The following is a 114,345-nucleotide window of genomic DNA, read 5'->3' as shown; positions in this document are numbered from 1 at the left end:
CCCGCCAAGGGAAAGGCCCAGCCGCGGCGGCCGGGTGAGGTCGCCATCGCCAGCATTGAGGTAGGGCAGGAAGACCCCGTCGGTGAAATCGGCATAGCTCGGAAGGTCGTCCGCCGCTGCTCGGAGCGAGGGCAGGGCGACGGCAATGCCCAACAGCAAGGCGGCAGCAGCCGCATGGGGTGAGAGCAATTTCGATGGCATGATCCGGACCTGCCTCGATCGGGCATTTGGTATGAACATAGGGCTGATCGCATGGGCGCAGGGAATGCACAATGTCCCTGTGTGACAGGCGGGCAGTGTTTTGCCGGAAGCGGTTAAGGCAAGCTCAACGAAACGGCGGCGGCTGATACTGCGGTCATTGCAGATCGAGCGCCGGCTGCCCGGGGGCGGATCTTGCGACATCGGGGGTCTGCACATGTTCCGGCCTCACCCCGAGCCCGATGAGTCGTGCCGGCAGCCGGCTGAGAACCGGCCAGTGGTCCATGATCCGTAGAGGCAGCGGTGGCGCGGGCAGCTCCTTGCTGGCCAGCAGCGGTTTGAGCAGACGGTCCTGTATCACCAGCTGCAGCTGCTGGGTGACCCGCGTGGGCCACATCCGCCGTGCCTGAACCGCGGCCATGGCATCTTCGAGCGGCTGGCCTGCCCGCAGCGGAGGCACGAGCGCGTTGGCGGCGGCAACCGCGTCCTGCACGGCGAGATTGACGCCGACGCCGCCGATCGGCGACATGGCATGGGCGGCATCGCCGATGCACAGCAGACCCGGGCGCCACCATTTCTCCAGCCGGTTGACCTGCACGGTCAGCAGCTTGATCTGATCCCAGTCCTGGAGTTCGTCCGGCCGTCCGGCCAATCCAGGCATAAGCGACGAGATCGCCTGCCGGAAGCTGTCCAGACCCGCCGCCTTGATCGCATCAAAGCCGCCTTTGGCGATGACGTACGCACATTGCCAATAGTCGCCGCGATTGATCTGCACCATCAGATGGCCGGCGGCGAAACGGCCCATGGTGGCCGGAGGATCCTCTGGCTTGCGGGACAAGCGGAACCACAGCACGTCGATGGGAGCGCCGAGGTCGCGGGGCACAAGTCCTGCCTTTTCGCGCACGGTGGAGCTGCGGCCGTCGGCGCCGATCGTGAGGTCTGCCCGGATCGCAAGGCGGCTCGAGGGGGTTTGGGCCGCAACGCCACGAATTTTTCCATCCTCGATCAGGAGGTCGTCAACCTCTGCTTCCATCAGTAGCCGGAAATTAGGGTAGGCGCGCGCCTCGGACGCCAGAAAGTTGAGAAAATCCCACTGCGGCATGATCGCCAGGAATTTACAGCGGGTCGGCAGGTGCCGGAAATCGGCGACCTGGATCTCGTCCTCTCCGAACACGGCGCTCAACGTCTCCGCCTTATTGTGCGGCAGCTCGAGGAAAGCTTCCAACCGGCCCAGCTCGTTCATCAATTCAAGCGTCGAGGGGTGGATGGTATCACCGCGGAAATCGCGGAAGAAATCCTTGTGCTTCTCCAGAACGACGACGTCCACGCCGGCTCTGGCGAGCAGGAAACCTGTCATGAGACCGGCGGGGCCGCCGCCGGCAACACAGCACCGGGTGTCCAGGGTATCGGTCATGCGCCCTTCTCCTGCACGGCTTGGCGCCAGCAAAGCCGTTCGGACCAGCAAGCTGTTCGGACCAGCAAAGCTGTTTGGAATAGAGCACTTTGCCGGCGGGGCGGCAAGCGACCGGTCGCGGAAACGGGAGCACCAGTCCGTTCATCGGACGGCTGATGCTCCCGCCTGATCCGCACAACGCTCGGGGGCTCGCTGGCCGCGCGGATCGCATCGCCTATGTCGCCCGGGTTCGGTGGGGCGTGTCAATATCTTTAGCGTTGGCCGACCTTGAATCGCGAGAATTATAAGGCGGTCATCGATTAACAAGCCGGTATGGACAAACACCGACTCGTCATCGAGCGTGCAGACAGGCTTCGGCAGGCCCGAATAGCAGCGGGGTTCACTACCGCACGAGCCGCTGCCAGGAAAGTTGGTGTCAAGGAATCGACGTACCGGACGCACGAGAACGGAGCCGTCTCGTTCGATGCCGACATGGGCCTCAAATATGCGCGCACGTTCGGGGTTTCCCTGGAATGGCTGATGCTGCCCGAAATGCCAGGCGGGCAAAAGCGGGTCGACGCGACGGAGGTTTCAGCGCGGCGGCTGCTCGAACGGGTGATCCGGGCTCTCGATGCCGGAGACATTCGCGGGCTGGCAGACGCTGTGGACCACGCGAAGAGCCGGCTCGGCATCAGGCCCGCCACCCGCCGCTGAACCGAGCCCAGCCGCCCAGATTTGCAAAGGGTGGGTTAACGGATTGCTGCCGCAGTGGTTCAAAATGTGACCGGGAGTAAGGCAGCGTTAACGATTTATTATCGAGTTGGTAACAAATGTAGAGGAGAGGCTCAAAGAAAGCGGACGCCATCCCATGACCATCAGCTTGACAGTTCCCAATCTGGCCGAATTGAAGCCGCGCATCACCGTCTTTGGCGTCGGTGGCGCCGGCGGGAACGCCGTCAACAACATGATCCACTCCAAGCTCGAAGGGGTGGAGTTTGTGGTAGCCAACACCGATGCCCAGGCGCTGTCGCAGAATGCGGCGCAGCGGCGGATCCAGATGGGTACCGCGCTCACCCAGGGGCTTGGCGCGGGGTCGCAGCCACAGATCGGCGCGGCTGCTGCCGAGGAGGCGCTGCCCGAAATCCTGGATCACCTGGCCGGCGCCCATATGTGCTTCATCACCGCTGGCATGGGCGGCGGCACCGGAACGGGTGCTGCGCCGGTGATCGCACGGGCGGCCAAGGAGCAGGGCATTCTCACCGTCGGCGTGGTCACCAAGCCGTTCCAGTTCGAGGGGCAGCGCCGCATGATCACCGCCGAGCGCGGCATCGAGGGTCTGTCCAAGCACGTCGACACGCTGATCGTCATTCCCAACCAGAACCTGTTCCGCATCGCCAACGAGAAGACTACCTTCGCGGCTGCTTTCGCCATGGCGGACCAGGTGCTCTATTCCGGCGTGGCCTCCATCACCGAGCTGATGACGAAGGAGGGCCTCATCAATCTCGATTTCGCCGATGTCCGCGCCGTGATGAGCGAGATGGGCAAGGCGATGATGGGAACCGGCGAGGCCGCGGGGGACAAGCGCGCCATCGAAGCGGCCGAGGCGGCCATTTCCAATCCTCTGCTGGACGATGTGAGCATGCGCGGCGCCCGGGGCCTGCTGATCTCGATCACGGGCGGCCACGACCTCACCCTTTACGAGGTGGACGAGGCGGCGACCCGTATCCGCGAGGAGGTGGATCCGGAGGCCAATATCATCCTCGGCGCGACCTTCGACGAGTCTCTCGAAGGGGTGATGCGCGTCTCCGTGGTGGCGACCGGTATCGTCGACCCGGCCATGGAGCAGGCGCCCCATGATTATGATGCCGAGTATGACTCAGCACCGGAGCGCACCAGCTATGGCTATACGGGGAGCGGACGGCCGCCGGCGCCTCCGGCTCCACAGCCCGCGATGCGTGAGGCAGGTCCGCAGCCGGTGATGCGCGAAGCCGCACCTCAGCCAGCAGCGCGGCCGCAGGCGCCGCAAGCTCAGCCCCAGCCTCAGTCCGCCTATCAGGCACAGTCTGCCCTGGCTGAGCGCGAGCTGGAGCCGGTCGGTCTCGAGCCCGCCTATGCCGCGGTCGAGGAGGAGCCAGTCGCGGACCAGCAGGCGGTCGAAGATCACCTGGAGCAAGACGAGCGGGCCTATGGCGCCGCGGCCTCCTCTGCGGCCGTGTCTGCGCCGCAGCCTCCCCTGGCGCAGCCGCAGCCTGCGTTGCGTGCGGCACCGACCCCGCCGCGGCTGCCTTCGATCGAGGATTTTCCGCCCCATGCGCAGCGGCACTACGCACAGCGCAACGCCAATGTGGAAGACCTGAACGCCCATGCCTACAAGAAGCGCAAGAGCCTGTTCGAACGCTTGGCGAGCGTAGGCTTGGGGCGGCGCGACGAGGACGAGGACCACGTGCCGGCGAAGGCCGAGCCGGCCATGTCCAGCCGCCGCGATATGCACGCACAGCCCGAACCTCAGCAGGGCTATGCTCCGCAAGCGGAGCAGCCCGGGCAGGGTGATCTCGATGATGATCAGCTGGAGATTCCCGCTTTCCTGCGGCGACAGGCCAACTGAAAACCGGCATCATCGTGGCCCTCGGCCAAGACCCGGCGGACACACTTCCGCCGGGTTTGTCGCCTTTAGCATTGCAGGTTATCAACCGACTCGTTGCCGGGGTGCGATGTGATCGGTATACAGCGGATGCGGCGGACCGGGTGATCGCTGCACGGAGGGCGACAATCCCCAGGAGTTTGGATGAGGGGTGATCTTATGGGCAGCGGACGGAAGCAGGCGCCGCGCGGCAGCTTGAAGGCGATGCGCTTCATAGCGCTCACCACCGCGGGTGCGCTTCTGTTGTCCGGCTGCAGCAGCCTGTCGGGCATGTGGAACGGCGGCGGGACCGATACCTCGAGCAGCACGGCCATGCCCGCTTCCGGCGGCGCTCTGGCGCCGGAAGGTTCGAGCCAGGTGGTGGACGATGCCGAGCCGGTGGCGGACCTCTACAACAAGGGCCTCGACTACATGAAGGACGGGTCCTACGCGAAGGCCGCCAAGCAGTTCGAGGAGGTTGAGCGCCAGCATCCCTATTCGAGCTGGGCAACCAGGGCCACGCTGATGGCCGCTTATGCGCAATACCAGCGCAATGAATATGACGAGGCAATCCTGGCCGCCCAGCGCTTCATCACGCTGCATCCGGGCCACAAGGACGTGGCTTATGCCTACTATCTCGTGGCCCTGTCCTATTACGAGCAGATTGCGGACGTGAAGCGCGATCAGACCGCAACCGAGAAGGCACTCGCCGCGCTGGACGAGGTGAGCCGCCGCTTTCCGAACTCGGTCTATGCGAAGGATGCGGCGGCCAAGGCGCTTTTGGCGCGCGACCATCTCGCCGGGAAGGAGATGGAGGTCGGCCGCTATTACCTGACCCAGCAGGCCTATGTGGCGGCGATCAATCGCTTCGAGAAGGTGATCAAGTCCTATCAGACCACGTCTCATACGCCGGAGGCGCTCTACCGTCTGGTGGAAGCCTATCTCGCCCTCGGGGTAACCTCCGAAGCGCAGACCGCCGCCGCCGTTCTCGGCCACAATTTCCCGGGCAGCCAGTGGTATCAGGACGCCTATAACCTGCTGCAGGGCAGCGGCTTGCAGCCGAAGGAGAACCAGTCGTCCTGGATCACCCAGGCGCTGAGCTCCATCAATCCGTTCTGACGATCTCGCAGAGCCTGCGCGCGGCTTTTCGCAGGTCCTCGTCGGGGAACCCGGAGAAGCCCAGCACCAGCCCCTGCTGCGGGGGCATGGTCACATACATGGGTGACAGCGGACGAGCGCCGATGCCGGCAGCCTTGGCGGCGGCGCCAATTTCAACGTCCAGTCGCGGGCTGGCGAGCTTGGCTACGAGGTGCAGCCCTTGCGCCGGTGGCTCCACCGTCAGCACCGGTGGGCCGTGGTCGCGCAGGGTAGCGACCAGCACGTCGCGTGAGGCTTGCGCCCGACGGCGGGCCCGGCGCAGATGGGCGGCGAAATGGCCCTGCGCAATCAAATCGGCGAGGGCCGCCTCCGCGAGCGTGGATGGCTGGCGGTCAGAGCTCACGCGGAGCGCCAGAACCGCATCGAGCAGGGCGTCAGGAATAACCGCGTATCCGAGCCGCAGCCCCGGGAACAGCACCTTGGAAAAGGTGCCGAGATAGATAACACGGGCCGCATCGTCGATGCCCTGCATTGCCGCGAGCGGGGGCCCGAGATAGCGGAACTCGCTGTCATAGTCGTCCTCTATGATCCAGGCGTCGTTGTGCCTTGCCCAGTCGAGCAAGGCGAGGCGCCGCCGCATGGTCATGGTCACGCCGAGGGGATATTGATGTGAGGGCGTGACATAGACCGCCCGCGCACGGGGCAGAGGCTGTTTCTCGTCCAGGGTGTTCAGGCCCTCGCGGTCGACCGGAATGCCGATGAGGCGGGCGCCGCGGCTGACCAGCGCCGATCGGGCCATGGGATAGCAGGGATCCTCCACAAGCACCGGGTCTCCGGGGCAGATCAGGACCCGGGCAATGAGATCCAGGCCCTGCTGGGTGCCGCTGGTGATCACGATCGACTGGGCATCGCAGCGCACGCCGCGCGCGGTGCGCAGATAGGCGGCGACAGCCTCGCGCAAGGCGCTGCTGCCGCGCGGATCACCGTAAGCGAAGTGCTCGGGTGCCGGCCGGGACAGCCGCCGCGACATCAGCTTCCGGAAGATGTGCCAGGTGCGCTCGTCGGCCATGGCGATGCCGAGGGTGCCGGGCAGCGGCGGCACGGGTTCAGCTGCCAAGGCGCTTGGTGGCGCCGGCCGGGCTGGAGGGGAGGGTGCCCTCTGGGGCACATGGGTGGCCACGAAAGTGCCCGCCCCGACGCGCGCTTCGGTGAAGCCCTCGGCGGTCAGGAGCTCGAAAGCGGCGATCGCCGCACTGCGCGAGATGCCGAGCCGCCGTGCCAAATCGCGCGTGGTGGGCAGCTTGGCGCCGGGCGGGACGAGGCCGGTTTCGATCAGCCGGCGGATTGCCTGGTAGAGCTGGTTGGCGCGCGGGCCTTTACCCGGGAGGATCGGGATCAGCGCGGACCAGTCCGGTTTGGTTAGAAGTTTTGGCATGAAATTGGATCTTTTGCGAGCCAATGTTGCCGGTACATTGCGCATAACTGTGGCGAGGAATGCAATTGCTATGACCGATGTTACCCTTGATGCTCCGTCCACCTTTCCAGTCTCGGCCCGCAACCGGCTGAAGCGGTACCACGAGCGCGGATCTTATGACCGGGACGCGGTCTTCGCCATCCTGGATGCCGGCATGCTGTGCCACGTGGCCTACGTGATCGAGGGTCAGCCCTATTGCACGCCCACCATCTACTGGCACGAAGGTGACATGCTCTACTGGCACGGTTCTTCGGCCAGCCGGATGCTGCGCCATCTCAAGGGCGGCACGCCGGCCTGCCTGACCGTCTCGCATCTGGACGGGCTGGTGCTGGCCCGTTCGGGCTTCAACCATTCGCTCAACTATCGCTCGGCGATGTGCTTCGGCACCGCCCGCATCTTGGATGACCCGGACGAGAAGGCGCGGGCACTGGTCGGGGTGGTGGACCGGTTCTTCCCCGGCCGGGCCGCGGAGCTGCGCCAGATCACAGGCCAGGAGAGCAAAGCGACGACCGTCATTGGCATGCGGATCGAGGAGGCCTCCGCCAAGGTGCGCGCCAAGAACGTGGGCGATGACGACGAGGATGGCACCCATCCCGTGTGGGCGGGCGTGATCCCCGTGCGGACCATCATCGGGGAGGAGGAGCCTTCGCCGGGACTCATGCCCGGCGTCGAGCGCTCCGAGGCGCTGGCCGCGTATCGGCCCGGGCGGCGCCTGGACGAGGCGCTCACGGAAGCGCAGCGCCTCTACGAGGGAGAGGCTGCCCGCGACTGAGCTTCCCGCTCGCGCCCCGATATCCGGATGGGGTATATAGGGCGCGATGCTGACCGCGCTTTCGATCAGAGACATCGTGCTGATAGACCGGCTCGACGTAACGCTCGGGCCGGGTCTCACCGTGTTCACCGGCGAGACCGGCGCGGGCAAATCCATTCTGCTCGACAGCCTCGGCCTGGTGCTCGGGGCGCGCGGGGACGCCGCGCTCGTGCGCAAGGGGGCGGACCGGGCGGTGGTCACGGCTGCCTTCGACCTCAGACCCGACCACGCCGCCTTCGCGCTCCTTGCGGAAAGCGGCATCGATGCGGATGGCGAGCTGGTGATCCGCCGCATCCAGACCCTGGACGGCCGCAGCCGCGCCACCATCAACGATCAGCCGGTGTCCGTGAGCCTGCTGCGGCAGCTGGGCGGGCTTCTGGCCGAGATCCATGGCCAGCATGACGACCGCGCCCTGGTCGATGTGGCCAATCATCGGCGTCTGCTCGACGCTTATGGCGGGCTCGAACGCCAGGCCGATGCGGTGGCCGCGGCTTGGCGCACTTGGCGCGACGCCGAGCAGGTGCTGGAACGCCACCGCGGCAGCCTCGACAAGGCGGCGGCCGAACGGGATTACCTGGAGCACGCGGCGGATGAGCTGCGCAAGCTGGATGCCCGGCCTGGAGAAGAGGACGATCTCGCCGACCGGCGCGCCCTGATGATGAATGCGGAGCAGTTCGCCGCGGCGCTCGACGAAGCGGCGCAGGCGCTCTCGGGCGATGGCACGCGTGTTGCCAGTTTGAACGCGGCGCTGCGGCGCCTCGAGCGGCGGCAGGCGGAGGCGGGCGGGCGGCTGGATGCGGTGGTGGCGGCCCTCGACCGGGTGGTGGTCGAGATCGGGGAAGCGGAAAGCGCAGTGGCCGAGGCGCAGCGTGCGTTCGAATACGACCCGCGCGAACTGGAGCGCATCGAGGAAAGGCTGTTTGCGCTGCGTGGGGCGGCGCGCAAGTACAAGATGGCGGCCGACGAACTGCCTGCCTTGCTCGAGCGCTTCGAGAACGATCTTGCCAATCTGCAGGCCGGGGAGGGCAAGCTCGGCGAACTCGAGGTGGCTGCGGCTGCGGCGCGGGCGCGGTATTTCGAGCTTGCCCAAGGCTTGAGCGGGGCGCGCCGGCAAGCGGCCCGTACTCTGGACGAGGCGGTGATGGTGGAGCTGCCGCCACTGAAGCTGGAACGGGCGCGATTCCTCACCGACCTTGCATCGAGTGAAGACCAGGCTGGTGCCCATGGCCTCGATCGGGTGGAGTTCAAGGTTGCCGCCAATCCCGGCGCGGACCCTGGCCCGCTGATGCGGGTTGCGTCCGGCGGCGAGCTTGCCCGCTTCATGCTGGCGCTGAAGGTGGTGCTCTCGGCAAAGGCGAGCGCGCCCACCCTCATTTTCGATGAAATCGACACGGGCGTTGGCGGCGCGGTGGCCGACGCCATCGGCCAGCGGCTGGCGCGGCTCGCCACGTCGCTGCAGGTTCTGGCGGTGACCCACTCGCCGCAGGTGGCCGCCCGCGCCGACGGTCACCTGCTGGTGGCCAAACGCGAGCAGTCGGACGGTGACGACTTGCGGATGGTGACACGCATCGACACGCTCGATGAGCCGCGGCGCCGGGAGGAGATCGCCCGCATGCTCTCCGGTGCGACGGTCACCGACGAGGCGCGCGCCCAGGCCGAGCGGTTGTTGATCGGTACGGAGTAAGGCATGACCACCCTGACGTCGACGAAGCCTGTCGACCAGCTCAGCGAAGACGAGGCCCGCGAAGAGCTGGCGCAGCTCGCCGCCGAAATCGCCCATCACGACGAGCTCTATTACCGGGACGATGCGCCCGTCATCTCGGATGCGGACTATGACGCGTTGCGCATGCGCAATGCTGCCATCGAGGCGCAATTCCCCCATCTGGCGCGGGAGGACAGTCCGAGCCGCCGGGTCGGGGTCAAGCCCTCCGGTCCGTTCGGCACGGTGCGCCATGCGGTGCCGATGCTATCGCTGTCCAATGCCTTCGATGACGAGGACGTGCATGATTTCGTCGGCCGCATCAGGCGGTTTCTGAGGCTGGCGGATGATGCGCCGCTGGCTTTCACGGGCGAACCCAAGATCGACGGCCTGTCCATTTCGCTGCGCTATGAGCGCGGGAAGCTGGTACAGGCGGCAACCCGTGGCGACGGCTATGAGGGCGAGAACGTCACGGTGAATGTCCGCACCATCAAGGATGTTCCGGAGGTCTTGCGCGGCAGCGATGTGCCCGCGGTGTTCGAGGCGCGCGGCGAAATCTACATGCGGCATCAGGATTTCGCGGCGCTCAATGCGCAGCAGGCGGAGAGCGGCGGAAAGGTCTTCGCCAATCCGCGCAATGCGGCGGCGGGCTCACTGCGCCAGCTGGATGCCACCATCACGGCATCGCGGCCGCTGAGATTCTTCTGCTATGCCTGGGGCGAGGTCAGCAATGGCGGCCTGCCCGGGAAAACGCAATGGGACGTCTACGAGGCGTTCAAGCGCTGGGGCCTGCCGACCAATCCGCTCATGCGGCTGTGCAACTCGGTCGAGGAGATGCTCGCCTTCTATCATGAGATCGGCGAGGGGCGGGCAGGGCTCACCTACGACATCGACGGTGTCGTCTACAAGGTCAACGACCTCGCGCTGCAGGAGCGTCTCGGCTTCGTCTCGCGGGCGCCGCGCTGGGCGGTTGCGCACAAATTCCCGGCGCAGCAGGCCACGACGGTGTTGCGCGACATCGAGATCCAGGTGGGGCGAACGGGCGCGCTTACCCCGGTTGCGCGGCTCGAGCCGATCACGGTGGGCGGGGTGGTGGTCACCAACGCGACCTTGCACAATGAGGACGAGATCGCGCGGAAGGATATTCGCATCGGCGATACGGTGGTGGTGCAGCGGGCCGGCGACGTCATTCCGCAGATCGTTACCGTGGTGAAGGAGAAGCGGCTGCCGGATGCAGCGCCTTACGTGTTCCCCGAGACCTGCCCAGCCTGCGGAAGCCACGCGGTGCGCGAGGTCAATTCCAAGACCGGCAAGGTCGATGCAGTGCGACGCTGCACCGGCGGCCTGATCTGCCCGGCGCAGGCGATCGAGCGGCTGAAACATTTCGTTTCGCGCAATGCTTTCGACATCGAGGGGCTGGGCGAGAAGCAGATCACGTCCTTCTTCAATGATGGCCTCGTCCGCCGGGCGCCCGACATCTTCACTCTGCAGCGGCGGGATGAGGACAGCGCGCTCACCAAGCTCAAGAACCGCGAAGGCTGGGGGCCGACCTCGGTCGCCAAACTGTTCGATGCGATCAATGCGCGCCGCCGCATATCGCTCGACCGCTTCATCTATGCGCTCGGCATCCGCCATGTGGGTGAGACCACGGCGCGCCTGCTCGCCCGGAGCTATGGCGACATCGACAGTTTTCTTGGTGCGATGCGGGCGATCGGCAGCGATCCGGAAGGCCGGCAATTTCAGGAGCTGGACGACATCGAGGGCATTGGCACGACGGTTGCCCGCGCCATCGCCGATTTCTTCGCTGAAGATCACAATTGGGAGGTGATCGAGGCCCTGCTCGAGGAGATCGAGGTGCAGCCGGTGGAACGGGTGGTGACCACATCGCCGGTCGCGGGCAAGACGATCGTGTTCACCGGTAGCCTCACCCGCCTCTCGCGGGACGAAGCCAAGGCCATGGCGGAGCGGCTCGGGGCCAAGGCCGCCGGCTCGGTATCGGCCAAGACGGATCTGGTGGTCGCCGGCCCCGGCGCGGGCTCGAAGCTCAAGAAAGCGGCCGAACTCGGCATCGAGGTGATCGACGAAGACGAGTGGTTCAGGCGGGTTGGAGAGGGATAGTGTTTCCCTCTCGTTGCTTTACCAATCCGCGACGGTGTTCTTCAGGTCAGGATACATCAGGTCGAGAGCTCGTCTGCATTCGTGCGGGTCGGCCCCGTCCATCGCATAGAAAAAATCGCCGTGATCGTAGCCACAGCTCATCTCCGGATCAGATCTAACCCCGAAGATCCAGCCAAGGTTCCGGATTAAAAATAGCCTTATGTTGTCGAGCATGGTTCAACCTATGTCTCTTCAGGCCATGGTCTGCAGATCGGGCAGCGGCACGTAAAAGACGCGGTCGGCGCTGTCGCTGCAAGGCTTGGGATCGGAACCGGCCACGTCATGGACAACGTCACCGCTGCAGGCCCCAAGATCTGGCGCGCTTGCATCGCCACCTTTGAAAATCCATCCAAGCTTTTGGGTTAAAACGAATTTCAGGCTGTCGAACATGAATTATGCTCCCACTCAAATGAGTAGAACTCTAAGCGGCCAATTTGACGAGAAGCCGGACCGATTGAAGCCGGCAGGTGACCTGCCCACAACCTCAGAAGCTGACCCTGATGTTGATGCCGGCGCCTTGACCGTAGTCCTTGGAGGGGATGAAGTTGTAGCGCGGATCAGCCTGATCCGGCGGGGGTGGCTTGGCGCCGACCGAACCCAGCAGCACCGCGCCGGGCTGGTGATTTCCGGCGTGGAAATTGCCGAGATTATAGCCGGCTGGGCCGAGCCCGGGTTTCGTGGGCACATCATAGGCCTTGCGGGCGAGGAAGCTGTCATAAGCCGGGTCGATGCCATCGGCTTGGACTTGCAGAGAGGCCCCGACGCAACCCGCAAAGATCGCGAGCGCACAAAGGCGCAGAAGAATTGATGCAAGCATGGAGGCTCCGCCCGAGAAGGTCGGCCCAAGTGCTAAAGCAAGCAAGCCCGCGTGTCGACAATTATGGCGAATTTGAGTTTACAACGAGGCGGACGCACTCAGCCGGCGCCGCAACAGGCAAGATCCCGGCGCGAACCTGGATGGATCCGCACCGTTCCCGCCGGGATCCGCCGTGCTCCGACCGTTCCGGGGTAGAGCGATCGAAACAAATGCGACATGCCCAAGCATGTCTAGCTGCATTGCAACATAATTTGGTGCAAAGCACAATATGTCGATGCGCTGAGAGCGTCCGCTCTTCCTCGTATCGCGGATCCGCGCCTCAAGGTCTTGCTGGGTCGCATTTTCTTCACGCGAACCGGTATCCACTTCGCTCGAAAATGCTCCTAAGCCGCGCGAGCGATCAGCAAGCGTTGCAGCAGGAACACCGGCAGACAGCCCACCGCTACGATGGCCAAGGCCGAGAGCGAAGCCTCCTCGAACATGTCGAAGGAAGCGAGGGTATATACGTGTGTGGCCAGGGTGTCGAAGTCGAAAGGGCGCAGCAGCAAAGTCGCCGGCAGCTCCTTCATGGCATCGACGAAGACGAGCACGGCGGCAGCGCCGAGCGCCGGCCGGATGAGAGGCAGATGGATCTCCCAGAGAACTTGGCGCGGGGTGCGGCCGAGATTGCGGGCCGCCGCGTCGAGATTGGGCGAGAGGCGGGAGAACCCGGCTTCGATCGAGCCTTGCGACATGGCGAGAAAACGAATCGCGTAGGCTATGACGATGGCGCCGGCGCTGCCGGTAACGAGCAGCCCGGTCGAGACGCCGAACAGGCTGCGCATCCAACCGTCGACAAAGTTGTCCATGGCGGCGAGAGGCACCAGAATGCCCAGGCCCAGCACGGTGCCGGGCACCGCGTAGCCCAGGGAGGCAAGGCGGGTGACGATGGACAGGGGCATGCTGGCGCTGGAGCGTCGGGCATAGACGAGGACGAGGCCGGCGGCGACGGTCAGCGCCGCGCCGATCGCCGACAGAAGGACGCTGTTGCGCAGCAAGCCCCAGAAGGTGGGCTCGATTACCGCCTGCCAATGGGTGAAGGCGGCGCTGAGGAACACGAAAAACGGGGTGCCGAAGCCGATGGCAATCGGCAGGGTGCAACCGAGAATCGCCGCGCTGCTGCCGGCGGGGCCAAGCCGGCGCCGCGCAACCGGATACTGGGGGCGTCCCGTGGCATGATAGCGCTGCTGCTTCCGGCTCAATCGCTCGAGCCACAGCAAGGCCATGACAAAGAGCAGCATCACGCAGGCAAGCTGGGCCGCACCGCCCAAGTTGTTGCGTTCGAGCCAGGTGTTGTAGACGCTCACCGTGAGCGTGCGTACACCGAGAAAGCCGACGGCACCGATGTCGTTCAGACATTCCATCAAGGCAAGGGTCGCGCCGGCGGCAAGCGCGGGGCGGGCCAGCGGCAGCGCCACGCGCCAGAACGTCTCGAGCGCGGAGTGACCGAGCGCGCGGCTGGCGTCCAGCAGCTGGGCCGGCGTCTGCGCGAAGCTTCCGCGTGCGGTGAGATAGACGTAGGGGTAGAGAGCGAAGGAGAGGATCAGGATCGCGCCGCCAAGGGTGCGGATGTCCGGGAACCAGTAATCCCGCGCGCTGGTCCAGCCGAACAGCTGGCGCAGCGTAGTCTGGATCGGGCCGGCATAGTCCCAGATCTCGATATAAGCGAAGGCGGAGAGGTAGGTCGGCATGGCCAGCGGCACCGCCAGCAACCAGTCGAAGACCCGCCGGCCCGGAAACTCGTACATGGTGACGAGCCAAGCGGTGGACGTGCCGACGACCAGGACCACGATGCACACGCCGCCCAGCAGCAGGGCCGTGGTCCAGGCTGAGCTGGGCAGCACCGTGGCCAGCAGATGCGGCCAGGCATTGGCGGTGGGATGAACCACCGCAATCCACACCAAAGCGAGGATCGGCGCGATAGCAAGACCGCTGATGATGGATGCCGCCACGATCCAGGATCGGCCGCTGCGGCCGATCCTTAGGGAAGCAACCCGCGCGGACGAGCGGCGCCATGCCGATGACGGCGCCGGGTCGTCCGCCATGTGGTCGTGTCCTGCAAGCGGATCAGGACTGGGGGCCAGCGTCAAAATCGACTTCGTCCACCAGCCGGCTCGCCTCGTCGCGCAGCTCGGCGATTTCGTCGAGGCTGAGATTATCGGGCTCGAAATCTCCCCAGGCCTTCACGATCGGTGCCGGCTCGATGCCCGGCTTGATCGGATATTCGTCATTGGCCTCGGCATAGAGCTTCTGGGCCTTGTCGCTCGACAGGAACTCCATCAGCTTCACTGCCGCGTCGCGATTGGGCGCGTGCTTGGCCAGGGCGACGCCGGAGATATTCACATGGGTGCCGCCATTCTCGAAGGTGGGGAAGATGATGCGGCTCGCTTCAGCCCATTGCTTCTGCTCGGGCTCCTTGTCGTTGGTGAGCATCTTGGCCATGTAGTAGGTGTTGCCGAGTGCGATGTCGCACTCGCCCGCGAAAATGCCCTTGACCTGGTCGCGATCGCCGCCGGAGGGTTTGCGCGCCAAGTTGGCCTTCACCCCCTCGAGCCACGTCTTTGTCTTCTCCTCCCCGTGGTGCGCGATCATGGCCGCGATAAGGGCGGTGTTGTAGACGTGCTGGCCGGAACGGATGCAGATCTTGCCCCGCCATTTCGGATCCGCCAGCTCCTCATAGGTGAAGCTGTCCTGCTGGACCCGGTCCTTCGAGGCGTATACCACGCGCGCCCGGCTGGTCAGTGCGAACCATTCCCCCTCGGGGCTGCGGAACTCGGCGGGAATATTCGCCTCGAGCACGGCGGACTTGACCGGCTGGACGACCCCGCTCTGTACCGCGGCCTGCAAACGGCCCACGTCAACCGTCAGCAGCACGTCGGCCGGGCTGCTCGCGCCTTCCTGCACCATGCGCTCGATAAGCGCCTTGTCGTCGAACAGCACCTTGGTCTTGATGCCGGTCTCCTCGGTGAAAGCCTTGAGCAGCGGCTCAATAAGGAACGGCTGCCGATAGGAATAGACGTTCACCTCTTGCGCATCCGCATCGGAAGCCTGGCCGACCAGAATCTGACCAGCGAGCATGGTGCCCCCGACCACCGCCATTACCAACCGATGAAATCCCATGTGACCTCCCGGACATCAAAAATCCCGCGCGATCCCAGCAGCGCGAGATGCACGATTGCCGCGGAGCACACTAGGCGCCTAGAGGCCCGACCGCAATAGCTTCCCTGTGTTTTGGGGGCAAAATTTCGTTAGTTATCAGTGCCTTAGATTAGAACTTCTCCAAACTGCCTCCGAATCCTCCAGTCCGCTAGCGGTTTAGCCTTCCGGGTGAGGCAGCCTGTCGCGCTCCGTTGCGTCGCATTGATCTCGGCCAGGCGCGGCTCGATAGTGCCAGCCATCTTGCGGCGCGCCTGACGATACGGGCGCCTCTCTGGGGTTCTTTCAAGGCGAGCGGCCGCATCGCCGCCGGTCAGGTCTTGCACCGGGAGACCTGGCAAAGGTTCGGCGGACGCCATGGAACGGGTCGAATGCAATTCAGTGCTAAGGTCATTGTCGCCATCAGCCTGACCGTGGGCAGCCTGGCGGCATTTGCGCTCGATAGCCGGACGTCCAATCGGGTGAATATCCGGGGCGCGTTGGTCGAGCCGGCCGGACCCGGCGCGCTCGCCACCAACGGCTATCTGACGGTCGAGAACGGGGACGAGGCAGACCAGATCCTACGGATCGAAAGCCCGATCGCCGGCGCGGTGAGCCTTGCCGAGCAACAGCAGACGGGCGAGCGCGACCTCGTCGGCGTGGCACAGGGCGGATCATCTGCCGGCGGTGCGACCCAAGTTGCATTCGCATCCGGCAGCCCCGTGCACCTGACGTTTTCCGGTCTCAAGGCGCCGCTCGCGGTGGGGATCGAATTCCCGTAACGGTCGTCTTCCAGAGGGCCGGCGTCATCGACCTCGAGGTGCCGGTGGTTCCGGCCGAAACCGATAGCAAGCCGCCGCGGGACGGGTGAGGGTGCAAATGGCCGGCCGATGCCCGCGAGCCGGCGGCGCCTGATCATGCTCCGTGAGCCAGGCTGCGAGAGCGGCGGCGCCGTCTGACCAGAAACCCGAGCAGACGCACGGTGGACCAGCCACCGGCAAATCCGACGCCGGCCGCGACGAAGCCTTCCGCGGTGACCGGGACCGCAGGCTCGAAGGCGTAATAGGTGTTGGTCAGGATCTGCGGATCCGACCTGTCGACGAGGACGAGCAATCGGCCAAACTGGCTGGCACGATCGATGGCGACCTGCTGCTGCTCCAGCTTGTCGAGCCGCCGTGCGGTCGAGCCGATGCTTGCGGCTCTCCGCTCAAGGAACGGGTCGTTGCTGGCAACCATATGTTGAAGTGCCTCTCCTCGGCTGAAGCCGGCGGCCTCGGCATCGTTGTCGAACTGCTGCATCACCTTCCGCAACTCGTCGATCGCCCCACCCAGGCGCTGCCGATATTGCTGGCCGAATTCGGGCAGCTGGGATGTCACGACGCCACAGAACAAGCCCACCGCCAGAGCCAAAGTACGCGCGATCATTCTGCGATCCCTGTCCTGTCGGGTCCAGAATAGCCGAGTATCGTTACGCGCGTCCTTCCATTTTTGGAATTGCTCGCCTTCTGGTTGTCGAATGCATGCCCAACAATGGTCAGCGAGAGGACCTTACCTGATCACTATCGCAGGTTAGTTCTGGTAAGCATGAAAGTGCATCGAACCGGGCTGCGCCACTGGTTGCAAAAATGGCACGGAAACCCGATTTTAATCTCAGGTTAGGAGCAGTAACTTGCCACTCCTTTTTTCCGCCTAAAAAACGGATTAGCGTCCTTTTGCATGGTCGGTCGCGCCGGTCAGGCGAAGCTTTCCGATAAATGGGACCGGCAACCGAAGTTGACCTGGCGAAGTCTGATGATTTCGTGAGGTGGTCTAGCTGGCCTGTGTCGTAGGACAAAGGAGCCTTTTCTGAGCGGATTTCTCGCCGGAATTCCCAGAAGACCTCTGGAGTCGCTGAATATGGATGGTTTTTGCGTCGGCTACGGCCGGTGTTCGAGTGCTCCGATGGAGTGGGTCAAGTTGCGTTTCAAGCCGACGTGGACAGGTCGTGGACCGAGGCGCGTGAGGATGAAAATGACGGCGTGGCTGGCCAGCCTGCTCTTTTCAGGCGTGGCATCGGCCACTGGGTCGTCGGTGTGGGCAAGCGACGTCAATGACATTGCCGCCCATTTCTACTCATTCATTCCGGCATCGCCCAAGCTCACCACAAAGAGCCTCGTGCCGCCCACCTGGGCGGACGAGCGGGAACGCGCGTCGGAGGCTTATCAGAAGGGCGATTTTGCCACAGCCCTGGTCAATCTTAAGCAGGCCTCGGACGACGGCGACCTGATCGCGACCCTGTATCTCGGCCATATGTACCGGCTGGGGCAGGGGGTCACGGCCGATAACAAGGCAGCACTGCAATATTACGAGAGAGTGGCCGCAGCCTTTAACCCCGACGAGAGCGATCCCAAGCTCCGGTGGGCTTCGATCGACGCGCTGGTGCAGGTCGCCAATTATTACCGGGTCGGTGACAAGCAGGCAGGGATCGCGCCCGATCCAGAGAGGGCTTTGAATATATACAAGCTCGCCTCGACCTATAGCCACCCGGCTGCCCAGTATGCGCTCGGGCTGATGTATTTCAAAGGCGAGGGAACCAGGCGCAACCGAGAGCAGGCGGTCCGCTGGCTCATGCTCGCGGCGCGCAAGCGCTACGCCCCGGCGGAGGCGCTGCTCGGCGACATGTACTGGGACGGCGACTATGTCCGGCAGGACCGCATCCGGGCGCTGATGTGGTACATCCTGGCGCAGCAGAGCGCGCGGCCGGAAGAAAATCCAGAGATCTTCGACCGTTACGAGCACCTGATGAAGGAGGCCAGCGCCGCCGAGCGTACGGACGCAGAGGGGCGCGCGCAGGACTGGGCCGCGAAATTCCCGAGGCCGATGCGGAGCGTGTCGCCCTGACAGAGTCTAGCGGTCAAGCGCGATCCAGACCGGCACGTGGTCCGATGGCCGTTCCCAGGCGCGGACGTGGCGGTCGATGCCGGCCGCTTGCAGCCGGTCGGTGGCTTGCGGCGACAGCAGCAGGTGATCGATGCGGATGCCGTTGTTCTTCTGGAACGCCCCCGCCTGGTAATCCCAGAAGCTGTATTGGCCAGGACCCGGCGCGCAGGCGCGAAATCCATCGGTCAGGCCGAGATTGACCAGTTCCCGGTAGAGCGCGCGGGATTCGGGCTGGAACAGAGCATCGCTCACCCATGCCTCGGGAAAGCGGGCATCGATATCGGCCGGTATGATGTTGTAATCGCCGGCCAGCACGAAAGCCTCCTCGAGCAGCAACAACTGCTTCGCCCGATGGATCAGGCGGCGCATCCACTCCAGCTTGTAGCTGAACTTGTCGGTGCCGATCGGATTGCCGTTGGGCAGGTACAGGGAGGCCACACGCACTGCGCCCCAGGCGGTCGAGATCACCGCTTCCATGTAGCGGGACTGGGCATCTTCGGGATTACCGTCCAAGCGCGGCAACACCTCGTCCATGGGTGACTTCGACAGAATGGCGACACCGTGCAGGCCCTTCATCCCATGTACGGCGACGTTATAGCCGAGATCCTCGATCGGCCCCCTGGGAAAGGCCATGTCCTCGCATTTTATCTCCTGCAGGCAGCAGACGTCGGGAGAGGCTTCCTTGAGCCATTGCACCAGATTGTCGAGTCGAGCTTTGATGCCGTTGATGTTATAGGTCGCGATCTTCATGGACGTTCTTATGGCATGGCCGTTTCAGCCTGTCATCGACGGCGTACGCGCATCGTGAGCTCGCGTGGTTGCGTCCGGCGCCGGAATACCGATATGTGCTGCGCAAACCGTCCTTGCAGCCCCGATCTCTGGTGGAGCCACAGTGACAGATACGAATTCGACAGCCACCGTCCTGCCGGTGAAGGCCAACGCCGTTCCCTCGCCGGCCTCGGGCCGTCCGGCCCCTTACGAATCCCGGCGGACCTTCGCCATCATCTCGCATCCGGACGCGGGCAAGACGACGCTGACCGAGAAGCTGCTGCTGGCGGGCGGAGCGATCCGGGCAGCGGGCGCGGTGCGGGCACGCGGCGAGCGGCGGCGCACCCGCTCCGACTGGCTGGCGATCGAGCAGCAGCGCGGCATTTCGGTGTCGAGCTCGGTCATGACCTTCGAGCGTGACGGCCTCACGTTCAACCTGCTCGATACGCCGGGCCATGAAGATTTCTCCGAAGACACTTACCGCACCCTGACTGCGGTCGACTCCGCGGTGATGGTGATCGACGCGGCCAAAGGTATCGAGAGCCAGACGCGCAAGCTGTTCGAAGTGTGCCGGCTGCGTGACATCCCGATCATCACCTTCATCAACAAGGTCGACCAGGAGGGTCGCGACGCCTTCGCGCTCATGGACGAGATCGAGGCGACGCTCGCGCTCGACGTTGCGCCGCAGGTGCTCCCGGTCGGCATGGGCGCCGACTTCCACGGCCTCTATGATTCGACGACCAGGCGGTTCCTCACGTCGGGCCAGGGGCGGGGGCAGGTCCATGACACGGTGGTCGAACTCGGCGGCCTTAACGATCCGCGCCTCGATGCGCTGGTGCCCGACTATGTGACCGGCCCGTTCCGGGAGATGGCGGAATTGGCGGCGGAAGCCTACAAGCCGTTCGACCTGGAGGCCTATCGGGAGGGCCACATGACGCCGGTGTTCTTCGGTTCGGCGCTGCGTGGCTACGGCGTCGCGGAGCTGCTCGAGGCGCTGTCGCGGTTTGCGCCGCCGCCACGGCCGCAGCCGGGTGAGCCGCGGGCCGTGATGCCGGAGGAACCGAGGGTGACCGGCTTCGTCTTCAAGGTGCAGGCCAACATGGATCCGAACCATCGGGACCGGGTGGCCTTCATGCGACTGTGCTCGGGCACCTTCCGGCGCGGCATGAAGCTCAAGCAGGTCTCGTCGGGCAAAACCATTGCGGTGCACAGCCCGATCTTCTTCTTCGCGCAGGAGCGGGAGCTAGCGGACGATGCGCTGCCGGGCGACATTATCGGCATTCCCAATCACGGCGTCTTGCGGGTGGGAGACGCGCTCACCGAGGGCGAGGATGTCCGCTTTACGGGCATTCCCAATTTCGCCCCGGAGATTCTGCGGCGCATCCGGCTCGATGATCCCATGAAATCAAAGCAGCTGCGGCGGGCCCTTGAAGACCTGGCCGAGGAGGGGGTTACGCAAATCTTCAAACCGGTGATCGGCTCCAACTGGATCGTCGGCGTGGTGGGTCAGCTTCAGCTCGACGTGCTGAAATCCCGCTGCGAGCAGGAATACAAGGTGGCCATGGGCTTCGAGCCCGCCCCGTTCGAGACCGCGCGCTGGATTGCCAGCGACGATCCGAAGGAGCTCGAGCGGTTCAGCGACTATAACCGCTCGGCCATGGCGGAGGACCGCGACGGATTTCCGGTGTTTCTCGCCCGGTCGATCTGGGACCTGAACCGGTCCATGCAGGACTGGCCGAAGATCCGGTTCACCGATACGCGAGAGCGGACATAGGGCATTTGCCTGGAACCGCAGACGAAGCGGGCGCCGGCATCATGCCTGCGCCCGCTCCTTCCTGTTCCCGCGGGGTCAGTTGCTGGCGATCAGCGGTGTGATCCTGCGGACGCTGACCCGCCGGTTCTCCTGCTCGGGTCCATCGGTCGGGATCTTCAGGTACCGCTCGCCGTAGCCGACGGTCTGCAGGTTCTCCGGCTGCAGATTGTAGTATTCAAGGAGCGCTTCCTTGACGGCCTCGGCTCTCCGTTGCGACAGCTCGAGATTGGCCGCGTCCGACCCGACAGCGTCGGTATGGCCCTCGAGCAGGAAGACCTCATCAGGGTTCTCCGCCACCATCTGCTCCATCGCGATGCCGATCGCATCGAGCTTCTCGACCTCTTCGGGGCGGATGAAGGCTTCGCCAAAGCCGAAGTTGATATTATCGAGGTCGATGGCGGGCATCAGCTCGCGCACGTCTTCCTGCTGCACCACCTGCTGGTAGCTGTAGGTCTGCTGCACCGGCGCAAGCGGCGGCGCCGCCAGCTGGCCGTAGATCACCTCTTCCTGCGGATATTCCGCGGCCGAGATGTAGGGCTGCGGGACGAAGACGACCCCAGGCTCGATGTAGATCACCCTGTCGCGATCCCAGCGGTCCCAGCGGTCGCGGTTGCGCCAGCGGCGCTCGCGCTCATCCCGCAGGTAGCGGCGGAGATAACGGCGATCGTCTTCGAGCAGTGCGATCAGGCGGCGACGCTCAGCCGGCGATAGGTCGCCATGCTCGATCAGCCACTCTATGTTGTTGGCGCGCCGGCGCAACTCGCGTTCGTCCAGCTGATCTGGCCGCCGCGGATTATCGAGGTAACGCCGCCGCAATTCCCTGACCTCGCGCTGATCCCGCCGCCGGTCGAAGCGGTCTCGATCGAACTCCCAGTCGTCGCGGTCGACCCGCCGGCGCAGGGCCTCCCGGTCGCGCTCCAGCCGTTCCAGAAGCCGCTGGCGCTCGCGCTCGCTCATGTCGCGCCGCTGCAGCGCGTCGCGTGTATCGTCCAGCCGCCGGCGGAGCTCGCGTTCATCGAGCCTATCGGCCGGCCGATCGTCGTCGAGCACTTGGCGCGCACGCTCTGCGCGCTCCTGGTCGAATTCGGGATTGTCGCGCTCCCGCCAGCGGCGCCAGCGCTCCCGCTGTTGTTCGCGCGCGGGGCCCGACAAGGTCTCCTCGCGCTGGTCGGGCTGCTCTCCGGTCTGGCGGTCGCGCTGCCGCTGCTGACCGTCCTGGCGCCGGCCATCCCGGTCGCGGCCCTCCTCCCCACGACCTTCCTGCCCGGGCCGCTGGCCATCGGCTGCGCCAGGACCACCCGGACGGGTGCGGTCGCGCTCGTCGGCGCCGGGCCGTGTCCGCTGCCGGTCCTGCGGCTGTTGCGGTTCTTGCGTCTGCTGCTCGGGCGGGGTGGCGTCCTGCTGCTGCTGACGGCGCTGTTCCAGCCGTTCGCGCATCTCCTGCTGCCGCTCCTGGCGCTGCTGCTGCCGCTCCTGCCGTTGCTCCTGCCGCTGCTGCTGACGCTCCTGGCGTTGTTGCTGCGGCTGTTCCTGCTGGCGCTCTTGGCGCTGCTCCTGCTGACGTTGCTGGCGTTGCTGCTGCCGTTCCTGCTGCTGCTCCTGCTGGCGCTCTTGGCGTTGCTGCCGGCGTTCCTGCTGCTGCTCCTGCTGGCGTTCCTGGCGCTGCTGCCGGCGTTCTTGCTGACGCTCCTGCTGCTGCTCCTGCTGACGTTGCTGGCGCTGCTGCTGGCGCTCCTGGCGCTGTTCCTGCTGGCGTTCCTGGCGTTGCTGCTGGCGCTCTTGGCGCTGTTCCTGCTGGCCTTCCTGGCGTTGCTGCTGGCGCTCTTGCTGCCGCTCCTGCTGCCGCTGTTGCCGTTCCTGCTGGCGTTCTTGCTGGCGTTCCTGGCGCTGCTGGCGTTGTTGCCGGTCTGGTTCCTGCGACTGGCGCTGTTGCCGACCCTGCGGCTGCTCTTCCTGCTGCTGCCGCTGCAACCGACGCGGCTGTTGCTCTTCTTCGCTTTGGGAATAGACGAGTGCCGCGGGGCTGGTGGTCAAGACCAGGGCAGCCGCAACTGCCGCCAGCACATTCCTCTTCTTCATGCCATTCTCCTCTGGCGCCGGCATTGTAACTTTAATCATAATCAAGCTTTTCTGGCCCTGAACAATCCCTGAACGCTGTCTCGGTTCCGGGCTTCCCGGCCTTATGTAAGGAAAAATTAACCGAAGATGGCCTTCGTTAACCGTTAATGGTGGCTGAGCTTGCTGACACGGCGAGGCGGGCCTAGCCTCCTTGGCTCGAGCTAGCGAGGGCGTATCGGTGTTCCTTAAACGCGGGACCTGCAAACACTTTCGGGATTCCGTCCTGCTCGGCATGCCATGCCAGAAGGGCATTCCAGTTCTCGACCGATGCGTGGCCGCAGACAGCTCCATCGAGAATCGCCCCTGTCATCAGAAGGGGCGAGGCTGCTTCGACTGCTCGCTTTACGAAGAGCCGAGCGAGCGCGAGCTCGAGCAGCAGGCACGCCTCTTTCATGAGGCCGTGCAGCGAGCGACCGAGGTTCGCCGGGCCTTGGCGGCAACCCCGCGGGAGGCGGGGACGTCCGGCGAGGTCCCCTGTCCGGTGTGCGGCAGCAGGCTGAAGTGGAGCCGGGACCAGCACGGCGAGATCTCGGCGCAATGCGTGACCGAGGGCTGCGTCTCCTTTCCCTTTCCCGAGGGCGAGCCCGCACCGCTCCGCCGCGAGCTGCTCACAGAGCAGAAACTTGCCCGGAAACCGCCACGGTTAACCAAATAATAAACAATTATTACCGGCCTCGTTAACCCTTCGGTAAGGTTAAGGCGGCGTGTGAGCCAGCTGTTGCTCGAGGAGGCCATATGGAGAGCAGCCGGTTGTTCCGCCTTGCCGCGCGGCAAGGGGGCGGGGAGGAGCCGCACGTCCCGGACCCAAGCGGGTTAGGGCGGGCGAGGAGTGGGAGACGTGACCGGCGCCTGTCGGTCACCGTGGTCGAGACGCTCGACGAGCTGAACGTGGTGTTCGCGCTGCGCACCGCGGGCTATTTGTCCGATAGCGCAGGACGGGAGGCGACAGAGATTGACGACAGCGATTTCGGCGCTATCCATTTGCTTGCATGGCATGGTCGTGCACCGGTGGGAGCCCTGCGTATCCGCATAAGCGGGAAGGTCGCCACCTTCGACCGGGCCGTCGTCAAACGGTCCAAGTACCGGTCGATCATCGCGCGGGAGCTCGCTGACACGGCCACCGCGCTCTGCCGGGCGCAGGGCGTGGTGCAGATGACAGGCAATGCGACATTCGCCGACGAGTTTGGCGCCGAGGCGCCAGAGTCGGCGAATGGAGGCTTGGCAGGGCTGACCTGGGACGACGAATTCTTGCGTCCGGCAGCGCATCGTATGGGAGGATTGCGGACAGCGGGCGGCGGCAAAGTGCAGGGATCCAAGGCCGCTGGGGGCCCGCGCAGCCGATCTGACGCGCAAGGCAGGAAATAAACCACGGGTCGACCGATCAACGGAAGGCCACGCGCATGCTGCAGGAGGCCAGGGCATGAGCAGCAACGAAAAGGACGGCAAGATCTCTCCGGGCGCACCCAGAGGCCAAAAGGCGGTGGCTCGACGGCCCCTGCGGGCGGCGATGACGGGGCAGACGGTTCTCGTGTTCTGCGGTTCCCGTCCGGCACCGTCGTCGGCTCGCGACAAAAAAGCATCAGGGACAGAGGACCACCTGCCTGAAGCGGCGCCCGGCAAACGGGGCGGGTAAAGTCGCCCCATTCCGGTCCACGCTCCTCGCTGGTGTCGTGCCCAAGCAACAACTGCCGATGAAATTGCCATTGGGGTGCTGCGCGTGCGCCTCTCTTACACCTGCATCGCCAGGGCGGGCCTCTGCGGCCATGCGGTTCAGATTTGCGCGCCTTTTCCGCCGACGGCCATTCCCTGATCCGCTGATCGTCTCTGCACCTTAAGGTTGTGCGTTCAGGGTCGGTTCACGCTTCCGAGGTAGACAGTCTTTACCAAGGCAGAGGATTCGCAATCACCTTGGGAGCCATTTTCGGCACACTGGCGTTGGTGCGCAGAGCAGGGGAGTGTCGCCGTGCGTCCTTCATCCGCTCCCTTTCTCTGGACGGCGGAAGCGGAAAAACGGGGGCTGGACAGCGAGCGTCTTCGATCATGAGCCGGGCTGCGGGCCCGGTCCGAAGGAGATGACGATGAAGAATGCAATGTTAGGGCTTGCAGGAGCTATGGTGATCGGTTTGACCGCGCTGGCTCCCAATGCGGCATCCGCTGCATCGCCGATCAGCTCGATCGCCATGGCTGACAGCATGCGCCAAGCGACCGGCCTGGAGACGACCCAGGTGCGGGATCGGTTCTGGGGTGGCGGCGGCTGGCGTGGCGGTTGGGGCCGTGGCTGGCGTCATGGCGGCTGGGGTGGCTGGCGCGGCGGCTGGGGCCCCGGCTGGCGGCACGGCTGGCGCCATCGCGGTTGGGGCTGGGGCCCTGGACCGGCCATAGGGCTGGGCCTGGGGCTCGGGCTCGGCGCGGCAGCCTTGGCTACGGCGCCCCTTTATGGTGGGGGCTATTACGGCTACGGCTATCGCCCCGCCTATGTTTACGGCGGACTGCGGCCATGGTCGCCGGCCTGGTACCGCTACTGCTCAAGCCGCTATCGCAGCTTCGATCCGAGCACCGGGTATTTCAGGACCCATTCCGGCCGGTTGAAGTTCTGCCGCGGGTAAGCGGAACCACGCCCTTCAGCAGCAGCGCGGGTCGAGCTCACGCTCGACCCGTTTCCAAAACCGGTTCCCCACCTTTCGCTATCGTCGACCTTCGCCCGAAACTTTAGCGGAACAGGCCGAGCAGGCCGATCACGATGAGATATATAGCCACCACGTAATTCAGCAGCCGCGGCATCACCAGAATGAGAATGCCGGCGACGAGCGCGATCAGGGGCTGGATCAGGGCGGGATCTATGGTGACATTCATGGCAACTCTCGCGATCGGGCAAGCAAAGCCCCGGTGGGGGGAGCACCGGGGCTTTCTATGAGATCGGCTCCGCGGGGAAGGAGCTTGGATCTCGCGGTCACCGGGGGATAAGTGACCGAGTATGGTTAAAACGTCGTAGCCGGTGCGTTGTTCCCTGGACCGTGGTAACGTTTTCGTGATCGCGGTTGCGCGATGAGCCCATCCCTTGTCACTGAGATGTGCAACCATCGGCACGACGTCGTGGTTCCCGGCTCCGAGGCATGCAGCCGAGCAGGAGGGTTCCATGAGTGATTTGGCCGAAGCCGTTTCGCAACCGCTCAGCGAGAGGGAGCTCCAAAATATTCATGGCTACTGGTGCGCGGCCAATTACCTTTCGGTCGGGCAGATCTATCTCCTCGACAACCCGCTGCTGCAGGAGGAGCTGAAGCTCTCCCACATAAAGCCGCGCCTGCTCGGTCACTGGGGCACGACGCCCGGCCTCAATTTCGTTTATGCGCATCTCAACCGCGTGGTCTTGCGCGACGACCTCGACATGATCTTCATTTGCGGCCCCGGCCATGGCGGCCCGGCGGTGGTCGCCAATACCTATCTCGAGGGCAGCTATTCCGAGATTTATCCGGAGGTCAGCCAAGATGTGGATGGCATGCGGCGTCTGTTCCGGCAGTTCTCCTTTCCCGGCGGCATACCCAGCCATGCGGCGCCGGAAACACCGGGATCGATCCATGAGGGCGGCGAACTCGGCTACGCGCTCGCCCACGCATTCGGCGCTGCCTTCGACAATCCCGAGCTGATCGTTGCCTGTGTGGTCGGCGACGGCGAGGCGGAAACGGGCGCGCTCGCGGCGTCATGGCACTCCAACAAGTTTCTCGATCCGGTGGGCGATGGTGCGGTGCTGCCGATCCTCCACCTCAACGGCTATAAGATCGCGAACCCCACAATCCTCGGGCGCATGGCGCATGACGATCTCGTGCGGCTGTTCGAGGGCCTGGGTTATGAGCCGCTGTTCGTCGAAGGCAGCGATCCCACGGTGATGCACCAGCGCATGGCGGAAATCCTCGACCGGGCGATCGGTCGCATCCACGCCATTCAGCAGGAGGCCCGGATCGGCGGGCAGGGCGGGGGTAATGGTGTTCCGCGCTGGCCGATGATCATCTTGCGCTCACCCAAGGGCTGGACCGGCCCGCACGACGTCGACGGCCAGCAGGTGGAGGGCTTCTGGCGCTCGCACCAAGTGCCGTTGGCGGGACTTGCTGAAAATCCCGCGCATCTCAAGATGCTCGAGACCTGGATGCGAAGCTATCGGCCCGAGACCCTGTTCGACCGGAATGGCCGGCTCATGCCGGAGTTGCAGGACTTGGCCCCCAAGGGCCAGCGGCGAATGGGGGCAAATCCCCACGCGAATGGCGGCTTGCTGCGCGAGCCGCTGGATATGCCCGATTTTCGCGCGCATGGCCTGGCTGTCGAGCGGCCCGGTGTGGCGCGCGGGGAGGCGACGCGGCAGATGGGGCGCTTGCTCAGGGACGTGATCGCGCGGAACCCGAGCAGCTTTCGCCTGATGGGGCCTGACGAGACCACCTCGAACCGGTTGGACGCGGTGTTCGACGTCACCAGCCGGGTGTGGCGGGAAGACATCCTGCCGATCGATGTGGGGCTCGCGCCGCAAGGCCGCGTCATGGAGGTGCTGAGCGAGCATTTGTGCCAGGGCTGGCTGGAAGGCTATCTCCTCACCGGCCGCCATGGATTGTTCTCGTGTTACGAGGCTTTCATCCATATCGTCGACTCCATGGTCAACCAGCATGCCAAATGGCTGAAGGTGACCCGAGACCTTCCGTGGCGCGCGCCGATCTCGTCGCTCAATTATCTGCTCACCTCCCATGTCTGGCGACAGGACCATAACGGCTTCAGCCACCAGGACCCGGGATTCATCGACCACGTGGTGAACAAGAAGGCGGAGATCGTGCGGGTCTACCTCCCGCCGGACGCCAACACCCTGCTGTGGGTGACCGACCACTGTCTCAGGACCTATGATCGCATCAATGTGATCGTGGCGGGCAAGCAACCTTCGCCACAGTGGCTCGACATGGACCAGGCCATCGCTCATTGCGAGGCCGGCCTCGGCCGCTGGTCTTGGGCGGGCAGTGAGCAGCCGGGACGCGAGCCGGACGTGGTTCTTGCCTGTGCCGGTGATGTTCCCACCATGGAGGCCGTCGCCGCGGCACAGCTTCTGCGGCAGCACCTGCCGGAGGTCTCGGTGCGGGTGGTCAATGTGGTCGACCTGATGGCGCTGGTGTCGCCGGAAGAGCATCCGCATGGCATACCCGACGAGCAGTTCGCAAGCCTGTTCGGCATCGGCCAGCCGGTGATCTTCGCCTTCCACGGCTACCCCCAGCTCATTCACCGGTTGACGTACAAACGTCCCAACCACGACGCCTTCCACGTGCACGGCTATCGAGAAGAGGGGACGACGACGACACCGTTCGACATGGTCGTCCTCAACCGGCTGGATCGCGTCCATCTCGCCATGGCCGCCGTCAAGTGGCTGCCGCAAACGGGCGCGAAAGGGCAACAGGTGATCGCGGCCTGCGAGCGGAAGCTCGTGGAGCACCATGCCTATGTGCGGGCCCATGGCCGCGACATGCCGGAGATCGAGGAGTGGGGACTCGAGGAGATTACCCACTGAGCGGGCTGCTGCCCGGTACTGCCGAAGGGATCGGGCTGCACTGTTACAGTTTGTTACTTTCTGTTACGAATTCTTAACCAAAGCTTTGGAAATCGTGATCGCATCTCCACCGGCCCGCCACAATTGGCATTTAAGTCAAGATGCGACTTCGGAATTATCAGTTCGCATCGGGGTGATTCATGGCACGCGCGATATTAGCGTTCGGGCGGCAGGGGGGACGTGTCATCGGAGATGTCGTGCTTTATGCCGCTTCGGCGACCGTGGTCTATCTCGTGTTGACGCTTATTCAGGCCTCGGGGTGACGTTATGTTTGACAGTCTTGGTGCCGCTGTGGCGGCGGAGGCAGCCGATCGCAGGCAGAAGGCCGGGGGAGCCGTTTCCGCCGCGCCGCCGGATTCGGCCGTGCCGGGCTTGTCCATTTGGCGAAGCATAGTACAGCCCGCGACGGCACGTTCCGCAGGACCCGTCTCGGCCGAGCTTCCACCGGACCGGCCTTCCCTCAGATTTATTGCTGAGCTCTGAATACGGCCGTCTGTCTCAGGCCGCGGCCCTTGTGGTTCAAGCTGGGCCGTGGGTGCCATCGACCAGGCGGATGTCATACGCCGAATGCCGGCCGGGATCGCCCGGCCTTGACCGCTGTGGCCGCGTGGCGCTCAGTCTCGCGGCGACAGGGCGAGGCAGTCGATCGACTTCTGCGAAAGCGCACGGCAGGCTTCGCGGGCGCTCTGCTGGGTGAAGCCCGAGAAACGGGCGCGGAAGATGGACCGCTGTGCGTCGAGCTGGGCCATTTCCGTAAATCCGGGCTTGCCGCGAAGTGGGGGAAGGCCCGTCGCCTTGACCGTGGCCAGCCGCTGTTCCGCCCCACTCTCGGTCGGAAACGCGCCGACCTGGATGAGCCAGCCGGCATCGTTGCGGCCGGTATCACCCTCGTCCATCTCTGATTCTTCTTCCTCAGCCAGCTCGATGTCGTCGGTTGCGGTTGCCGCGACCAGGGCTGCCATGGTGAGGGGCGTGGCGGCATTGGCAGCCACCGTCGGCGCAGCGGTATTGCTGGTGACGACCGGCTTCGCGGCATTTTGCGTGGAGGCTTGCGCCTGCGCAGGGCCGGCGCTGCTGGCTATGGTTGCGGTCTGCCCTGGTTGAGGGGCAGCAGCGGCAAGTATTGGCTTCTTCTCCGGCACGGGCGCCGCCGCAACCAGGCCGGCCGCAGGCTCGCGATCGGGCGAGGCACCGGCATAAGCGGCAATACTATAGTTGCGGCGCGCCGGTACCCGCTTGAACGCTTCATCCAGCATTGATGTCATGGCTCTGTTGCGCGAGGCCGCCGTCTTGCCGCCCATAACCACCCCGACCAGGTGCCGGCCGTCGCGGCGCACCGAGGCGAGCAGATTGAAACCGGACGCATTGATATAGCCGGTCTTGATGCCGTCTGTGCCGCGATACTTGCCAATCAGCCGATTATGGGTGCGGAAGGTCTTGCCGGCCACGGTGGCGGAGGAAATACCGAAATACTTGTAATATTCCGGGAAGTCGCGCTGGATCCTGAGCCCGAGTGTGGCGAGGTCGCGGGCGGTGGTGACCTGGTCGGGGTTGGGCAGCCCGGAAGCGTTTCTGAACTGGGTGCGGCTCATGCCCAGGCTGCGGGCAACCTGGGTCATGCGAGCGGCAAAAGCTGTTTCGGAGCCGGAAATGGCCTCGGCGACGGCAACAGCCACATCGTTGGCCGATTTCGTCACCAACACCCGGATGGCAGCGTCGACCCTGATCGACCGGCCCGGCGCGATACCCAGCTTTGACGGCGGCATGGAAGCCGCATGCTTGCTCATCACGATCGGGGAGTTGAGCTTCATGCGGCCGGCACGCAGCTCCTGAAACAGGATGTAAAGCGTCATCACCTTGGTGAGCGAGGCGGGATAGCGCGGGGCGTCGATATTGCGGCCGAAGATGATCTTGCCCGTCGCGGCATCCACCGCCAGGGCGGCATCGCGCTCGGCAGCCTGCGCGCCGGTTGCCAGCTGCAAGACGGCCATGAACAGCGTGATAACAAGGACCACGCACCCAAGCGGCCGCGGTTGCGGTCTCAGGCCAGCTCCTGCGAACGCTGATAGGACCATGACTCTCCCACACACTCCCCGGCGGTGTTACCAGAGTGAATAGTTCGCGGCCGGCCGTCAACAGCTGCGGTCATCCACTGGCAGGTGCCCGTCGGTTGTCACGCGCTGCGCATGCGCATGTCTGGGGCGCGATCATCGGGAGCGATCTTTACGATTTCGTTAAACTTGTGCCGGTTCGCCGGCTATTGTGCGACGCAAAAAATCATTTGACTTTCATTGTGCACTGCATATATTCGGCCGCAAGTCGAAGCTGTCGAGCCACCGCACCTGGCTCGTTCGACCACCAAAAAAGGGATGGAGCAAGAATCATGACCAACACTGTTGAGACGTTCCAGGCTTTCGGTAAGGAGCAGATCGAGGCCTCGGTCGCGAGCGCCACGGCTGTGACCAAGGGGCTGCAGGCCATTGCCGCGGAATGTGCGGACTATTCGCGCAAGACGTTCGAGCAGGGCGCGCAAACTTTCGAAAAAGTGATCAGCGCCAACTCGATCGAGAAGGCCTTCGAAATCCAGCAAGCCTATACGCGGGAGCTGTATGAGGGCTATCTCGGCCAGGTGAACAAGCTGGGCGAGCTTTACATGGCCACGGCGAAGGAAGCGTATAAGCCGTTCGAGAGCCGCCTGCCGCTGTTCAACGGCCCGGCCAAGAACCGCTAAGCCTCACTCAACTGTTCGGTGAAGCGTCGCATGCCCGGCAGGTTCGGCCTGCCGGGCTGTTCATGTGCCGAAATCGTAGCTGGCCTGCAGAAAAAAGCCGTAGCGTTCGCCCAAGAGATCGTACAGGCGAGCCGTCGCCTCAGCTTGGATCAGCTTACCGTCCGAGACGTTCATGTGCCAGTACCGTCCGCCAGCGCCCAGCTTGAGATTGCGACCGATCCGGTAGGATAGCACCGCATCGATCTGCACCCCGTCGCCGGTACCCTTTATCGGCCATGGGACGATATCGGGCCTCGTCAAGTGAAGGTCATCACCCTCGAACCGGCTTGCCGGCAGATAAGCCGCATCGAGCGAGAGTGCAAGGCGATCCGTCCATCGCCATTCCGCCGTTGCGCCAATTCGCAGCGAGTGCCAGCCGGTGACCGCTGAATGAGCAGGTCGTGACAGCACCGGCCCGAGACAAAAGGGACCATCCACGGCCACTTGCTCGCAACCAAACCCGTTATAGCGCTCCTTCAAGAAATGATATCCGGCATACGCGCCCAGCTGGAGCCAGGGCCGATCCCATATCACCAGTCCAAGGTCGATGCTGGCGTAGCGCACCCTGCCGTCGCGCTGGTCGGAGAGTGTCCTTGAATAGGGTTCCGTCACCGGCGGGAAGTCCTCGTCGGTCAATTGGCCTCCTTCGAGCGCACCCCCGCCGAAATAGCCCTTCAGAAAGAGGCGTCCGGCATAGTCGAGCCGTCCAAAGGCCTCTCCCGTATGCCCGGTTGCCCTATAGGTCAGGGCAGACAGCGGAGAATGGCGCTCCCAGGCGTATCGGAACTTGCCTGCACTCACCCAATACCGCACGCCGAAACTGCCCTGCCAGAGCGATGGCTCAGCGATCGGCTCCTCGAGATAAGCAGGCGTCGGCGCCCACAGCCGATAATTGAGGCCCACGGTGGCGAGGTAGGTATGTTCCGACACCTTCACCAGCATGGACCCGGCCTGATCTCTCATGCGGAACTTGGCCGTGCCGAACTCGTAAGCTGCGAATTCCGCCTGTGCCGACCAGCGGTCATCGATGGCGAACTCCAGCCCTGCACCGGCCGTCCATCCAAGCTCGGCCCGGTCGCCTCGGAAGATGTTGTAATAGGTGTTGCGGGCGGCGATATTGAACCGGCTGTATTTCAGGGCCGGACCAGCCTTGACATAGACGAGAACCCTGCCGAGATCGTATCCGGCCCTGGCGGTCAGCGCAGCGAGCAGGTCCGTATCGTTCCTACAGATCCAGCCTCCGCCGTTTTCGCCGGCACCGCATGCGACCAGCGCCTCGAGGTTTGTCCAGCCCACGCGTCCTTCCAGGCCGACGAGCAGATTGTCGAGTTGCCGGCTATAGCCGATCTGTCCACCGGAAGCGACGCCCTCACTGGCTCCATCGGCGGGAAAGGACCCTCCGAACGGGGTGAGCAAGCCGGTGGGGTCTCGCCACTCAGCCTTGCCCCATGCGGTCGAGAAATGGATGCCGCCATAGAGGCCCGCCCACCGGGATGCGCTTTCCGGCTGGTCGAGATCGGCAGCAGACGCAGCACAGGTGAAGGCGAGCACGCTCGCCACAGCAAGTGAGTTGCGCATGGGGATGTCCGGTTGACTGTTTGCACAATCTTAAGTTGTGTAACCAACCAGTCAAGGACACTTCCCAGCAGCCCACGTCTGCCGGCCTGATTTCCGTTGGCGGCGTTGTGATCACGCCACATGTCCAGCCCGACGTGCGGCACCTGCCCATCCCAGCGGCGCTCGGGTTGCCGAGCTGGATCTCGCGAAACTGTGTCCATAGCTCGTTCACATCTGCGGGGCAGGGGAGTTGCATTCGAGAAAGCGAGGGGCGAAAGTCGCGGTCAGCTGGAAAATGCATTGGCCAGGGACGGTGGGGCTATTGCCATCTCGCAATCACCCCACGAACTCATATATAGTCCGAGGCGAAGGGCGACGGTCCGCGACCAGGGGCGGGATGGCGCCTGGCACGGACGCCCGCAACGAGGATCCATGCTGCAGTCTGGTGGCGATTGAATTCATGTCGACTGGGAATTTTGGCAACCGGGAAGACGGCCAGAGCGGCGTCGTAACGCGAACAAGGACGCGGACGAAGAAGCCGAGCATGTACAAGGTTCTGCTTCTGAACGACGACTACACGCCGATGGAGTTCGTCGTTCATGTCCTGGAGCGGTTTTTCGGCAAGGGGCGGGAGGATGCCACGCGCATCATGCTGCATGTCCACCAGAAGGGCGTCGGCCTGTGCGGGGTTTATACATACGAAGTGGCGGAGACCAAAGTGACGCAGGTCATGGAGTTCTCCCGCCAGCATCAGCACCCGCTGCAATGCACGATGGAGAAGGAGTGATCGGCCCAGTGCCTAGTTTCTCTCGCAGCCTAGAGCAGGCCCTCCATAGGGCACTCGCTCTCGCCAATGAGCGGCATCACGAATATGCCACGCTCGAACATTTGCTTTTGGCTTTGGTCGACGACAAGGACTCGGCTGCGGTCATGCGCGCCTGCAATGTCGACCTCGACCTGCTGCGCCGCAATCTCGAAAGCTATATCGATACGGAGCTCGCCAATCTCGTGGTCGAGCACGGGGTGGAGTCCAAGCCCACGGCGGGCTTCCAACGGGTCATTCAGCGCGCCGTCATCCATGTGCAATCCTCCGGACGCGAAGAAGTGACGGGTGCCAATGTTCTCGTCGCCATCTTTGCGGAACGGGAGAGCCATGCGGCGTTTTTCCTGCAAGAGCAGGACATGACGCGCTACGATGCAGTCAATTATATTTCGCATGGTATCGGCAAGCGGCCGGGGACGTCCGAACCCAGGACGGTTCGTGGTGAGCAGGAGCCGGCCGATGAAGGCGAGGCCAACGTGAAGGGCGGCAACGACGCGCTTGAAGCCTACTGCGTCAATCTCAACCGCAAGGCGGAAGAGGGGCGCATCGATCCGCTGATTGGCCGCGAGGAAGAGGTTCGCCGAACCATCCAGGTGCTCTGCCGGCGCCAGAAGAACAACCCGCTGTTCGTGGGCGATCCGGGTGTTGGCAAGACCGCCATTGCCGAAGGTCTCGCGCGCAAGATCGTGAACGGGCAGGTGCCCGAGGTTTTGAAGAACTGCACCATCTTCCAGCTGGACATGGGCACGCTGCTCGCGGGCACCCGCTATCGCGGCGACTTCGAGGAGCGTATCAAGGCGGTGATCAAGGAGATCGAGCGCTATCCCGGCGCGATCATGTTCATCGACGAGATCCATACGGTGATCGGCGCCGGTGCCACATCCGGCGGTGCGATGGATGCCTCCAACCTGCTCAAGCCGGCGCTGGCGGGCGGCTCGCTGCGCTGCATGGGCTCGACCACCTACAAGGAATACCGCCAGCACTTCGAGAAGGACCGGGCGCTGGTGCGCCGGTTCCAGAAGATCGACGTGAGCGAACCGACGGTTGAAGACACCGTGAAGATCCTCAAGGGGCTCAAACCCTATTTCGAGGAGTTCCATGGGGTGCGCTACACGGCGGAGGCGGTGCGCACGGCGGTGGAGCTTTCGGCCCGCTACATCAACGATCGCAAGCTGCCGGACAAGGCGATCGACGTCATCGACGAGACCGGCGCGTCGCAGATGCTGCTGCCGGAGTCGAAACGCAAGCGTACCATCGGCGTGAAGGAGGTGGAGGAGACCATCGCCAAGATGGCGCGGATACCCTCCAAGTCGGTGTCGCGCGACGATGCCATCCTGCTGAAGGACCTGGCGGAGGACTTGAAGCGGGTGGTGTTCGGCCAGGACCAGGCGATCGAGGCCTTGGCCTCGGCCATCAAGCTGTCGCGTGCGGGCCTGCGCGAGCCGGACAAGCCGATCGGCTGCTATCTGTTCTCGGGCCCGACCGGCGTCGGCAAGACGGAAGTGGCCAAGCAGCTCGCGAGCCTTATGGGCGTGAATCTATTGCGCTTCGACATGTCGGAGTACATGGAGCGGCATTCCGTCTCGCGGCTGATCGGCGCGCCTCCGGGCTATGTGGGCTTCGACCAGGGCGGGCTCTTGACGGACGGCGTCGACCAGCATCCGCACACGGTGCTGCTGCTCGACGAGATCGAGAAGGCCCATCCGGACCTGTTCAACATCCTGCTGCAGGTCATGGACCACGGCAAACTCACGGACCACAACGGCAAGTCGGTCGACTTCCGCAACGTGATCCTGATCATGACCACGAATGCGGGTGCCGCCGACCTGGCAAAGGCGCCAATCGGGTTCACCCGCGAGAAGCGCGACGGGGAGGACTCGGACGCGATCAACCGCCTGTTCTCGCCGGAATTCCGCAACCGGCTCGATGCGATCATTCCTTTCGCCAATCTGCCGCCGGAAATCGTGCGCCAGGTCGTGGAGAAGTTCGTGCTGCAGCTCGAGGCGCAGCTTGCCGACCGTCAGGTCAATATCGAGCTGTCGACCGAGGCGGCCGACTGGCTGGCCAAGGAAGGCTACGACGAGCTCTACGGCGCCCGGCCGCTGGCCCGCGTCATCCAGAAGCACATCAAGCAGCCGCTGGCGGACGAGGTGCTGTTCGGAAAACTGTCCGGTGGCGGCACGGTGCGGATCACGCTCAAGCGGGACGAGAATGGCAGCTCGTCGCTGGCCTTCGAATATCTCTCGCGCGAGCAGGAGATGGCCGGACCGCCGGAAGCCAAGGGCAAGGGGAAGGGCACGCCAACCCGGCGCAAGCCGAAGTCCGGGCCGGATGGCGGCGAATCCAAGCCCAAGGTGCCGGAGTTCACAAACTGAGCGACCTCGCGGCTGTCTCTGCAATCCCTGTATGCTCGGCCGCGCCTCGGCGTCGAGCCAGGCATACAGGGCGACACGGCACATGGGCCGCGACAGGGCGGCGCTTTACTTCCGAGCGGGCCTCGTTCATTGATGCCAGATCATCGCCAGACTGCGGCCTGCCCGCGGGTGTGGCCGTGACATGACCTGGGTTCACCATGGCGAGAGATTAGAGAGATGGCAGACGCAGACCGGTCTCCAGCAGAAGCCGAGGGTCAGCAAGAGCTGGTGCTGACCCGCTCTCCAGCCATCCGCATGGCTTCGACCTTCGGCATTGCGTCGATGGCGCTCGTGTCCGTCATCGCGATGGTGGCTGCCTTATGCTGGTCGCTACAAGGGCTGCTGGGATTGCCGAATTGGCTCGCATCGGGCGCATTCGTCCTCCTGTCGCTGCTCGGCGTGTGGACGGCGGTCTGGGTCGGCCTGCGCAATTGGCATGTGGAGAAGCGGCTGGAGCGCGGGCTCGAAATCGACGAGCCGAAATGGTCGATCCGCAGCTATCTCCAAAAGGGTGCCGAGGCCCGGTGACGCATTTGTCGATGCAGCACTGTCCTTCGCCCAATTTCGGCGAGCGGGCGCCCGGAACATCGATCGACATCCTGCTTCTTCACTATACCGGCATGCAGAGTGCGGATGCCGCGCGTCGCTGGTTGTGCGATCCGCGGTCGCAAGTCTCCTGCCACTATCTGATCGACGAGGCCGGCCTGATCACGCGGATGGTGCCCGAGGAGAAGCGAGCCTGGCATGCCGGGGTTTCTTCCTGGCAAGGCAAGGAGGACATAAACTCCCGCTCGGTCGGCATCGAGATCCATAACCCCGGTCATGACGGCGGCTATCCACCCTTTCCCGCCGTGCAGATGGCGGCGGTGACCGAGCTCTGTTCAGACATCCTGGCGCGGCACAGGATCGCGCCGGCCCGTGTGCTTGCCCACTCCGACGTGGCGCCGGGCCGCAAGATCGATCCCGGCGAGAAATTCGACTGGGGGCAGCTCCATGCCGCCGGCATCGGCCACTGGGTCGAGCCGGAGCCAATCGTGCCCGGTCAGGAACTGCGCTTCGGCGATCGGGGCGAGAGCGTGCGCGATCTGCAACGGAAGCTCGCTGCCTACGGCTATGGCATTGAGCCTACGGGTGAATACGATCAGCGCACAATGGACGTGGTTGCCGCCTTCCAGCGGCATTTTCGCCAGGCGCGGGTCGATGGTATTGCAGATCTGTCGACCATCGGCACCTTGGAGCGGCTTACCGAAGCCATCGGCCCGGCGGATGTTTGAAAACGACGCGCGCTGATACCATCTTGTGTTATAGGCAGGGATCGCCAGTCGGCCGGATGGCCGCCTTTGCCCAAGGGCGAAAGCCGGGCAGGGGAGGAAAGTCCGGGCTCCAGAGGAACACGGTGCCGGGTAACGCCCGGCGGGGGCGACCCCAGGGAAAGTGCCACAGAAAGCAAACCGCCCCTGCCTTTGTGCAGGGGTAAGGGTGAAAGGGTGCGGTAAGAGCGCACCGCGCTGCCGGTGACGGCGGCGGCATGGTAAACCCCACTGGGAGCAAGACCGAATAGGGGCGGCCAGGGCAGCAATGCTGGCCCAAGGTTCGTTTCTCACCCGCCGCCCGGGTAGGTCGCGCGAGGTGTGCGGCAACGCACATCCCAGATGAATGGCCATCCAGCGCCGAACCATTGTTGCGTTCGGCGTGGACAGAACCCGGCTTACAGGCCGACTGGCGCCTCTCCCTTTCCCTGCTGATGGGAGCCTGTCCCACGTCATCCCGCTTGATCCGCTGACGCGGCGCAACAAAATAATAAGCCGTGGACGCTGTCGGGCGGGCTATGCGGCGCTAAGGGGTGATTTACCCGCGACCGTAGGATCGGTTGACCTTGCGCCTATTGTGCACTAACGGGAACGGCTTCGTTTTTCTGTGTAGGCTAAGCGGGATCGCATCAGAATGGCTGCACCGGCTCCTCAGACCGTCATCGAGGTCCGGCACTGGACGGATCGGCTCTTCAGCTTCAAGACCACCCGGGACAAGAGCTTCCGTTTCGAGAACGGTCAGTTCGTCATGATCGGGCTGCCGGTGGACGGCCGGCCGTTGCTGCGCGCGTACAGCATGGTCAGCGCCAACTATGAGGAGTGCCTCGAGTTCTTCTCGATCAAGGTGCCGAACGGTCCGCTCACCTCGCGCCTGCAGCAGATCAAGGTGGGCGATCACGTGCTGGTGGGCGGCAAGCCGACCGGCACCCTGGTGCAGGCGGCCCTGACCGACGGCAAGCGCCTCTATCTCGTCTCGACCGGCACCGGCATCGCCCCATTCATCAGCGTGGTCAAGGACCCGCAGGTCTACGAGCGGTTCGAGACCGTGGTGCTCATTCATGGCTGCCGCTTCATCAAGGAACTGGAGTTCGGCCGGCTAGCAGTCGAGGCACTGCGCAAGGACGAGTACCTGAGCGAGATGATCGGCGACCGGCTGATCTACTATCCCACCGTTACCCGCGAAGAGTTCGTGCACCGCGGCCGGGTCACCCATCTCCTGGACTCCGGCACCATCGCGAGGGATACCGGCTTGCCGATGCTGAACCCGGCCGAAGACCGGGTGATGATCTGCGGCAGCCCGGCCGTGCTCGCCGACATGTGCGCGCTGATGGACAAGCTGGGCTTCGAGGAAGGCGCCCTGTCCAAGCCCGGCAGCTACGTCATCGAGAAGGCCTTCGTCGAACGCTAACGATCAGCGCACGGCGACCGTCATCCAAGTCTCGAAGCAGTAGTTGTCGGCGAGCGAGGTCACGCCGATGGTGGCGCGGGGTCCGACGCCGATCTCCTCGCCGAATACGTCCGCGAACAGATCGGTGAGGCCGCTGGCCACCCGGTGCGGTTCCGTGAAGCCGGGGGCACAGGCCACGAAATTGAGCGAGCGCACGAGTCCGGTCACCCGGTCGAGGTCGCCGATGGCTTCCTTGATGCCGGCCAAGCAGTTGAGCCCGGTGAGCCGGGCGGCCGCGTAGCCCTGTTCGATGGACACGTCCCGGCCGAGCACACCGGGATAGAGCACCTTGCCGTCCTTCATGCCGGCGGTGTGGCCGGAGAGGAACAGGATCTCGCCCGAGCGGTAGTAGGGCCGCATCTTCCCATATTTCTGGCCGTAGTAATCCTTCTCGTCGGCGGTCTGCATGGGCAGCTCGAGCCCGAGTTCCGCCAGTCGCTGCTCAACCTTCATGATGATCCCTCCGGCACGGCTCTCTGGCCAGCTTCACCGTCTGCTCGCTGGATCGACCTCCTGTCAAGCGGGCCCGAGGGCGTGGCTTGAGAAAATTTCCCGCCTTTCGTCTCGACCTTGCCGTGCGGACAGCTTAATCAACTTGCCGTCGACGTTGCTTACGAGAGATGAGGCCAATGCTGCAAACCGACCTCGATCCCGCCGCCGAGGGGTGGGACGCTTATTCCGAGCCCGGATATATCGAGCTGATCGGCCCCCTCTGGCGGTCGCGTGAGGGAGACCAGCTGCTGATCGGCCTCAAACTCGCCGACAAGCACATCAACCGCAATGGCGTTGCCCATGGCGGCCTGCTGATGACGCTGCTGGACCACGCCATGGCCATGGCGTCCCAGGAGAAGAACGGCAACCGGCTGCAGGCGACCATCCAGTTCGAGACCCAGCTGGTGGGTAAGGCGGTGCGCGGCGACTTCCTGGTGATCCGGCCGCAGATCATGCGTGCCGCGCGCAGCCTGATGTTCATGCGCGCGGTGGGGACGGTCGATGACCGGGTCGTGGTCTCGGCGAGCGGCGTGTGGACGCTGTTCGACGGTGAAGGCAAGCGCTAGGGGGGCAGGCATGTTGGCGCTGGAGGGGTTGAAGGTTCTCGATCTGTCGCGGGTGCTGGCCGGACCGTGGTGCACCCAGACTCTGGCCGATCTCGGGGCGGATGTGTGGAAGGTTGAGAACCCGCAAGGGGGCGATGATACCCGCAGCTGGATGCCGCCCGACATCAATGGCGAGAGCACCTATTTCCTCTGCTGCAACCGGTCGAAGCGGTCGATCGCGATCGACCTGCGCGATCCGGAGGGCCAGCGGCTGGTGCGGGAGCTGGCCAGGCGGGCGGACGTGGTGGTCGAGAATTTCCGCAAGGGCGCCCTCGACCGCTTCGGGCTCGGTTATGACGACCTGCGCGAAATCAATCCCCGGCTGATCTATTGCTCGATCTCGGGTTATGGCCGCAGCGGGTCGCGGGCGGAGGAGGCGGGCTATGACTTCGCCATCCAGGCGGAGAGCGGGCTCATGGCCATCACCGGCGAGGTGGACGGCGAGCCGATGAAGCTCGGCGTGGCGATCTGCGATATCGTCTCGGGCATGAATGCGGTGCAGGCGATCCTGGCCGCGCTGCTTGCGCGGGAGAAGACGGGGGAGGGGCAGTTCATCGACATCGCCCTGCTCGACAGCGCTGTCAATGTGCTGGCCAATGTGGCGTCCGGCTATCTGGCGACGGGCAAGCCGCCGGGCCGCTACGGCAATGCCCATGCCTCGATCGCGCCCTATCAGGTGTTCCCGGCGAGTGATGGCAGCTTTGCGGTGGCGGTCGGCAACGACCTGCAATTCCGGGCTCTGTGCGCGAAAGTGATCAACCGCCCCGAGCTGGCTGACGACCCGCGCTTCGCAACCGCGAAGACCAGGGCGAGCCGTCGGGCCGAGCTCGCGGAGATTCTGAGCGAGATCTTTCGGACGAAAAGCAAGGCCTACTGGGTGGAGGCGCTCAAGGCGGCCGGGGTGCCGGGCGGGCAGATCCGCACGGTGCCGGAGGTGTTCGCCGCGCCCGAGGCCGAGGAGCGCGGCATGTTCGTCGAGGTGGACGATGCCCGCCACGGCAAGCTGAAGCTGCCGGCGCCGGCCTTGCACCTGCGGGGAACGCCGACCCGCACGCCCACCGCGCCACCGCGGCTCGGGGAGCACACGGATGCCATTCTCGCGGAGGTGCTCGGTCTCGACGACGAGGCTCGTGACCGGCTGCGCATGGAGGGTACGGTGGCATGAGTTCCAATAGCTGACCGGGGAGGAGAGCCCTTGAGCCTAATCATCGAAGAGCGCGACGGCGCGATCGCCACCATCACCCTCAACCAGCCGGAGCTGCGCAACCCCATCTCGGACAGTGAGATGATCGACGCGCTGGAGCAGGCGATCAGGCGGGCGGACCAGGACGTCTCGGTGCGCGCCGTGATCCTCACCGGCGCCGGCAGTGCGTTCTCTTCCGGCGGCAATCTCAGGAAGATGGGCGGGGAGGGCGGATTGAGCGACAGCCTGCCCGCCAAGACCCGGCGCAATTACCGGTTCGGTATCCAGCGGCTGCCCCTGCTGTTCGAGGCGCTGGAGGTGCCGGTGATCGCCGCAGTGAACGGGCCCGCCATCGGGGCTGGCTGCGATCTCGCCTGCATGTGCGACATCCGCATCGCCAGCGAGAAGGCGAGCTTCGCCGAGAGCTTCGTCAAGCTCGGCATCGTGCCCGGCGATGGCGGAGCCTGGCTCCTGCCGCGGGTGGTGGGCTTCTCCAAGGCCTGCGAGATGGCGCTGACCGGCGATGTGGTGAAGGCGGACGAAGCACTGAAGATCGGGCTTGTCTCCCGAGTGGTGCCGGAGGTGGAACTGATGAGCGCCGCTCGGGACATTGCGGAGAAGATCGCTGCGAACCCGCCCTATGCCGTGCGCATGACCAAGCGGCTGTTGCGCGAGAGCAGCCGCAACGGCCTGCAGACGATCCTCGAGATGTCGGCGGCCATGCAGGCGCTGGGCCATGCGACCGAGGACCATAAGGAGGCGATCGCCGCCATGCTGGGCAAGCGGGCTCCGCGCTTCACCGGGCGGTGATCAGTCGCCACCACTCTCGTTATTGCCGCGCTTGACGCGGCAAGCCAGGGACCAAAGGGGGAAAGCTTGTGCCGTGTGGCCCTGGATGCCGGCTTAGCGCCTAGGCGCGGCCGGCATGACGGATTCTCTCTGGTTCAGCCGCTTTCGTCATCACCGAGCTTGGCCCGGTGATCCAGGGCGACAAGCGAAAGCCTTCGTTGTGCCGGGGCCGGGGACCAAGGGCTGTTACGGCGCGGGGAAGAGCTGGGCGGTCCGGCCGGTCAGGTAGTAGGTGAGCAGGCCGATCCACTCCTTTTCCGCGAGCCCGAGCACGTTGAGCAGGTCGCCGAGATGGCGCTTGTGGTCTGCCGGCGTGCGGAAGTCCACGGGATAAGGGACGACATCGAAGCCGACCTTGCGAAAGCATCCCACGGCCCGCGGCATCTGGAAGGCGGAGGTGACGAGCACCCAAGTCTCTCCAGGCTTGGGCTGGGCCGCCTGCTTGGCGAGCAGCGCGTTTTCGTAAGTGTTGCGCGATTTGGCATCGACCGCGATCCGAGCGGGGTCGATGCCGAGCTCGATCAAGATCTCGCGCATGATGAGGCCCTCGGGCGTGCCGCGCTGGTCGATGTCACCACTGCCGCCGGCGAGCACGATACGCGCATGGGGATAGGTGCGCGCCAGGGCGACGGCGGTGGTGAGCCGGTCGGCGCCCTCATCGAGCGTCGGCGTGCCGCGGTAGGAGGACACGTCGTTGCGGGTGACCCCGCCCAGCACCACGATGCCGTCCACCTGATCGCCCAGCCGTGGAACGGGAAAGCGGTTTTCGAGCGGTGCGATGAGCCAGCGGCCGATGGGCAGGAGCATAACCAGCACCATGCCGAGCGCGCCGAGGCCGGTGAGCCATCTGCCCTTGTTGCGCAGGCGAGGCACGAGCTGCAGCGTCAGGCCGACGACAATGAGCAGCAGGAGGAAATTGCCGGGATCAGCGATGATCCAGAACAGCTTCGAAATCGCGAAAAAATCCATGGGCCCCCGTCCATGAAGCAGGATGAGCCAATCTTATCGCCATCCCGCTTACAGTCCGTTTGCGTCAGTGCTCGGCAAGCCACTCCACCCAGCGGCCGTGATAGTCAGCCCGTGCCAGCTTGACGGTGGCCCCCCCGGGCCAATAGGTCAACGCGAGCAGCCCGCCCTTGCCAGCGCCATCCGCTTCGAAACGCAGCCAGGCCAGGGGTGTTTCCGGTCGCGCCGCGGCCCCCGCCTTGGCAAGCGCCGTGCGGATACGCCGACGTGCGCCCTGGGTCAGGTACTGCCAGACGATGGTGTGGTAGACCACGTGCGCCGCGCCGGGTTCACCAACCTGCAAGCGCTTCTCGACCCAGTCGGCCGCATCGGCTTGGTCGACCGATACCCCGCTGTTTGCAGCAACCTCCAATATGGCCGAGAGGCGCTGCATGCGATCCGTCTGGTCCGGCCAGACATAGGACAGGAGACGCCGGCGCGCCATCGGACAGTTCGGGTCGAGCGGGTTGCGGTCGCAGCCGCGGCGGTCTGCCACCTCAACCGGCACGTCCAGATCGGGCATGCGGCCGCGCCATTCCGGCGCAAGCTCCACCCGGGCGGACGGGCAACCCCAGGTGCGGTGTCCGATCCGGTAGCGCAGCCGGTCCCAGCAGAGGTTTGCGCCGGAGCTCGCGCCCAGCTCCGAGAGCTGCAGCGGCAGTCCAGCTCGTCTGGCAATGGCAAGAAAGCCGCCGAGGAGGATGCCTGAACGGGCCACCTCATTGGTCTGAGGCGGACTTGCCAAGGTGTTGAGAATGCCGTCGGCGCGGGCGGCCAAAACCTGCTCGATCGTGTCCCAAAGCCGATCAGGCTCCGGCATCGGGTTCGGCGGATAGAGTGCTGCGAGTTCAGGCACCTCGCCAGACAGAACGAGGGAATGCAGGGCACCGGCAAAGCGCAGCGCCAGGGCATCGCGGCCCGCACCGCCCGGCCAATGGAGAATGGCGCGGCCAACGCGATCGCGAGCGTCGAGCCGTTCAGCCGCAAGCCACAGCAGCACGGCGGTAAAGGGCGAGCCAAGCGTCGCACAAGCGCGCGCCTGATCCTGGAAGGCGCTACGCACCCGCCGGCCGGGCATGACGGCGTCGTAGGCCAGCGCCGCGCCTGCCTTGAGCAGCCCGCCCGTCCGGTCGCCCATGCCCCACCACTGCTTCAATCCTGATGCCATCGGCGATCATACCTCGCGAAAACGTGATTGATGCTCCCTAGCACAGGGAGAGGCGACAATCACCTCGCCCGCTACAGAAAGGTAGGCAACAGGTTACGGCTCGCCGTGGACAGAGGTGGTCGCGGCCGTGGAAAGCGAGGGATCGCCGGCATCGCTCAAGCGGCTCGACAGCAGCATGCCGTGCTGTTCCAGTATGGGATAGGCGGCCGAGGCGATGTGCGATTCGATGCGCTTGATGTCGCGCACCAGATCGAGGTGCAGCCCGCTGGTCTCGATGCTTTCCTTGCGCCCCTCGCGGACGCGCTGAAAGTGGCGCTCATTGGCGAGCCGCTCGAGCTCGCGGAAGTGCTCCTTTTCCTCGAATAGCTGACGTGCGGCGTCGAGGTCGCCGGTGAGGAACACGGCTGTCGCGAGCTTCATATCGTTCTGCACGCGCGCGAACATGTCGTCCAGCTCGGCCATGCCCTCAGCCGACAGGGTCACGCCGCGTTTGATGCGCTTGGCGGCAATCTCCATGATGTTCTTGTCGATGATGTCGCCGATATGCTCGAGATTGATGGAAAAGGCCAGGATGTCGGCGAGGCGGCGGTTCTCGGCATCGCCCAGCATCTCGCGGCTGACATCGGTCAGGTAGCGCTGGATCGCGCCGTGCAGGCTGTCGAGGATCTTGTCCATGCGGCAGACGGCCTGCACCTTGGCGCGCTCATTGGAGTGCAACGCGTCCTGCGCGCCGCGCAGCATGTCGTGCACCACGTCGGCCATGCGCATGGCCTCGCGGGCGGCATTGGCCAGGGCCACGGAGGGCGTTTCCAGCGCCACCTTGTCGAGGTGCTGCGGCGCCCAGGGGTCGAGCGGCTTCGGCCTGGGCGGGAACACCCACTCCAGGGCCTTGGCGAGCAGCGGCAGCGGCAAGAAGAACAGCGCCGCGAGCAAGACATTGAAGATGGTGTGGAAATTTGCGGTGAGCCGGTCCGGCTCGGGATCGAGGCTCAGCATGGCCTCGCTGATGGGGCCGAGCAACGGAATGACGATGGCGCAGCCGACCAGCCGGTTGACCAGATTGCCGACGGGCAGGCGGAGGCGTACGGGGTCCATGCCGGCGCCTTCGACGACCGGATTGATGGCGCTGCCGATATTCGCCCCCACCACCATGGCGATGGCGGCGGCCGGCGCGATCACGCCGGCCGTTGCGAGAGACATGATGATCAGCACGATGGCGACGCTGGAATGAGCCGCCCAGGTCAGGGCCGCGGCAATGATCACATAGACCATCGGCTGGCTTTCAATGGCGGCGAGCATATGGCGCAGGCCCTGGACCTGGGCCAAGGGCTCGATCGACTGGACCATCAGATGCAGAGAGAGGAGGATGAGCCCGAGCCCGATGCCGACCCGTCCGAGATCCCTCACCCGCGACCGTCCGTGGTTGAAGGCGATGTACCCGGCAAAGATGAGGAGGGGGTAGATCAGGGCGATGTCGAAGGACAGCACCTGAACGATCAGGGTCGTGCCGACATTGGCGCCCAGCATGATCGCAAGGCCCGGCACCAGCGCCACGAGGCCATCGGCGGCGAAGGAGGTCGCCATAAGCCCGGTGGCGGTGCTGCTCTGGAGCAGAGTGGTGACGGCGAGGCCGGCACCGAAGGCGGCAAGACGGTTGTGGAGGGCGCGGCCAAGCACCTGCCTGAGCTCGCCGCCAAAAGCCCGCAGCACGCCACTATGGACCATATGAATGCCCCATAGCATGAGCATGATCTCGCCGATCAACTGAACGGTGGTGCCGATGAAACCGGACATATGCCTCCTGGCGGCCCAGCTCGCTGGCGATCGAGGGCCTTTGACGGGCAGCATTCTAGCGCGTTTCGCGTTCGCAAGCGCTGAGCGTTGTCCGATCGGCCTCCGGTTGGCAAGCCCGTTCGGGAGCTGCTAAGCGCGCGGTTACCGAGCGCCGGGAATTCCTGTCATTTTGTCCACGCAGTCAGTATTTATTCATGTCGAGCATGGCGGAATTCGCAACCAGCGCGGCTGAGCCACTATCAGTTCACCGAGGCAATATCTAGGAACGATCAGGATGATACGAGTTCTGCGTAAAACTTTCTCGGGCCGCTCCTTGGCCTGGGGCGTTCTGGCGATCATGCTGGCGGGCGCCGCCGTCGTGCCGGCCGATGCTCAATCGACCAGCACCGGCCAGACCACGGGCGATGCGGCCACTTTGACCATCACCGTCAAGGGCATGCAATCGAATGACGGGGCGCTGCTGTGGACCCTCTACAACAGCCAGGAGAGCTTCGAGGCTTTCGACGGCAGCACCGCCCTGAAGAAAGGCAGGTGCGAGATCAAGAACGAAACCTGCACGATCGAGGTGGACAGCGTGCCCTATGGCACATACGCGATCCTGGTTGCCCATGACGTGAACGATGATGGGGAGATCGATCGCAATCCGCTGTCGGATGAGCTCAAGGGGGTTTCGAACTATACCAGCAAGCTGTGGTGGAAGCCCAATTGGGACGACGCCAAGTTCACCGTGGACCAGCCGAATCAATCGATTTCCATAACCGTCTACTGAGCCTGCAGGGAGGATGTCCCGGCGTCTTGAATGCCGGGCATGAGGCGCACGCGGACACCCGCCTCAGCCTTTGTCCCCTCGGTGAGCGCCGCTGCGACCGCCGCCACTCCGGCGGTGCCGGCTGAACCGGTGCCGGCGAGCCAGACCACGCGCCGGCCGGCATTGGCAAGCTGGGCTAGGCTGTGCACGATATCGTCCCCAGGAGCGAGGCTCAGGCGCTGCGCCTCGCGCCGGCCAAGCTCGAGCATAGGGACGGGCAGCTGGGGCTCGTGCGCGATGACATCGGCGCCCTGAAGCGCGCGCACCGCCTTGAGCGTCAGCAATTCGGGGTCGCGATGGCCGGCAGGGATGATAACGACCTCGCCCCGCCGGCGGCGCGGCCCGCTGGCGATGGCCTCGGCTGCGCCTTCGAGCTCGGCGAGGTGATCTATCCCCCGCACCTCCGGGGCGAAGGCGAGATCGACGAAGGCTTCCCAGAAGCGGCGGCGCGCGCCAGCCAAGGGCAGAATGCCGCTCAGGCGCGCGCGGACGCGCTTGGCCGCTGCGCTCCAGTCGCTTAAGCCATGGGGCAGGATGGCCTCGATGCGCCGGCGTACCGCTTGAGCCAGGACCGGTGCCGCGCCATCGGTGGAGATGGCCACCACCACGGGGGCGCGGTTGACGATGGCGCCGAACTGGAAGTCGCAGCAGGCAGGCTGGTCGATCACATTGACGGGAATGTTCCGCTCCCGGGCCGCGGCGGCGAAGCGGGTGGCCTCGTCATCGCTGGCGCCGGCCACGGCAATGGCCGCACCGTCGAGGTCGGCCGGCTGCCAGGGGCGAGGGATCCAGGTGATGGACGGGGTTGCCGCAATCAGCGCCTGCAGTTCGGGGGCCGGATCGCCGGCATAGACGAAGACGCGGGCGCCGGCCGCGGCCAGCAGCTCCGCCTTCCAGGCTACGGGTCCGGTATTGCCGGCCACCACCGCCCGGGCACCGGCAAGTTCGAGGAAGATGGGCAGCTTGGGCAGCGGCAGCAGCCGAGCTTCGCGGGTTTCGGCGGGAAGGGCAGGCCGGGTCATGCGACCGGCCCGGTGTTGCGGTGGAAGTCCGCGCCGTTGCCGGTGGCGGCGATGCGACGGGAGCGGATGAGAAAGGCGCTGAAATGTTCGTCCGGCTCGCGCTCCCGAGCGTAGGCGGCGAACAGCGGGTCGAGCGCTGAGACGATGTGGTCGTGGTCAAGGTCTTCCGCATAGAGCTTGGAGAGCCGGCTGCCGTTGAAAGCACCGCCGAGATAGAGGTTGTAGCGGCCGGGGCCTTTGCCGACCAAGCCGATCTCGGCGAGATAGGGACGGGCGCAGCCATTGGGGCAGCCGGTCATGCGGATGACGATCTCGTCTTCGCCAAGGCCGTGCCGGGCCAAGCGTTCCTCCAAGACGGTGACGAGGCTCGGCAGATAACGTTCGCTTTCGGCCAAGGCCAGGCCGCAGGTGGGTAGGGCCACGCAGGCCATGGCATTGCGGCGCAAGGCGGTGGCGTGTGCGGTGAGGCCGTGCTCGGCGACGATCGCCTCGATCAGGGCGCGGTTCTCGGCCGGCACATTGGCGATGATCACGTTCTGGTTGGCGGTGATGCGGAACTCGCCGTCATGCACTTCGGCGATGCGCCTGAGGCCGGTGAGCAGGGCCGGCCCGCCGGGGATGTCGCGTAGCCGGCCGTTCTCGATGAACAGGGTCAGGTGATGGCGACCGTCCTCGCCCTCGGTCCAGCCATAGCGGTCGCCGGTGGAGGTGAATTCAAACGGCCGCGGAGCGCCGAGCGGCTTGCCGATGCGCCGCTCCACTTCGGCGCGGAAGGCGTCGAGCCCGCGGTCCTCAATGGTGTATTTCAGCCGGGCGCGCTTGCGGTTGGTGCGGTTGCCCCAGTCGCGCTGCACGGTGACCACCGCCTCCGCCACGGCAAGCGCATCTTCCGGCGCGCAGAAGCCCATCACGTCGGCGGTGCGCGGGTGGGTGTCGGGCTCGCCATGGGTCATGCCCATGCCGCCGCCCACCGTGACGTTCCAGCCCTCGACCTCGCCGCGCTCGTCGAGAATGGCGATGAAGCCCAGGTCCTGGGCGAAGATGTCCACCTCGTTGGAGGGGGGCACGGCCACCACCGTCTTGAACTTGCGCGGCAGATAGGTGCGGCCGTAGATGGGCTCGACCACCTCTTCCTCGCCGCCGGCGATCTTCTCGCCGTCGAGCCAGATCTCGCGATAGGCCGGGGTGTTGGGCAGCAGGTGCTCGGAAATGGCCGCGGCCAGGGCGTGGGCAGCGGCATGGGCGCGCGACTGATGGGGATTGGTCGAGGCCAGCACGTTGCGGTTGACGTCGCCACAGGCGGCAAGGGTGTCGAGCAGCGCTGCGTCAATGGCTTGCATCGCAGTCTTGAGGTTCGACTTGATGACGCCGTGGAACTGGAAGGTCTGGCGCGTGGTGAGCCGCAGGGTGCTATTGGCATAGTCGCGGGCGGTGCGGTCGAGCCTCAGCCATTGGTCGGGCGTGCACACGCCGCCGGGCAGGCGCAGGCGGATCATGAAGGCAAACGCCTTCTCCATCTTCTTCTTGGTCCGCTCCGGCCGCAGGTCGCGGTCGTCCTGCAGGTACATGCCGTGGAACTTGACCAGCTGCTGGTCGTCCTCGCTGATAGCGCCGGTGACGACTTCGCCAAGTCCGTCGGCAATGCTGCCGCGCAGGTAGGCGCTGGCCTCCTTGATGCGCTCGTTGCGGGATAGCTCTTTGCTCATGATGTTGCGCTCAATAGACGTCCTGCAGATAGCGCCGTTCCCGCTCCAGGGCGGTGACGGCGGCTTCGGCGGCCTCGGGGGCGAGCGCCTTCACATCGGCATAGGCGGAGACCAGCGTGGCGCGCACGTCCTTGGCCATGGCCTTGGCATCGCCACAGACATAGAGGCGGGCGCCATTCTCCAGCCAATCGACCACCTCACGGCGCTGTTCGAACAGGCGGTGCTGAACATAGACCTTGCTCGGCGCGTCCCTGGAAAAGGCGAGATCGATGCGGGTGAGAGCTCCGTCCTGAAGCGCATCCTGCCATTCGAGCTGGTAGAGGAAGTCGTGGGTGTAGCGGCGGTCGCCGAAGAACAGCCAGGAGCGGCCGTCGGCGCCCTGGGCGCGGCGCTCCTGGGTGAAGGCACGGAACGGGGCGACGCCGGTGCCGGGGCCCACCATGATGATGTCGGCGGATGGGTCGGGCAGGCGGAAATGCTTGTTGGGCTTCACCCGCACCCGCACGGTGGCGCCGGGCTTGAGGCGATCGGCCACATAGGTGGAGGCAACGCCGGCGCGCGGGCGGCCGTGGGTTTCATAGCGCACCGCGGCGACGAGCAGGTGGGCCTCATCACCCACTTCCTTGCGCGAGGAGGCGATGGAATAGGCGCGGGGCGGCAGCGGCCGGAGCAGCGACTGCAACTGCTCGGCAGACAGGCTGGCCGGGAAGGCCTCCAGCATGTCGATGAGCTGGCGACCGATGATCCATTCCTTGGCCCGACCTTCGTCCAGCAGGCGGCGCGCTTCGGCATGGCCGGCTGTGGCGGCGAAGGTCTCCAGGGTTTTGAGGGAGAGGGTGGTGATATCTCGTTCTGCACTCAACGCCTGGCGTAGCCGGTCGTCGGCACGCAAGCCGGCGGCGGTGAGCACCGCGTCCACCAGGGCCGGGTCGTTCTCCGGGAACAGCTCCAGGGAATCGCCCGGGTCATAGGCGGGTGCCGTGCCGTCGAAGGCGAGGCCCAAGTGGATGGTCTGCTTGTCGGAGCGGGAGGAGTTGAGGTTCACATGCTCAATCACCTCGGCTAAGACCGGGTCGCGGCTCAGCTCGTGCGCCGTGCGGCTGGCGAAGTCGACCGCGACCACGTTGCCTGAAGGCGCTCGGGGCGGCGCCAGTGCTGTCACGGCCGCTTCGATCCAGCCGCGGGCGGGCTGCTCGAAATCCAGGTCGCAATCGATGCGGTCGGCGATACGGGTGCCGCCCAAGGCCTCGAGCCGCGCGTCGATGGCCTTGCCAACGGCGCAGAATTCCGCATAGGCGCTGTCGCCCAAAGCAAGGACAGCGAAACTCACGCCGTCGAGGCGCGGCGCGCTGTCGCTCATCAGTGCGGCATAGCCGCGGGCAGCGCGGCCCGGCGGCTCGCCTTCTCCCCAGGTGGCGGCGATCACCGCCAGCCGCTTGTGCTTGGCGAGGTCGGCGATCTCCAGGTCGGCGAAGTCGATGACGGTCGGTTTGAACCCACTCTGCCGTGCCCGCTTGGCCATGTCCTGCGCCAGGCGTTCGCTGTTGCCGGACTCGCTGGCATAAAGAATGGCCAGCGGCTCGGACGGACGCGTCGGCGCATCCAGGGTCGCGGGGTTCTGCGCGCCCTCGCGGGCGTCCAGACCGGCGAGGAAGCCGGCGAGCCAGGCACGCTGGGTCGGCGACGCGGTGGCGAGCACCCGGTCGAGGTTGTCGCGGTCGTGATCGGCAAAGGGCGCCGAGTGGGGAAGAAGAGCCTGCTGAGACATGGGCGCAAGTGTCGGCCGGTGCGGCCCATTCGTCAACGAGAATGTTCTTTTTATAGAACGTGGCCTGAGAGCAGAACGGGTTGGCGGGGTCCGCCGGCGAGAGAAAGTTTTCCTCCTGCTTTCGGCGGGTGCCTGTGGGTATTCGCGCGGGAGGAGAGACGTACCGTGTGGCCCTGGATTGCCGGGTCAAGCCCGACAATGACGGTTTATCAATAATATACGTCAGCCCCCGGCTAGATCCTCACCCGGCCGCCTCGCGGCGGCCACCCTCCCCGGAGTCGGGGAGGGAAGGCCAAGGCAAAGGCGTCGGGACGGGCTAGCCATCGCCCGGCGGGATAGCGAGCGCGGTGGTGAACTTGATCTGCTCCATGGCGAAGCGCGAGGTCACGTTCTTCAAAGGCGCGGCCGCGATCAGCTTCTTATAGAACCTGTCATAGTCCCTCATGTCGCGGACCACGACGCGCAGGAGATAATCGACATCGCCGGCCATCCGCGTGAACTCCGTTACTTCCGGCATGGCGGCGACCCGGGCGGCAAAGGCGTCGAGCCATTCCTTCGAGTGCTCGCCGGCCTCGATCGACACGAACACCGTCAGCCCCAGCCCAAGCTTCTCGGGGTTCAAGAGGGCCACGCGGCTCGTGATATAACCCAGGGTTTCCAGGCGCTGAATGCGCTTCCAGCACGGGGTCTGCGACAGCCCCACCCGTTGTGCGACCTCGGCGATGGACAGGGTCGCGTCATGTTGCAGCAGGTCCAAGATTTTTCTGTCGATACCGTCCATCTCTCCCGACCCGGTCCGCATAGATGGTTCTCTCCCGCTTTGGGCGACCCGCAAGACAGTTCTTCTCTTTCCAAGGAATTCGTTCGTCGGCGCTAGGACTGTCCGCCTCTCCGTGCCGCCATAACCGGCTTGACGTCGTTCTTTATATCGAACAGTGTGACACGATCATCGGAGATGTGCAATGACGAGCAAATCACGGGATCCGGCGGGCGGCGCTTCGGTTGAGGCTTTGGCCGGTGCCATGGCCCAGGCCATGGCCGAGACCCATCTCGCGGGCCGCCTGCGGGCGGTGCGGCAGCTGATTCCAGGCCGCCTGGTGTTCACCACCAGCTTCGGCCTGGAAGACCAGGCCATCACCCACGCGATTTTCACCCACGGCCTCGGCAAAGATATCGAGGTCGTCACCCTCGACACCGGACGCTTGTTCGCCGAGACCTATGAGCTGTGGGCGGAGACGGAAGAACGCTATGGCTGCCGGATCCGCGCCTTCGCACCCGATACGGTGTCGGTGGAAGCACTTGTCGCCGGCCAGGGCATCAATGGGTTCCGCCATTCCGTCGACGCCCGGCTGGCCTGCTGCGCGGTGCGCAAGGTCGAGCCGCTGGGGCGGGCATTGGCCGGGGCTGCCGGCTGGGTCACGGGCCTGAGGGCTGAGCAGTCGGCCGGGCGGGCCGCAACCCCGCTGGCTTCCTATGATGGGAGCCGCGCGCTCATCAAGGTCGCTCCGCTGGCCGACTGGACGCGGCGCGAGCTCGAAACCTACATCAACGATAACGGGATCCCCTACAACGTGCTGCATGACCGCGGCTTTTCCTCGATCGGCTGCGCGCCGTGCACGCGTGCGGTGCGCCTGGGGGAGCCGGAGCGGGCGGGCCGCTGGTGGTGGGAGCAGGACGGCAAGAGCGAGTGCGGACTGCATCTGAGCCCCGAGGGCGTGCTGGTGCGCGGCCGCGCCACGGCGGGAGAGCTGGCATGATCGGCGCGGAAACGGCGCTTGCGCTGGTGGAGGGCGATGCTACGGCCGTTCATCCCGCGCGGCTCACGCATCTCGACCGGCTGGAGGCGGACAGCATCCATATCATTCGCGAGGTGGCGGCCGAGGCGGAAAACCCGGTGCTGCTCTATTCCATCGGCAAGGACTCGTCCGTGCTGCTGCACCTGGCGCAGAAGGCCTTCTTCCCCGGCCCCATTCCGTTTCCGCTGCTGCATGTGGACACGACCTGGAAGTTCCGCGACATGATCGCCTTCCGCGATCAGCGTGCCGCCGAGCTCGGCCTCGACCTCATCGTGCATGTGAACGAGGAGGGGCTGCGCCGCGGCATCGGGCCGATCTCCCACGGCTCCGAGCTGCATACGGATGTGATGAAGACCCAGGCGCTGCGGCAGGCGCTCGACGCCCACGGCTTCGATGCGGCGATTGGCGGGGCGCGCCGCGACGAGGAGAAATCGCGGGCGAAGGAGCGGGTGTTCTCGCTGCGCAGCGCCCAGCACCGCTGGGACCCGAAGCGGCAGCGGCCGGAGCCGTGGCGGCTCTATAACGGCCGCAAGCGCCGCGGTGAAAGCCTCAGGGTGTTTCCGCTGTCCAATTGGACCGAGCTGGATGTCTGGCTCTATATCCACCGCGAGCAGATCCCGATCGTGCCGCTTTATTTCGCGGCGCCGCGCCCGGTGGTCGAGCGCGGCGGACAGCTGATCATGGTGGATGACGAGCGGCTGCCACTGCGGCCGGGCGAGCAGCCGCGCGAAGTTTCGGTGCGGTTCAGGACGCTGGGCTGCTATCCGCTGACCGGGGCGATCGAAAGCACGGCCGCGACCCTGCCGGATCTCATCTGCGAAACCATGGCCGCGCGCACGAGCGAGCGCCACGGCCGGGTCATCGATCATGACGGCGCGGCTTCCATGGAGCGCAAGAAGCAGGAGGGCTACTTTTGATGACCCTGCATCCAAGCCCTCGGTCCTTTGGCTTCGAGGCGGTGCTGGCGGCACACCAGGCGAAAGACGTGCTGCGCTTCATCAGCTGCGGTTCGGTTGATGACGGGAAATCGACCCTGATCGGACGGCTGCTGCACGACACGAGGCAAGTGCTCGATGACCAGATCGCCGCGCTGGCGAAGGATTCGCGCAAATATGGGACGCAAGGCGCCGCGCCGGATTTCGCCTTGCTGGTGGATGGGCTTGCGGCCGAGCGCGAGCAGGGCATCACCATCGACGTGGCCTATCGCTTCTTCTCGACGGAGAAGCGCAGCTTCATCGTGGCCGATACGCCGGGGCACGAGCAGTATACCCGCAACATGGCCACGGGCGCGTCCACGGCGGATCTTGCCATTCTGCTGGTGGATGCGCGCAACGGCCTCACCCGGCAGACCCGCCGCCACAGCCTGCTCCTGTCGATGCTCGGCGTGAGCCACGTCATGCTGGCCGTCAACAAGATGGACCTGGTGGGCTGGTCACAGGCGCGGTTCGAGGCCATCGCCCGCGAATTCGCGGATTTCTCCGCCGGGCTCAACTTTCGCGAGGCGATCTCGATCCCCATGTCCGCCCTGAGCGGCGACAACGTGGTGGCTCCGGCTGTGTGCGCGCCTTGGTACAACGGGCCGACATTGCTGGCTTATCTGGAAGACGTGGAAATCGCGCGCGGGGGCGAGGATGAGGCTTTCCGCATGCCGGTGCAGTGGGTCAACCGGCCGGATGCCGATTTCCGCGGGTTCTCCGGCCTCATCACCGGCGGCGCCGTGAGACCGGGCATGCGGGTGCGGATCGAGCCCTCCGGGCGCGAGACCAGGGTCGCCAGGATCGTCACCTTCGGCGGGGACCTGACGGAGGCGGTAGCCGGACAGTCGATTACGCTGGCCCTCGCGGATGAGATCGACGTAACACGCGGCGATGTGATCGCGGCGGCGGACCAGCCGCCGGTCGTCGCCGACAGGATCGCGGCACGGCTGTTCTGGATGGCGGATGGCCCGCTGCGCCAAGACGACCGGTTCCTGGTGAAGCTCGGGGCCCAGACCGTGCCGGCGCGGGTCGCGGCCGTTCAGGGGCGGATCGATCTCGACACGCTCGCCCCGGTCGCGGCGTCCGCCCTCGACAGCAATGACGTCGGTGACGTGACACTGCTGCTCGACCGGCCCGTCGCCGTCGATCCCTACGCCCAAGCCCGGGCGACCGGCGGCCTGATCCTGATCGACCGCGAGAGCTTCGACACGGTGGCCATGGGGCTGGTGGCGCCGGAGGGTCAGCAGAGGCGAGATGCCGCGGGCAACCGCGATGCGGGCGCATGGCTGAGGGCGCCGCGCGAGCAGGCCTGGCGCAGCGTGGCGAAGGCGGTGTCGTGGCGGGTGACGGGCTCGCTCGACACCATGCTGGTGGCCTATCTGTTTACCCGGGATGCGCGCATATCGGTGGGGATCGGCCTGACCGAGGTGATCACCAAGCTGGTCCTCTATTACGGCCACGAGCGTTTGTGGGCGCGGATCCCCTTCGGCCTGGCCGATGCGGTCCGGTCGGGCACTGCCTCGTCTGTCGGGATGCTCAGCTGGCTGCAACGGCTGCGGCAGAGGCGAGCGTAGGCCCCGCGCCTTTTTACGCTTCGGCCGTTGCCGCTTCCGGCGCCTTTCGCTATGACTGCCCGCAAATCCCTGAAACTCCGCGAAGGCATTCATGGCGCCTTACCAATACATCTATCACATGCATCAGCTGTCGAAGACCTATCCCGGCGGGAAGAAGGTGCTCGACAACATCAACCTGTCATTCTACCCGGGGGCCAAGATCGGCGTGCTCGGCCCCAACGGCGCCGGCAAGTCGACCCTGCTCAAGATCATGGGCGGGCTGGATAAGGAATTTTCCGGCGAGGCCTGGGCGGCGGAAGGGGTCAAGGTCGGCTATCTCCCGCAGGAGCCGCAGCTCGATGCGAGCAAGTCGGTGCGCGAGAACGTGATGGAAGGCGTGGCCGAGAAGCAGGCCATCCTCGACCGCTACAACGAGTTGATGATGAACTACTCCGACGAGACGGCGGAGGAGGGCGCGCAGCTCCAGGATATTATCGACAGCCAGAATCTGTGGGACCTCGATTCCCAGGTGGAGCAGGCCATGGACGCGCTGCGCTGCCCGCCGGACGACGCCGATGTCGCAACCCTCTCCGGCGGCGAGAAGCGGCGGGTCGCCCTGACCAAGCTGCTCCTCTCGAAGCCCGACCTGCTGCTCCTGGACGAGCCCACCAACCATCTCGACGCGGAATCGGTGGCCTGGCTCGAGCACTTCCTCAAGGCTTATGACGGCACCGTGGTGCTGGTGACCCACGACCGCTACTTCCTCGACAATGTCACCGGCTGGATCCTGGAGCTGGACCGCGGCCGCGGCATTCCTTACGAGGGCAATTACTCCGCCTGGCTGGAGCAGAAGCAGAAGCGCCTGGAGCAGGAAGGCCGCGAGGAGGAAGCCCGCCAGCGCAACCTCAAGGACGAGCTGGAGTGGGTGCGGCAGAGCCCGCGCGCCCGGCAGGCCAAATCGAAAGCGCGTCTCAAGGCTTACGAGGAGCTGCTCAACCAGGATGTGGCGGAGAAGGTGGCCCGCCAGCAGATCACCATTCCGCCGGGGCCGCGCCTCGGCAATGTGGTGATCGAAGCGGAAGGTTTGGCCAAGGCCTATGGCGACCGGCTGCTGATCGACGGGCTGGACTTCCGGCTGCCGCCCGGCGGCATCGTCGGGGTGATCGGCCCTAATGGCGCGGGCAAGACCACCCTGTTCCGGATGATCACCGGACAGGAGCAGCCGGATGCCGGCACGCTGCGCATCGGTGAGACGGTGGTGCTCGGCTATGTGGACCAGTCGCGCGATACGCTCGAAGGCGACAAGACCGTATGGGAAGAGATTTCCGGCGGCAACGACGTGATCGCGCTGGGCAAGCGGGAGGTGCCGTCCCGCGCCTATGTGAGCTGGTTCAACTTCCGCGGCAGCGACCAGCAGAAGAAGGTGGGCGTGCTCTCGGGCGGCGAGCGCAACCGGGTGCATATCGCGAAGATGCTGAAGTCCGGTGCCAACGTGATCCTGCTGGACGAGCCGACCAACGATCTGGACGTGGACACGTTGCGGGCCCTGGAGGAGGCGCTGCTGGATTTCGCGGGCTGCGCCGTCATCATCAGCCACGACCGGTGGTTCCTCGACCGCACGGCGACCCATATCCTCGCCTTCGAGGGCGACAGTCACGTGGAGTGGTTCGAAGGCAATTTCGAGGCCTATGAGGAAGATAAGAAGCGCCGCCTGGGCGAAGAGGCGGTGATGCCGCACCGGGTGAAGTACAAGCGCTTCGAGCGGAACTGACCGCCAGCTGGAGGAGAAAAGGGATGATCGGCGCATCCGAGCCATGCCCCTGCCGTTCCGGCAGCACCTTTGGCGCCTGCTGTGGGCCGCTGATCGCCGGCGAGCGGGCGGCGCCGACGGCCGAAGCGCTGATGCGGTCGCGCTATTCGGCCTTTGCCGCACAGGCGATCGACTATCTCGAGCAGACCCTCCTGCCCAGCACGCGGCGGGATTTCGACCGGCAATCGGTCACCGAATGGGCCCGCAACAGCGAGTGGACCGGCCTCGAGGTCGTGGCGACCGAGCGTGGCGGTGCCGAGGATCGCGAGGGTGTGGTCGAGTTCATCGCTCACTTCCGCGTGAACGGGGAAGATCGCACCCATCACGAGACCTCGCGGTTCTCGCGACGGGACGGTCGCTGGTACTATGTGGACGGCCGGGTGGGACGGCGGCAGGAAACGGTGGTGCGTCAGACGCCGAAGATCGGCCGCAACGATCCCTGCAGCTGCGGCAGCGGCAAGAAATTCAAGAAATGCTGCGGGCTGGCGGCCTAGGCGGCCAGCCAAACCTGTGCCAATCATGTATCAGTTGAACAAAATCGTAGGGAACGGCTGACAATTTGTTCCCGTTTGGACAAAAGGATTGTGCATGATTTCTTTACGAGCGGGCTTAACCGGAACATGGCGATGACCAGGCTTGTCTTATTGCTCTCTCTTCCGATTCTGGCTCTCGGCGTGGCGAGCGGTGCGCCCGGTGCCTGGGCGCAGACCCGTGCCTCGGAGGCCCTCGATGCCTATGGCGCGATCGTGGAGGCGAGAAACGCTGCCGAGACCTGCGGCTTCCTTACGACCGAAGAGTTGGACGAGCTGAAACACTATTCGGCTTTGGGCGAGCTTGCCGCGACCAAAGCGTCGTCGGTTGCCGAGATGCAGGCAGCGCGGGACCGCGCGTTGAGCACGCGCCCACGCTGCAACAGCAGCGAAGCGCAATCGGTGCGCAACGTGCTTGAAGAGGTGAGGGTGGCGGCAAGCAAGCCCGGCACCGGCCGTGCCACCGCTTCGGCGCAACCGACGCCGCGACAGCGCCAATCGCAGGCACAACCGGAACCACAGCCGCAGCCGGGACCCATGATGCGACAGGGCTTCGCCGCACCGCCTGTGGCCGCGCCGGCAGCGTTGCCGCCGCCGGACAGCCGCATGATCCCGCCCGTCAACATGCGCGATCCGGTCGCGCGCTATGGCGGGCAAGCCCGCGCCTATTTCCTGGAGCGCAAGTGCAACTTCCTCGACTATGATTCCGAGCTGACCTTTTGGAAGCTGCTGACCGCCCGGTACAAGGTGATGGTGACGCAGCACGGGCGGCGGCGCGTGAATGCCGCACAGCTCGCCGGCGAGGCGGAGGCGAACGACATTCTCTGCGGCCGGGATGCGCGGGCGGCGGTGCTGAACGGCTATCGCGACATCGTCGCCATATCGGGTCAGTGAACGAGAAGGCAGGGGCAGTCGCGGGAAGCGGCGCCCGACGTGAATTGTTGAGGAGGGGCGTTTGGCAAGGATCGGCTTTATCGGACTAGGCAATATGGGCGGACCGATGGCGGCCAACCTGGTGAAGGCGGGCCACGAGGTCACGGGCTATGATCTGGTTCAAGCCGCGCTCGACAAGTTTGCCGGGATCGGTGGCCGGCCGGCGGCGGCCATGGCCGATGCGGTCGCCGGGGCGGACGCGGTGGTCACCATGCTGCCGGCGGGCCAGCACGTGCGCGATGCCTATCTCGGCAGCGGTGGCATCCTTGCTGCGGCGGCAACCCATGCGGTGTTGATCGACTGCTCGACGATCGATGTCGACAGTGCTCGCGCGGTTGGGGCCGCGGCGGCGGAACGGGGCATCGCCATGGTGGATGCGCCGGTGTCGGGCGGCGTGGGCGGCGCCGAGGCGGGCACGCTGACCTTCATGGTGGGCGGGCCGGAGAATGCTTTCGCCCAGGCCAAGCCCTATCTGGAATGCATGGGCAAGACCATCGTCCATGCAGGAGCAAGCGGAACGGGGCAGGCGGCGAAGATCTGCAACAACATGATCCTCGGCATTTCGATGATCGCGGTTTGCGAAGCCTTTGCGCTGGCGGAAAAGCTAGGGCTCGACCATCAGAAGCTGTTCGATATCTCCTCGAAATCATCCGGACAGTGCTGGTCGCTGACCACGTATTGCCCGGTTCCAGGCCCGGTGCCGACCTCGCCCGCCAATCGCGACTACAAGCCGGGCTTCACCGCCGCCATGATGCTGAAGGATCTGCGGCTGGCGCAGGAGGCCTCGCAAGTGGCCGGCGCCCAGACGCCGCTTGGGGCACATGCGCAGGCGCTTTATGCGGAGTTCGCGGAGGCCGGCAACGGGGGCGTCGACTTTTCCGGCATCATCAAGATGCTCCGAGAGCGTCGTTGAGTTTGACTGGTAAGCTGCTAGCCTGCGCTGGATAGATCTCAATTCTTCCGTAACATTGCGGAAGCATTTGATTCACATTCTTAGCAATATCAGACCTTCTCCTGCCCAAGAAACATAATCTAAGCATGCGTTAACCCATCGGTTTGAGGCGATTTTAACGCGCATTGCCTGAGTCTGCCGAGCAGGATGGGGACACTAGATCCCCACCAAAACAGGCAGGTGGTCAACATGAACATGGCAAACGAGAAGGCGTCGCAGACGGAGAGTGGCCATCGGGAGACGATCAAGAGCAGCTATCTTGAATCACTGAGCCTGATCGAGAGGCTGCATCGGAGATTGCTCGACGTGGTGAAGGATGAGTTCGAGCGCACAGGCGAGCAGGAGATCAATGCCGTGCAGGCCATGCTGTTGTTCAATATCGGAGACAGCGAGCTCACTGCGGGCGAGTTGCGTTCTCGCGGCCATTATCTCGGCTCAAACGTGTCCTACAACCTCAAGAAGCTGGTGGAGGCCGGATATATCAACCATCAGCGCTCGTCGGCCGACAAGCGTTCGGTGCGGATCAGCCTCACGCCCCGTGGGCAGGAGGTGAGGAAGCGGGTCGATGCGCTCTATGAACGCCATCTCGGCTCGATCGAGCAGGTGGGCGGGCTGTCGGCGGACGAGTTCGACCGCCTCAACCGCTCGCTGGCCCGGCTCGAGCGGTTCTGGATCGACCAGATCCGCTACCGGCTGTAGGGCGAGGATCCGCCGGGGGCTTTTGGTCGGCACGACAGGAGGGGCGGGTCACAAGGCGTTGAAATTCATCGGCTCAAGCTTGCCGCATGCGGTGCGCTTGGTTAGGAGGCTGTTTACCCTACTCAAGTCATAGTTACCGTAGGTTTGATTTTTGACCGGAGAGACAAGTGCTGCTAAGACCATAGCGGGGTCCGGGGAGCCGCTGGAGATCACCGGCTTGGCGAGCGCAGCACCTTGTGAACAGTTTGGGATTGGATATGACGGCTGATCGCGCCACCTTACGTCGTTCGGCATCGCGCCGCTCGTTTCTGATGGGCGGGCTTGCTGCGACCACAGCCCTGGTTACCGGATTTGCCCCGGCGCGTGCGCAGGGGCAGGGGCAGCAGAACTTCTCAGGCTACAGCGTTCAGCAGATGGCGCCCACCATCACCTATGTGGCGCAAGGCAAGAACGTGATGCCGATGCTCAGCGGGATGAGCGAGTCGCTGCTGCAGGATGCGATTGCACGCTATGAGATCATCGCCGCCCGTGGTGGATGGCCCATGCTGCCGCCGCCGGGGCAGAAGCTGAGCAAGGGCGGGCAAGGCCAGCTGGTGGGAATGCTGCGCGAGCGCCTCGCCGTCGAAGGCTATGGCGCTCAGGGCGGCCCGGATCCCTATCTGTTCGATGGGGCCTTGGCGAGCGCAGTGATGAAGTTCCAGAAGAATCACGGCCTGCTGGCGACCGGGATTGCAGACGCCGATACGATCAATGCGCTGAACGTTCCGATCGAGGAGCGGCTGTTCACGATGCGCGCCAACCTGCCGCGCATGAAGGAATATGCCAAGAGCCTCGCCGACTACTACATCACCATCAATATCCCGGCCACCCAGCTGGAGACGGTCGAGCACGGCAGCGTCTACTCCGTGCACAATGTGGTCGTGGGCATGACCGATCGGCCGAGCCCGGTGGTGCTGAGCCGGGTGAGCGACGTGACGTTCAATCCCTACTGGATCGCGCCGGCAAGCATCGTGCAGAAGGACATCATTCCCCGGGCGCAGAAGGATCCGAGCTTCCTCATCCAGCAGCGCATCCGCATTCATGACGGGCTCGGCGGGCCCGAGATCGATCCGATGAGCATCGACTGGGCGACGCTCAGCCCCGAACGCTATGTCTTCCGCCAGGATCCGGGCGACGACAATGCCATGGCGACGGTGAAGATCCATTTCCCGAACAAATACGCCGTCTACATGCACGATACGCCCACCAAGAACCTGTTCACGGCGGAAGCCCGATATTTCAGCTCCGGCTGCGTGCGCGTGGACCAGGTGCACATCATGACCGAGTGGCTGCTGCGCGCCAATCCGGGCTGGGACCGCATGCGCATCGAGCAGGTGATCGCCAGCGGCGAGAACACCAAGGTTGACGTGATGCAGAACACGGCGGTGCGAATGGTCTACATGACCGCCTGGGCGATGCCCGACGGCACCGTCAGCTTCCGGCCGGACATCTACAAGCTGGACGGCACCGGCTTCGTGATCGGCCAGCCGGAGCCCATCGGCGGTCAGCTCGCCACCGCGGCACCCCAGGCGACCGGCAGCGTGCAGCCGGCGGTCGCCGTGTCGGATCCGAACCAGCCGCCGGTGTCCGGGGCGCGTGACGCCTGGCGGCGGGCCAGCGGCGGCACCTATTAAGCCAGCGGCCAGGCACCCCCACCCCCGACGCGCTTTCGCGCGCCGACCCTCCCCGCGCGGCGGGGAGGGTGTTCATTGCTGCAACTGCAGTTTCAGCAACTTAGTCATTGCGGCACTTGACGCGGCAATCCAGGGGCCGCAAGCGGAAGTCCGTGGCGTGTGGCCCTGGATGCCGGCTCAGCGCATAGGCGCGGCCGGGCATGACGTTATCGTTCAAGATTAACGACTTACGATTTAAACCCAATTTCACTTCCTGGCGTGGGTTGCGGCCTTGCGCGGCTGCGGCAATGCGATCGCATGACCTTGGCGACACTGCGTGCTAGGTGCAGCACGTTGCATCTCGGTCGAAAGATTCTAAGCTTGTGGATCATGATCCTGCCGCCGTGCTTCCCGGGATGCGGCATGATTGCGGCTCGAACGCGGCCCGCGCCTTGAAACCACGGGCGCGGCGGCCCTTCACGAGGAACCGATGATCGATTATGACGCGCTGCTTGGAAACGCCGTCGCCGGGCTGAAGCAGGAGGGCCGGTACCGCTACTTCGCCGATCTCGAGCGGATCTGCGGCAAATTTCCGCGCGCGATATTCCGTGGCCCTCATGGGGAGCGCGAGGTCACCATCTGGTGCTCCAACGACTACCTGGGCATGGGGCAGCATCCCAAGGTGATCGCCGCCATGCATGCGGCGCTCGACGGCACCGGCGCGGGCTCGGGCGGCACACGCAATATTTCCGGCACCACCCATTATCACGTCGAGCTGGAGCGGGAGCTTGCAGACCTGCACGGGAAGGACGCGGCGCTGCTGTTCAATTCCGGCTACATGGCCAATGAGGCGACACTGTCGACCCTGGCGCGGCTGATGCCGGATTGCGTGGTCCTGTCGGACGAGCTGAACCATGCCTCGATGATCGAAGGCATCAGGAACAGCCGCTGCGAGAAACAGATCTTCAGGCACAACGACCTGGCTGACCTGGAGCGCAGGCTCGCGCAGCTTGATCGGAGGCGGCCGAAGCTGGTGGCCTTCGAGTCGGTCTATTCGATGGACGGCGACATCGCGCCTATCGCCGAGATCTGCGCGATGGCCCGCCATTACGGGGCGATGACCTATCTGGACGAGGTGCACGCGGTTGGCCTCTATGGCGCGCGCGGCGGCGGCATTGCCGAACGGGACGGGGTGCTCGATCAGGTCGACATTATCGAGGGCACGCTGGCCAAGGCCTTTGGGCTGATGGGCGGCTATGTGGCGGCCTCCGGCGTCGTTATCGACGCGATCCGGTGCCACGCGCCGGGCTTCATCTTCACCACGTCGCTCGCCCCGGTGCTGGCAGCGGGCGCCCTGGCCAGCATCCGCCACCTGAAAGGATCGAGCGAGGAGCGCGACAAGCAGCAGGAGAGGGCGGCCCAGCTCAAGTCCATGCTGCGGCGGCGCAGCCTGCCGGTGATGGACTCGGCCAGCCACATCGTGCCGCTGCTGGTGGGCGATCCCGTTCACTGCAAGCGGATGACCGACCAGCTGCTGGACGAGTTCTCGATCTATGTGCAGCCCATCAACTATCCGACCGTGCCGCGCGGGACGGAGCGTCTGCGGCTGACCCCGGGGCCTTTGCACTCGGAGGACGACCTTAGGCAGCTCGTCGAAGCCATCGACCTGCTCTGGCAGCGCATGGCGCTCGACCGAGCGGCCTGAGATTTGCAGCATGGCGCGCGGACGTGGCCCGGAATGAGCCGGGCGCTTTGCCCCAAGCGCCGCTCTGTGGTAAGTGCGGCGGCGCAGGGGAGATCAATCTTTTCGCATGTGAAGGAAGCTGCCGATGTCGACCTCCGCCAGCCGCGATTTCAAGGCGCCGCAAAGCGCCTTCTTCAGGGAAGACTTGCGTGAGCGCGATCCGGAGCTCGCCGGCGCCATTGCCAAGGAGCTGGGCCGCCAGCAGCACGAGATCGAGCTCATCGCCTCCGAGAACATCGTGTCGCGGGCGGTGCTCGAGGCGCAGGGGTCGATTCTCACCAACAAATATGCGGAGGGCTATCCCGGCCGGCGCTATTACGGCGGGTGCCAGTTCGTGGATATTGCCGAAGAGCTGGCGATCGACCGTGCCAAGGCCCTGTTCAACTGCGGCTTTGCCAATGTGCAGCCCCATTCCGGCGCCCAGGCGAACCAGACCGTCTTCCTTGCGCTGATGCAGCCGGGCGACACGTTCCTGGGCTTAAGTCTCGCGGCCGGCGGACATCTGACCCACGGGGCGGCGCCCAATCTCTCGGGCAAGTGGTTCAAGCCGATCCAATACGGCGTGCGCAGGGACGATCACCGGATCGATTACGACGAGGTGGCGCGGCTCGCGCGCGAGCACAAGCCGAAGCTGATCGTGACCGGCGGCTCGGCCTATCCCCGCATCATCGATTTCAAGCGTTTCCGCGAGATTGCCGACGAGGTGGGCGCCTATTTCATGGTGGATATGGCGCATTTCGCCGGGTTGGTCGCGGCGGGCGTGCATCCGAGCCCGTTCCCTCATGCCCATGTGGTGACGACCACCACCCACAAGACTTTGCGCGGTCCGCGCGGCGGCATGGTGCTGAGCAACGACGAGGAGATCGCCAAGAAGATCAACTCGGCCCTGTTCCCGGGGCTGCAGGGCGGTCCGCTGATGCATGTGATCGCTGCGAAGGCGGTGGCGTTCGGCGAGGCGCTGCAACCGGAGTTCAAGGCCTATGCCCGTTCGGTGGTGGAGAATGCCAAGGTTCTCGCCGGGGTCATCAAGGAGAGCGGTTTCGACATCGTGTCGGGTGGGACCGATACCCACCTGATGCTGGTCGATCTCAGACCGAAGGAACTCAAGGGCCGGGATGCGGAGGCGGCTCTGGGGCGCGCCTTCATCACCTGCAACAAAAACGGGGTGCCGTTCGATCCGGAGAAGCCTACCGTCACGTCCGGCATCCGGCTCGGCACCCCTGCCGGCACCACGCGCGGCTTCGGCGTGGCCGAGTTCCACCAGATCGGCGAGATGATCGTGGAGGTGCTGGACGGGCTTGTGCGCAACGGCGAAGAAGGCAATGCTGCCGTGGAGGCGGCGGTGAAGCAGAAGGCTATGGACCTGACCAGCCGCTTCCCGATCTATAGCTGACAGGGGCAAGCGAACAGGGGGTTTTGGAGGCATGCGCTGCCCCTATTGTGGGAACACTGACACGCAGGTGAAGGATTCCCGGCCGACCGAGGATAATAGCGCGATCAGGCGGCGGCGCTTCTGCCCGGATTGCGGGGGCCGTTTCACCACCTTCGAGCGGGTGCAGTTGCGCGAGCTGATCGTGGTGAAGCGTTCTGGCCGACGGGTACCGTTCGAGCGCGACAAGCTGGTGCGCTCGCTGCAGATCGCGCTGCGCAAGCGGCCGGTCGATCCGGAGCGGATCGAGCGGGTGGCGAGCGGCATCGTGCGCCGGCTGGAGAGCCAGGGGGAAAACGAAGTCCGCTCGGAAACCATCGGCAAATTGGTCATGGAGGCCTTGAAGGCCCTGGACGATGTTGCCTATGTGCGGTTTGCCTCGGTCTACAAGAACTTCCGCGAGGCAAAGGATTTCGAGGAGCTGTTGGGCGAGCTGACGGGAGAAGGGGAGCGCCCGGTCCACGAGACGCCGGATGAGCGTTGATGTTGCGTCGTTGAAAGCCATAGCCGGTCCGCGCGCCCATGATGACCACTTCATGGAGCTGGCGCTGCGGCTTGGCCGGCGCAACATGGGGAACAGCGGCTCCAACCCTGCGGTCGGCTGCGTGATCATCGACGAGAGACGCTCACCGCCCCGCATCGTCGCCGTCGGCTGGACCGGGCGCGGCGGCCGGCCCCATGCGGAACAGGTGGCGCTGGCCCGCGCCGGCGGGGCAGCGCGAGGCGCCACCGCCTATGTCACGCTGGAGCCTTGCGCCCATTACGGCCGCACGCCCCCTTGCGCCAGGGGGCTGGTGGAGGCGGGCATCGGGCGCCTGGTGACCACGTTCGATGACCCGGACCCGCGGGTGTCCGGGCGCGGCAACGCCATGCTGCGCGAGGCCGGCATTCCCGTGACAATGGGGGTGCGCAGCGCGGAGGCGCGGCAAGACCTTGCCGGCTTCCTGTCGCGGATGGAACGGGGGCGGCCCCATGTGATCCTGAAGCTCGCCGTATCGGCCGATGGCAAGATCGCCGAACGGCCGGGCGCGCAGACCGCCATCACCGGGCCCGCGGCGCGGGCTTACGCGCATATGATGCGGGCAACCTCCGACGCCATCCTGGTCGGGCATCGCACCGTCGTCATCGATGATCCCGAGCTGACCTGCCGCCTGCCGGGCCTTCGCGACCGTTCGCCCATTCGGGTGGTGCTGGCCTCGGCGGGGCTGGTGCCGCTGCAGACGAAGATGCTGCGCGACGTCAGCACCATTCCCGTCTGGGTGCTGGCGAAGGGGGAGCCGACGCCGGGCGCCTGGGACACGCTGGAGCGGGTGGGTGTCGCGCTCATTCCGTGCGGGGAGGGGGGCAGCGGCGGCGTCGATCTCGATCGCGCCTTGCGCGAGCTCAGCGCCCGTGGCGTCGGTCGCCTGCTGGTTGAGGGCGGCGCCGCGGTCGCCCGTGCGCTGATGGAGGCCGACCTGGTGGATGAGGTGGCGCTTTTTTCCGCATCCCGCCGGCTGGGCCCCGCGGGCGTGGATGCGCTGGCAGGACTGCCGCTCGCCAGCATCACCCGATCGGACAGGTTTGTCGCAAGCAGGGAAGAAGGGTTTGGCGAAGACCGCCTGACGGTTTATGTCAGGCGATATTCGCCAGCATCATAAGGCCCGTTCTCATGTTTACCGGTATTGTCACCGACGTCGGCGAGCTGATCCAATTCGAGGATCAGGGCGACCGCCGGCTCACGATCGCCTGCCATTACGATCCCGAGACGATTGCGATCGGCGGTTCCATCGCCTGCTCCGGCATCTGCCTCACCGTGGTCGAAACGGGGCGCCACAACAATGACCGGGGCCTGTTCGTGGTGCAGGCCTCCCAGGAGACGCTGGCCTTCACCACGCTCAAGACCTGGAAGATTGGCCAGCGGATCAACCTGGAGCGGGCGCTGCGCTTCGGCGACGAGCTCGGCGGCCATCTGGTGACGGGGCATGTGGACGGGGTGGCCAAGGTGCTTTCGCGCGAGCCGGACGGGCAGTCTCTCCGCTTCCGCTTCGAGGCGCCCGAGCATCTGGCCAAGTTCATCGCGCCCAAGGGCTCGGTGGCCCTGGACGGCACGTCGCTGACCGTGAACGAGGTCGAGGGCAATGTGTTCGGCGTCAACATCATCCCGCATACCCAGGTGGTCACCACCTGGGGAGAGGTTCAGGCGGGGGAGCTCGTGAACATTGAAATCGACATGATGGCGCGGTATGTGGCGCGGCTGAACGGTTATTCCTGAGTCCCGGCCTGTTTTTAACCGAAATGGCACCCATATGAGCTTCCCGCGCATATTGATCATCGAGGCGCGCTTTTACGAGGACCTGCTGGACGAGCTGGTACGCGGCGCGGTTGAGGCGCTGGAAGAGGAAGGCGCAAGCTTCGAGCGGATCACGGTGCCCGGCGCCCTGGAAATCCCGGCGGTGATCAGCTTCGTCGAGAATAGCGACAAGGGTCGTTTCGACGGCTATGTGGCGCTCGGTTGCGTCATCCGCGGCGAGACGTACCATTTCGAAGTCGTGGCCAATGAGTCGGCGCGAGCCCTGATGGACCTGGCCGTCAGTCGCGGGCTGGCGATCGCCAATGGTATCTTGACGGTTGAAGACGATGATCAGGCCTGGGCGCGTGCCCGGGTGGACGGCATGAACAAAGGCGGCGCTGCGGCACGGGCCGCGGTGCATATGGCGCGGCTGAAGGTCGAGCTGCAGGGATAAGGATCATGGCGGAGCAGGTGGCCAAGGCCTCGCAAGCGACCCTTAGCGCGCGGACGGCAGCGCGGCTGGGGGCGGTGCAGGCGCTCTATCAGATGGACGTGGTGCAGTCGCCTCTGCCCGACGTGCTGGCGGAGTTCGGCTCCTGGCGGCTTGGCAACGATTTCGAGGACGGGCAGTGCGGCCCGGCCGACTTTCCGTTCCTGCGCGATGTGGTGACCGGAGTGCTGCGGGAGCAGCTGCGCATCGACCCGATGATCAACCGGGCGCTCGCGGAAGGCTGGTCGCTCAAGCGGCTCGACTCCACCCTCAGGGCCATCTTGCGGGCGGCCACTTACGAGCTCACCTGTCGGCCGGATGTGCCGGCCAGGGTGGTCATCAACGAATATGTGGAAGTGACTCACGCTTTCTTCGGCGATGACGAGCGGCGTTTCGTCAACGGGGTGCTCGACCGGCTCGCCCGCAATATCCGCACCACTGAATTCACCTGACCTGGCCCGCCGATGCTGCCGCGCGAGCAAGCCATGATCCAGGCCATCTTCGCGCCACTTGCCGCAGGCTTTGCCGGCGCTGCCGGCCTGCGCGACGATGCGGCGGTGGTTTCCCCGCAGCCGGGCATGGACCTGGTGGTCACCACCGACAGCCTGGTCGCGGACGTGCATTTTTTGAGCACCGACGATCCGGCGCTGATCGCCAGAAAGGCCTTGCGGGTCAATCTTTCCGATCTCGCGGCCAAGGGGGCTGACGCGCGCGGTTATCTGCTGGCGATTGCCCTGTCGCCAGCGCAGGACGAAGGCTGGCTCAAGCGGTTCGCGCAAGGCCTGGCCGAGGACCAGGCGCGGTTCGGTTGTCCGCTGATCGGTGGCGATACGGTCGCAACACCTGGTCCGCTGACGATCACCCTCACCGCCCTAGGCGAGGTACCGGAGGGCAGGGCGGTGCGCCGCGGCGGTGGCCGCCCCGGTGACATGGTCTATGTCTCCGGCACGATCGGCGACGGGGCGCTCGGGCTGAAGGCTGTGCGCGGCGAGCTCAGCGGCAGCGGGGCGGATGCCCTGAAGCAGCGCTATTGGCTTCCCGAGCCGCGGCTGGCGCTTGTCCCGGCGCTGCTGGCCTATGCCACGGCCGCCATGGACATCTCCGACGGGCTGATCGGTGATCTCGGCCTTTTGTGTCATGCCTCCGGCGTGTCGGCGGACATCGAGGCGGGACGGGTGCCGCTTTCGGCCGCGGCCCGCGAGATTGTGGCAAGCATGCCGGGCATGCGCGAGGTCTGCCTGGCCGGCGGCGATGACTACGAGATCCTTTGTGCCGTTCCACCGTCCCAGGCCCCGGCCTTCGAGCAGGCAAGCGCCGCCGCGGGAGTGACGGTTACGGCTATCGGGCGACTGGTCGAGGGCACCCTCCCGCCAGTGTGCCGCGATGAACATGGCCGGCCGATGACGTTCTCGCGGCTGTCCTATAGCCATATTGCGTAATCGTCATTGAAGGGTCGCCGCGGCAGGTTTACTGTCCGCGCAATGAGTTCCGCCACCGCTTCAGCCGCTCTTCACGACGACCGCCTTGCACGCCGCAACGCCATGCTGCTGGCGGCGGCGCAGGCACTGTTCTCGTCGAACTCGGTGATCATCATCATCACTGGCGGCCTGGTGGGCAGCATGCTCGCCTCCGATCCGGGCTGGGCCACGCTGCCGGTCTCGTGCTTCGTGGTGGGAACGGCACTGAGCACGGTTCCGGCATCGCTGCTGACTGGCCATGTGGGGCGCCGCGCCGGCTTCATCGTCGGTGCGCTTATCGGCTTGTGCGGAGCCTTGCTGGCGGCCTACGCCATCTATAGCCGGAGCTTTCCGCTGTTCTGCCTGGCGACGCTGGTGAGCGGCAGCTATCAGGCCTTCGGCCAGCTCTACCGCTTCGCGGCCGCCGACACCGCACGCGACAGCTTCAAGCCGCGCGCCATCGCGTGGGTGATGCTGGGCGGCATCGTCTCCGCCTTCATCGGCCCGTTCGTGGTGATGGGCACCCGCGACCTGCTTGCGCCGGTGACCTTTGCCGGCTGCTACCTCGCCTCGGCCGCGCTTGCGGCCATCGCCATGGGCGTGCTGGCCTTTCTCGACATCCCCCATGTCAGGGCGTCGGCGGCGACCGGCAGCGGGCGCCCGCTGCCGGAGATCCTGCGGCAGCCGCGGCTGATCGTGGCCATCATCGCAGGGATGATGAGCTTCGGCATGATGAATTTCGTGATGACCTCGACACCCCTGGCGATGGTCGGCTGCGGCTTCAGCTTCGACGCGGCGGCCTGGGTCATCCAATGGCACGTGCTGGCGATGTATGTGCCGAGCTTCTTCACGGGGCGGCTGATCAGCCGGTTCGGCGCGCCGCAGATGGTGGCAGCCGGCATGGTGCTGCTCGCGGCGGCGGGTGTCTCGGCGCTTGCCGGCCTCTCGTTCGGGCATTTCTCGGCGGCGCTCGTCCTCCTGGGTGTCGGCTGGAATTTCGGCTTCGTGGGCGCGACCACCATGGTGACCGACTGCTACAAGCCGGTCGAGCGCAGCAAGGTCCAGGCGGTGAACGATTTCGCGGTGTTCACCACGGTGGCGCTCTCCTCGCTCTCCTCCGGCAAACTGCTCAGCGTGTTCGGATGGTCGGCGATCGGCCTGTCACTGTTCCCCTCCGTGGCGCTGGTTCTGGCGCTGCTCGCCTGGCTCGCCCTCAAGAATCAGCACAAGCCGGCCTAGGCCGTCGTTGCGGTGCAAACATTGCATCGCCGCGAGCGCACGCTCACGCCGGCACACATCACGAAAGGTCCTTGTTTTTCAGGTGGGTAGCCGTAGCCGCACAGGCCTATAGGCCGGGCGTGCCATTCTTGTTGCAACGCGCAGCACATTTCGGCGATCATCGCCCGCACTTTGCGCCGGGCCATCCGGCCTGAAGCGGCAGCCAGAGCGGGCGCTGCCGGCACGAGGGGAACATGGGAAGCTCAGGAAACAAACAATGACTCTGGAAATTTGGCTGATCATAGCCTGCGGGGCCTTGTCTATTGTCTATGGCATATGGGCCATCCGATCGTTGATGGCGGCGGACGCAGGAAACGCCCGCATGCGCGAGATCGCGGGCGCGGTGCAGGAAGGCGCCATGGCCTATCTGGCGCGGCAATACACGACCATTGCCATCGTGGGGGTCGTTATCTTCATCATCGTGGCCCTGCTGCTGGGGGTCCTGGTGGCCATCGGCTTCGCGGTCGGCGCAATCCTGTCGGGGGCGGCAGGCTATATCGGCATGCTGGTGTCGGTGCGGGCCAATGTGCGCACGGCTCAGGCGGCAAGCCAGAGCCTCGCTGCGGGGCTCGGGATCGCCTTCCGAGCAGGGGCGGTGACCGGCCTGCTGGTTGCCGGCCTCGCGCTGCTGGCGGTTGCCGTCTATTTCATGGTGCTGACGCAGATCCTGGGCTATGCGCCGGGCGACCGGGTGGTGATCGATGCGCTGGTGGCGCTCGGCTTCGGTGCCTCGCTGATTTCCATCTTCGCCCGTCTGGGCGGCGGCATCTTCACCAAGGGCGCCGATGTGGGCGGCGACCTCGTGGGCAAGGTGGAGGCCGGCATTCCGGAGGACGACCCGCGCAACCCCGCCACCATCGCCGACAATGTGGGCGACAATGTCGGCGACTGTGCCGGCATGGCGGCCGACCTGTTCGAGACCTATGCGGTGACGGTGGTCGCCACCATGGTGCTCGCCTCCATCTACTTCGCCGGCACGGCTTTGGCCGGGCCGATGATGCTCTATCCGCTGGCGATCGGGGCGGCCTGCGTGATCACCTCGATCATCGGCACCTTCTTCGTGCGCCTCGGCTCCAGCCAGTCGATCATGGGGGCGCTGTACAAGGGCGTGATCGTCACCGGCGTGTTGTCACTGGTGGCGCTGCTGCCGGTGACGGCCTGGATGGTGGGTCTTTCGACCGAGCTCACGGTCGGCGACCGCACCTTCACGGGGTGGGACCTGTTCTGGTGCGGCGTCATAGGCCTGGCCGTGACTGCCCTGATCATCATGATCACCGAGTACTATACGGGCACGAATTTCCGGCCGGTGAAGTCGATCGCCCAGGCCTCGATCTCGGGCCACGGCACCAACGTGATCCAGGGGCTTGCCATTTCGCTGGAGGCAACCGCGCTGCCGGCGCTGGTCATCGTGGCGGCCATCATCATCGCCTACACGCTGGCCGGGCTGTTCGGCATCGCCATCGCGGTGACCACCATGCTGGCGCTGGCCGGGCTGGTGGTGGCGCTGGATGCGTTCGGACCGGTGACGGACAATGCGGGCGGCATTGCCGAGATGGCCGACCTGCCGGCGGAGGTGCGCAAGACCACCGACGCGCTGGACGCGGTGGGCAACACCACCAAGGCGGTGACCAAGGGCTATGCCATCGGCTCGGCGGGGCTCGGCGCGCTGGTGCTGTTTGCGGCCTATACGCAGGACCTGCAGCATTTCACCGGGAACGCCGCGCAGTTCCCCTATTTTGCCGATGTGGGGCAGCTGACCTTCTCGCTGTCCAATCCTTACGTGGTGATCGGGCTCATGCTCGGCGGCCTCCTGCCTTATCTCTTCGGCGGCATCGCCATGACGGCGGTGGGCCGCGCGGCAAGCGCCATCGTGGAGGAAGTGCGGCGGCAGTTCCGGGAGAAGCCTGGGATCATGGAGGGGCGCGACCGGCCGGACTACAAGACCGCGGTCGACCTGCTCACCAAGGCGGCGATCAAGGAGATGATCGTGCCGTCGCTGCTGCCGGTGCTGTCGCCGATCGTGGTCTATTTCGTGATCAACGCGATCGCCGGCAAAAACGCGGCCTTCTCGGCGGTGGGCGCCATGCTCCTGGGCGTGATCGTCACCGGGTTGTTCGTCGCGATCTCGATGACGGCCGGCGGCGGCGCCTGGGACAACGCCAAGAAGTATATCGAGGACGGCCATTTCGGCGGCAAGGGCTCGGATGCGCACAAGGCGGCGGTCACCGGCGACACGGTGGGCGACCCTTACAAGGACACGGCCGGCCCCGCCGTCAATCCGATGATCAAGATCACCAATATCGTCGCGCTGCTATTGCTGGCGGTGCTCGCCCATAGCGGCTGAACGGCACAGCCGTTTCTGCGTCGCAGATCCCGCGCGCCCGCTCGGGCGGTTCCGCTAATCTCCTGAATCGCGGAGCCGCCCTAAGCTATTGTTGGATCGCATTTTCTTTACGCGAACCGGTACCCACTTCGCTCGAAAATGCTCTCGCGGGATTTTCGATTCTTTCTTGCTTCGGCAGATTGTTGAACGATCGTAAAATAGTGTAGAATGGGCCGGACGGCTTCGCCCCGGCGCCGCTTGCTCCGGGGAGACACTATGTCCGGGCCGCAAGCCTGCCATGCTTTGACATTCGGCGGCTCACCTGCTCAATATGCCCACCTTCCGAATAAAGGCATTCTGTCATGACCCAGCTTTCCAATCTCGCTGTGCGCGATATCGAGACGCTCATTCACCCCTACACGAATCTCGCCACCCATCGCGAGGCGGGCCCGCTGGTGCTCGAGCGGGGCAAGGGCATCTATGTCTATGACAGCGAAGGCAAGGAATATATCGAAGGCTTGGCCGGGCTGTGGTGCACGGCACTCGGCTATGGCAACGAGGAGCTGGTTGAGGCAGCCGCCAAACAGATGCGCGAGCTGGCCTATACCCACCTGTTCGCCGGCAAGAGCCACGACCCGGCGATCGAGCTGGCGGAGAAGCTGAAGGAGCTGGTGCCGGGCCATCCCTCCAAGGTGCTGTTCTGCTCATCCGGCTCGGAGGCCAATGACCAGCAGGTGAAAATCGCTTGGTATCACGCCAATGCCATCGGCAAGCCGCAGAAGAAGAAGATCATCTCGCGCATTCGAGCCTATCACGGCGTGACGGTCGCTGCCGGCTCGCTTACCGGGTTGCCGCCGGTGCATCAGGATTTCGATCTGCCGATCAAGAACATCCTGCATACGGACTGCCCGCATTATTACCGCTATGGGCAGCCAGGGGAGAGCGAGGAAGAGTTCTCGAGCCGCATGGCCGCCAATCTGGAAGCCCTGATCGAGCGCGAGGGGCCTGACACGATCGCCGCCTTCATCGCCGAGCCGATCATGGGTGCGGGCGGCGTGGTCATGCCGCCGAAGGGCTATTTCGAGAAAATCCAGGCGGTGCTGGCCAAGCATGACATCCGCTTCATCTCGGACGAGGTGATCTGCGGCTTCGGCCGCACCGGCGAGTGGTTTGGAGCGCAGACCTTCGGGATCGAGCCGAACTCGGTGAGCATGGCGAAGGCGATCACCTCGGCCTATATGCCGCTCGGCGCCATCACCATCGAGGAAGAGGTCTATCAAGCCATGCTGGACGAGAGCCGCAAGCTCGGCTCCTTCGCCCATGGCTACACCTACACGGCGCATCCGGTCTCGGCTGCCGTGGCGCTCAAGACCATCGAGATTTACGAGCGCACCCGCATCGTCGACCATGTGAAGGCGATGGCGCCAGTGTTCGAGGGCCGCTTCAAAAGGCTTGCGGATCATCCGCTGGTGGGCGAAGTGCGGGCGAAGGGCCTGATCGGCGCCGCCGAACTGGTGGCCGACAAGACCAGCAAGGCGCCGTTCAACCCGAAATCGGCGGTGGGCGCCAAGATGGTGGGCTTCCTGCAGCAGAACGGGGTGATCGCGCGGGCGGTGGCCGGCGACAACGTGGCGCTGTGCCCGCCGCTCATCATCACCGAGAGCGAGATCAACGAGATGTTCGACCGCTACGAGAAGGCGCTCGAACTCACTGCCGCCTGGATCAAGAAGGAAGGCATCACGGCCGCCTCGTAACGGCTCGGTCCAGTGTCGGCCATTGGGCGGTATATGCCCATCCGTCATGGCCCGGCTGCGGCGAGGCGCCGACCGGGCCATCGTGGGGCCAGGAGGGTGGGCTTTCCCTTGGAGCCCTGGATTGCCGCGTCAAGCGCGGCAATGACGATTTGTTTTGCCAGTCAACAACTTACTTCATGCCCGCTGCGCCCAGGCGCCGACCGGGCCATCGTGGGGCCAGGAGGGTGGGCTTTCCCTTGGAGCCCTGGGTTGCCGCGTCAAGCGCGGCAATGACGAGAGTGGTGGCGACTTGGGCATCATCCGTCATGCCCGGCTGTTGCCGCGCGGACTAGTCCTCGCTCTTGGCCGCCGACCGTGCGACCTCGTCGCGATTGGCGCAGACGAAGTCGACGATCCCCCAGTCCATCGCCTCTTCCGCCGTCATGAAATAGTCGCGGTCGAGCGTGCGCTCGACCTCCTCGGGCGTGCGGCCGCAATGCTTTGCATACAGCGCGTTGATCCGCCGCTTCATCTTCACAATGTCCTCCGCATGGCGCTCGATATCGGAGGCCTGGCCCTGGAAGCCGCCCGAGGGCTGATGCACCAGGATGCTGGCATTGGGCAGGCTTGCGCGGCGGCCGGGCTCGCCGGCCATGAGCAGGAAGGAACCCATCGAGCGCGCCGTGCCGAGACACAGGGTGCAGACGGGCGAACGGATGAACTGCATCGTGTCGTAAATGGCGAAGCCGCTCGTCACCAGCCCGCCCGGCGAGTTGATGTAGAAATGGATCTCCTTCTTCGGATTTTCCGATTCGAGGAACAACATCTGCGCGCAGATCAGCGCCGCCGAGCCGTCGTCCACCGGCCCGTTCAGGAACACGATGCGTTCGCGCAGCAGGCGCGAGAAGATGTCGAACGACCTCTCACCGCGGGAGGACTGTTCAATGACAATAGGGACGAGATTCATTGCTTCGCGCATAGGCGAACCTCCAGCAGCAGCCGAATTGGATGGGGTGATGTCAGGCGGCGAGCAGCATGGGCGGCGCGTTGCCATTGGCCGCCTGGATGGGCGCGGGCATGTGGACCAGACGGAAGTGTGTGCCGCCGTCCGAACAGGGCGCGAGTTCGACCGTCACCACCGTTTCCGAGAGCGGGCCGTCGGCTGCCTCACGCCAGCGGTAGCTGACCGCCACGAAAGGCTGGGCCGCGATGATCTCGAAGGTGCGTTCGGCATCGTCTCGCTTCGTTCCAAAGCTTGGCTGCGCATCCAACCAATCCGATGCCAGCTGCGGCTCGGTGAGCGCCCGCCAGACCTTCTCCGGCGAGGCATCAAGCACACATTCGACCACCACGGAAGGCTGCTCGGCGTCGCTGTCGGGCCGGCTCATTGCTCAATCTCCTTCAGAAGGTGCTTCAGTCTCTCCACGCGACCGGGCCAGAACGCGCGGTAACGCAACAGCCAATCGAGAAGAGGCTGCAGCCCTTCAGGATCGACACTGTATTTGACATAGCGGCCGGAACGGCGCTCGCGGACCAGGCCGGCGCTGCGCAGGACAGCCAGATGCTGCGAGATCGCAGGCTGCGACACGCTGAGCCCTTCGCGGAGCTCGCTCGCGTTGAACTCGCCCGCGGCAAGCTTCTCGAACACGGCGCGGCGGGTGGGATCGGCAAGCGCACGAAAGAGGTCGGAGGGTTCCATGCCCATCATATAAGCACAGACTTATGTGATGGGCAACGGCTATTGGCGGGAAAAGCCGTTCGCCCGTCGGATGGCGCTCACATTCCAGTCGCGGTGCCAGGCGATGAGTCCCCAGATCATGCCGAGCAGCATCCAGAAGTGCCGCCAGTGGTCGGTGTCGACGATCAGCCCCTCGATAACCAAGGGCGTGAAGGTGGAGGCCAGCACGATGGCATAGCCGCGCCAGGGGGTGGTGGCGAATACCATGCGGAAGATGCCAACGACGCTGCCGATCACCAGGGCGATATAGGCGGCGCCGCCCAGCCAGCCCGTCTGCAGGAACATGTAGAGATAGACGTTGTGGGGCTGCTCGCCCCAGAAATAGCCGAAATCATCCTGACCATAGCCGAGCGGCGCGGCGAGGATCCACTGAAAGGCCAAAGCCTGGCCGGCGAAGCGGCCGCGCCCGCCACTGTCATAGCTCTGGTTGAGGCCCGCCCGCAGCGAGAGCATCTCGCTCACGCTGGGCAGGTTGAGGGCCACGACGATCGCCAGGGCGATGGCGATGACTGCGCAGATGCTGATGAAGATGATGCGCAGGTTGAACGACCGGTCGCGGCTGGTGGTCACCATCAACAGCACGCAGATCAGGGAGGATGCGATGAAATGGCCCCAGGCGCCGCGGGAGAAGCTGAGAAACAAGCCCAGAGCGATAACCAGCAGCAGGGCGAGCCATACCAAGCCTTTGAGAAAGGGCTTGGTCAGCACGAGATACATCAAATAGATGCCGCCCACGATGAGGAACGGGCCGAAGACGTTGGGATCCTTGAAGGCGCCTTTGGCACGCCAATACTCGGTGAACAGCTCATGAGTGCCCGCGATCAGATCGAAATAACCGATGATGCCGAGAGCGGCCGAGACGACCGCGGCGGCGGCATGGCCGCCGAGCACGGCTTTGAGGCCCCTGTCGGGATTGGTGTAGACGGCGCCGGCCACAATGAACGTGATCACCATCAAGTAGCAGGTGATGATCAAATGCATGCTGCTGTCGGCGAGGTCCTTCGTCTGGGTCAGGGCAACGAGGCCGCAAAGCAGGATGACGGTGCAGAGCACGATGAGGGGCGCGAGGCTGCCGGGCAGTCGCAGGCCCATGGCGAGGCTGAGGCCGCCGAGCGCGAGGATCGCGAGATCGAACGGCGCCGGCTCGACCATGACGAAAAATCCCACGGCAAAGCACAGCCACAGGAGGCCATAGCCGACGTCTTGGATCTGCCAGGCGGTCGCGGCCCGGTTGCGTATGACAAATTCCGCCATTCCCGGCGGGTGCTCCGTCTAGTAGGCGTTTTCGGTTTTCAGAAGCGCCCAGGGCGTGATGGCCAGTATGTAGAGATCGAAGATCACTGACCAGTTCTCTATGTAATACAGGTCGTGCTCGACCCGGCGCTGGATCTTCTCTTCCGTATCGGTCTCGCCGCGCCAGCCATTGACCTGGGCCCAGCCGGTGAGGCCGGGCTTCACCTTGTGGCGGGCGAAATAGCCCTCGACCACTTCCGTATAGAGCCGGTCAGCCGCCTTGGCCTGGGTGGCGTGCGGCCGCGGGCCGACCAGCGACAGCTCGCCCTTGAGCACGTTGAACAGCTGGGGCAGCTCGTCCAGGCTGGTCTTGCGGATGAAGCGGCCGACCCGGGTGACGCGCGGATCTCCCTTGCTTACCAGCTTGCTGGCATTGGCATCGGTCAGGTCCGTGTACATGGAGCGGAACTTGTAGACCTCGATCAGCTCGTTGTTGAACCCGTAGCGCTTCTGCTTGAACAGTACCGGCCCCTTGCTGTCCAGCTTCACCGCCAGCGCGATTAGCGCCATGATGGGCGAGAGCACAAGCAAGGCCAGCGCGGAGATGATCTTGTCTTCGATCAGCTTGATGACGGTGTCCCAGTCGCTCAGCGGCTTGTCGAAGACGTCGAAGAACGGCACGTTGCCGATATAGGAATAGGCGCGCGGCCGGAAGCGCAGCTGCTCGGTATAGGCGCTCAGCCGGATGTCGACCGGCAGGATCCACAGCTTCTTGAGGATCTGCAGCAGCCGGGATTCGGCGCCCAAGGGCAGGGTGATGATCAGCAGATCGACCCGGTGGTTGCGGGCAAAGTCCAGGAGCTGGTCGACATTGCCGAGCTTGGGATAGCCCGCGACCTGGGGCGGAGAACGATCATCACCCCGGTCATCGAAGATGCCGGCGATGGTCACGTCGAGGTCGGGCGAGGATTCGAGTGCGTCGATGAGAGCGGCCGCCCGCTCGCCGCCGCCGACGATGACGGCGCATCGGTCGAAGCGGCCGTCCTGGTTCCAGTTGCGCACGAAGGCGCCGACCACCGCGCGGAAGCTCAGCACCGACAGCAGCCCCAAGGCAAACCAGGCTGCAAGCCAGATGCGGGAATAGTCCTCGCCCACCTGGGTGAAGAACACGAAGGCCGTCATCAGCGCAAAGGAGCAGACCCAGATGAAGACCAGGTGCGGGACCTGCTTCATCGGTCCGATCAGGGCATGGATCGAGTACAAGCCGCCCATCTGGCACAGGGTGGGGATTGCGGCGCCGGCAAGCAGCGTGGCGGAGAGATAGAGGGCGCGGAAGTAGGTGTCGTATTCCTGGACATAGGCGTACCAGAGGAGCAGACCAATGCCGGTGATGAGCAGCGCCTCGCAGACCCGCACCACGCCTTGCACGACCCGCGGCGCAATCCACGGCGTTTTCCGCGCCATGGGCGGCTTGACCGCGGCCGGCGCGTCGACGGCGCTGTCCGCGGACCCGGTTGCCGGCGTCGCGCTTGCTGCGGCGGACATGAGGTCGGACGGCGCCAGCCTGATGCGGCGGGGGTCGGTGTTCAGCATGGCAGTGCCCATTTCTGATTATTGTTTGGCCTGGTCATTCCGCGGCAAAGGGGTGCGCGTACATTTCCGCTTCCGGCACGGTAACATTGCCGGGGAGAGTGAGATAGGAGCGGGTGATGCGATCCACCATGGTGCTGACGGAGAACTGCTCGGCGATCCGCCCGGTCAGCCGCTGGGCGAGCTCGCGCCGGCTGTCGAGGTCGGCAAGCGCATCGTCGATCGCCGCGGCTAGCGGATCGACCGCATCCGGCGGCACCATCAGGTCTTCGTGGCCGTCGAGGATTTCCGGAATGCCGCCTACCCGCGCGGCGATGAGCGGCACGCTCGCGGCCATCGCCTCGAGCACAATATAGGGTAGCGATTCCGCGCGCGACGGTACCACCAGCAGGCGTCCGCGGGCGAAGGCCTGGCGCGCCGGCATGGCGCCGGGGAAGCTAACGCGGGAGGCGAGGCCGAGCTGGTGGGCCAGCGCCTTGAACGCTGCGGCATCGGGACCATGGCCCACGATGCACGCGGTAAGCTCGGGCCGCTGGTCCGACAGGGCGGCCATGGCGCGCAGCAAGAGATCGACGCCCTTCAGGTGCCGCAACTCGCCGATGAACAGCAGGTCGGCCGCGTCTTCCGCGGGTGCGACCGGCGCGATTTCATCCTTGGTCACGCCGTTATAGGCGATAATGGTGCTGGCGCTCGGCTTGCCAATCTTGCGAATGAACGTATCGCGCTCGTACTCGCAAACGAAGACGAACTGATCTGTCCGTGAAAGCAGCACCTGTTCCATGGTGAGAAACAACGCCCCAGCAATGGACAGGCGGCTGTAATGGAGGCTGCCGCCATGGGGCGTGTAAACGCTATGCACCGAGCGGGCTGGCTGCGGCCCCTTGGCGGGCAATTTCGTGGCGGCCAGCCGTGCATAGGCCCCGCCCTTCGCGCCATGGCCGTGGAGAATGGTTGCGCCGGTCTGTTCCGCGATGCGTTGGACTGCGTCCACGGCCGCCTTGTCGGAAAGGGAGGGCAGCCTCGTCATCGGCACGCGATGAACGCCCAACGTGCAAACACGCTCGAGCTCGGCTAGCTTCTTCTCGATTGCCGGCGAGGTGGTGGTGTCGCAGATCACGCCAACATTCAGGCCGCGGGCCGCCTGTCCCGAAGCGAGATCGCAAACGTGTCGAAACAATCCTCCGATCGGTGCCCGCAACACGTGGATAACGCGCAGACGCTGCAACATTTCGGTTCACTCTGCTCTGGACCTCAAGCATGTGCCAGAGGCCCATGCAAGATCAGAACCACCGCTCCTTCACGTAAACCACATCGCCGGGATAGAGCGGCGTTAGCACCGGCACGTCAATAGATTGCACACCGGAGGATGAACGCCTCGTAACCAACACGGGCCCTTGGTCGGCGCGCGGCGTATAGCCGCCACCCAACGCGATCGCTTCCTGCACCGACAAGCCGGGCGTATAGGGGAAGGCACCGGGATTCTGGACCTCGCCAAGTATATAGAAAGGCCGTAAGGTCACAAGCTGAACGGAGACATTGGGATCGCGCAGGTATTTCTGGCTCAATCGGCTTTCTATGGCGCGGGCGATCTCCGGCGTGGTAAGCTTGGCAACGCGGATCGTGCCGGCCAGCGGGACGGAGATGTTGCCAGAGGCATCGACGGTGACCTCGCCGGTGAGCTCTTCCTGGCCGTAGACGCGAATACTCAGCCTGTCACCTACGCCCACTCTATACCCCGAGGGGTTCTCGTAGCCCTCCGGCAAGGCGGTGGTGCCAAAAGGGGGCGACAAACCGGCCGCGGGCTCGACGATTGGCCCGGATTCTGCAGGGAGGTAGGTGTCCCAAGTTGGCGCGCAGCCGAACATCAGGAGCGCAAGGGACGGGGCCAACACGATACGACTGATCAACACGGGGGGAGACCTCTGACTTCAATGCCCGGCGTTAGCCATGCTGAACAATTGGTAAAGCGGCATGATTAAAAAATGCTTTACGCTGCCAGGAGGTCGGTCCTGAAAGAAGGCTGCTGCCCCATGCGATTTGGCACGGCAACTTGCCGGAAGCTCAAGGAACCGGGAAGATCATCTTTGCCTTGGCACGCATCGGGGCGGTTTAACCGTTCCGTTACGGTGCTGGTACAAATCTGGCTGTATAGGAACGCCGGCCGGCGTCGTGTTGCCAGCACCGAGACGGAAGGCTGAATAGGGAGTCATGACATGACCCGGGACGCAACGGACGGAATGGAGGCCGACCGCCCGCTCGTCGCTGCCGTAGATCTGTTTGGGTTGCTGCAGGGGATGTGGCGCCGCAAGCTGCTGATGCTCTTCGTGCTGAGCACAGTGGTGGGCGCAACGGTCGCCTATATCGCCACGACCACGCCCAAGTACAAGGCGGAGGCCGAGGTTCTCATCGAAAACACGGAGTCGGCCTTCACCCGCACCAGCCTGGAGACACAGCCGCGCCAGCTGGACGAACGTGATATCGCTAGCCAGGTGCAGGTGATGCAGTCGGGCGAGATCGCGGAGCGGGTGGTGAAGGCGCTGGACCTCACCTCCAAGCCGGAGTTCCAGTTTTCGGACGAGGAGCCCAACGTTGTCGAGAAGTGGCTGATCGAGAAGGGGCTGGCCGCGGATCCGCGAACGTTCACGCCGCTTCAGCAGGCGCTCGAGATCTATTACGACGATCTGCAAGTCTATCCCATCGGCGGCAGCAAGGTGGTCTCGATTGCCTTTACCACGACCAATCCGCAGCTGGCGGCCGATGTCGCCAATGCCGTCGCCGATCAATATGTGAATTCGACACGGCAGACGCAGTCAGAGACCACCAGCAATGCCAGCGAATGGCTGGCCCAGCAGATCGAACAGCTGCGCGACAAGGTGGTGGCCTCGGAGCGTGCGGTCGAGGAATACCGGGCGCAGGCCGGCCTGCTCCAGGGTAGCCAGTCGATGCTGAGCAATGAGAGCCTGACGGAGCTCAACAACCAGATCATCCAGGCCGCCGCGCAGAAGGCGGAGGCGCGGGCGCGGGCCGACTCGATCCGGACCATGCTGAGGGATACCGGCCAGATCGACAGCTCTGTCGAAGTGTTGAACTCGCCCTTGATGCAGCGGCTGATCGAGCGGGAAGTAACCTTGCGCGGCAGCCGAGACGATCTTCTGGTGACGCTTCTGCCCACCCATCCGCGCATCGTCGCCATCAACAACGAGCTTGCCGGTCTGCAGCGTCAGATCCGGCAGGAGGCGCTCAAGATCGCGCAGAGCCAGGAACAGCAAGCGGAGATCGCGGAAGCGCGCGAGGCTGCGCTGACCCGGACGCTGAACGACATGAAGGCCCAGGCGGCAGACGCCAAGGTGGATGAGGTCAAGCTCAGAGCCCTCGAACGGGAAGCGGCGGCGAACCGCAATCTGCTGGAGACATTCCTCGGCCGCTACAGCGATGCGAGCGCCAGAGAAAGCACGCAGGCCCAGCCTTCCCTGGCAAGGGTGATCTCGCCGGCTACGGCCCCGGTTGCACCCGCATCGCCCAAGCCGATTCCGCTGCTTGCGCTGGCTGCGCTCGGCGGCACCGCTTTGGCTTTCGTTATCGCCTTCATCGCCGAGATCTTCTCGCTCGACATCCAGCGGGCCAACGCGACATCCCGGGCGCCGCGCCTGTCCAGGGACGAGGAGCAGCCAAGGCGGGCGCCCGCTCCGCTACCGGCTCTGCCGAGCCCGACGACCTTGACCGGGCCGGTTTGGCCGAAGATCGAGACGCGCGAGCTCTCCGGGGGCGATACTGCGGATGCGGCGGCCGGCGCCATAATTCCGGTCATCGCCGAGTGGCACTCCAACGGGGTGAAGCGCGTGCTGCTGGGCAGCGACCGTTCCACCGCCATCGCGAGCGAGACAATCGCCGAGATCGGGCGGGGCCTGTCGCGCAGGCACGAGCGGGTGATCCTCGTCGATCTCGATCCCGCGAGCGGCGCGCTTGCGGGTCTTTTGGGCACGGGCACCGGGAGCGGGCTCTCGGAGCTCATGGCCGGCAAGGCAACCTTCAGCGATACGATCAAGAGCGATCTCAAGTCGGACCTGCACGTGCTGCGCGGTGGCCTTGACCGCGGAGCGCTCGCCAACATGTCGGAAGCGGGCCGGATGGGGTTCGTTCTCAATGCGCTGGGCCAGGCCTATGACCTGGTGCTGCTGGTGCCGGGGATGATCGACGGCAATACCGCGCTGCCGACCATCACCGCCGGCGCCGCGGCCGTCGTGGCTACCTCCGGCCAGCCGGGAACGGCCGACGCCATCGCCGACCAGCTCGCGCCGCTTGGCGTCAAACACCTGGCGCTGGTCAAAATGGCTGCCGAACCTGCGCAATCCGCAAGCGGTGAAGCGGGGAACGGCGCGCGCGACAATGGCAGTGGCAGCAGCGGCGCGGCCGAGGGCGACACATCGAAGGACGGCGCCACGAACAGCGCCGCCGCGTGAGGCAGAGACCTGGGGGAGGCCATGGCAAAAGCGCTCGTGGTGGTGACCGGCGCAAGCCACGGCATCGGCCATGCGGTCGCCGCCCGGTTTGCCGCAGAGGGGCATCCATTGCTGCTGCTTGCGCGGCATCCGGAGGCGATGGACCGGCTGCAGTCCGATACCATCATGCGGGCCGCGGTCGACGTTGCTGATTATGCCGGGCTGAAGGCAGCCATGGACCGCGCGGAGGCGGCGCATGGCCCGGTCGAGTGCCTCGTCAACAACGCGGGCTTTCTCAAGGTCGGGGCGCTGGAGACGCGCGATCCGGCCGACCTCTCCTATGAAGTCGACGTGCTGCTGAAGGGCGTCATCAACGGCACGCGTGCGGTCCTGCCCGGAATGGTCGAGCGAGGCCGTGGTACGATCATCAATCTCAGCTCGATCGGGGACAGGGTGCCGGGGCCGGATGGCGAGGTCTATCACGCGTGCAAGGCAGCAGTGCGATCCCTGTCGAGTTCCCTGCAGAAGGGCAAGGCTACGCGCAATATCCGGGTGGTGAACATCGCCCCCGGTCTGGTGCGGACCAATATCCATCAGGACATGGGGATCAGCTTCGAGGAATATTGCCGGCTTCTCGGCAATCCGGAGTTCATCAGCGCTGATGAGTTGGCAGACATCATCTTCTATTGCTGGAAACTGCCACAGCGGATCTGCGTGCGCGACCTCGTGGTCATGCCGACCAGTTCCAGCTTCGGCTGAGAGACCCTCGGGCTTATCGTCCGTTGCCGGCCAGCGACCGCCGCAGCCGGCGCAGCCGCGGCCACAGCCGGCGCGACGACTTCAGCCGCCGCTTGCAGGCATTCGCGACAGAGGCAGAGGCGACGTAAGGGACGCCCCTCAGGGTGGAGGCCGCCAGCGCGTGATAGAGGGGGATCACCTCATCCGCCCAGGCGTCCTTGTAATCGGCTTGACCGGCGCCGAAGTCGAACAGGGTGAGGCCCGCCTTGCTGCAAGCCTCGATGGTGCGGCGGAGCACGGCGTCGCCGGGTGAGTGCTTGCGCATGGGGCCGTCGGTCATCGACAGGATCAGGGCGTAGTAGGCGCGGCCGTACACACCGCCCAACGCGACGCTCAAGGGGTATCCATCGAGGGTGAGGGCGAAGGGCGCCAGGCCTTCCCCATATGTGGAATACTGGTCGACGAGCCGGTGAAGAAAGGCGCGTTCCCCGGCCACGGCACCGCCGATGCCCAGTTCACCCATGCGGCCGGCATGCTGCTCAAACATGGCCTCGATGATCCGGTGAGCCTCGGCCGCGGTCTGCGGCAGACCGAAATGCAGCTCGCCTTCCCGATTGAGGCGACCATCCCGCTTCTTGGCACTGCGCCGCGATTCGCCAGAGCGCTTGCGCGCATAGAGCGCTTCATAGTCACCGTCGAGATGGATCACATAGACGCTGTTGGCGCCCCGCGCGGAGAAGATCTGCCGCAACGGATGGGGGCGGCCCTGCCAGCGCACGGGCATCGGCGCGAGATGGACAGCGTCCACCGGACCCGCAGCACGCAGGATTTCGGGCCAGGCAGCGGCGAGATCACCGCCGATTTCGGTGAGAAAGTCGGGATTGTAGAGGCCAAGGCCATAATTGAGAGTGGGGGCGGTGAGCCAGCTCAGCACGACGCAGCCCAGGCGACGGCGCACTGAGAGCGGCAGAAGAAAGAGCAGCCTATCATCCTCGTCATGGCCCAGAATGATGCGTGGCGAGACGCCTTCCGCTTGGCCGATGCAGTGCTGCCAGGCCTCGTTCCACTCCCAGGTGTCGTAGAAGCTGCCGAAAGCACGCTGCTGAAAGCCGCGCCAGACTTCGCGGAGGGCGTCGATGTCACAATGGCAAGAGATCTTGAGCGGCACTTTGGCGTGGTTCCGTGCGATACCAGAGGCAGGCATGCAGTCTCGTGTCGGTTCGACTGGCAGCGCGTCCGACTTCAAGGCGAGTGGCTTGCCTGCGGACATGCTCAGCCTCCCTGTGCTATCGCTTCCATCCGAGTTGCCTTCAAGTGCCGATCTGGCACATGCTCAGTTTGCAAACAAAGGTGCCGATGCAAGACCCGCGCCTTCCTCAGCTCGCCCTTTCCGCGATGCGCATCAGCGGCCTGTCGAAGCTGGCGGCCCCGCTGTTCCGCGGCCTGGGCGCGATCTTCATGCTTCACCACATTTTTCCCGGAGGTGGCCTGCGCCGGGGCTTCGCGCCGAACCGGGGGCTGGAGGTCACGCCGGAATTCCTCGCCGCCGTCATCCACCACATGCGCGATGAGGACTACGAGCTGATCGCGCTGGGCGATGCGGTGGAGCGGATCCGCCGGGGGCATTCCGAGCGGCCGTTCGCCGTGTTCACGATCGATGACGGCTATAAGGACAATCTCGAATATGCGGTGCCGATTTTCCGCGGGGACGGAGTCCCTTACACCATTTTCTTCGCACCCGAGATCACCGATGGGAAATGCGAGCTGTGGTGGCGCATTCTGGAAGAAGTGATCCGCCGCGAGAACCGCATTGCGGCGCAGCTGCCTTCCGGCCGGACTGAGCTCGATACCGCTACGGACGAGGGGAAGAACCGAGCTTTCCGGACGCTCTATTGGCCGGTGCGGCACATGGAGGAACACGAGCAGCGCCGCTGGATCCGCCGTTTTGCCCGGGACCATGGGTTCGATGTGGACGGTTATTGCCGGAGCGTCGCCATGGGCTGGACTGATGTGCGGGCGCTGGCCCAGGATCCGCTCTGCACGATCGGCGCCCATACCATTCACCACTATGCGGTGGCGAAGCTCTCGCCCGAAGAGGCGTTGGCGGAAATGGCGGGGTCGGCCGACCGCATAGCGGTGGAAACGGGCGTGCGGCCGCAGTTTCTGGCCTACCCCTATGGGGATGAGGGATCAGCAGGCCCCCGCGATTTCGCGCTGGCCAAGCAGGCGGGCTTTGCGGCGGCGGTCACCACGGCAAAGGGCGTTGTTCACGCGCGGCATGCGGGGATGCTGACGGGTCTGCCGCGGGTGTCGCTCAATGGCGATTACCAGCGGCTGGCCTATGTGGATGTGCTGGTGAGCGGGCTGCCATTCGCGGCGCGGGATGCGGCGCGCAAGCTGCTCGGACGGGGGTGATGCTTCAAAAGCGCTGGTCGGGCCTGGGCTTGTCGGGCTTCTGCATCCACCAGACGATGCCCATGGCGGGGATGACCCAGAGCAGGCCGCCGACGAGGTAGAAGATGGTCTTGCCCAGCACGGAGGCATCGGGCATGTGGGTGGCGCCGTAAACCATGGCAGCCAGGCAGTAGATGGTGAGGAACACCACGAGGATCACGGTGCCGACAAGCTTGCGGAGGCGTTGGGGCATGCTGAACATGTTGGCGTCTCTCGAAACGCGACCCACTGCCGCGCGCCACGGCTGACGCTTGCGTCGCCGCATTGTGCATTCTACTCGAAGGCCTATGTCCGAGACCGCCACGACTTCGTCAAGCCTCGAATTGCGCGGGGCCTCTGCCAAACAGGTACAGGCGCGACCTTATGTCCGCGCGTGGCTCATTCTCGTGGCCCTGCTGGTTCTCGCCATCGTGACGGTGGGCGGCGCGACGCGGCTGACCGAGTCCGGCCTGTCGATCACCGAGTGGAAGCCACTGCTCGGCGCCATTCCACCGCTCAGCCATGCGGACTGGCTAGAGGCGTTTGAGAAATATCGGCAGATCCCGCAATACCAGCTCATCAACAAGGGCATGAGCCTGGAGGAATTCCAGTTCATTTACTGGTGGGAATGGGCGCATCGGTTCTTCGGCCGGATCATCGGGGTGGTGTTCCTGGTGCCGTTCCTGTTCTTCTGGTTCACCGGCCGGATCGAGCGGGCCATGGTGCCGCGGCTCGCGGCCATTTTCATTCTCGGCGGGCTGCAGGGCGCGCTGGGCTGGTACATGGTGGCCAGCGGCCTTGCCGAGCGCACCAGCGTCAGCCAGTATCGCCTCGCGGCCCATCTCGGCCTGGCGGTGCTCATTTTCGGGATGATTTTGCGGACGGTGCTGCGGCTCGGGGAGACGGAGGCGCAGCGCCTGCCACGGCAACCGGGCCAGCACGGCGCCAAATGGCTGGTGGCGCTGATTTTCCTGCAGGTGCTGCTGGGCGGGCTCGTTGCGGGGCTCGATGCGGGGATGGGCTACAATACCTGGCCGCTCATGGACGGGGCCTTCGTTCCGCAGGGGCTGCTGCATATGAGCCCGTGGTGGCTCAATGCCTTCGAGAACGCCATGACGGTGCAGTTCAACCACCGCATGCTGGCGTATGTGATCACGCTGGTGGCGCTGGTGCACGCGGCGATGCTGTGGCGGTCTTTTAACAACCGGCCCGTGATCCGATCCGCCATGGTGGTGGTCGGTCTGGTGCTGCTCCAGGCCTTCGGCGGCATCGTGACGCTGCTGCACCAGGTGCCGTTATGGCTGGGGTTGGTGCATCAGGCGGGCGCCGTCATCCTGTTCGGCGCCGCGATCTGGCACCTGCACCGGACGCTCTATGCGCCGGTGCAGCAGCCTCGGGTTCACTCAGCCTTCAGCGCCTGATCGAGATCGGCGATCAGGTCCTTCACATCCTCGATGCCGACCGACAGGCGCACCACGTCCGGGCCGGCGCCGGCGGCGATCTTCTGCTCATCGGTGAGCTGGCGGTGGGTGGTGGAGGCCGGATGGATGATGAGCGAGCGGGTGTCGCCGATATTGGCGAGGTGGCTGAACAGCTCGACCTTGCTCACGAGCCTGATGCCGGCCTCATAGCCGCCCTTGACGCCGAAGGTGAGCACGGCGCCCGCGCCCTTGGGCGAGTATTTCTGCTGGAGTGCGTGGTCGGGCGCCTCGGGCAGGCCGGCATAGGACACCCAGCTGACGGCAGGGTGGTTCTTCAGGAATTTGGCCACGGCCAGCGTGTTGTCGCAATGGCGCTGCATGCGTAGGCTCAATGTCTCGATGCCGGTGAGGATCAGAAAGGCATTGAACGGCGAGATCGCCGGCCCGAGATCGCGCAGGCCCAGCACGCGCGCGGCAATGGCAAAGGCGATGTTGCCGAAGGTCTCGTGGAGCTTGAGGCCGTTATAGCTGGGCGAGGGCTCCGACAGGCTGGGATATTTGTTGTCCTTGGACCAATCGAACGTGCCGGCATCGACCAGGATTCCGCCGATCGAATTGCCGTGGCCGCCGAGGAACTTGGTGAGCGAATGCACCACGATATCGGCGCCGAACTCGATGGGTTTGATGAGGTAGGGCGTGGCGAGCGTGTTGTCGACGATGAAGGGCACGCCGGCACGCTTGGCGACGCCCGCAATGGCCTCAAGATCGGTGAGCCGGCCGCCGGGATTGGCGATCGATTCCGCGAAGATGGCCTTGGTCTTCGGGCTCACCGCCCGCTCGATGGCGGCGATGTCGCCACTGTCGACCCACTTCACCTGCCAGCCGAACTTCTTGAAGGAGTGGTTGAACTGATTGATGGAGCCGCCATAGAGCTGGCGGGTGGCAATGAACTCGTCGCCCGGCTGGAGCAGGGTGTGAAAGACCAGCATCTGCGCCGCATGGCCCGAGGCGACAGCGAGCGCAGCGGTGCCGCCCTCGAGGGCTGCGACCTTCGCCTCCAGCACCGACTGGGTGGGGTTGTTGATGCGGGTATAGATATTGCCGAAGGCTTCGAGGCCGAACAGGGCCGCGGCGTGGTCCACGTCCTCGAAGACATAGGACGTGGTCTGATAGATCGGGGTTATGCGCGCGCCGGTTGCGGGGTCGGGCTGGGCACCGGCATGGATCGCCAAGGTGTCGAAGCCCACACTTCCTTCAGCCATGATTTCCTCCACTCGAGCGACCGTGCAACGGCTTTCCCGGTCGGCTAGACAAGATCGTGGTTTGTTTAGCCGCCGCCGGAATAAAAAACAATCGTCCTATACTCAGAACACACGGACCTACTCCGCGGCGACCCTATGGCCGCCGCCCAGCCATGTGCCGAAATCGGCCAGCGCGCGGGCGGCGAGCGCGCGTTTCCTGGCGAGCTGCTTGGCGCGGCCGCGCAGGCGCTGGCCTGGCGGACGGGGAATGGCAATATCCGGGAACAGGCCGAAATTCACGTTCATGGGCTGGAACGAGCGGGGGCCGAAGCCTGCATCCTCGGCAAGGTGCCCGCCGGTGATATGAGAGAGCAGCGCGCCGTGCGCCGTGGTGGGCGGTGGCGGCGCGGCGGGCTGGCCCAGGCGCTCGGCGGCGGCGAAGCGCCCGGCCATGAGGCCGGTGGCGGCGCTTTCCACGTAGCCCTCGACCCCGGTGATCTGGCCGGCAAAGCGTAGGCGCGGCATCGCCGTGAGCCGCAACATACCATCGAGCAGCTTGGGGCTGTTGAGGAAGGTGTTGCGGTGCAGGCCGCCGAGCCGCGCGAAGTCTGCCTTTTCCAGGCCGGGGATGGTGCGGAAGATGCGCACCTGCTCGGCGTGCTTCAGCTTGGTTTGGAAGCCGACCATGTTGTAGAGGGTGCCTAGGGCATTATCCTGCCGGAGCTGCACCACCGCGTAAGGCTTCTGGTCGGGCGCATGCGCGTTGGTGAGGCCGAAGGGCTTGAGCGGCCCGTGGCGCAGGGTGTCGGGTCCGCGCTCGGCCATTACCTCGATGGGCAGGCAGCCGTCGAAATAAGGCGTATCCTGCTCCCAGTCCTTGAACGCCGTCTTATCGCCGGCCAGCAGCGCCTCGATGAAGGCGTAGTATTGCTCGCGGGTGAGGGGGCAATTGATATAGTCGGCGCCAGTGCCGCCCGGGCCGGGCTTGTCATAGCGCGATTGGAACCACGCCTTGGAGAAATCGATCGTGTCCTTATAGACGATCGGGGCGATCGCATCGAAGAAGGCGAGCGCCGTCTCGCCGGTGAGGCTCAGGATGGCCTCGGCCAGGGCCGGGGAGGTGAGGGGGCCGGTGGCGATGATGACGCTGTCCCACTCCGCGGGCGGCAGGGCGGCGACCTCGCCACGCTCTATGGTCACCAGCGGGTGGCTGGCCAGGGCGGCTGTGACGGCCTCGGAGAAGCCGACCCGGTCCACGGCCAGCGCGCCGCCGGCTGGCACCTGGTGCGCGTCGGCCGCTTGCATGATGAGCGAGCCGGCCCGGCGCATCTCGGCATGGAGCACGCCGACCGCGTTGGTTTCCGCATCATCCGAGCGGAAGGAGTTGGAGCAGACGAGCTCCGCCAGGCCACCGGTATGATGGGCCTCCGTGCCGCGCAGGGGCCGCATCTCGTGCAGGATGACGGGCAGCCCGGCCTGGGCGATCTGCCAGGTGGCCTCGGCGCCGGCGAGGCCGCCGCCGATCACGTGGATTGGCTGATATGTGCTCATGGCGGCCAAGGTAGTTGCCCGGCGCGCCCGAGGCAACCACCGGCTCAGGCCTTTATGCGTTCGCCCTTTGGGTCGTAGAAGGGCTGCAGCTGCAGCCTGGCAGGATAGCGCCTCCAGGCGATCTCCACCTCGAACCCGCCATCCTTCAGGAAATCCGCGGTGACCCCCTCAGGATGGCTGACATAGCCCAGCGCCAGCGATTTATCGATGCGGTGGCCCCACATGCCGCTGGTGGTGGCGCCGATGATGCGGCCGTCCTTGAGGATGGGCTCCTCGTGATACATGAGCGGTGCGTCGGGGCCGTCGTCGTCCAGCGCGATCGCCACCATGCGCCGCTTGGGCGTGCCGGCCTCGCGCTGCTTCACCAGCGCCTCGCGGCCAATGAAGCCGCCCGGCTTGTCCCAGGCGACGGCAAAGCCAAGGCCCGCCTCAATGGGCGTGTCCTCCTCGGCGATGTCGTGGCCCCAATGGCGGTAGCCCTTCTCCATGCGGGCCGAGTTCATGGCGTGATAGCCGGCATGGGCGAGACCATAGTCCTTGCCTGCCGCGACGATGGTGTCGAACACATGGGCGGCGAACTCGCCGGGGATGTAGAGCTCCCAGCCGAGCTCGCCCACATAGGTGACGCGGGAGGCGCGCACCCGGGCATAGCCGATCTCGATCTCCTTGGACGCGCCGAAGGGGAAGGCGGCATTGGTGAGGTCCTCGCCCGAAAGCGTCTGCAGCAGGGCGCGGCTGTTCGGTCCCATCAGCCCAAGCATGGGCAGGCCGGCGGTGATGTCGGTCACCGTGCAATGGGCATCATCGGGGATGTGGCGCCTGAGCCAGGTGAGGTCGCGGATCTGGTTGGCACCGCCGGTCACCACCATGAACTCGGTTTCGCTGAGGCGGGTGACCGTCAGGTCCGCTTCGATGCCGCCGCGCTCGTTGAGCCACTGGGTATAGACCAGCCGGCCGGGGGCGACGTCGACGTTGTTGGCCGATATGCGGTTGAGCACCTTTGCCGCGTCGCGGCCCTGCACCAGGAACTTGGCAAAGCTCGACTGATCGAACAGGGCCACCGCATCACGCAGGGCCCGGCATTCGGCACCGGTATTGTCGAACCAGTTCTGACGGCCATAGGAATACTCGTATTTCGGATGCGAGCCGGGGGCCGCAAACCAGTTGGGCCGCTCCCAGCCGCCCATCTCGCCCATGCAGGCGCCCGCCGCCACCAGCCGGTCATGGAAGGGCGAGCGGCGCACCCCGCGCGCGCTTTCCACCTGGCGATAGGGCCAGTGCATGGCATAGAGCAGGCCGAGCGTCTCCGTGGTGCGGTCGTGCAGATACCTGGCGTTGCTCTGGAACGGGTGCATGCGCCTGACATCGACGTCGTTGAGGTCGAGCGGCGGATGGCCGTCGCGGATCCACTCGCTCAGCACTTTGCCGACGCCGCCGGAGGACTGGATGCCGATCGAGTTGAAGCCGGTCGCCACGAACAGGTCGCGCACGGTTGGGGTTTCGCCCAGGAGGTAGCGGTCATCGGGCGTGAAGCTCTCAGGCCCGTTGAAAAACAGGGAGATGCCGGCGGTCTCCAGCATCGGCATGCGCGAGACCGCGAACTCGAGCACCGGCTCGAAGTGCTCGAGATCCGGCGGCAAGGTCTCGAAGGCGTGGTCATCGGCAATACCCTCCATGCCCCAGGGCTTGGCATTGGGCTCGAAGGCGCCGAGCAGGAGCTTGCCCGCATCTTCCTTGTAATAGGCATGTTCGTCGGGAATACGCGTGACCGGCATGTCGCGCGGCAATTCGGCGATCGCCTCGGTGACGATGTAGAAATGCTCGGCCGCATGGAGCGGTAGATGCACGCCCAACGGCTTGGCCAGCTCGCGCGACCACATGCCGGCGGCGATCACCACCTTGTCGGCCCGGATCTCGCCGTCCGGAGTTACCACGCCGACAGCGCGCCCGTTCTCGACCAGCACCCGCTCGACCTTGGTGTTCTCAAAGATCTTCGCCCCCTTCTGGCGGGCACCGGCGGCGAAGGCCTGGGTGGCATCGATGGGATTGATCTGGCCGTCATTGGGCAGGAATACGCCGCCGACCACGCCCTCCATATTGAGATGAGGCAGCCGCTCCTTGATCTCGCCGGGCCGCAGGACATGCACCTCGAGGCCGAAATTGCGGCCCATCGAGGCACCGCGCAGGAATTCCTCGAGGCGCCCCTCGGTGAGCGCCACGCCGATGGAGCCGTTCTGCTTAAAACCGGTGGCGGTGCCGGTCTCCGCCTCCAGGGTGCGGAACAACTCGGTCGTGTATTTGGCAAGCTCGGTGAGGTTGCGCGTGGCGCGAAGCTGCCCGACCAGCCCCGCCGCATGCCAGGTGGTGCCGCAGGTGAGCTGCTTGCGCTCCAGCAGCACCACATTCGTGATACCGAGGCGCGTCAGGTGATAGGCGATGGAACAACCGACGATGCCGCCACCAATGATGACCACATCGGCGCGTTGCGGGAGCTGCTTTGCCATGGACTTCGATCCAGAAGAGGTGAGCCTGCGTTGGCGCGACAGTAGCCGACCCTCTCATCGGGATGAAAGTCCGGAAACGCAGAAAAAATGTCCCAGTGCGACCGGCCGCCTGTTGGCGTAGGCTCGTGTCTTGCCTATAGAATGAATGTTCTGAAAAACGAACGACTGGGAAGGGCTGCAGATGTATAAGGGTGATGTGACGCCCGAACAGGCTTTCGAGGCGCTGACGGGCAGCGATGATGCCGTACTGATCGACGTGCGCACCGAGCCGGAATGGGCCTTTGTCGGCCTTCCTGCCGTCGACCGGCTCCTGCGCCTCTCGTGGCAGCAATACCCGACGATGCAGGTGAACGGCCAATTCGTCGACCAGGTGCGCGCGGCCGGCGTGGCGGAAACCGACAAGGTGTTCCTGCTGTGCCGCTCAGGCGCGCGCTCGGCCGCGGCAGCGTCGGCCCTGGCGGCTGCCGGCTTCGAGAACGCCTATAATGTGGCGGGTGGCTTCGAGGGTGATCGGGACAGCGAGGGCCATCGGGGCCAGATCAACGGCTGGAAGCGTGCCGGCCTGCCCTGGGTGCAGAGCTGAGGTGACCCCGTGAGCGATAAGCCCGATTCGAACCCCGCGGCACGATGGGGCGAAGCCACCCGCCTGGTGCGCGGCGGAACCGACCGCTCGCCGCATGGGGAAACTGCCGAGGCGCTCTATCTCAATTCCGGCTTCGTCTATCCCGATGCCGAAACCGCAGCGGCCCGCTTTGCGGGCGAGGCGGAGGGTTATGTCTATGCCCGCTACGGCAACCCGACCGTAACCATGTTCGAGGAGCGGCTGCGGCTGATCGAGGGTGCGGAGGCCTGCTATGCCACAGCGAGCGGCATGGCGGCGGTGTTCGGGGCGCTGGCCTGCCAGGTGAAGGCGGGCGATCACGTGGTGGCATCGCGCGCTCTGTTCGGCTCGTGCTATCAGATCATCACCACCATCCTGCCGCGCTTCGGGGTGGACTATACGCTGGTGGACGGGGCCGACCTCGATCAGTGGGCGCGGGCCTTCAAGCCGAACACGCGCTGCGTGTTCCTTGAGACGCCGTCCAATCCGGGGCTGGAGGTGATCGACCTGGCGGCGGTTACGGAGATCGCTCATGGTCATGGCGCGCGGGTGGTGGTCGACAATGTGTTCGCAACGCCCATTCTGCAGAAGCCGCTGGCATTCGGTGCCGACATCGTCGTCTATTCCGGCACCAAGCATATCGACGGGCAGGGGCGCTGCCTGGGCGGAGCCGTGCTTTCGACCCGGCAGTTCAAGGAAGAGGAGCTCAAGCCGTTCCTGCGACATACCGGACCTGCGTTGAGCCCGTTCAATGCCTGGGTGCTGCTCAAGGGGCTGGAGACGCTGAAGCTGCGCGTGATGGCACAGTGTTCGGCCGCCGAGCGGATCGCGCGGGCGCTGGCGCAAGCGCCGGGGGTGGAGCGCGTGCTCTATCCCGGGCTGCCGTCGCACCCGCAGCATGAGCTCGCCATGCGGCAGATGACAGCGGGCGGCACGCTGGTGAGCTTCTTCGTGACAGGAGGCCGGGAGCGCGCGTTTTCTATGCTGCGCCGACTCAAGCTCATCGACATCTCCAACAATCTGGGCGATGCCAAATCCCTGATCACGCATCCCGCCAGCACGACCCACCGCAATATCGGCGAAGAGGCGAGAGCGACAATGGGGATCACCGAGGGGATGCTGCGCCTGTCGGTGGGGCTGGAGGAGCCGGAGGACCTTATTCAGGACCTGCGGGCTGCTTTGTCGGATTAGGCATTGCGGCGTCGGTGTCAGCATCCGTAGAGGTTCCCCGTGGGCTGGGGATAAGGGGTCCCTCTCGATGTTCTATTCAACGCTTTATCGACTTATCACCAATCCGCCGTGGCTTCCCAAAGAGCCTATGCCGCGCAAGGGCTTGATCAACAAGATCATCATCGCCCTGGAAGATACCTGGCCGGTCATGGAGGCGGCGAACCGGATCGTCGAGCGCTTTGTCGACGACTGCAATCCCGGCTCGATCGCCGGCTATGCCGGCGGGCAGAATGTAGGCTATGTCTATGATCGCAACGGGGGTGGTCTGCGGCCAACCACCCCGGTGGATGGATTGAGGGCGGATGAGAACACGCGCATCGACATCGTCGGTCGCGGGGAGATCGGCGGGTGCCGCGCCGGGCAGGTGAGCCGGCTTACCGGCTTTCAGCTCGCCGAAATGGTTGCGCCGCTGCTGCCTGAGCACGGCATCGAGCAGCTCTCGATCGTGGCAAGCCATGTGGAGGTTGACCGCAGCGCCCGAGAGGGGCAGCTGACCGGCGGTTTCCTATACGAGCTGGTGATGGGCCTGCGCATGCGGGTGGGAGACGGCGCGATGCCGAACGTCATCACCGCCGAACTCGGTAATGTGGCCGTGGACCGCGAGGGGCAAATTCGCGGCGTGCATGCCGTCAATGGCGGGGGGTGGACGACTTGGGCCGAGGACTACGGCCGCATCACGATGGAGGTGCGCCTGGTCGACGGACAGATGCGCTACCGCATCATCGATACCATGCCCGAGGGCGAGCCTTCGAACTTGCTGAGGAATGGTCTGCCGGACGCAGATGCCGGTCCGCTGGAACGCGTGCCGCTGAGGCAGGCTGCGACGGCGGAAGACGATCGCCCTACCGTGGAGCCAGAAGCCCATCCGCTGCGAGAGCCGCCCCTCGACCCGACGCTCACCGAAGCGGGCATGCATCTGTTGCCCGATCCGGGGCTCGGACGGGGGAGCGATTTCTGCATGTAAGCGGTGCTTGTGGAGATAATGCAATCCATGGTTGCGATGCCATGCGCTATCCGATAGCTGCCTCACGTGGGGGCCGTTCGAGGACACGCACATGCTCGCTCAGAAACCGCAACTGCCTGCCGAACCGCCCGCTTTCGGGCCCACCTATGCCAGCCGGGTGGTGATCGCCCTGGAAAGCGACTGGCCCGTGGACGTCGCCGCCAGGCGCCTCCTGGAGGCACCGGTGATCGGGCCAACGCGCTCGGATAACCTGCGCTATGACAATGGCGCGCGCATCCTGTTTGGCCTGGACCGGGAGCAATGGCGGCTCACGCCGGATGTGCGATCGGTGGACGGGCTGCCAATTGTCGACAGCTTTACCCGCTTCGACATCGTCGGGCGGGGATATGCGCCGGCGACCGGGCACGAGGGGCAAGTGAGCCAACTTTCGCCAGATCAGATTGCGGAGCTGGTCGCGCCGCTGCTGCCCAAGGGCGGCGTGGGCTCGGTCAATTTTATCGGCAGCCATGTCGAGCCACCTCCTCCGGCACTGGAGGGCCGTCTGGGATCCGGGTTCCTGTATGACTTTGCCGAAAGCCTGCGACGGACGGCGGGCAACGATCGGTTGCCCGAGCATTTCGCGGCGGAGGTTGGCAATGTTGCGGTGGACGCGGCGGGCGACATACGGGCGGTCACCGCGGTCAGCGCGGACAAGGGCTGGCGAACATGGGATGCCGATTTCGGCCGGCAGGTTCTGCATGCGCAGTACCAAACGGACGGATGGCTGCACTACAAGCTCGATATCGGCCTGCCCGTGCCGCATGATGCGCATGCGATCCGCGATGGCCTGCCCGATGCCGATGCGGGGCCGCTGGAGCGACATACAATCCTGTCGCTGGGCGAGCTACCAGAGCCCCGCTCGGCTTCGCTGAACAACCTGCTGGACCTTTCCGACGGTGACGCTGTGGGCGTGACCCCAGGTGGCCATGCATTTCCGTTTATCGGCGACACCGACGGAATACTGGGGCCCGTGCCAGGCGAGTACTACACGCTGTTTTACGATTGAACACAAGATCAACAACTTGGCTGATTGTGCGACCAGCGCATATCTACCGAGACCGGGATGCGCTCGCAGTCTTTCATTACCAGGTTTTAATTTGAAATAGCCCAGTGCCCCAGTATTCCATGCCTCGTTTTAGGTTTGGAGTATTTGTCATGATGCCAATGCCTGTTCTAGACATTTTAGATGTTTTGGATAGAGGGGCCCGTGGTATTTCGGGCATGTTCAAGAAGCCGCCCATTAATCTCAAGCAAGTTGTGGTCGCTCTGGACGAGAGCCCGGCAACACTGGCGCTCGCCCATAATCGCCTTAGCTTGCCACTGCCCGGCGCAGACGGCCATGGTCCCGAGCCGCGCCTTCTGTTACGGGTGGTGGGGGATCAACTCATGAAGGACCCCAGCTTCGCCGACGTGAAAGGGCACATCAGAGCCGACACGATGTTCGATGTTGTCGGCTCCAGGACAATGAGCGAAGCGGCGGTGCCGGCCGGCACCGCGACGACAATGGTAAACGGCCTCTCCGGATTCGACGTTGCGCGGCTGCTGCAGCCTTTACTGCTTGAAAACAACCGCCACACGGTGAACTTCATTGCGCCCTACATTGAAAGAGTTCACCCACAGACCCATCCGAATGATCTGCCTTCGGGATTCGTCGCCGATTTTTCCAGGTTTCTGAGACACCATAACCCTTCACAAATGCCGCGGTTTCTCCTTGCTGAAACCGGGAATGCAAGAGTGTTTGAAGACGGATCGGTCGGCAACCACCTCGCTCTTCCGCCACAGCTGGAATATAACAAGGCATACGAGGTTCCAGACCGAATAGTTTTTGCTGCACATCACAGAAACGGCAATCTCACCCATAAGATGCTCAAGGTCTTTCCGAATGGCTGGGTCGAACCGGAGAGCGGCCCTGATCACCTTCATGACAGGGACACCTGGAGCCCCGTTCATTTCGGGACCGATCACGAGCAGACGCAAGCACTTCACCATACTGTGGTAGATTTCGTCTGACGCACGCGCGCAATCGATTTGATTCAATGTTTCATTAACCGTGCCATGCGATCATGCGCCCATGAGCATGGTAGCGTGGTTGCGTCAGAGCACGATTTTGATTGGGCTGGTCCTCGCTTTGGCGGGGCCGGCTGCAGTGGACCCCGCGTCTGCGAATGATCCGGTCGCGAAACTGGCGAGCGCCGCAAGCGAAGCCCTGCGCAAGGGCGATCTGAGGCAGGCGATCGAGCAGTATACCGCGATCATCGGCACGCCGGGCGTGCCCAAGGCGGACAAGGTCCGTGCCGAGCTCAACCGCGGGCTTGCCTACCAGCGGCAGGGCCTGCATGCGAAAGCCGCCGAGGACTACAGCAACGCGCTCAAGGCCGACGTGCTGGATGCGCGCAAGCGGTCCATCGCGCTCTATAACCGCGGCCTTGCCTATCGCAAGCTCAACCAGCCGGGATTGGCGGTGGAGGACTTCACCGCCGCGCTGTTCCTCAACCCGGAGTTCGCCGAAGCCTATATGAGCCGCGGCTTGGTGATGCGCGAGCACCAGAAGCCCTACTATGCCCTATCGGATTTCCACAAGGCCATCGAGAGCGCGTTCGACCGGCCGCATCTCGCCTATTTCGCCAGGGCCATGGTGTTCGAGGAGCTGGGCCGGCCGGATGACGCCAAGAATGAGCTTGCCCGCGCCCTGATGACGAAGCCCGATTTCGCCGAGGCGCGCGACAAGCTCGCCGCGCTTGGCGGTTCCATGCCGGCGTCGGTTGCCGGCCAGGGGCAACCGGCGATCTCGAGCGCATCGCAGCGGGTGGCGACCCTCTCGACGCCCGCCGTCACCGGCTCCGTCGGGGCAAGCGTAGAGGGGCAGGCGGATGCGGGCGGCGACAGCAAGGCCATGCCCAAGGCGGCGGTTCCGCCCGCCCACCTGCTGGACGATACGGGCCCGCGTGCGAGGAAGCAGGCGATGGGTACGGACGCGCACACCAGCGCTCGGCTGGTAGCGACCACCTCGGATGGTGGCACGGCTCAGCCGGTGAAGGTGGCCAGTGCCGAGGCAGGCCTTGTCGCCAGCGATGCGGTGCCGTCCTCGCCGGTGATCGACCAGAGCAAGGGGGCGCAGGCGGTTGCTGCTGCGGCGCCGACCGGCTGGCTTATTCAGCTGTCCTCGGCGCAGAGCGAAGACAGCGCCTGGGGCGTATGGAAGAAGCTCTCCGCCAAGCATGACGACCTCAACGATTTCCAGCCGGTGGTGATCCGTGCGGATCTCGGCGCCAAGGGCGTGTTCTACCGTTTGCGGGTGGCGGGTTTCGATACCCGCAACGAGGCCGACAAGGCCTGCCGCTCGCTGAAATCCCGCGGGCTTTCCTGCTTCGTCACGAAGGCGGAGTAGACGCGGCCGAGCGGCTGGGCACGACCAGCGTCCAGGTCTGGGTCAGAAGTTCCGCACCATCCTGATTGAACGTCCTCACCCGTAGGTCGAGAAAGCCGAGCTCCGGCTTGCTGCGCGAGCCGCGGGCCGCCAGCACCTCGGCTTCAGCCGTCAACGTGTCGCCGGGCCGCATCGGCCGGTGGAAGCGCAGCTCGCGAAACTCAGCGCCGATGATCGGTGTGGTGCCGAGCAGACGCGCATCGACCATGAGGCGCATGGTGACCGCGAGCGTCTGCCAGCCACTGCCGACCAGCTCGCCGAACAGAGAGGCGCGGGCCGCCGTCTCGTCGAGATGCATGGGCTGCGGGTCATACAGGGCGGCGAAGTCGTGGGCCAGCGCCGGCGCAATGGTGAACCGGCCGGCGCGGATGCGGTCGCCCACGGCGAAATCCTCGAGATAAAGCGGGTGCGACCTGTCTTGGGCGGGCGAGGCGGGGGCGGTCATCGGCTTCTCCAGGCCTGAGGGGACAATGCCTGCCAGAGTGACTTCAATTTTTGAAGCGAGCAAGCCTGTCCTTCACGCGAACCGGTCGCCATTTCGCTCGAAATGCGCTAACCGGCGCGGAGCAGGCGCACCGCCTCGTCGCGCTCGAACAGGTAGAGCAGCATGCGCAAGGCCTGGCCGCGGGATGTGGTCAGATCCGGGTCCTTCTCCAGGACGAGTGCGGCATCCTTGCGCGCGATGGCGAGGAGCTCGCCCTGCTGCTCGATATCGGCCACCCGGAAGCTCGGCAGGCCGGACTGGCGCGTACCCAGCACCTCGCCCGCGCCACGCAGTCGCAGGTCCTCCTCGGCAATGAGGAAGCCGTCTTCCGTCTGCCGCATGATCTTGAGGCGCGCCGAAGCGGTGCCGCTGAGCGGCGGCTGGTAGAGCAGAAGACAGGTGGAGTGGCCAGCGCCGCGGCCCACCCGGCCGCGCAGCTGATGCAGCTGGGCAAGGCCGAAACGCTCGGCATTCTCCACCACCATGATGGTGGCCTCGGGCACGTTCACGCCCACCTCGATCACGGTGGTGGCCACCAGTAGCGACAATTCCCCGGCCTTGAAACGGGCCATGACCATGTCTTTCTCCGCAGCTTTCATGCGGCCGTGCAGCAGGCCGACCCGGCCGGGAAAGGCCTGTTCGAGCGCGCGGTATCTTGCCTCCGCCGCGGCGCGGTCATCGGCGCCGTCTTCTGCTTCCTCGACCAGCGGGCACACCCAGTAGGCGCGGGCGCCATTACTGAAGGCGCGGCGCAAGCCCTCGATCACCTCGTCCATGCGCTCGATCGAGGTGACACGGGTATCGATCGGCTGCCGCCCTGCCGGCTTCTCCGTCAGGCGGGATATGTCCATGTCGCCATAGAGGGTGAGCGACAAGGTGCGCGGGATAGGCGTTGCGCTCATCACCAGCATGTCGGCCTTGCCACCGGCCTTGGCCTGCAGCGCCAGGCGCTGGTGGACGCCGAAACGGTGTTGCTCGTCGATGACGACCAGGCCGAGGTCGCGGAAGACCACATCGTCCTGGAACAAGGCATGGGTGCCCACCACGAGATCGACCGCACCCATGGCCATGGCTTCGAGCAGGGGCTTGCGCGTGCTGGCGGACTCGCGCCCGGTGAGGACGGCGATCCTCAGGCCCGCTGCCTGGGCCAATGGCTCTATGGTCTCAAGATGCTGGCGGGCGAGGATCTCGGTCGGCGCCACGAGCGCGCCCTGCAGGCCCGCTTCCGCCGCCGCGGCAAGCGCGAGCAAGGCCACGACGGTCTTGCCCGAGCCGACATCGCCTTGCAGCAGGCGCAGCATGCGATCGCCGCTTCCCATGTCGCCCGCGATTTCGGCCAGCGCCATGCGCTGCGCACCGGTGAGGCTGTAGGGCAGGGCTGCCATGATCCTGTCGCGGATGCGGCCGTCGCCCGCGGTCACGCGGCCCTTGGCGCGCTTGAGCTGGCGGCGCACCAGGCTCAGGGCGAGCTGGTTGGCGAGCAGCTCGTCATAGGCGAGCCTGGCTCGGGCGGGGCTGTCGGCCTGCAACTCTTCTGGCCGCGCGGGCTCGTGCACGGCACGGAGCGCGGATGTGAAGCTCGGCCAGCGCCTTTGGGCGAGCAGCGCCGGGTCCTGCCATTCCGGCAAGTGTGGCAGGGTGTCCAGGGCGCTCGTGATCGCCTTGCGCAGCACCTTGGGGGCCAGTCCCGCAGTCAAGGGATAGACCGGCTCCAGCAGGGGCAGCGCCGCCATTTCCTCGGCGGTCAGGATATAGTCGGGATGGGCGATCTGCGGGCTGCCGCTGAACCACTCGATGCGGCCGCTGATCAGGCGGCGCTCGCCCTCCGGCAGCATCCGCCTGAGATAGTCCGCATGGGCATGGAAGAAGACGAGGGACAGCGATCCCGTATCGTCATGGCATTCGACCCGATAAGGCGCGCGGCGGTTGCCGCTGGGCCGGTGGCGGCCTATCACCACATCGACGGTCACGATGCCCGAGCGCGGCAATCCGGCGAGCTTGGGCCTGAGGCTGCGGTCGATGAGCCCGGTGGGGAGGTGCCAGATGAGGTCGAGCACCCGCAACGGTGCCCGGCTGCCGCCGCGATCCGTTCCGGTGCCGCGCACCAGCTTGGCCAGCACGCGCTCCAGCTTGGCGCCGATGCCGGGCAGGGAAAGGGCTGAGGCAAACAGCGGGTTGAGCTCAGAGGGACGCATGGGCACCGTGGTAGCCGGCATTGGCTCGCAACGGAAGCCGCAGAAGTTCGCGCCATTGCATATTGCATCTCCGGGTACACACCGCATATGAAGCCGGGGTGCGGGCCAGTCCAGCCATATCGGGTTTTGATGCGGCGAGCGAGATCATGACGGATGAGATGGAAGATGCCGTTCGCCGGCGGCGGCTGGCCTGGCGTTGTGCCCATCGCGGCATGAAGGAAGTGGACCTCATCTTCGGCGGCTTCGTTGCCGAGACTATCGACCGATTCTCCGCAGCCGAGCTGGACGAGGTGGAGATCCTGGCGGAATTGCCGGACAACGTTCTGCTGGACTGGATTTTGGGGCGAAAGCCGGTGCCGCCCGAATATGATACGCCGCTGACACGGGCGCTGCTCGAAAAGCGGCTCAAGATTGCCGACTATACTGCTGCCGGTCTTACCAGATGAACGCGCCTGTCGATCTTTCCCCGCTCTTGGCCCAGTCCGGGCGGACACTGCTGGCCGGCGCGCCCGAGGGGCTGGACGCGCTCACCCTGGGCCAGCTCGCCCGCGAGGCGGCGCAGGCGGGCAAGGCCCGGCCGGTGCTGCATCTTGCCCGCGACGACCAGCGGATGGCGGAGATTGCCGACCAGCTCTCGTTCTTCGCGCCCGACGTTGAGGTGATCCGCATCCCCGCGTGGGACTGCCTGCCTTATGACCGCGTGTCGCCCAGCGCCGGCATCATCGCCGAGCGGATCGCCGCCCTGGTGAAGCTGGGCAAGGGGCTGGATGCCGGTCCGATAGTCGTGCTCTCGACGGTCAATGCGGCGCTGCAACGGGTGCCGCAGCCGCAGACCTTGGCCAACGCCTCATTCCGCGCCGCGCCCGGGCACATGATCGACATCCCGGCGCTGCAGAACTTCCTGACCCAGAACGGCTTCAGCCGCACCGGCACCGCCATGGAACCGGGGGAATATGCCATCCGCGGCGGCATCATCGACATCTTCCCGCCGGGCATGGAGCATCCGCTGCGGCTCGACCTGTTCGGCGACACGCTGGAGTCGATCCGCTCCTTCGATGCGCAGAGCCAGCGTTCGATCGGCCAGCTCAAGGAGATCGTGCTGGAGCCCGCTTCCGAAGTGCTGCTGATGGAGACCACCATCGCGCGGTTCCGCACCCGCTATGTCGCCGCCTTCGGGGGGCAGACCGCCAACGATCCCCTGTATGAGGCCATAAGCGCCGGGCAGCGCTATCAGGGCATGGAGCACTGGCTGCCGCTGTTCTATGAGCGGCTCGCCACCATTTTCGATTACGCGGATTGGGCAGCGGTCGGCCTGGACCACCAGCTGGACGAGGCGGTGAAGGCCCGGCGCGAGCTGATCGATGATTTCTACGAGGCACGACGCCACGCGCTGGAGCAGCAGACCTTTGGCGCGGCCCCCTATAAGCCGCTGCCGCCCTCGGCGCTCTACGTGACCGAGGGCGAATGGCTGGACCTGCTGGGCGTACAGCCGCAGCTGGCCTTCACGCCGTTCGAGCAGCCGGAAGGGCAGGGCGCCCGCATCATCTCCCTGCATGGGCGCCAGGGGCGCAGCTTCGCTGCAGAGCGCGCGCAGCAGGAGCAGAACGTCTTCCACGCGGTGAAGGCGCATGTGGGCGACCTGCGCCGGGCAGGCAAGCGGGTGCTGATCTCGGCCTGGAGCGAGGGCTCACGGGAGCGGCTGATCGCCATCCTGCGCGAGCACGAGATGGCGCCGGTGGTCGGCGCCGATACCTGGACCGAGGTCACCGGGCGGGACCCCTCGATCCTCAACGTCGTGGTGCTGGCGCTCGAACATGGCTTCGAGACGCGGGATCTCGCCATCATCGGCGAGCAGGACATCCTGGGGGATCGGCTGATCCGCCGGGCGCGCAAGAAGCGCAAGGCCAGCGACGTGCTGACGGAGGTGGCGAGCCTCGCGCCCGGCGATCTCGTGGTGCATGTGGACCATGGCATCGGCCGGTTCGAGGGGCTCAAGACCATCGAGGTGCAGGGTGCACCCCATGACTGCCTGTTCCTCACCTATGCGGGCGGCGACCGACTGTTCCTGCCGGTGGAGAATATCGAGCTCATCTCGCGCTATGGTTCGGAAGAGGCGGGGGTTCAACTCGACAAGCTGGGCGGCCACGCCTGGCAGGCCCGCAAGGCCAAGCTCAAACAGCGGGTCAAGGAGATCGCCGACCAGCTGATCAAGACCGCGGCGGCGCGCCTGTTGCGCAAAGGCGAGATCATGGTGCCGCCGGAGGGGGTCTATGACGAGTTCTGCGCGCGCTTCCCCTATGAGGAGACGGAAGAGCAGCTGGATGCGATCCAAGCGGTGCTGGAGGATTTGCAGAGCGGCCGGCCCATGGACCGGCTGATTTGCGGGGACGTGGGCTTCGGCAAGACGGAGATCGCGCTGCGCGCGGCCTTCGTGGCGGCGATGAGTGGACGCCAGGTAGCGGTGGTGGTGCCGACCACGCTTCTGGCGCGCCAGCACTATGCCACGTTCATCGAGCGCTTCCGCGGCTTTCCCATGCGCGTCGCGCAGGCCTCCCGGCTGGTCGCCCGCAAGGACGTGAACGAGATCAAGAAGGGGCTCGCCGAGGGCCAGATCGACGTGATCATCGGCACCCATGCCATTCTCGCCAAGGACGTGGTGTTCCGCGACCTCGGCCTGTTGATCGTGGACGAGGAGCAACATTTCGGCGTGAAGCACAAGGAACGGCTGAAGGAGCTGCGGGCGAATGTGCATGTGCTCACCCTGACCGCCACGCCTATTCCGCGCACGCTGCAGCTGGCCATGACCGGCGTGCGGGATTTGTCGCTCATCACCACGCCGCCGCTGGACCGGCTGGCGGTGCGGACCTTCGTGTCGCCCTTCGATCCCGTGACCATCCGGGAAGCCCTGCTGCGCGAGCATTATCGCGGCGGGCAGAGCTTCTTCGTGTGCCCGCGGGTGTCCGATCTGAGCGAGATGGCGGAGTTCCTGCGCGAGCATGTGCCCGAGGTGACCTTCGCTACCGCCCATGGGCAGATGGCGGCAACCGAGCTCGAAGACGTGATGTCGGCCTTCTACGACCGCAAGTTCGATGTGCTCCTGTCGACCACGATCGTCGAATCCGGTCTCGATATTCCAACCGCCAATACGCTGATCGTGCATCGGGCCGACATGTTCGGGCTGGCCCAGCTCTATCAGATCCGCGGCCGCGTCGGGCGCTCGAAGCAGCGGGCCTACGCACTGCTCACGGTGCCGGTGGGCAAGCCCTTGAGCGCAGGGGCCGAACGGCGGCTGAAGGTGCTGCAGTCCCTCGACACCTTGGGTGCGGGCTTCACGCTGGCCAGCCACGACCTCGACATCCGCGGCGCCGGCAATCTCCTGGGCGAGGAGCAGTCCGGCCATATCAAGGAGGTTGGCTTCGAGCTCTACCAGCAGATGCTGGAAGAGGCGGTGGCAAGCCTCAGGTCGGGCGATCTGGAGGTCGAGACCGAGGACCGCTGGTCGCCGCAGATCAATATCGGCACCGCCGTGCTGATCCCGGACAGCTATGTGCCGGACCTCGACCTCAGGCTTAGCCTCTACCGCCGGCTGGCGGACCTCGACACCGAGCAGGAGGTGCAGGGTTTGGGCGCGGAAATGCGCGACCGCTTCGGGCCGCTGCCGCAGGAGGTCAACCACCTCCTGCAGGTGGTGGCGATCAAGCTCTTGTGCCGGGCGGCCAATGTGGCGAGCGTGGACGCCGGCCCGAAGGGGGTGGTGGTCTCGTTCCGCAATGGCGAGTTCGCCAATCCCGCAGGGCTTGTGGCCTATATCAACGAGCAGGGCCACAATGTGAAGCTCAGGCCGGACCAGAAGCTGGTGTTCAAGCGCGACATGGACGAAGCGGAGGACCGGCTGAAGGGCGTGCGCGCGATCCTCAAGCGGCTGGTGCAGATCGTGGAGGAGGCCAAGCCCAAGGCGGCCTGACGCTGCCGTTCAGCTTATCGGCAGGCGACCAAGCCGATCGGCTGAAACGGTCCTCCCTCGACCAGCAATGCGCCCGCCGACTGCGCGTAGGAGATCTTCAGCTGGTATCGGGCGGGAGGGCCCTCGGCGGTGCAGGTCGCGTCGATCTGGTAAACGCCACCGACATTGTCGACCTGATTGAACTTGCAGACTACGTGGCCCGGCGTAGAGATGCTGCTCTCGGTGAATTGCCAGGCGGCGTTGCCGCACATTGCCTCCTCCGCAGCCCAGCGGCCGACGAAAAACGGCGCGTCTTCCGTCGCGTGGGCGGAATGCGCACGGGAAGCGTTCACATTGGCTGTCTCTTTGCAGCCGGCCAGCGCCAGCGCCGCCAGTATTGCTGTGGCGATCCTCATGTCGGGGCCTCCCGAAGCTGATTTGCATGGCATCTACGCCACGGCAGGTAAGCGGGGCATCCCGGCATGGCAACAGTGACTGGCTGTAGATCTCGGCGGGCAATACGTCGCGCGTAAGGGGTGTCGGTGCGCGGTTGAAGCGCAATATGAGGCTTGTAGGATTGTTCCGCAGGCTTGCCTGCCCCATCTTGCAGTATAAAAGGTTGCCTGAGCTTGGGAGGTGGGGTTGAAAACGCGTGCGCCTGTCACGACGCCGCACAGCCATGAGGTGACATCGACGGACCGGGAGGTGAGCGCCTTCCTGGCCAAGGCGCAAGCTGTTCCGCTGCGCACGGACGGCGGCCGTGGCCGGCTGGTGTTCGCCATGGATGCGACCATGAGCCGGCAACCCACTTGGGACCGTGCGCTCGCCATTCAGGGCCAGATGTTCGAGGAGACGGCGCGGATCGGCGGGCTCGACGTGCAGCTCGTCTATTTCCGCGGGTTCAACGAGTGCATGGCCAGCCGCTGGGTGTCCGACCCGCAAGCCCTGGCCAAGCTGATGGCCGGCATCGCCTGCCGCGGCGGCTATACCCAGATCCGCAAGGTGCTCCAGCACATCAAGACCGAAACCGAGCGCGCGAAGGTGCATGCGGCGGTCTATGTGGGCGACTGCATGGAGGAGGACGTAGACCTTCTCTGTGCCCGGGCCGGCGAGATCGGGCTGCTGGGCGTGCCCATGTTCATGTTCCAGGAGGGCCATGAGCCGCGCGCCGAGGCGGCTTTCCGGGAAATTGCCCGGCTGACCAAAGGCGCTTACTGCCGCTTCGACCTGAATGCGGCGGGCCAACTGCGGGCGCTTCTCTCGGCGGTCGCGGTCTATGCGGCCGGCGGCCGCCAGGCGCTTGCGGATTATGGCAGAGGCAACCGGACAGCCACGCTGCTCCTGGAACAGTTGGGCTAGGCTGTTAGGGACATGCAAGCGTTCCTCCTCGTCGCCCTGGCTCTCCTGCTGGCCTATTGGCTGCTGCGCAAGTCCGTGAAGGCGGACCCGAAGCGCCTGGCCAAGATGACCCGGTTGGGCGGCGGTGCAGCCATCGCACTGGTCGGGCTGATCATGTCGCTGCGCGGCGGCATGGCTCTCGGCGCGCCGCTGATGGCCTTCGGCTTGGGCCTGCTGGGGCGGGAGATGAATATCGGCGCGCCGGGCGGCTTCTCCCGCGCCGGCGGGCGCTCCGCAGGGCAGCGGTCCGGCGTGCGCACCACGCTTCTCGACATGGAGCTCGACCACGATACCGGCACCATGGACGGCTCGGTGCTGATGGGGCGCCATGCGGGGCGCAGGCTTTCCTCCATGAGCCTGGCCGAGCTGCTCGATCTGCGCAGCGAAGCACAGGGCATTGCCGACCAGAGCCGGCTCCTGCTCGATGCCTATCTCGACCGCATGCATGCAGGCTGGCGCAACGGGGCGGGCGGGGCTTCGGCGCGGGCCAACGGCGCGGGCGACCCGCGGCGCGGCTTCGCCATGTCGCGGGCGGAAGCCTGCCGCATTCTGGAGGTTTCCGACAATGCCAGCGAGCGGGAGATCCGGGCCGCGCACCGGCGGCTCATGAAGAAGTTCCACCCGGATGCGGGCGGGTCGGACGCCTTCGCCGCCCTGATCAACCAGGCAAAGGACGTACTGCTGAGGCGGTAACGGCAAGCTCCGTGGCCGGCGGCGCCGCGAGCCGCTAAGTGGCGACAAAAGACCTTAAAACGCGCAATCCGGGTACGCGTTTCATCCGAGCTGCTTCAATGCTCATAAATACGTAAAGTCATGCGCCTCAACATGAGGTGGCTGGTGGTCCGTTTGTTCGTTGGAGGGCTCGTTGTGGTGAAGCGCACCGCTGATCCCCCCTAGGAGAGCCCCGGTGCCGAGGACCGCACCGGTGGTGATCAGCGCAGCTTTGTACCCGCTCCCACCATGGTCATGAGCCGATATAACGTTGACGTGATCACTCGTGTTGACGTGCTCACTCGTATTGACGTGGTCACTCGTATTGACGTGGTCACTCGTGTTGGCGTGATTACTATTCATGTGCTCGTAATTCGTGTGCTCGTACTGAGGTTGGCGCATGGTCGGAAGATGGCCATCATGCGCCAGTTTCCGATACATTTGATCGCGCAGTTGGTCAAAGTTCTGCTCGCTAATGACCGGATGGTTCTCTGCTTGCTGAAGGAAGTCCCGGTGGAATGCGTCTCGCTCGCTTCCGGAAAGGTTTAGATGGTCGGCAAGCTTCGACGCGAGCCCGTTTACGCCTTCTTCGCGACCTTGGGTCAGGTGGTGGTTGAGAAAATTATCGAAATTTTCAAAGTTATTGTGTTCGCCCCTGTAAATTGAGTCGACAACCTTGGGATAAAACTCATTGTTAAGGTAATTTCTTGTGAAATCTTCTTGTATTTGGTTGAAGTCCGACGCGCCGCCGAACGACGACTGGGCGCCGAACGACTCGCCGAATGCATTATGTCCGCTTTCAAAAGCTTCCGAGGGTTTGAAAATCTCCGATGATTTGAGCGTACCCACCTCTCGTTCGAGAGAGCCTAGTTCTTCCATTATCGGTACTTCAGCCATAATTCCGTCCTCCACGACGTAATACCGGATGAAATGGTAATACTCGATCTTGAATGAGTATTTTTCGACATCGATCAAATTTGTCCATTATTGCGTAATGATTGATATCTTCTATCGCATCCGCGGGATTTGCATCGAAAGATCGACGTCGGATCTCGAGCGTCTTTGGCAGGATGCCAGTCATACTCCGGCGACGATTTCCAACTAGAGAAGCCCTTCGGCTCAGTGGCACGGGCTCAGTATCGTTCCCTCGCAAGCCCGTGTCCTAAATTTGCTGGACACGGCCATTCAAGACTTCCTAGATTTCCCTTCACAAGCCATTCCTTCTCAATCACGCGGATCTCGCCATGACTGCAGGGGTTCAGCCGGACCAGCACGCGGCCGCTCGCAACAGCAGTGCGGAAACTCACGACGTGGTGGTGGTCGGGTCAGGCGTTGCCGGGCTCTCGGCGGCGCTGCGCGCTGCGGCGGGCGGGCTTTCCGTCGTCATTCTGGAAAAGAGCGAAAAGCTGGGCGGCACCTCGGCGATGTCCGGCGCGGGCACGTGGATCCCCGCCAACCATATCGCGCGGGCAGCGGGTATCGACGACAGCCCGGAGGAGGCGCTGACCTATATCCGCAATGCCTCGCCGCCGGGTTGGCAGGCGAAGGAGGATGCGCTGTGGCAGGCCTTCGCCCAGAATGCGCCGCGCGTGCTGGAATTCGTGGAGCAGGAGACGCCGCTGCGCTTTGCGCTGACGGACGAACCCGACATTTTCTGCGAACGCCCGGGCGGCAAGGCCCGCGGCCGCATGCTGTCGCCGCTGCCCTTGAGCCGGCGCCTGCTCGGCCCCTATGCACGGCGGCTCAGGCGCTCGACCCTGCCGCATCTCTTCACCTACCAGGAGGTCTATGACGACGACCTCTGGCATTATCCGGTGCGGGCGGTGCTGCGGCTGTGGCCGAAGCTCTTATGGCGGCTCGCGACCGACAGCCGTGCGCAGGGCAATGCGCTGATGACGGGCCTCATCAAGGGCTGCCTCGACAAGGGCTGCCGCTTCTCGCCGGAGACGCGCGTCACGGCCCTGCTGCAAGACGACGGGGACGGCCGGATCACCGGCGTTGCGGCCGAGCGCGATGGCGTCATGGTGCGGTTTCTGGCGCGGCGCGGGGTGGTGCTGGCAACCGGCGGCTTCGAGTGGAACCAGGAACTCTATACCCGCCATTTCCCGGGCCCGCTCGACCGCATCGCCAGCCCGCGCACCAATACGGGCGACGGGCAGCTGCTGGCCCAGCAGGCGGGGGCGCTGCTCGAGCGGATGGACCAGGCGAACATCTACCCGACGCTGCCAACCCGCTACGAGGGACGGCTGCACGGCATTCCCCTGACGTTCCAGACGGAGCCGCATGCCATCATCGTGGGCCGCCACGGCCGACGTTTTGTCAGCGAGTATGACTACAATATCGGCGAGGCGCTGGATCAGCGCGATCCCGAGACCGGCGAGCCGCTGCACCTGCCCGCCTGGCTGATCGGGGACAAACGGTTCCTGGGCCGCTCGTGGCCGTTCATCTGGTATGCGCGCAAGGATCCCAAATGCCTGATCAAGGCGCGGAGCCTGGACGAGTTGGCGGCCAAGGCCGGGCTTCCGGCGGATGTGCTGAAGGAGACGGTCGCCCGCTTCAACCGCTTCTGCCAGCAGGGCAGGGACGAGGACTTCCATCGCGGCGAAAGCTCCTGGGAGCAGTACAAGGCGGGCAGCACGGAGGCCGCCTTCGGCACCATCGAGCAGCCGCCGTTCTATGCGGTGTCGATCAACCGGTCGATCATCGGCACCAAGGGCGGCGCACGCACCAATCAACGCGGCGAGGTGCTGCGGCCGGACCATAGCATCATCCCGGGGCTCTATGCGGCGGGACTTGCCATGGCCAACCCGATCGGCACCCATTCCATCGGCGCGGGCACCACGATCGGCCCCAATCTCACGTGGGGCTTCATTTGCGGCGAAAGCCTGCTCACCTCAAATCGGAGCGATGTCAGCGATGAACCAAGAGCCGCCCTATCTCACTGAAGAAAAGATCCGGGCGATCGGCCTCACCTACCCGGAGGTGCTGGATGCCCTACGCCAGGCCTTCGCCCGCCGCGCGGAGGCGGCAGACCCGGTGGTCGCCAAGATCGGCCTGCACACGGCGGAGGGTGGGCTGTTTCACGCGATGCCTGGGGTGCTCGACGACATCGCCGTGGTGAAATGGGTCGCCTCCACCGTCGCCTCGACCGCCGCCGGCAAGCATATCAATGCGCAGGTCATCGCCACCAATGCCAAGACGGCGGAGACGCTGGCGATCTTGGATTTCTCGTGGCTCACGGGGGTCAGGACCGCGGCCGTTTCGGCCTTGGGCGCGGATTTCTGGGCGGATCCGAAGGCGGAAAGCGTGGCCATGATCGGCTGCGGGCTGCAGGCGCGCACCCATCTCGACGCGCTTCTGGCGGTGCGGCCGATCAAGCGCATCATCGCGCTGAGCCGCACGGAGGCCTCGGCGCGCAAATACGCAGAGGAAGTGGCGGCGCGCGGCCTTGACGTTACGGTGGTGAACGACCGGCCCGACGCGGTCTACGAGGCCGACATCGTGGTGAGCATGGTTCCGCTGAACATCGCGGTCGTGCCTTTCGTGGACGGTGGGAAAATCAAGCCCGGGGGGCTGGCCATCGGGGTTGATCTGGCCAAGTCATGGATCCCCGAGGGCGTGGCGAAATTCGACGCGCTGACAACGGATGACGCCTTGCAGACGGCGGGGCTGGTGCAATCGGGCATGGTAACGATCACCAGGGCGTTCGACAGCGATTTGCCCGAGGCGGTTGCGGGCCGGAGCCGGGTGACCTGGAGCGCCGACAGGCGCATCGGCTATGTGCCACCCGGGCTCGCGCTGGCGGATGCGGCGGTCACGCGGGTGGTGCTGCAAAAGCTCGGCATGACTTGGTAAAGGTGAAGGTCGGGCGATGGTGAAGGCGATCAGGATCCATGCGGTCGGCGGACCGGAAGTGCTCAAGCTGGAGGAGGTGACGGTTGCGCCTCCGGGCCAGGGCGAGGTGCAGATCAAGCACGCCGCCATCGGCCTCAATTTCATCGATGTCTACTACCGCACAGGGCTTTATCCCGCGCCGCTACCGCTGATCCCGGGGATGGAGGCTGCGGGCGTGGTCACGGCGGTGGGCGAGGGGGTTGGCTCACTCAAGCGAGGCGACCGGGTGGCCTATGGCACCGGACCGCTCGGCGCCTACAGCGAAATCCGCAACATGCCGGCCAACCGGGTGGTCAAGCTGCCGGAGGCAATCTCGGACGAGACTGCGGCGGCCATGATGCTGAAGGGGATGACCGCCAGCTACCTGCTGCACGAGACCTATAAGGTTCAGCCTGGCGATACCGTCCTGTTCCATGCAGCGGCGGGCGGGGTGGGGCTGATTGCCTGCCAGTGGGCGAAGCTGCTGGGGGCCACCGTGATCGGCACGGTGGGCTCGCCCGAGAAGGCGGCACTCGCCCGGGCCCACGGCTGCGACCACACGATCGACTATACCAGGGAGAATGTGGCAGAACGGGTGCGGGCACTGACCAACGGGGAGGGCGTGCCGGTCGTCTACGACTCGGTGGGCGCGGCGACCCTCGAGGCTTCGCTCGCCTCCCTCCGGCCGCGGGGCCTGCTGGTAAGCTTCGGCAATGCGTCGGGACCGATCAAGAATTTCGACCTGATCGAGCTCAGCCGCCGTGGTTCGCTCTATGTCACCCGTCCCACGCTCATGACCTATGCGGCAAGGGATGAGGACCTGGCCCGCCACGCCGCGGCCTTGATGGATGTGGTGGCGAGCGGCAGGGTGAAGATCGAGATCAACCAGCGTTATGCGCTTGCCGATGCCGCTCAGGCGCACCGCGATCTCGAAGCGCGCAGGACCACCGGCACCACGCTGCTTATTCCCTGATCTGATCGGCGGTCATGGCTTCGGGGGACGCGTGTGCCGCGGGGCCCTGGATTGCCGCGTCAAGCGCCGCAACGACGCAAGTTGCTCGGCCTAAAACGTGGGCCGTCTTGAACCCCTGGCAAGATGACGCCAGATCAGCTGCTGGGGCATTGAGCGGTGGTCTGCAGGGCCACCAGGCGCCATTCCGGGCTGCAGCTGGTGGCTTGGCACAGCACCCGCGCGATCATCGGCGCCGGCAAGGCGTGGGCGAGATCCAACGGCGCGCCCGTGTTCTTGTCCGACAGCGTGCTGACCAGCATGCCGATCAGCTCGCCGCGGTCGTTGAAGACCGGGCCGCCGGACTCGCCGCGCCGCGTCGACAGCTTCAGCACCATGGCATCGGGATAGCCGAATTTGGAATAGGTGACGGGGCGCTCAAAATGGGTGGCCACCAGCTCGCCGGTGCGGGCAATATCGCCTTCGGCGCGCGGCTTGCCCAGGGAGAACACCGGCTGGCCCTTGTGCAGGCACGGGCTCGACGCCGGCTTCACCGCCGCGCTGCCTTCCATGCCGCGCAGCTTCACGATGGCCACATCGGGCGAATAGGACAGGGCTTCCACGGTGCCTTGATAGATCCTGCCATCCGGCCCGCGCGCTTCG

Annotated in this window: 100 protein-coding genes and 1 other RNA gene (2 of these 101 only partly in view); 62 read left to right on the top strand and 39 right to left on the bottom strand. The window is 65.0% G+C overall.

Annotation, left to right across the window (positions count from 1 at the left end; all coding sequences use genetic code 11):
• Positions 1–201 carry the 5' end (the start) of a hypothetical protein gene (locus E4P09_RS26610; RefSeq protein ID WP_239025239.1) on the bottom strand. Its footprint begins 870 nt before the window's first position, so only the first 201 of its 1,071 coding nucleotides appear in the window; it begins with the start codon at positions 199–201; its stop codon lies beyond the left edge, outside the window.
• Between the two features lie 154 nt (positions 202–355).
• Positions 356–1,612, bottom strand: coding sequence for an FAD-dependent oxidoreductase (locus E4P09_RS16910; RefSeq protein WP_137390764.1), 1,257 nt, complete (start codon positions 1,610–1,612; stop codon positions 356–358).
• A gap of 312 nt (positions 1,613–1,924) precedes the next feature.
• Between E4P09_RS16910 and E4P09_RS26735 the strand changes: the two genes are divergently transcribed.
• The 3 genes from E4P09_RS26735 to E4P09_RS16895 all read left to right on the top strand — a co-directional run bounded on the left by E4P09_RS26735 (position 1,925) and on the right by E4P09_RS16895 (position 5,330).
• A complete protein-coding gene (locus E4P09_RS26735; protein ID WP_137390763.1) occupies positions 1,925–2,305 on the top strand; it encodes a helix-turn-helix domain-containing protein in 381 nt (126 codons plus the stop codon).
• Positions 2,306–2,459: 154 nt separating this feature from the next.
• Positions 2,460–4,196, top strand: coding sequence for a cell division protein FtsZ (gene ftsZ, locus E4P09_RS16900; protein ID WP_137390762.1), 1,737 nt, complete (start codon positions 2,460–2,462; stop codon positions 4,194–4,196).
• A gap of 180 nt (positions 4,197–4,376) precedes the next feature.
• Complete coding sequence (locus E4P09_RS16895) at positions 4,377–5,330, top strand: outer membrane protein assembly factor BamD (protein ID WP_239025237.1); 954 nt, start codon at positions 4,377–4,379, stop codon at positions 5,328–5,330.
• Here E4P09_RS16895 and pdxR read toward each other — a convergent pair.
• The gene (pdxR, locus tag E4P09_RS16890; RefSeq protein WP_137390761.1) at positions 5,317–6,744 is read right to left on the bottom strand and encodes a MocR-like pyridoxine biosynthesis transcription factor PdxR; all 1,428 of its coding nucleotides are present in this window, start codon (positions 6,742–6,744) and stop codon (positions 5,317–5,319) included. The two genes, E4P09_RS16895 and pdxR, sit on opposite strands and share 14 nt — an antisense overlap.
• Positions 6,745–6,814: 70 nt before the next feature.
• Between pdxR and E4P09_RS16885 the strand changes: the two genes are divergently transcribed.
• Genes E4P09_RS16885 through ligA form a run of 3 tightly spaced genes read left to right on the top strand, consistent with a single transcriptional unit; the run spans position 6,815 to position 11,411 of the window.
• Positions 6,815–7,555 carry a pyridoxamine 5'-phosphate oxidase family protein gene (locus E4P09_RS16885; protein ID WP_137390760.1) on the top strand — a complete coding sequence of 247 codons (741 nt, stop codon included), beginning with the start codon at positions 6,815–6,817 and terminating at the stop codon, positions 7,553–7,555.
• Between the two features lie 46 nt (positions 7,556–7,601).
• The gene (recN, locus tag E4P09_RS16880) at positions 7,602–9,278 is read left to right on the top strand and encodes a DNA repair protein RecN (RefSeq protein WP_137390759.1); all 1,677 of its coding nucleotides are present in this window, start codon (positions 7,602–7,604) and stop codon (positions 9,276–9,278) included.
• A 3-nt stretch (positions 9,279–9,281) separates the two neighbouring features.
• Positions 9,282–11,411, top strand: coding sequence for an NAD-dependent DNA ligase LigA (gene ligA, locus E4P09_RS16875; RefSeq protein ID WP_137390758.1), 2,130 nt, complete (start codon positions 9,282–9,284; stop codon positions 11,409–11,411).
• 231 nt (positions 11,412–11,642) lie between these two features.
• Here ligA and E4P09_RS16870 read toward each other — a convergent pair whose 3' ends face one another.
• From E4P09_RS16870 to E4P09_RS16855, 4 genes are all read right to left on the bottom strand, one after another.
• On the bottom strand, positions 11,643–11,840 hold the full coding sequence (locus E4P09_RS16870) for a hypothetical protein (RefSeq protein WP_137390757.1): 198 nt from the start codon (positions 11,838–11,840) through the stop codon (positions 11,643–11,645).
• A 94-nt stretch (positions 11,841–11,934) separates the two neighbouring features.
• Positions 11,935–12,267: a hypothetical protein gene (locus E4P09_RS16865; protein WP_137390756.1), complete on the bottom strand. Its 333-nt coding sequence runs from the start codon at positions 12,265–12,267 to the stop codon at positions 11,935–11,937.
• Between the two features lie 383 nt (positions 12,268–12,650).
• Positions 12,651–14,351 carry an ABC transporter permease gene (locus E4P09_RS16860; protein ID WP_137390755.1) on the bottom strand — a complete coding sequence of 567 codons (1,701 nt, stop codon included), beginning with the start codon at positions 14,349–14,351 and terminating at the stop codon, positions 12,651–12,653.
• 22 nt (positions 14,352–14,373) lie between these two features.
• A complete protein-coding gene (locus E4P09_RS16855) occupies positions 14,374–15,426 on the bottom strand; it encodes a Fe(3+) ABC transporter substrate-binding protein (protein ID WP_428977722.1) in 1,053 nt (350 codons plus the stop codon).
• A 407-nt stretch (positions 15,427–15,833) separates the two neighbouring features.
• Between E4P09_RS16855 and E4P09_RS16850 the strand changes: the two genes are divergently transcribed.
• Positions 15,834–16,223: a copper chaperone PCu(A)C gene (locus tag E4P09_RS16850; protein ID WP_137390754.1), complete on the top strand. Its 390-nt coding sequence runs from the start codon at positions 15,834–15,836 to the stop codon at positions 16,221–16,223.
• 133 nt (positions 16,224–16,356) lie between these two features.
• Here E4P09_RS16850 and E4P09_RS16845 read toward each other — a convergent pair whose 3' ends face one another.
• Entirely contained in the window at positions 16,357–16,866 is a 510-nt protein-coding gene (locus E4P09_RS16845) for a DUF2937 family protein (protein ID WP_137390753.1), read from the bottom strand.
• A gap of 585 nt (positions 16,867–17,451) precedes the next feature.
• On the opposite strand from E4P09_RS16845, the gene E4P09_RS16840 reads away from it, so the two are divergent.
• Entirely contained in the window at positions 17,452–18,321 is an 870-nt protein-coding gene (locus E4P09_RS16840; protein WP_170984475.1) for a tetratricopeptide repeat protein, read from the top strand.
• 6 nt (positions 18,322–18,327) lie between these two features.
• Here E4P09_RS16840 and xth read toward each other — a convergent pair whose 3' ends face one another.
• Positions 18,328–19,110 carry an exodeoxyribonuclease III gene (gene xth, locus E4P09_RS16835; RefSeq protein WP_137390751.1) on the bottom strand — a complete coding sequence of 261 codons (783 nt, stop codon included), beginning with the start codon at positions 19,108–19,110 and terminating at the stop codon, positions 18,328–18,330.
• 178 nt (positions 19,111–19,288) lie between these two features.
• Between xth and E4P09_RS16830 the strand changes: the two genes are divergently transcribed.
• Positions 19,289–20,902: a peptide chain release factor 3 gene (locus E4P09_RS16830; RefSeq protein WP_137390834.1), complete on the top strand. Its 1,614-nt coding sequence runs from the start codon at positions 19,289–19,291 to the stop codon at positions 20,900–20,902.
• A 75-nt stretch (positions 20,903–20,977) separates the two neighbouring features.
• Here the strand turns inward: E4P09_RS16830 and E4P09_RS16825 are convergent, their stop codons facing one another.
• On the bottom strand, positions 20,978–22,378 hold the full coding sequence (locus E4P09_RS16825) for an OmpA family protein (protein ID WP_137390750.1): 1,401 nt from the start codon (positions 22,376–22,378) through the stop codon (positions 20,978–20,980).
• On the opposite strand from E4P09_RS16825, the gene E4P09_RS26265 reads away from it, so the two are divergent.
• From E4P09_RS26265 to E4P09_RS26730, 4 genes are all read left to right on the top strand, one after another.
• The gene (locus E4P09_RS26265) at positions 22,310–23,092 is read left to right on the top strand and encodes a hypothetical protein (RefSeq protein ID WP_205042146.1); all 783 of its coding nucleotides are present in this window, start codon (positions 22,310–22,312) and stop codon (positions 23,090–23,092) included. The genes E4P09_RS16825 and E4P09_RS26265 overlap by 69 nt on opposite strands.
• Positions 23,093–23,330: 238 nt before the next feature.
• Positions 23,331–23,714 carry a hypothetical protein gene (locus tag E4P09_RS16815; RefSeq protein WP_137390749.1) on the top strand — a complete coding sequence of 128 codons (384 nt, stop codon included), beginning with the start codon at positions 23,331–23,333 and terminating at the stop codon, positions 23,712–23,714.
• Positions 23,715–23,794: 80 nt separating this feature from the next.
• Positions 23,795–24,424: a GNAT family N-acetyltransferase gene (locus E4P09_RS16810; RefSeq protein ID WP_137390748.1), complete on the top strand. Its 630-nt coding sequence runs from the start codon at positions 23,795–23,797 to the stop codon at positions 24,422–24,424.
• A 713-nt stretch (positions 24,425–25,137) separates the two neighbouring features.
• Positions 25,138–25,665, top strand: coding sequence for a BA14K family protein (locus tag E4P09_RS26730; RefSeq protein WP_170984474.1), 528 nt, complete (start codon positions 25,138–25,140; stop codon positions 25,663–25,665).
• A gap of 103 nt (positions 25,666–25,768) precedes the next feature.
• Here the strand turns inward: E4P09_RS26730 and E4P09_RS16800 are convergent, their stop codons facing one another.
• A complete protein-coding gene (locus tag E4P09_RS16800) occupies positions 25,769–25,912 on the bottom strand; it encodes a DUF3096 domain-containing protein (protein ID WP_137390747.1) in 144 nt (47 codons plus the stop codon).
• Positions 25,913–26,195: 283 nt separating this feature from the next.
• On the opposite strand from E4P09_RS16800, the gene E4P09_RS16795 reads away from it, so the two are divergent.
• Positions 26,196–28,592, top strand: a complete 2,397-nt coding sequence (locus E4P09_RS16795) for a phosphoketolase family protein (RefSeq protein ID WP_137390746.1) — start codon at positions 26,196–26,198, stop codon at positions 28,590–28,592.
• A gap of 653 nt (positions 28,593–29,245) precedes the next feature.
• Here E4P09_RS16795 and E4P09_RS16790 read toward each other — a convergent pair.
• On the bottom strand, positions 29,246–30,646 hold the full coding sequence (locus E4P09_RS16790) for a D-alanyl-D-alanine carboxypeptidase (RefSeq protein WP_170984473.1): 1,401 nt from the start codon (positions 30,644–30,646) through the stop codon (positions 29,246–29,248).
• Positions 30,647–31,014: 368 nt separating this feature from the next.
• Here E4P09_RS16790 and E4P09_RS16785 point away from each other — a divergent pair, with 368 nt between their 5' ends.
• The gene (locus E4P09_RS16785; protein ID WP_137390744.1) at positions 31,015–31,362 is read left to right on the top strand and encodes a phasin family protein; all 348 of its coding nucleotides are present in this window, start codon (positions 31,015–31,017) and stop codon (positions 31,360–31,362) included.
• A 60-nt stretch (positions 31,363–31,422) separates the two neighbouring features.
• On the opposite strand, the gene E4P09_RS16780 is transcribed toward E4P09_RS16785, so the two are convergent.
• Entirely contained in the window at positions 31,423–32,979 is a 1,557-nt protein-coding gene (locus tag E4P09_RS16780; protein ID WP_137390743.1) for an outer membrane protein, read from the bottom strand.
• Between the two features lie 439 nt (positions 32,980–33,418).
• On the opposite strand from E4P09_RS16780, the gene clpS reads away from it, so the two are divergent.
• The 6 genes from clpS to E4P09_RS16750 all read left to right on the top strand — a co-directional run bounded on the left by clpS (position 33,419) and on the right by E4P09_RS16750 (position 38,913).
• A complete protein-coding gene (clpS, locus tag E4P09_RS16775; protein ID WP_137390742.1) occupies positions 33,419–33,745 on the top strand; it encodes an ATP-dependent Clp protease adapter ClpS in 327 nt (108 codons plus the stop codon).
• Positions 33,746–33,753: 8 nt separating this feature from the next.
• A complete protein-coding gene (clpA, locus tag E4P09_RS16770) occupies positions 33,754–36,156 on the top strand; it encodes an ATP-dependent Clp protease ATP-binding subunit ClpA (protein WP_137390741.1) in 2,403 nt (800 codons plus the stop codon).
• Between the two features lie 216 nt (positions 36,157–36,372).
• The gene (locus tag E4P09_RS16765; protein ID WP_137390740.1) at positions 36,373–36,723 is read left to right on the top strand and encodes a hypothetical protein; all 351 of its coding nucleotides are present in this window, start codon (positions 36,373–36,375) and stop codon (positions 36,721–36,723) included.
• An 11-nt stretch (positions 36,724–36,734) separates the two neighbouring features.
• Positions 36,735–37,469 carry an N-acetylmuramoyl-L-alanine amidase gene (locus E4P09_RS16760; protein ID WP_137390833.1) on the top strand — a complete coding sequence of 245 codons (735 nt, stop codon included), beginning with the start codon at positions 36,735–36,737 and terminating at the stop codon, positions 37,467–37,469.
• Between the two features lie 44 nt (positions 37,470–37,513).
• Positions 37,514–37,922: RNase P RNA component class A (gene rnpB, locus E4P09_RS16755), an RNA gene on the top strand.
• 217 nt (positions 37,923–38,139) lie between these two features.
• Positions 38,140–38,913 carry a ferredoxin--NADP reductase gene (locus tag E4P09_RS16750; RefSeq protein ID WP_137390739.1) on the top strand — a complete coding sequence of 258 codons (774 nt, stop codon included), beginning with the start codon at positions 38,140–38,142 and terminating at the stop codon, positions 38,911–38,913.
• Between the two features lie 3 nt (positions 38,914–38,916).
• On the opposite strand, the gene E4P09_RS16745 is transcribed toward E4P09_RS16750, so the two are convergent.
• A complete protein-coding gene (locus E4P09_RS16745; RefSeq protein WP_137390738.1) occupies positions 38,917–39,405 on the bottom strand; it encodes a RidA family protein in 489 nt (162 codons plus the stop codon).
• A gap of 176 nt (positions 39,406–39,581) precedes the next feature.
• Between E4P09_RS16745 and E4P09_RS16740 the strand changes: the two genes are divergently transcribed.
• From E4P09_RS16740 to E4P09_RS16730, 3 genes are read left to right on the top strand one after another with little or no spacing between them, the layout of a single operon-like run.
• Positions 39,582–40,010 carry a PaaI family thioesterase gene (locus E4P09_RS16740; protein ID WP_170984472.1) on the top strand — a complete coding sequence of 143 codons (429 nt, stop codon included), beginning with the start codon at positions 39,582–39,584 and terminating at the stop codon, positions 40,008–40,010.
• Between the two features lie 10 nt (positions 40,011–40,020).
• Positions 40,021–41,214: a CaiB/BaiF CoA transferase family protein gene (locus E4P09_RS16735; protein WP_137390736.1), complete on the top strand. Its 1,194-nt coding sequence runs from the start codon at positions 40,021–40,023 to the stop codon at positions 41,212–41,214.
• Between the two features lie 30 nt (positions 41,215–41,244).
• Positions 41,245–42,042 carry a crotonase/enoyl-CoA hydratase family protein gene (locus E4P09_RS16730; RefSeq protein ID WP_137390735.1) on the top strand — a complete coding sequence of 266 codons (798 nt, stop codon included), beginning with the start codon at positions 41,245–41,247 and terminating at the stop codon, positions 42,040–42,042.
• 225 nt (positions 42,043–42,267) lie between these two features.
• Here the strand turns inward: E4P09_RS16730 and E4P09_RS16725 are convergent, their stop codons facing one another.
• The 3 genes from E4P09_RS16725 to E4P09_RS16715 form a co-directional block, all read right to left on the bottom strand.
• On the bottom strand, positions 42,268–43,050 hold the full coding sequence (locus tag E4P09_RS16725; protein WP_137390734.1) for a YdcF family protein: 783 nt from the start codon (positions 43,048–43,050) through the stop codon (positions 42,268–42,270).
• 64 nt (positions 43,051–43,114) lie between these two features.
• A complete protein-coding gene (locus tag E4P09_RS16720; protein ID WP_428977721.1) occupies positions 43,115–44,254 on the bottom strand; it encodes a DUF2332 domain-containing protein in 1,140 nt (379 codons plus the stop codon).
• A 93-nt stretch (positions 44,255–44,347) separates the two neighbouring features.
• Positions 44,348–46,048, bottom strand: a complete 1,701-nt coding sequence (locus E4P09_RS16715; RefSeq protein WP_137390733.1) for a Na/Pi cotransporter family protein — start codon at positions 46,046–46,048, stop codon at positions 44,348–44,350.
• 274 nt (positions 46,049–46,322) lie between these two features.
• On the opposite strand from E4P09_RS16715, the gene E4P09_RS16710 reads away from it, so the two are divergent.
• A complete protein-coding gene (locus E4P09_RS16710; protein ID WP_137390732.1) occupies positions 46,323–46,817 on the top strand; it encodes a DUF2141 domain-containing protein in 495 nt (164 codons plus the stop codon).
• On the opposite strand, the gene E4P09_RS16705 is transcribed toward E4P09_RS16710, so the two are convergent.
• The 4 genes from E4P09_RS16705 to E4P09_RS16690 all read right to left on the bottom strand — a co-directional run bounded on the left by E4P09_RS16705 (position 46,811) and on the right by E4P09_RS16690 (position 52,133).
• The gene (locus tag E4P09_RS16705; protein ID WP_137390731.1) at positions 46,811–47,878 is read right to left on the bottom strand and encodes an NAD(P)-dependent oxidoreductase; all 1,068 of its coding nucleotides are present in this window, start codon (positions 47,876–47,878) and stop codon (positions 46,811–46,813) included. The two genes, E4P09_RS16710 and E4P09_RS16705, sit on opposite strands and share 7 nt — an antisense overlap.
• Positions 47,875–49,614 (bottom strand): NADPH-dependent assimilatory sulfite reductase hemoprotein subunit, encoded by a 1,740-nt coding sequence (locus E4P09_RS16700; RefSeq protein WP_338049008.1) that lies wholly within the window; start codon positions 49,612–49,614, stop codon positions 47,875–47,877. Before E4P09_RS16700 ends, E4P09_RS16705 begins: the two co-directional genes overlap by 4 nt.
• Positions 49,595–51,352: a diflavin oxidoreductase gene (locus E4P09_RS16695; protein ID WP_137390729.1), complete on the bottom strand. Its 1,758-nt coding sequence runs from the start codon at positions 51,350–51,352 to the stop codon at positions 49,595–49,597. Before E4P09_RS16695 ends, E4P09_RS16700 begins: the two co-directional genes overlap by 20 nt.
• A 316-nt stretch (positions 51,353–51,668) precedes the next feature.
• Positions 51,669–52,133 carry an Lrp/AsnC family transcriptional regulator gene (locus E4P09_RS16690; RefSeq protein WP_137390831.1) on the bottom strand — a complete coding sequence of 155 codons (465 nt, stop codon included), beginning with the start codon at positions 52,131–52,133 and terminating at the stop codon, positions 51,669–51,671.
• 181 nt (positions 52,134–52,314) lie between these two features.
• On the opposite strand from E4P09_RS16690, the gene E4P09_RS16685 reads away from it, so the two are divergent.
• The 20 genes from E4P09_RS16685 to E4P09_RS16590 all read left to right on the top strand — a co-directional run bounded on the left by E4P09_RS16685 (position 52,315) and on the right by E4P09_RS16590 (position 75,001).
• Positions 52,315–53,109 (top strand): phosphoadenylyl-sulfate reductase, encoded by a 795-nt coding sequence (locus tag E4P09_RS16685; protein WP_137390728.1) that lies wholly within the window; start codon positions 52,315–52,317, stop codon positions 53,107–53,109.
• Entirely contained in the window at positions 53,106–54,065 is a 960-nt protein-coding gene (cysD, locus tag E4P09_RS16680) for a sulfate adenylyltransferase subunit CysD (RefSeq protein ID WP_137390727.1), read from the top strand. The genes E4P09_RS16685 and cysD overlap by 4 nt, the downstream gene beginning before the upstream one ends.
• On the top strand, positions 54,065–55,699 hold the full coding sequence (gene cysN / locus E4P09_RS16675; protein WP_137390726.1) for a sulfate adenylyltransferase subunit CysN: 1,635 nt from the start codon (positions 54,065–54,067) through the stop codon (positions 55,697–55,699). The genes cysD and cysN overlap by 1 nt, the downstream gene beginning before the upstream one ends.
• Positions 55,700–55,790: 91 nt before the next feature.
• A complete protein-coding gene (ettA, locus tag E4P09_RS16670; RefSeq protein WP_137390725.1) occupies positions 55,791–57,449 on the top strand; it encodes an energy-dependent translational throttle protein EttA in 1,659 nt (552 codons plus the stop codon).
• Positions 57,450–57,472: 23 nt separating this feature from the next.
• The gene (locus E4P09_RS16665) at positions 57,473–57,982 is read left to right on the top strand and encodes a YchJ family protein (protein WP_137390724.1); all 510 of its coding nucleotides are present in this window, start codon (positions 57,473–57,475) and stop codon (positions 57,980–57,982) included.
• 132 nt (positions 57,983–58,114) lie between these two features.
• Positions 58,115–58,912 carry a hypothetical protein gene (locus E4P09_RS16660; RefSeq protein WP_137390723.1) on the top strand — a complete coding sequence of 266 codons (798 nt, stop codon included), beginning with the start codon at positions 58,115–58,117 and terminating at the stop codon, positions 58,910–58,912.
• Between the two features lie 61 nt (positions 58,913–58,973).
• Complete coding sequence (mmsB, locus tag E4P09_RS16655) at positions 58,974–59,864, top strand: 3-hydroxyisobutyrate dehydrogenase (protein ID WP_137390722.1); 891 nt, start codon at positions 58,974–58,976, stop codon at positions 59,862–59,864.
• Positions 59,865–60,098: 234 nt separating this feature from the next.
• Complete coding sequence (ldtR, locus tag E4P09_RS16650; RefSeq protein WP_205042159.1) at positions 60,099–60,602, top strand: transcriptional regulator LdtR; 504 nt, start codon at positions 60,099–60,101, stop codon at positions 60,600–60,602.
• A gap of 257 nt (positions 60,603–60,859) precedes the next feature.
• Positions 60,860–62,275 carry a L,D-transpeptidase family protein gene (locus E4P09_RS16645; protein WP_137390720.1) on the top strand — a complete coding sequence of 472 codons (1,416 nt, stop codon included), beginning with the start codon at positions 60,860–60,862 and terminating at the stop codon, positions 62,273–62,275.
• Positions 62,276–62,747: 472 nt separating this feature from the next.
• On the top strand, positions 62,748–63,959 hold the full coding sequence (hemA, locus tag E4P09_RS16640) for a 5-aminolevulinate synthase (protein ID WP_428977727.1): 1,212 nt from the start codon (positions 62,748–62,750) through the stop codon (positions 63,957–63,959).
• Positions 63,960–64,083: 124 nt separating this feature from the next.
• The gene (gene glyA, locus E4P09_RS16635; RefSeq protein WP_137390718.1) at positions 64,084–65,391 is read left to right on the top strand and encodes a serine hydroxymethyltransferase; all 1,308 of its coding nucleotides are present in this window, start codon (positions 64,084–64,086) and stop codon (positions 65,389–65,391) included.
• Positions 65,392–65,422: 31 nt separating this feature from the next.
• On the top strand, positions 65,423–65,911 hold the full coding sequence (nrdR, locus tag E4P09_RS16630) for a transcriptional regulator NrdR (protein WP_137390717.1): 489 nt from the start codon (positions 65,423–65,425) through the stop codon (positions 65,909–65,911).
• On the top strand, positions 65,901–67,067 hold the full coding sequence (gene ribD, locus E4P09_RS16625; protein ID WP_205042144.1) for a bifunctional diaminohydroxyphosphoribosylaminopyrimidine deaminase/5-amino-6-(5-phosphoribosylamino)uracil reductase RibD: 1,167 nt from the start codon (positions 65,901–65,903) through the stop codon (positions 67,065–67,067). The genes nrdR and ribD overlap by 11 nt, the downstream gene beginning before the upstream one ends.
• An 11-nt stretch (positions 67,068–67,078) precedes the next feature.
• Positions 67,079–67,681 (top strand): riboflavin synthase, encoded by a 603-nt coding sequence (locus E4P09_RS16620; RefSeq protein WP_137390716.1) that lies wholly within the window; start codon positions 67,079–67,081, stop codon positions 67,679–67,681.
• 34 nt (positions 67,682–67,715) lie between these two features.
• Complete coding sequence (gene ribH, locus E4P09_RS16615) at positions 67,716–68,153, top strand: 6,7-dimethyl-8-ribityllumazine synthase (RefSeq protein WP_137390715.1); 438 nt, start codon at positions 67,716–67,718, stop codon at positions 68,151–68,153.
• 5 nt (positions 68,154–68,158) lie between these two features.
• Complete coding sequence (gene nusB, locus E4P09_RS16610) at positions 68,159–68,641, top strand: transcription antitermination factor NusB (RefSeq protein WP_137390714.1); 483 nt, start codon at positions 68,159–68,161, stop codon at positions 68,639–68,641.
• A gap of 33 nt (positions 68,642–68,674) precedes the next feature.
• Positions 68,675–69,628, top strand: coding sequence for a thiamine-phosphate kinase (thiL, locus tag E4P09_RS16605; protein ID WP_239025236.1), 954 nt, complete (start codon positions 68,675–68,677; stop codon positions 69,626–69,628).
• 42 nt (positions 69,629–69,670) lie between these two features.
• A complete protein-coding gene (locus tag E4P09_RS16600; RefSeq protein ID WP_137390712.1) occupies positions 69,671–70,885 on the top strand; it encodes an MFS transporter in 1,215 nt (404 codons plus the stop codon).
• A 256-nt stretch (positions 70,886–71,141) separates the two neighbouring features.
• Complete coding sequence (locus tag E4P09_RS16595; RefSeq protein WP_137390711.1) at positions 71,142–73,268, top strand: sodium-translocating pyrophosphatase; 2,127 nt, start codon at positions 71,142–71,144, stop codon at positions 73,266–73,268.
• A gap of 341 nt (positions 73,269–73,609) precedes the next feature.
• Positions 73,610–75,001, top strand: coding sequence for an aminotransferase (locus E4P09_RS16590; protein WP_137390710.1), 1,392 nt, complete (start codon positions 73,610–73,612; stop codon positions 74,999–75,001).
• Between the two features lie 169 nt (positions 75,002–75,170).
• On the opposite strand, the gene E4P09_RS26045 is transcribed toward E4P09_RS16590, so the two are convergent.
• The 8 genes from E4P09_RS26045 to E4P09_RS16555 are packed head-to-tail and all read right to left on the bottom strand — an operon-like array spanning position 75,171 to position 81,451.
• Positions 75,171–75,308 (bottom strand): hypothetical protein, encoded by a 138-nt coding sequence (locus E4P09_RS26045; RefSeq protein WP_170984471.1) that lies wholly within the window; start codon positions 75,306–75,308, stop codon positions 75,171–75,173.
• Positions 75,309–75,329: 21 nt separating this feature from the next.
• The gene (locus tag E4P09_RS16585) at positions 75,330–75,959 is read right to left on the bottom strand and encodes an ATP-dependent Clp protease proteolytic subunit (protein ID WP_137390709.1); all 630 of its coding nucleotides are present in this window, start codon (positions 75,957–75,959) and stop codon (positions 75,330–75,332) included.
• Between the two features lie 40 nt (positions 75,960–75,999).
• Positions 76,000–76,368 carry an SRPBCC family protein gene (locus tag E4P09_RS16580; protein WP_137390708.1) on the bottom strand — a complete coding sequence of 123 codons (369 nt, stop codon included), beginning with the start codon at positions 76,366–76,368 and terminating at the stop codon, positions 76,000–76,002.
• Positions 76,365–76,679 (bottom strand): ArsR/SmtB family transcription factor, encoded by a 315-nt coding sequence (locus E4P09_RS16575; RefSeq protein ID WP_137390707.1) that lies wholly within the window; start codon positions 76,677–76,679, stop codon positions 76,365–76,367. Before E4P09_RS16575 ends, E4P09_RS16580 begins: the two co-directional genes overlap by 4 nt.
• Positions 76,680–76,718: 39 nt before the next feature.
• Entirely contained in the window at positions 76,719–77,972 is a 1,254-nt protein-coding gene (locus tag E4P09_RS16570) for an O-antigen ligase family protein (protein WP_137390706.1), read from the bottom strand.
• 18 nt (positions 77,973–77,990) lie between these two features.
• A complete protein-coding gene (locus E4P09_RS16565) occupies positions 77,991–79,544 on the bottom strand; it encodes an undecaprenyl-phosphate glucose phosphotransferase (protein WP_239025235.1) in 1,554 nt (517 codons plus the stop codon).
• A 34-nt stretch (positions 79,545–79,578) separates the two neighbouring features.
• Positions 79,579–80,769, bottom strand: a complete 1,191-nt coding sequence (locus tag E4P09_RS16560; RefSeq protein WP_137390705.1) for a glycosyltransferase family 4 protein — start codon at positions 80,767–80,769, stop codon at positions 79,579–79,581.
• A gap of 52 nt (positions 80,770–80,821) precedes the next feature.
• Positions 80,822–81,451: a polysaccharide biosynthesis/export family protein gene (locus E4P09_RS16555; protein ID WP_137390704.1), complete on the bottom strand. Its 630-nt coding sequence runs from the start codon at positions 81,449–81,451 to the stop codon at positions 80,822–80,824.
• Positions 81,452–81,754: 303 nt separating this feature from the next.
• Here E4P09_RS16555 and E4P09_RS16550 point away from each other — a divergent pair, with 303 nt between their 5' ends.
• Both E4P09_RS16550 and E4P09_RS16545 read left to right on the top strand, forming a co-directional pair.
• A complete protein-coding gene (locus E4P09_RS16550; RefSeq protein ID WP_137390703.1) occupies positions 81,755–84,001 on the top strand; it encodes a GumC family protein in 2,247 nt (748 codons plus the stop codon).
• A gap of 21 nt (positions 84,002–84,022) precedes the next feature.
• On the top strand, positions 84,023–84,739 hold the full coding sequence (locus E4P09_RS16545; RefSeq protein WP_137390702.1) for an SDR family oxidoreductase: 717 nt from the start codon (positions 84,023–84,025) through the stop codon (positions 84,737–84,739).
• Between the two features lie 13 nt (positions 84,740–84,752).
• Here the strand turns inward: E4P09_RS16545 and E4P09_RS16540 are convergent, their stop codons facing one another.
• Complete coding sequence (locus tag E4P09_RS16540; RefSeq protein ID WP_137390701.1) at positions 84,753–85,988, bottom strand: GNAT family N-acetyltransferase; 1,236 nt, start codon at positions 85,986–85,988, stop codon at positions 84,753–84,755.
• An 86-nt stretch (positions 85,989–86,074) separates the two neighbouring features.
• Between E4P09_RS16540 and E4P09_RS16535 the strand changes: the two genes are divergently transcribed.
• Positions 86,075–87,133, top strand: a complete 1,059-nt coding sequence (locus tag E4P09_RS16535; protein ID WP_239025248.1) for a polysaccharide deacetylase family protein — start codon at positions 86,075–86,077, stop codon at positions 87,131–87,133.
• Positions 87,134–87,137: 4 nt separating this feature from the next.
• Here E4P09_RS16535 and E4P09_RS16530 read toward each other — a convergent pair whose 3' ends face one another.
• Positions 87,138–87,374, bottom strand: coding sequence for a DUF2842 domain-containing protein (locus E4P09_RS16530; RefSeq protein WP_170984469.1), 237 nt, complete (start codon positions 87,372–87,374; stop codon positions 87,138–87,140).
• Between the two features lie 85 nt (positions 87,375–87,459).
• On the opposite strand from E4P09_RS16530, the gene E4P09_RS16525 reads away from it, so the two are divergent.
• The gene (locus tag E4P09_RS16525) at positions 87,460–88,572 is read left to right on the top strand and encodes a COX15/CtaA family protein (protein WP_137390698.1); all 1,113 of its coding nucleotides are present in this window, start codon (positions 87,460–87,462) and stop codon (positions 88,570–88,572) included.
• Here E4P09_RS16525 and E4P09_RS16520 read toward each other — a convergent pair.
• From E4P09_RS16520 to E4P09_RS16510, 3 genes are all read right to left on the bottom strand, one after another.
• Positions 88,551–89,834, bottom strand: a complete 1,284-nt coding sequence (locus tag E4P09_RS16520; protein ID WP_137390697.1) for an O-acetylhomoserine aminocarboxypropyltransferase — start codon at positions 89,832–89,834, stop codon at positions 88,551–88,553. The genes E4P09_RS16525 and E4P09_RS16520 overlap by 22 nt on opposite strands.
• A 117-nt stretch (positions 89,835–89,951) precedes the next feature.
• Positions 89,952–91,364 carry a methylenetetrahydrofolate--tRNA-(uracil(54)-C(5))-methyltransferase (FADH(2)-oxidizing) TrmFO gene (gene trmFO, locus E4P09_RS16515; protein ID WP_137390696.1) on the bottom strand — a complete coding sequence of 471 codons (1,413 nt, stop codon included), beginning with the start codon at positions 91,362–91,364 and terminating at the stop codon, positions 89,952–89,954.
• 44 nt (positions 91,365–91,408) lie between these two features.
• The gene (locus E4P09_RS16510) at positions 91,409–93,868 is read right to left on the bottom strand and encodes a GcvT family protein (protein ID WP_137390695.1); all 2,460 of its coding nucleotides are present in this window, start codon (positions 93,866–93,868) and stop codon (positions 91,409–91,411) included.
• Between the two features lie 181 nt (positions 93,869–94,049).
• On the opposite strand from E4P09_RS16510, the gene E4P09_RS16505 reads away from it, so the two are divergent.
• The 6 genes from E4P09_RS16505 (at position 94,050) to E4P09_RS16480 (ending at position 100,090) form a co-directional block, all read left to right on the top strand.
• Positions 94,050–94,451 carry a rhodanese-like domain-containing protein gene (locus tag E4P09_RS16505; protein ID WP_137390694.1) on the top strand — a complete coding sequence of 134 codons (402 nt, stop codon included), beginning with the start codon at positions 94,050–94,052 and terminating at the stop codon, positions 94,449–94,451.
• A gap of 9 nt (positions 94,452–94,460) precedes the next feature.
• Positions 94,461–95,660 carry an O-succinylhomoserine sulfhydrylase gene (metZ, locus tag E4P09_RS16500; protein ID WP_137390693.1) on the top strand — a complete coding sequence of 400 codons (1,200 nt, stop codon included), beginning with the start codon at positions 94,461–94,463 and terminating at the stop codon, positions 95,658–95,660.
• A gap of 67 nt (positions 95,661–95,727) precedes the next feature.
• Positions 95,728–96,663 carry a hypothetical protein gene (locus tag E4P09_RS16495; RefSeq protein WP_137390692.1) on the top strand — a complete coding sequence of 312 codons (936 nt, stop codon included), beginning with the start codon at positions 95,728–95,730 and terminating at the stop codon, positions 96,661–96,663.
• 91 nt (positions 96,664–96,754) lie between these two features.
• Positions 96,755–97,708, top strand: coding sequence for a hypothetical protein (locus E4P09_RS16490; RefSeq protein ID WP_137390691.1), 954 nt, complete (start codon positions 96,755–96,757; stop codon positions 97,706–97,708).
• Between the two features lie 149 nt (positions 97,709–97,857).
• Entirely contained in the window at positions 97,858–98,712 is an 855-nt protein-coding gene (locus tag E4P09_RS16485; protein WP_137390690.1) for a hypothetical protein, read from the top strand.
• A 136-nt stretch (positions 98,713–98,848) separates the two neighbouring features.
• Entirely contained in the window at positions 98,849–100,090 is a 1,242-nt protein-coding gene (locus E4P09_RS16480; protein WP_170984468.1) for an SPOR domain-containing protein, read from the top strand.
• Here the strand turns inward: E4P09_RS16480 and E4P09_RS16475 are convergent.
• Together E4P09_RS16475 and recG are read right to left on the bottom strand one after the other, a co-directional pair.
• A complete protein-coding gene (locus tag E4P09_RS16475; protein WP_137390688.1) occupies positions 100,074–100,574 on the bottom strand; it encodes a MaoC family dehydratase in 501 nt (166 codons plus the stop codon). The two genes, E4P09_RS16480 and E4P09_RS16475, sit on opposite strands and share 17 nt — an antisense overlap.
• A gap of 107 nt (positions 100,575–100,681) precedes the next feature.
• Positions 100,682–102,808 (bottom strand): ATP-dependent DNA helicase RecG, encoded by a 2,127-nt coding sequence (gene recG, locus E4P09_RS16470; protein ID WP_137390828.1) that lies wholly within the window; start codon positions 102,806–102,808, stop codon positions 100,682–100,684.
• A 146-nt stretch (positions 102,809–102,954) separates the two neighbouring features.
• Between recG and E4P09_RS16465 the strand changes: the two genes are divergently transcribed.
• Complete coding sequence (locus E4P09_RS16465; RefSeq protein WP_137390687.1) at positions 102,955–103,254, top strand: FAD assembly factor SdhE; 300 nt, start codon at positions 102,955–102,957, stop codon at positions 103,252–103,254.
• Positions 103,251–106,772 carry a transcription-repair coupling factor gene (gene mfd, locus E4P09_RS16460; RefSeq protein WP_137390686.1) on the top strand — a complete coding sequence of 1,174 codons (3,522 nt, stop codon included), beginning with the start codon at positions 103,251–103,253 and terminating at the stop codon, positions 106,770–106,772. Before E4P09_RS16465 ends, mfd begins: the two co-directional genes overlap by 4 nt.
• 14 nt (positions 106,773–106,786) lie before the next feature.
• Here mfd and E4P09_RS16455 read toward each other — a convergent pair whose 3' ends face one another.
• Positions 106,787–107,167 (bottom strand): hypothetical protein, encoded by a 381-nt coding sequence (locus E4P09_RS16455; RefSeq protein ID WP_137390685.1) that lies wholly within the window; start codon positions 107,165–107,167, stop codon positions 106,787–106,789.
• Positions 107,168–107,387: 220 nt separating this feature from the next.
• On the opposite strand from E4P09_RS16455, the gene E4P09_RS16450 reads away from it, so the two are divergent.
• On the top strand, positions 107,388–108,110 hold the full coding sequence (locus E4P09_RS16450) for a vWA domain-containing protein (RefSeq protein ID WP_137390684.1): 723 nt from the start codon (positions 107,388–107,390) through the stop codon (positions 108,108–108,110).
• Positions 108,111–108,122: 12 nt separating this feature from the next.
• Positions 108,123–108,842 (top strand): DnaJ domain-containing protein, encoded by a 720-nt coding sequence (locus E4P09_RS16445; RefSeq protein WP_137390683.1) that lies wholly within the window; start codon positions 108,123–108,125, stop codon positions 108,840–108,842.
• Between the two features lie 102 nt (positions 108,843–108,944).
• On the opposite strand, the gene E4P09_RS16440 is transcribed toward E4P09_RS16445, so the two are convergent.
• Positions 108,945–109,835, bottom strand: a complete 891-nt coding sequence (locus tag E4P09_RS16440; protein WP_137390682.1) for a hypothetical protein — start codon at positions 109,833–109,835, stop codon at positions 108,945–108,947.
• 269 nt (positions 109,836–110,104) lie between these two features.
• Here E4P09_RS16440 and E4P09_RS16435 point away from each other — a divergent pair, with 269 nt between their 5' ends.
• From E4P09_RS16435 to E4P09_RS16425, 3 genes are read left to right on the top strand one after another with little or no spacing between them, the layout of a single operon-like run.
• Complete coding sequence (locus E4P09_RS16435) at positions 110,105–111,805, top strand: FAD-dependent oxidoreductase (RefSeq protein WP_137390681.1); 1,701 nt, start codon at positions 110,105–110,107, stop codon at positions 111,803–111,805.
• Positions 111,777–112,715, top strand: coding sequence for an NAD(P)-binding domain-containing protein (locus tag E4P09_RS16430; RefSeq protein ID WP_170984467.1), 939 nt, complete (start codon positions 111,777–111,779; stop codon positions 112,713–112,715). The genes E4P09_RS16435 and E4P09_RS16430 overlap by 29 nt, the downstream gene beginning before the upstream one ends.
• A 16-nt stretch (positions 112,716–112,731) precedes the next feature.
• Complete coding sequence (locus E4P09_RS16425; protein ID WP_137390679.1) at positions 112,732–113,706, top strand: quinone oxidoreductase family protein; 975 nt, start codon at positions 112,732–112,734, stop codon at positions 113,704–113,706.
• A 134-nt stretch (positions 113,707–113,840) separates the two neighbouring features.
• Here E4P09_RS16425 and E4P09_RS16420 read toward each other — a convergent pair whose 3' ends face one another.
• Positions 113,841–114,345: the 3' portion of a S1 family peptidase gene (locus E4P09_RS16420; RefSeq protein ID WP_137390678.1), read on the bottom strand. Its footprint extends 320 nt past the window's final position; 505 of the gene's 825 nt are visible here — the last part of the coding sequence; its start codon lies off the right edge, out of view; it ends in the stop codon at positions 113,841–113,843.

It is taken from the genome of Rhodoligotrophos defluvii (assembly GCF_005281615.1).
Taxonomy (GTDB): domain Bacteria; phylum Pseudomonadota; class Alphaproteobacteria; order Rhizobiales; family Im1; genus Rhodoligotrophos; species Rhodoligotrophos defluvii.
Note: the sequence above shows the minus strand (reverse complement) of the source record. Positions and strands in the feature narration are given on the sequence as shown.

Bases quoted from the DNA above. Each gene is read 5' to 3' on its own strand.
- cysN (WP_137390726.1), top strand. From the start codon at position 54,065: ATGACCCTGCATCCAAGCCCTCGGTCCTTTGGCTTCGAGGCGGTGCTG.
- E4P09_RS16570 (WP_137390706.1), bottom strand. From the start codon at position 77,972: ATGGCGGAATTTGTCATACGCAACCGGGCCGCGACCGCCTGGCAGATC.
- E4P09_RS16740 (WP_170984472.1), top strand. From the start codon at position 39,582: ATGCTGCAAACCGACCTCGATCCCGCCGCCGAGGGGTGGGACGCTTAT.
- E4P09_RS16760 (WP_137390833.1), top strand. From the start codon at position 36,735: ATGCAGCACTGTCCTTCGCCCAATTTCGGCGAGCGGGCGCCCGGAACA.
- recG (WP_137390828.1), bottom strand. From the start codon at position 102,808: ATGCGTCCCTCTGAGCTCAACCCGCTGTTTGCCTCAGCCCTTTCCCTG.
- E4P09_RS16445 (WP_137390683.1), top strand. From the start codon at position 108,123: ATGCAAGCGTTCCTCCTCGTCGCCCTGGCTCTCCTGCTGGCCTATTGG.
- E4P09_RS16475 (WP_137390688.1), bottom strand. From the start codon at position 100,574: ATGACCGCCCCCGCCTCGCCCGCCCAAGACAGGTCGCACCCGCTTTAT.
- E4P09_RS16810 (WP_137390748.1), top strand. From the start codon at position 23,795: ATGGAGAGCAGCCGGTTGTTCCGCCTTGCCGCGCGGCAAGGGGGCGGG.
- E4P09_RS16860 (WP_137390755.1), bottom strand. From the start codon at position 14,351: ATGGCGGACGACCCGGCGCCGTCATCGGCATGGCGCCGCTCGTCCGCG.
- ettA (WP_137390725.1), top strand. From the start codon at position 55,791: ATGGCGCCTTACCAATACATCTATCACATGCATCAGCTGTCGAAGACC.
- E4P09_RS16705 (WP_137390731.1), bottom strand. From the start codon at position 47,878: ATGACCCGGCCTGCCCTTCCCGCCGAAACCCGCGAAGCTCGGCTGCTG.
- E4P09_RS16620 (WP_137390716.1), top strand. From the start codon at position 67,079: ATGTTTACCGGTATTGTCACCGACGTCGGCGAGCTGATCCAATTCGAG.
- E4P09_RS16490 (WP_137390691.1), top strand. From the start codon at position 96,755: ATGCTCGCTCAGAAACCGCAACTGCCTGCCGAACCGCCCGCTTTCGGG.
- E4P09_RS16595 (WP_137390711.1), top strand. From the start codon at position 71,142: ATGACTCTGGAAATTTGGCTGATCATAGCCTGCGGGGCCTTGTCTATT.
- nrdR (WP_137390717.1), top strand. From the start codon at position 65,423: ATGCGCTGCCCCTATTGTGGGAACACTGACACGCAGGTGAAGGATTCC.
- E4P09_RS16425 (WP_137390679.1), top strand. From the start codon at position 112,732: ATGGTGAAGGCGATCAGGATCCATGCGGTCGGCGGACCGGAAGTGCTC.
- E4P09_RS16715 (WP_137390733.1), bottom strand. From the start codon at position 46,048: ATGTCCGGTTTCATCGGCACCACCGTTCAGTTGATCGGCGAGATCATG.
- E4P09_RS16780 (WP_137390743.1), bottom strand. From the start codon at position 32,979: ATGCGCAACTCACTTGCTGTGGCGAGCGTGCTCGCCTTCACCTGTGCT.
- ribH (WP_137390715.1), top strand. From the start codon at position 67,716: ATGAGCTTCCCGCGCATATTGATCATCGAGGCGCGCTTTTACGAGGAC.
- E4P09_RS16910 (WP_137390764.1), bottom strand. From the start codon at position 1,612: ATGACCGATACCCTGGACACCCGGTGCTGTGTTGCCGGCGGCGGCCCC.
- E4P09_RS16785 (WP_137390744.1), top strand. From the start codon at position 31,015: ATGACCAACACTGTTGAGACGTTCCAGGCTTTCGGTAAGGAGCAGATC.
- E4P09_RS16865 (WP_137390756.1), bottom strand. From the start codon at position 12,267: ATGCTTGCATCAATTCTTCTGCGCCTTTGTGCGCTCGCGATCTTTGCG.
- E4P09_RS16855 (WP_428977722.1), bottom strand. From the start codon at position 15,426: ATGGGATTTCATCGGTTGGTAATGGCGGTGGTCGGGGGCACCATGCTC.
- E4P09_RS16590 (WP_137390710.1), top strand. From the start codon at position 73,610: ATGACCCAGCTTTCCAATCTCGCTGTGCGCGATATCGAGACGCTCATT.
- trmFO (WP_137390696.1), bottom strand. From the start codon at position 91,364: ATGAGCACATATCAGCCAATCCACGTGATCGGCGGCGGCCTCGCCGGC.
- E4P09_RS16520 (WP_137390697.1), bottom strand. From the start codon at position 89,834: ATGGCTGAAGGAAGTGTGGGCTTCGACACCTTGGCGATCCATGCCGGT.
- recN (WP_137390759.1), top strand. From the start codon at position 7,602: ATGCTGACCGCGCTTTCGATCAGAGACATCGTGCTGATAGACCGGCTC.
- cysD (WP_137390727.1), top strand. From the start codon at position 53,106: ATGATCGGCGCGGAAACGGCGCTTGCGCTGGTGGAGGGCGATGCTACG.
- E4P09_RS16560 (WP_137390705.1), bottom strand. From the start codon at position 80,769: ATGTTGCAGCGTCTGCGCGTTATCCACGTGTTGCGGGCACCGATCGGA.
- pdxR (WP_137390761.1), bottom strand. From the start codon at position 6,744: ATGCCAAAACTTCTAACCAAACCGGACTGGTCCGCGCTGATCCCGATC.
- E4P09_RS16800 (WP_137390747.1), bottom strand. From the start codon at position 25,912: ATGAATGTCACCATAGATCCCGCCCTGATCCAGCCCCTGATCGCGCTC.
- E4P09_RS16840 (WP_170984475.1), top strand. From the start codon at position 17,452: ATGACGGCGTGGCTGGCCAGCCTGCTCTTTTCAGGCGTGGCATCGGCC.
- thiL (WP_239025236.1), top strand. From the start codon at position 68,675: ATGATCCAGGCCATCTTCGCGCCACTTGCCGCAGGCTTTGCCGGCGCT.
- E4P09_RS26730 (WP_170984474.1), top strand. From the start codon at position 25,138: ATGAAGAATGCAATGTTAGGGCTTGCAGGAGCTATGGTGATCGGTTTG.
- E4P09_RS16510 (WP_137390695.1), bottom strand. From the start codon at position 93,868: ATGGCAAAGCAGCTCCCGCAACGCGCCGATGTGGTCATCATTGGTGGC.
- E4P09_RS26045 (WP_170984471.1), bottom strand. From the start codon at position 75,308: ATGACGGATGATGCCCAAGTCGCCACCACTCTCGTCATTGCCGCGCTT.
- ribD (WP_205042144.1), top strand. From the start codon at position 65,901: ATGAGCGTTGATGTTGCGTCGTTGAAAGCCATAGCCGGTCCGCGCGCC.
- E4P09_RS16665 (WP_137390724.1), top strand. From the start codon at position 57,473: ATGATCGGCGCATCCGAGCCATGCCCCTGCCGTTCCGGCAGCACCTTT.
- E4P09_RS16795 (WP_137390746.1), top strand. From the start codon at position 26,196: ATGAGTGATTTGGCCGAAGCCGTTTCGCAACCGCTCAGCGAGAGGGAG.
- E4P09_RS16530 (WP_170984469.1), bottom strand. From the start codon at position 87,374: ATGTTCAGCATGCCCCAACGCCTCCGCAAGCTTGTCGGCACCGTGATC.
- E4P09_RS16585 (WP_137390709.1), bottom strand. From the start codon at position 75,959: ATGCGCGAAGCAATGAATCTCGTCCCTATTGTCATTGAACAGTCCTCC.
- nusB (WP_137390714.1), top strand. From the start codon at position 68,159: ATGGCGGAGCAGGTGGCCAAGGCCTCGCAAGCGACCCTTAGCGCGCGG.
- E4P09_RS16600 (WP_137390712.1), top strand. From the start codon at position 69,671: ATGAGTTCCGCCACCGCTTCAGCCGCTCTTCACGACGACCGCCTTGCA.
- ldtR (WP_205042159.1), top strand. From the start codon at position 60,099: ATGGCAAACGAGAAGGCGTCGCAGACGGAGAGTGGCCATCGGGAGACG.
- E4P09_RS16525 (WP_137390698.1), top strand. From the start codon at position 87,460: ATGTCCGAGACCGCCACGACTTCGTCAAGCCTCGAATTGCGCGGGGCC.
- E4P09_RS16465 (WP_137390687.1), top strand. From the start codon at position 102,955: ATGACGGATGAGATGGAAGATGCCGTTCGCCGGCGGCGGCTGGCCTGG.
- E4P09_RS16545 (WP_137390702.1), top strand. From the start codon at position 84,023: ATGGCAAAAGCGCTCGTGGTGGTGACCGGCGCAAGCCACGGCATCGGC.
- E4P09_RS16575 (WP_137390707.1), bottom strand. From the start codon at position 76,679: ATGGAACCCTCCGACCTCTTTCGTGCGCTTGCCGATCCCACCCGCCGC.
- E4P09_RS16565 (WP_239025235.1), bottom strand. From the start codon at position 79,544: ATGCTGAACACCGACCCCCGCCGCATCAGGCTGGCGCCGTCCGACCTC.
- E4P09_RS16495 (WP_137390692.1), top strand. From the start codon at position 95,728: ATGTTCTATTCAACGCTTTATCGACTTATCACCAATCCGCCGTGGCTT.
- E4P09_RS16580 (WP_137390708.1), bottom strand. From the start codon at position 76,368: ATGAGCCGGCCCGACAGCGACGCCGAGCAGCCTTCCGTGGTGGTCGAA.
- E4P09_RS16690 (WP_137390831.1), bottom strand. From the start codon at position 52,133: ATGGACGGTATCGACAGAAAAATCTTGGACCTGCTGCAACATGACGCG.
- E4P09_RS16720 (WP_428977721.1), bottom strand. From the start codon at position 44,254: ATGGCATCAGGATTGAAGCAGTGGTGGGGCATGGGCGACCGGACGGGC.
- E4P09_RS16845 (WP_137390753.1), bottom strand. From the start codon at position 16,866: ATGATCGCGCGTACTTTGGCTCTGGCGGTGGGCTTGTTCTGTGGCGTC.
- E4P09_RS16870 (WP_137390757.1), bottom strand. From the start codon at position 11,840: ATGTTCGACAGCCTGAAATTCGTTTTAACCCAAAAGCTTGGATGGATT.
- E4P09_RS16535 (WP_239025248.1), top strand. From the start codon at position 86,075: ATGCAAGACCCGCGCCTTCCTCAGCTCGCCCTTTCCGCGATGCGCATC.
- E4P09_RS16735 (WP_137390736.1), top strand. From the start codon at position 40,021: ATGTTGGCGCTGGAGGGGTTGAAGGTTCTCGATCTGTCGCGGGTGCTG.
- E4P09_RS16750 (WP_137390739.1), top strand. From the start codon at position 38,140: ATGGCTGCACCGGCTCCTCAGACCGTCATCGAGGTCCGGCACTGGACG.
- E4P09_RS16895 (WP_239025237.1), top strand. From the start codon at position 4,377: ATGAGGGGTGATCTTATGGGCAGCGGACGGAAGCAGGCGCCGCGCGGC.
- E4P09_RS16710 (WP_137390732.1), top strand. From the start codon at position 46,323: ATGATACGAGTTCTGCGTAAAACTTTCTCGGGCCGCTCCTTGGCCTGG.
- E4P09_RS16825 (WP_137390750.1), bottom strand. From the start codon at position 22,378: ATGCGCGAACGGCTGGAACAGCGCCGTCAGCAGCAGCAGGACGCCACC.
- E4P09_RS16685 (WP_137390728.1), top strand. From the start codon at position 52,315: ATGACGAGCAAATCACGGGATCCGGCGGGCGGCGCTTCGGTTGAGGCT.
- E4P09_RS16505 (WP_137390694.1), top strand. From the start codon at position 94,050: ATGTATAAGGGTGATGTGACGCCCGAACAGGCTTTCGAGGCGCTGACG.
- E4P09_RS16645 (WP_137390720.1), top strand. From the start codon at position 60,860: ATGACGGCTGATCGCGCCACCTTACGTCGTTCGGCATCGCGCCGCTCG.
- E4P09_RS16540 (WP_137390701.1), bottom strand. From the start codon at position 85,988: ATGTCCGCAGGCAAGCCACTCGCCTTGAAGTCGGACGCGCTGCCAGTC.
- clpS (WP_137390742.1), top strand. From the start codon at position 33,419: ATGTCGACTGGGAATTTTGGCAACCGGGAAGACGGCCAGAGCGGCGTC.
- ftsZ (WP_137390762.1), top strand. From the start codon at position 2,460: ATGACCATCAGCTTGACAGTTCCCAATCTGGCCGAATTGAAGCCGCGC.
- E4P09_RS26735 (WP_137390763.1), top strand. From the start codon at position 1,925: ATGGACAAACACCGACTCGTCATCGAGCGTGCAGACAGGCTTCGGCAG.
- E4P09_RS16435 (WP_137390681.1), top strand. From the start codon at position 110,105: ATGACTGCAGGGGTTCAGCCGGACCAGCACGCGGCCGCTCGCAACAGC.
- E4P09_RS16430 (WP_170984467.1), top strand. From the start codon at position 111,777: ATGAACCAAGAGCCGCCCTATCTCACTGAAGAAAAGATCCGGGCGATC.
- E4P09_RS16660 (WP_137390723.1), top strand. From the start codon at position 58,115: ATGACCAGGCTTGTCTTATTGCTCTCTCTTCCGATTCTGGCTCTCGGC.
- E4P09_RS16550 (WP_137390703.1), top strand. From the start codon at position 81,755: ATGACCCGGGACGCAACGGACGGAATGGAGGCCGACCGCCCGCTCGTC.
- E4P09_RS16725 (WP_137390734.1), bottom strand. From the start codon at position 43,050: ATGGATTTTTTCGCGATTTCGAAGCTGTTCTGGATCATCGCTGATCCC.
- E4P09_RS16765 (WP_137390740.1), top strand. From the start codon at position 36,373: ATGGCAGACGCAGACCGGTCTCCAGCAGAAGCCGAGGGTCAGCAAGAG.
- xth (WP_137390751.1), bottom strand. From the start codon at position 19,110: ATGAAGATCGCGACCTATAACATCAACGGCATCAAAGCTCGACTCGAC.
- E4P09_RS16455 (WP_137390685.1), bottom strand. From the start codon at position 107,167: ATGAGGATCGCCACAGCAATACTGGCGGCGCTGGCGCTGGCCGGCTGC.
- E4P09_RS16850 (WP_137390754.1), top strand. From the start codon at position 15,834: ATGCAATTCAGTGCTAAGGTCATTGTCGCCATCAGCCTGACCGTGGGC.
- E4P09_RS16485 (WP_137390690.1), top strand. From the start codon at position 97,858: ATGATGCCAATGCCTGTTCTAGACATTTTAGATGTTTTGGATAGAGGG.
- E4P09_RS16745 (WP_137390738.1), bottom strand. From the start codon at position 39,405: ATGAAGGTTGAGCAGCGACTGGCGGAACTCGGGCTCGAGCTGCCCATG.
- ligA (WP_137390758.1), top strand. From the start codon at position 9,282: ATGACCACCCTGACGTCGACGAAGCCTGTCGACCAGCTCAGCGAAGAC.
- glyA (WP_137390718.1), top strand. From the start codon at position 64,084: ATGTCGACCTCCGCCAGCCGCGATTTCAAGGCGCCGCAAAGCGCCTTC.
- E4P09_RS16885 (WP_137390760.1), top strand. From the start codon at position 6,815: ATGACCGATGTTACCCTTGATGCTCCGTCCACCTTTCCAGTCTCGGCC.
- E4P09_RS16695 (WP_137390729.1), bottom strand. From the start codon at position 51,352: ATGTCTCAGCAGGCTCTTCTTCCCCACTCGGCGCCCTTTGCCGATCAC.
- mfd (WP_137390686.1), top strand. From the start codon at position 103,251: ATGAACGCGCCTGTCGATCTTTCCCCGCTCTTGGCCCAGTCCGGGCGG.